Origin of the sequence: Mesorhizobium sp. M0768, from assembly GCF_040320195.1 — a bacterium.
GTDB lineage: Bacteria > Pseudomonadota > Alphaproteobacteria > Rhizobiales > Rhizobiaceae > Mesorhizobium.
The window spans coordinates 1-107,876 of the sequence record NZ_JAMYPD010000018.1; the positions used below are offsets into that span (position 1 = coordinate 1).

At 62.2% G+C, this 107,876-nt stretch carries 120 protein-coding genes and 6 pseudogenes (1 of these 126 running past the window's edge); 70 read left to right on the forward strand and 56 right to left on the reverse strand.

Annotated features, from left to right (window positions below; genetic code table 11):
- Positions 1 to 247 precede the first annotated feature (247 nt).
- Complete coding sequence (locus NKI08_RS21290; RefSeq protein WP_352473491.1) at positions 248 to 889, reverse strand: peroxiredoxin-like family protein; 642 nt, start codon at positions 887 to 889, stop codon at positions 248 to 250.
- 417 nt (positions 890 to 1,306) lie between these two features.
- Between NKI08_RS21290 and NKI08_RS21295 the strand changes: the two genes are divergently transcribed.
- Positions 1,307 to 1,909 carry a cupin domain-containing protein gene (locus NKI08_RS21295; protein WP_352771991.1) on the forward strand — a complete coding sequence of 201 codons (603 nt, stop codon included), beginning with the start codon at positions 1,307 to 1,309 and terminating at the stop codon, positions 1,907 to 1,909.
- 55 nt (positions 1,910 to 1,964) lie between these two features.
- Here the strand turns inward: NKI08_RS21295 and NKI08_RS21300 are convergent, their stop codons facing one another.
- Positions 1,965 to 2,873 carry a hydrogen peroxide-inducible genes activator gene (locus tag NKI08_RS21300; RefSeq protein WP_352771992.1) on the reverse strand — a complete coding sequence of 303 codons (909 nt, stop codon included), beginning with the start codon at positions 2,871 to 2,873 and terminating at the stop codon, positions 1,965 to 1,967.
- A gap of 147 nt (positions 2,874 to 3,020) precedes the next feature.
- Here NKI08_RS21300 and katG point away from each other — a divergent pair, with 147 nt between their 5' ends.
- Positions 3,021 to 5,219, forward strand: a complete 2,199-nt coding sequence (gene katG, locus NKI08_RS21305) for a catalase/peroxidase HPI (protein WP_352473478.1) — start codon at positions 3,021 to 3,023, stop codon at positions 5,217 to 5,219.
- Positions 5,220 to 5,294: 75 nt separating this feature from the next.
- Here the strand turns inward: katG and NKI08_RS21310 are convergent, their stop codons facing one another.
- A complete protein-coding gene (locus tag NKI08_RS21310) occupies positions 5,295 to 5,972 on the reverse strand; it encodes an MIP/aquaporin family protein (protein ID WP_352771994.1) in 678 nt (225 codons plus the stop codon).
- A 344-nt stretch (positions 5,973 to 6,316) separates the two neighbouring features.
- On the opposite strand from NKI08_RS21310, the gene NKI08_RS21315 reads away from it, so the two are divergent.
- The 10 genes from NKI08_RS21315 (at position 6,317) to NKI08_RS21360 (ending at position 16,205) form a co-directional block, all read left to right on the forward strand.
- Entirely contained in the window at positions 6,317 to 7,606 is a 1,290-nt protein-coding gene (locus tag NKI08_RS21315) for an RsmB/NOP family class I SAM-dependent RNA methyltransferase (RefSeq protein ID WP_352473477.1), read from the forward strand.
- A gap of 125 nt (positions 7,607 to 7,731) precedes the next feature.
- Positions 7,732 to 8,190, forward strand: coding sequence for a PaaI family thioesterase (locus NKI08_RS21320; protein WP_023677140.1), 459 nt, complete (start codon positions 7,732 to 7,734; stop codon positions 8,188 to 8,190).
- A 26-nt stretch (positions 8,191 to 8,216) separates the two neighbouring features.
- Positions 8,217 to 8,867 (forward strand): 5'-methylthioadenosine/S-adenosylhomocysteine nucleosidase, encoded by a 651-nt coding sequence (locus NKI08_RS21325; RefSeq protein WP_352473476.1) that lies wholly within the window; start codon positions 8,217 to 8,219, stop codon positions 8,865 to 8,867.
- A gap of 252 nt (positions 8,868 to 9,119) precedes the next feature.
- Positions 9,120 to 9,356 (forward strand): helix-turn-helix domain-containing protein, encoded by a 237-nt coding sequence (locus NKI08_RS21330; protein WP_352473475.1) that lies wholly within the window; start codon positions 9,120 to 9,122, stop codon positions 9,354 to 9,356.
- Positions 9,357 to 9,453: 97 nt separating this feature from the next.
- Positions 9,454 to 10,446, forward strand: a complete 993-nt coding sequence (locus NKI08_RS21335; protein ID WP_352771997.1) for a hypothetical protein — start codon at positions 9,454 to 9,456, stop codon at positions 10,444 to 10,446.
- Positions 10,447 to 10,471: 25 nt separating this feature from the next.
- Complete coding sequence (locus tag NKI08_RS21340) at positions 10,472 to 11,521, forward strand: hypothetical protein (RefSeq protein ID WP_352771999.1); 1,050 nt, start codon at positions 10,472 to 10,474, stop codon at positions 11,519 to 11,521.
- A gap of 213 nt (positions 11,522 to 11,734) precedes the next feature.
- Positions 11,735 to 13,297 (forward strand): glutamine-hydrolyzing GMP synthase, encoded by a 1,563-nt coding sequence (guaA, locus tag NKI08_RS21345; protein ID WP_352473470.1) that lies wholly within the window; start codon positions 11,735 to 11,737, stop codon positions 13,295 to 13,297.
- A gap of 333 nt (positions 13,298 to 13,630) precedes the next feature.
- Positions 13,631 to 14,542, forward strand: a complete 912-nt coding sequence (locus tag NKI08_RS21350) for an alpha/beta hydrolase (RefSeq protein WP_352772001.1) — start codon at positions 13,631 to 13,633, stop codon at positions 14,540 to 14,542.
- Between the two features lie 56 nt (positions 14,543 to 14,598).
- On the forward strand, positions 14,599 to 15,567 hold the full coding sequence (locus NKI08_RS21355; RefSeq protein WP_352772069.1) for an RNA polymerase sigma factor: 969 nt from the start codon (positions 14,599 to 14,601) through the stop codon (positions 15,565 to 15,567).
- Positions 15,561 to 16,205, forward strand: a complete 645-nt coding sequence (locus NKI08_RS21360) for an SGNH/GDSL hydrolase family protein (protein WP_352473466.1) — start codon at positions 15,561 to 15,563, stop codon at positions 16,203 to 16,205. The genes NKI08_RS21355 and NKI08_RS21360 overlap by 7 nt, the downstream gene beginning before the upstream one ends.
- Before the next feature lie 164 nt (positions 16,206 to 16,369).
- Here the strand turns inward: NKI08_RS21360 and NKI08_RS34720 are convergent, their stop codons facing one another.
- Positions 16,370 to 16,948 carry a GFA family protein gene (locus NKI08_RS34720; protein ID WP_502898637.1) on the reverse strand — a complete coding sequence of 193 codons (579 nt, stop codon included), beginning with the start codon at positions 16,946 to 16,948 and terminating at the stop codon, positions 16,370 to 16,372.
- The gene (locus tag NKI08_RS21365; protein WP_352473465.1) at positions 16,876 to 17,241 is read right to left on the reverse strand and encodes a VOC family protein; all 366 of its coding nucleotides are present in this window, start codon (positions 17,239 to 17,241) and stop codon (positions 16,876 to 16,878) included. The genes NKI08_RS34720 and NKI08_RS21365 overlap by 73 nt, the downstream gene beginning before the upstream one ends.
- Positions 17,242 to 17,329: 88 nt before the next feature.
- Here NKI08_RS21365 and NKI08_RS21370 point away from each other — a divergent pair, with 88 nt between their 5' ends.
- From NKI08_RS21370 to NKI08_RS21380, 3 genes are all read left to right on the forward strand, one after another.
- Positions 17,330 to 17,986, forward strand: a complete 657-nt coding sequence (locus NKI08_RS21370; protein WP_352473464.1) for a TetR/AcrR family transcriptional regulator — start codon at positions 17,330 to 17,332, stop codon at positions 17,984 to 17,986.
- Between the two features lie 704 nt (positions 17,987 to 18,690).
- The gene (locus NKI08_RS21375) at positions 18,691 to 19,260 is read left to right on the forward strand and encodes a TetR/AcrR family transcriptional regulator (protein ID WP_352772004.1); all 570 of its coding nucleotides are present in this window, start codon (positions 18,691 to 18,693) and stop codon (positions 19,258 to 19,260) included.
- Between the two features lie 49 nt (positions 19,261 to 19,309).
- Entirely contained in the window at positions 19,310 to 20,227 is a 918-nt protein-coding gene (locus NKI08_RS21380; protein WP_352502127.1) for an oxidoreductase, read from the forward strand.
- A 713-nt stretch (positions 20,228 to 20,940) separates the two neighbouring features.
- On the opposite strand, the pseudogene NKI08_RS21385 reads toward NKI08_RS21380, so the two are convergent.
- The 5 genes and pseudogenes from NKI08_RS21385 to NKI08_RS21405 all read right to left on the reverse strand — a co-directional run.
- Positions 20,941 to 21,053: pseudogene (locus NKI08_RS21385) on the reverse strand (alpha/beta fold hydrolase); the annotation flags it as partial.
- A gap of 3 nt (positions 21,054 to 21,056) precedes the next feature.
- The gene (locus NKI08_RS21390; protein WP_352473461.1) at positions 21,057 to 21,869 is read right to left on the reverse strand and encodes an SDR family NAD(P)-dependent oxidoreductase; all 813 of its coding nucleotides are present in this window, start codon (positions 21,867 to 21,869) and stop codon (positions 21,057 to 21,059) included.
- 25 nt (positions 21,870 to 21,894) lie between these two features.
- Complete coding sequence (locus NKI08_RS21395; protein WP_352450990.1) at positions 21,895 to 22,401, reverse strand: SRPBCC domain-containing protein; 507 nt, start codon at positions 22,399 to 22,401, stop codon at positions 21,895 to 21,897.
- A 3-nt stretch (positions 22,402 to 22,404) separates the two neighbouring features.
- A complete protein-coding gene (locus tag NKI08_RS21400) occupies positions 22,405 to 23,004 on the reverse strand; it encodes an NADPH-dependent F420 reductase (RefSeq protein ID WP_352473459.1) in 600 nt (199 codons plus the stop codon).
- A gap of 62 nt (positions 23,005 to 23,066) precedes the next feature.
- Positions 23,067 to 23,801: an SDR family NAD(P)-dependent oxidoreductase gene (locus tag NKI08_RS21405; RefSeq protein WP_352772007.1), complete on the reverse strand. Its 735-nt coding sequence runs from the start codon at positions 23,799 to 23,801 to the stop codon at positions 23,067 to 23,069.
- Positions 23,802 to 24,077: 276 nt separating this feature from the next.
- Between NKI08_RS21405 and NKI08_RS21410 the strand changes: the two genes are divergently transcribed.
- The 3 genes and pseudogenes from NKI08_RS21410 to NKI08_RS34725 all read left to right on the forward strand — a co-directional run.
- Positions 24,078 to 24,974, forward strand: coding sequence for a LysR family transcriptional regulator (locus tag NKI08_RS21410; protein ID WP_352502130.1), 897 nt, complete (start codon positions 24,078 to 24,080; stop codon positions 24,972 to 24,974).
- Between the two features lie 508 nt (positions 24,975 to 25,482).
- Complete coding sequence (locus tag NKI08_RS21415; RefSeq protein ID WP_352772071.1) at positions 25,483 to 26,070, forward strand: NAD(P)H-dependent oxidoreductase; 588 nt, start codon at positions 25,483 to 25,485, stop codon at positions 26,068 to 26,070.
- A 96-nt stretch (positions 26,071 to 26,166) separates the two neighbouring features.
- Positions 26,167 to 26,330: pseudogene (locus NKI08_RS34725) on the forward strand (GMP synthase (glutamine-hydrolyzing)); the annotation flags it as partial.
- Between the two features lie 646 nt (positions 26,331 to 26,976).
- On the opposite strand, the gene NKI08_RS21425 reads toward NKI08_RS34725, so the two are convergent.
- The gene (locus NKI08_RS21425) at positions 26,977 to 27,627 is read right to left on the reverse strand and encodes a TetR/AcrR family transcriptional regulator (RefSeq protein WP_352473455.1); all 651 of its coding nucleotides are present in this window, start codon (positions 27,625 to 27,627) and stop codon (positions 26,977 to 26,979) included.
- 77 nt (positions 27,628 to 27,704) lie between these two features.
- On the opposite strand from NKI08_RS21425, the gene NKI08_RS21430 reads away from it, so the two are divergent.
- Complete coding sequence (locus tag NKI08_RS21430) at positions 27,705 to 27,923, forward strand: hypothetical protein (RefSeq protein WP_352772010.1); 219 nt, start codon at positions 27,705 to 27,707, stop codon at positions 27,921 to 27,923.
- Complete coding sequence (locus NKI08_RS21435) at positions 27,916 to 28,809, forward strand: NAD(P)/FAD-dependent oxidoreductase (protein ID WP_352473452.1); 894 nt, start codon at positions 27,916 to 27,918, stop codon at positions 28,807 to 28,809. The genes NKI08_RS21430 and NKI08_RS21435 overlap by 8 nt, the downstream gene beginning before the upstream one ends.
- Positions 28,810 to 29,926: 1,117 nt before the next feature.
- Here the strand turns inward: NKI08_RS21435 and NKI08_RS21440 are convergent.
- Together NKI08_RS21440 and NKI08_RS21445 are read right to left on the reverse strand one after the other, a co-directional pair.
- Positions 29,927 to 30,259, reverse strand: a pseudogene (locus NKI08_RS21440) (hypothetical protein); the annotation flags it as partial.
- Positions 30,177 to 32,219 carry a N,N-dimethylformamidase beta subunit family domain-containing protein gene (locus NKI08_RS21445; protein ID WP_352772012.1) on the reverse strand — a complete coding sequence of 681 codons (2,043 nt, stop codon included), beginning with the start codon at positions 32,217 to 32,219 and terminating at the stop codon, positions 30,177 to 30,179. The gene NKI08_RS21445 and the pseudogene NKI08_RS21440, both read right to left, overlap by 83 nt.
- 226 nt (positions 32,220 to 32,445) lie before the next feature.
- On the opposite strand from NKI08_RS21445, the gene NKI08_RS21450 reads away from it, so the two are divergent.
- From NKI08_RS21450 to NKI08_RS21490, 9 genes are all read left to right on the forward strand, one after another.
- On the forward strand, positions 32,446 to 33,219 hold the full coding sequence (locus NKI08_RS21450) for an SDR family NAD(P)-dependent oxidoreductase (protein WP_352473450.1): 774 nt from the start codon (positions 32,446 to 32,448) through the stop codon (positions 33,217 to 33,219).
- 80 nt (positions 33,220 to 33,299) lie between these two features.
- On the forward strand, positions 33,300 to 34,622 hold the full coding sequence (gene hisD / locus NKI08_RS21455) for a histidinol dehydrogenase (protein WP_352502137.1): 1,323 nt from the start codon (positions 33,300 to 33,302) through the stop codon (positions 34,620 to 34,622).
- 15 nt (positions 34,623 to 34,637) lie between these two features.
- Positions 34,638 to 35,660 carry a zinc-dependent alcohol dehydrogenase gene (locus NKI08_RS21460; protein ID WP_352772073.1) on the forward strand — a complete coding sequence of 341 codons (1,023 nt, stop codon included), beginning with the start codon at positions 34,638 to 34,640 and terminating at the stop codon, positions 35,658 to 35,660.
- 31 nt (positions 35,661 to 35,691) lie between these two features.
- Positions 35,692 to 36,423 (forward strand): histidine utilization transcriptional repressor HutC, encoded by a 732-nt coding sequence (gene hutC, locus NKI08_RS21465; protein WP_352502138.1) that lies wholly within the window; start codon positions 35,692 to 35,694, stop codon positions 36,421 to 36,423.
- 227 nt (positions 36,424 to 36,650) lie between these two features.
- Positions 36,651 to 37,652, forward strand: a complete 1,002-nt coding sequence (locus NKI08_RS21470; RefSeq protein WP_502896457.1) for an ABC transporter substrate-binding protein — start codon at positions 36,651 to 36,653, stop codon at positions 37,650 to 37,652.
- 97 nt (positions 37,653 to 37,749) lie between these two features.
- Positions 37,750 to 38,547 (forward strand): ABC transporter permease, encoded by a 798-nt coding sequence (locus tag NKI08_RS21475; protein ID WP_352772075.1) that lies wholly within the window; start codon positions 37,750 to 37,752, stop codon positions 38,545 to 38,547.
- Between the two features lie 10 nt (positions 38,548 to 38,557).
- Positions 38,558 to 39,340, forward strand: a complete 783-nt coding sequence (locus tag NKI08_RS21480) for an ABC transporter ATP-binding protein (protein WP_352451005.1) — start codon at positions 38,558 to 38,560, stop codon at positions 39,338 to 39,340.
- A 205-nt stretch (positions 39,341 to 39,545) separates the two neighbouring features.
- A complete protein-coding gene (locus NKI08_RS21485) occupies positions 39,546 to 39,947 on the forward strand; it encodes a YciI family protein (RefSeq protein ID WP_051406115.1) in 402 nt (133 codons plus the stop codon).
- Positions 39,948 to 40,033: 86 nt separating this feature from the next.
- Positions 40,034 to 41,290: an RNA polymerase sigma factor gene (locus NKI08_RS21490; RefSeq protein ID WP_352473445.1), complete on the forward strand. Its 1,257-nt coding sequence runs from the start codon at positions 40,034 to 40,036 to the stop codon at positions 41,288 to 41,290.
- A gap of 282 nt (positions 41,291 to 41,572) precedes the next feature.
- Here the strand turns inward: NKI08_RS21490 and NKI08_RS21495 are convergent, their stop codons facing one another.
- Together NKI08_RS21495 and NKI08_RS21500 are read right to left on the reverse strand one after the other, a co-directional pair.
- Positions 41,573 to 42,001: a type II toxin-antitoxin system VapC family toxin gene (locus NKI08_RS21495; protein ID WP_352473444.1), complete on the reverse strand. Its 429-nt coding sequence runs from the start codon at positions 41,999 to 42,001 to the stop codon at positions 41,573 to 41,575.
- On the reverse strand, positions 41,998 to 42,240 hold the full coding sequence (locus NKI08_RS21500) for a type II toxin-antitoxin system Phd/YefM family antitoxin (protein WP_352468031.1): 243 nt from the start codon (positions 42,238 to 42,240) through the stop codon (positions 41,998 to 42,000). Before NKI08_RS21500 ends, NKI08_RS21495 begins: the two co-directional genes overlap by 4 nt.
- 194 nt (positions 42,241 to 42,434) lie before the next feature.
- Between NKI08_RS21500 and NKI08_RS21505 the strand changes: the two genes are divergently transcribed.
- The 6 genes from NKI08_RS21505 (at position 42,435) to NKI08_RS21530 (ending at position 44,911) form a co-directional block, all read left to right on the forward strand.
- The gene (locus NKI08_RS21505; protein WP_023716560.1) at positions 42,435 to 42,758 is read left to right on the forward strand and encodes an ArsR/SmtB family transcription factor; all 324 of its coding nucleotides are present in this window, start codon (positions 42,435 to 42,437) and stop codon (positions 42,756 to 42,758) included.
- Entirely contained in the window at positions 42,755 to 43,165 is a 411-nt protein-coding gene (locus NKI08_RS21510) for an SRPBCC family protein (RefSeq protein ID WP_352473443.1), read from the forward strand. Before NKI08_RS21505 ends, NKI08_RS21510 begins: the two co-directional genes overlap by 4 nt.
- A gap of 71 nt (positions 43,166 to 43,236) precedes the next feature.
- Positions 43,237 to 43,629, forward strand: a complete 393-nt coding sequence (locus tag NKI08_RS21515) for a VOC family protein (RefSeq protein ID WP_352772018.1) — start codon at positions 43,237 to 43,239, stop codon at positions 43,627 to 43,629.
- A gap of 87 nt (positions 43,630 to 43,716) precedes the next feature.
- The gene (locus NKI08_RS21520) at positions 43,717 to 43,947 is read left to right on the forward strand and encodes a hypothetical protein (RefSeq protein ID WP_352473441.1); all 231 of its coding nucleotides are present in this window, start codon (positions 43,717 to 43,719) and stop codon (positions 43,945 to 43,947) included.
- Positions 43,948 to 43,951: 4 nt separating this feature from the next.
- Positions 43,952 to 44,422, forward strand: a complete 471-nt coding sequence (locus NKI08_RS21525) for a DUF1801 domain-containing protein (protein WP_352473439.1) — start codon at positions 43,952 to 43,954, stop codon at positions 44,420 to 44,422.
- 90 nt (positions 44,423 to 44,512) lie between these two features.
- Entirely contained in the window at positions 44,513 to 44,911 is a 399-nt protein-coding gene (locus NKI08_RS21530; protein ID WP_352473485.1) for a DUF1801 domain-containing protein, read from the forward strand.
- Here NKI08_RS21530 and NKI08_RS21535 read toward each other — a convergent pair whose 3' ends face one another.
- Positions 44,912 to 45,820, reverse strand: a complete 909-nt coding sequence (locus NKI08_RS21535; protein WP_352473438.1) for a dihydrodipicolinate synthase family protein — start codon at positions 45,818 to 45,820, stop codon at positions 44,912 to 44,914.
- 266 nt (positions 45,821 to 46,086) lie between these two features.
- On the opposite strand from NKI08_RS21535, the gene NKI08_RS21540 reads away from it, so the two are divergent.
- From NKI08_RS21540 to NKI08_RS21565, 6 genes are all read left to right on the forward strand, one after another.
- On the forward strand, positions 46,087 to 47,184 hold the full coding sequence (locus tag NKI08_RS21540; RefSeq protein WP_352772021.1) for a Gfo/Idh/MocA family protein: 1,098 nt from the start codon (positions 46,087 to 46,089) through the stop codon (positions 47,182 to 47,184).
- An 11-nt stretch (positions 47,185 to 47,195) separates the two neighbouring features.
- The gene (locus NKI08_RS21545) at positions 47,196 to 47,855 is read left to right on the forward strand and encodes a ThuA domain-containing protein (RefSeq protein WP_352473436.1); all 660 of its coding nucleotides are present in this window, start codon (positions 47,196 to 47,198) and stop codon (positions 47,853 to 47,855) included.
- Between the two features lie 154 nt (positions 47,856 to 48,009).
- The gene (gene uxuA, locus NKI08_RS21550; protein ID WP_352473434.1) at positions 48,010 to 49,209 is read left to right on the forward strand and encodes a mannonate dehydratase; all 1,200 of its coding nucleotides are present in this window, start codon (positions 48,010 to 48,012) and stop codon (positions 49,207 to 49,209) included.
- Complete coding sequence (locus tag NKI08_RS21555; protein WP_352473433.1) at positions 49,206 to 50,120, forward strand: PfkB family carbohydrate kinase; 915 nt, start codon at positions 49,206 to 49,208, stop codon at positions 50,118 to 50,120. Before uxuA ends, NKI08_RS21555 begins: the two co-directional genes overlap by 4 nt.
- 99 nt (positions 50,121 to 50,219) lie before the next feature.
- On the forward strand, positions 50,220 to 51,002 hold the full coding sequence (locus NKI08_RS21560) for an SDR family NAD(P)-dependent oxidoreductase (RefSeq protein WP_352451506.1): 783 nt from the start codon (positions 50,220 to 50,222) through the stop codon (positions 51,000 to 51,002).
- 70 nt (positions 51,003 to 51,072) lie between these two features.
- Positions 51,073 to 51,834: a GntR family transcriptional regulator gene (locus NKI08_RS21565; RefSeq protein WP_352473432.1), complete on the forward strand. Its 762-nt coding sequence runs from the start codon at positions 51,073 to 51,075 to the stop codon at positions 51,832 to 51,834.
- Here NKI08_RS21565 and NKI08_RS21570 read toward each other — a convergent pair.
- Genes NKI08_RS21570 through NKI08_RS21580 form a run of 3 tightly spaced genes read right to left on the reverse strand, consistent with a single transcriptional unit; the run spans position 51,820 to position 52,366 of the window.
- The gene (locus NKI08_RS21570) at positions 51,820 to 52,008 is read right to left on the reverse strand and encodes a hypothetical protein (protein WP_352473431.1); all 189 of its coding nucleotides are present in this window, start codon (positions 52,006 to 52,008) and stop codon (positions 51,820 to 51,822) included. The genes NKI08_RS21565 and NKI08_RS21570 overlap by 15 nt on opposite strands.
- An 8-nt stretch (positions 52,009 to 52,016) precedes the next feature.
- Positions 52,017 to 52,145: a hypothetical protein gene (locus NKI08_RS21575; protein WP_280952094.1), complete on the reverse strand. Its 129-nt coding sequence runs from the start codon at positions 52,143 to 52,145 to the stop codon at positions 52,017 to 52,019.
- A 5-nt stretch (positions 52,146 to 52,150) separates the two neighbouring features.
- Complete coding sequence (locus NKI08_RS21580) at positions 52,151 to 52,366, reverse strand: DUF2934 domain-containing protein (protein ID WP_023676165.1); 216 nt, start codon at positions 52,364 to 52,366, stop codon at positions 52,151 to 52,153.
- On the opposite strand from NKI08_RS21580, the gene NKI08_RS21585 reads away from it, so the two are divergent.
- The 10 genes and pseudogenes from NKI08_RS21585 (at position 52,365) to NKI08_RS21630 (ending at position 60,406) form a co-directional block, all read left to right on the forward strand.
- A complete protein-coding gene (locus NKI08_RS21585; RefSeq protein WP_352772025.1) occupies positions 52,365 to 52,985 on the forward strand; it encodes a hypothetical protein in 621 nt (206 codons plus the stop codon). The genes NKI08_RS21580 and NKI08_RS21585 overlap by 2 nt on opposite strands.
- The gene (locus NKI08_RS21590) at positions 52,982 to 54,202 is read left to right on the forward strand and encodes an NRAMP family divalent metal transporter (RefSeq protein WP_352473429.1); all 1,221 of its coding nucleotides are present in this window, start codon (positions 52,982 to 52,984) and stop codon (positions 54,200 to 54,202) included. Before NKI08_RS21585 ends, NKI08_RS21590 begins: the two co-directional genes overlap by 4 nt.
- Complete coding sequence (locus NKI08_RS21595; protein ID WP_352473428.1) at positions 54,202 to 54,564, forward strand: hypothetical protein; 363 nt, start codon at positions 54,202 to 54,204, stop codon at positions 54,562 to 54,564. The genes NKI08_RS21590 and NKI08_RS21595 overlap by 1 nt, the downstream gene beginning before the upstream one ends.
- The gene (locus NKI08_RS21600; RefSeq protein ID WP_352473427.1) at positions 54,564 to 54,902 is read left to right on the forward strand and encodes a hypothetical protein; all 339 of its coding nucleotides are present in this window, start codon (positions 54,564 to 54,566) and stop codon (positions 54,900 to 54,902) included. Before NKI08_RS21595 ends, NKI08_RS21600 begins: the two co-directional genes overlap by 1 nt.
- Positions 54,903 to 54,936: 34 nt before the next feature.
- Positions 54,937 to 56,223, forward strand: a complete 1,287-nt coding sequence (locus tag NKI08_RS21605) for an SDR family oxidoreductase (protein ID WP_352772027.1) — start codon at positions 54,937 to 54,939, stop codon at positions 56,221 to 56,223.
- On the forward strand, positions 56,223 to 56,696 hold the full coding sequence (locus tag NKI08_RS21610; RefSeq protein ID WP_352473424.1) for a DUF2269 family protein: 474 nt from the start codon (positions 56,223 to 56,225) through the stop codon (positions 56,694 to 56,696). Before NKI08_RS21605 ends, NKI08_RS21610 begins: the two co-directional genes overlap by 1 nt.
- A 359-nt stretch (positions 56,697 to 57,055) precedes the next feature.
- Positions 57,056 to 57,694: a hypothetical protein gene (locus NKI08_RS21615; RefSeq protein ID WP_352772029.1), complete on the forward strand. Its 639-nt coding sequence runs from the start codon at positions 57,056 to 57,058 to the stop codon at positions 57,692 to 57,694.
- Positions 57,691 to 58,086, forward strand: a complete 396-nt coding sequence (locus tag NKI08_RS21620) for a phage holin family protein (protein ID WP_292657573.1) — start codon at positions 57,691 to 57,693, stop codon at positions 58,084 to 58,086. The genes NKI08_RS21615 and NKI08_RS21620 overlap by 4 nt, the downstream gene beginning before the upstream one ends.
- Positions 58,083 to 59,012 carry a hypothetical protein gene (locus tag NKI08_RS21625; protein ID WP_352473421.1) on the forward strand — a complete coding sequence of 310 codons (930 nt, stop codon included), beginning with the start codon at positions 58,083 to 58,085 and terminating at the stop codon, positions 59,010 to 59,012. The genes NKI08_RS21620 and NKI08_RS21625 overlap by 4 nt, the downstream gene beginning before the upstream one ends.
- A gap of 367 nt (positions 59,013 to 59,379) precedes the next feature.
- Positions 59,380 to 60,406: pseudogene (locus NKI08_RS21630) on the forward strand (IS110 family RNA-guided transposase).
- Between the two features lie 294 nt (positions 60,407 to 60,700).
- On the opposite strand, the gene NKI08_RS21635 reads toward NKI08_RS21630, so the two are convergent.
- From NKI08_RS21635 to NKI08_RS21685, 11 genes are all read right to left on the reverse strand, one after another.
- Positions 60,701 to 61,222: a ferritin-like domain-containing protein gene (locus tag NKI08_RS21635; RefSeq protein ID WP_352472854.1), complete on the reverse strand. Its 522-nt coding sequence runs from the start codon at positions 61,220 to 61,222 to the stop codon at positions 60,701 to 60,703.
- Between the two features lie 526 nt (positions 61,223 to 61,748).
- The gene (locus NKI08_RS21640) at positions 61,749 to 62,162 is read right to left on the reverse strand and encodes a c-type cytochrome (RefSeq protein ID WP_352472855.1); all 414 of its coding nucleotides are present in this window, start codon (positions 62,160 to 62,162) and stop codon (positions 61,749 to 61,751) included.
- On the reverse strand, positions 62,143 to 63,027 hold the full coding sequence (locus tag NKI08_RS21645) for a cytochrome c oxidase assembly protein (protein WP_352472856.1): 885 nt from the start codon (positions 63,025 to 63,027) through the stop codon (positions 62,143 to 62,145). The genes NKI08_RS21640 and NKI08_RS21645 overlap by 20 nt, the downstream gene beginning before the upstream one ends.
- Complete coding sequence (locus NKI08_RS21650) at positions 63,024 to 63,365, reverse strand: hypothetical protein (protein WP_352472927.1); 342 nt, start codon at positions 63,363 to 63,365, stop codon at positions 63,024 to 63,026. The genes NKI08_RS21645 and NKI08_RS21650 overlap by 4 nt, the downstream gene beginning before the upstream one ends.
- A 1-nt stretch (position 63,366) precedes the next feature.
- Positions 63,367 to 63,972 carry a cytochrome c oxidase subunit 3 gene (locus NKI08_RS21655; protein ID WP_352472857.1) on the reverse strand — a complete coding sequence of 202 codons (606 nt, stop codon included), beginning with the start codon at positions 63,970 to 63,972 and terminating at the stop codon, positions 63,367 to 63,369.
- Positions 63,969 to 65,945, reverse strand: coding sequence for a cytochrome c oxidase subunit I (ctaD, locus tag NKI08_RS21660; protein ID WP_352472858.1), 1,977 nt, complete (start codon positions 65,943 to 65,945; stop codon positions 63,969 to 63,971). Before ctaD ends, NKI08_RS21655 begins: the two co-directional genes overlap by 4 nt.
- Entirely contained in the window at positions 65,942 to 66,916 is a 975-nt protein-coding gene (gene coxB / locus NKI08_RS21665) for a cytochrome c oxidase subunit II (protein WP_352472859.1), read from the reverse strand. Before coxB ends, ctaD begins: the two co-directional genes overlap by 4 nt.
- A gap of 38 nt (positions 66,917 to 66,954) precedes the next feature.
- The gene (locus NKI08_RS21670) at positions 66,955 to 67,488 is read right to left on the reverse strand and encodes a c-type cytochrome (RefSeq protein WP_352472860.1); all 534 of its coding nucleotides are present in this window, start codon (positions 67,486 to 67,488) and stop codon (positions 66,955 to 66,957) included.
- Between the two features lies 1 nt (position 67,489).
- On the reverse strand, positions 67,490 to 68,353 hold the full coding sequence (locus tag NKI08_RS21675) for a substrate-binding domain-containing protein (protein WP_352472861.1): 864 nt from the start codon (positions 68,351 to 68,353) through the stop codon (positions 67,490 to 67,492).
- The gene (locus NKI08_RS21680; RefSeq protein WP_352680941.1) at positions 68,334 to 70,136 is read right to left on the reverse strand and encodes a methanol/ethanol family PQQ-dependent dehydrogenase; all 1,803 of its coding nucleotides are present in this window, start codon (positions 70,134 to 70,136) and stop codon (positions 68,334 to 68,336) included. The genes NKI08_RS21675 and NKI08_RS21680 overlap by 20 nt, the downstream gene beginning before the upstream one ends.
- Positions 70,137 to 70,195: 59 nt before the next feature.
- A complete protein-coding gene (locus NKI08_RS21685; RefSeq protein WP_352472863.1) occupies positions 70,196 to 70,861 on the reverse strand; it encodes a GlcG/HbpS family heme-binding protein in 666 nt (221 codons plus the stop codon).
- 310 nt (positions 70,862 to 71,171) lie between these two features.
- Here NKI08_RS21685 and NKI08_RS21690 point away from each other — a divergent pair, with 310 nt between their 5' ends.
- The 4 genes from NKI08_RS21690 to NKI08_RS21705 all read left to right on the forward strand — a co-directional run bounded on the left by NKI08_RS21690 (position 71,172) and on the right by NKI08_RS21705 (position 73,498).
- On the forward strand, positions 71,172 to 72,002 hold the full coding sequence (locus NKI08_RS21690; RefSeq protein WP_352472864.1) for an SIR2 family NAD-dependent protein deacylase: 831 nt from the start codon (positions 71,172 to 71,174) through the stop codon (positions 72,000 to 72,002).
- A gap of 118 nt (positions 72,003 to 72,120) precedes the next feature.
- Positions 72,121 to 72,279 carry a hypothetical protein gene (locus tag NKI08_RS21695; RefSeq protein ID WP_352472865.1) on the forward strand — a complete coding sequence of 53 codons (159 nt, stop codon included), beginning with the start codon at positions 72,121 to 72,123 and terminating at the stop codon, positions 72,277 to 72,279.
- A 4-nt stretch (positions 72,280 to 72,283) separates the two neighbouring features.
- Positions 72,284 to 72,916: a LysE family translocator gene (locus NKI08_RS21700; RefSeq protein ID WP_352472866.1), complete on the forward strand. Its 633-nt coding sequence runs from the start codon at positions 72,284 to 72,286 to the stop codon at positions 72,914 to 72,916.
- Between the two features lie 84 nt (positions 72,917 to 73,000).
- The gene (locus NKI08_RS21705) at positions 73,001 to 73,498 is read left to right on the forward strand and encodes a hypothetical protein (RefSeq protein ID WP_352472867.1); all 498 of its coding nucleotides are present in this window, start codon (positions 73,001 to 73,003) and stop codon (positions 73,496 to 73,498) included.
- A gap of 41 nt (positions 73,499 to 73,539) precedes the next feature.
- Here NKI08_RS21705 and NKI08_RS21710 read toward each other — a convergent pair whose 3' ends face one another.
- The 3 genes from NKI08_RS21710 to NKI08_RS21720 all read right to left on the reverse strand — a co-directional run bounded on the left by NKI08_RS21710 (position 73,540) and on the right by NKI08_RS21720 (position 74,578).
- Positions 73,540 to 73,839 carry a DUF982 domain-containing protein gene (locus NKI08_RS21710; RefSeq protein ID WP_352472868.1) on the reverse strand — a complete coding sequence of 100 codons (300 nt, stop codon included), beginning with the start codon at positions 73,837 to 73,839 and terminating at the stop codon, positions 73,540 to 73,542.
- Between the two features lie 69 nt (positions 73,840 to 73,908).
- Complete coding sequence (locus tag NKI08_RS21715) at positions 73,909 to 74,313, reverse strand: DUF982 domain-containing protein (RefSeq protein ID WP_352472869.1); 405 nt, start codon at positions 74,311 to 74,313, stop codon at positions 73,909 to 73,911.
- Between the two features lie 61 nt (positions 74,314 to 74,374).
- Positions 74,375 to 74,578 (reverse strand): hypothetical protein, encoded by a 204-nt coding sequence (locus NKI08_RS21720; protein ID WP_292657608.1) that lies wholly within the window; start codon positions 74,576 to 74,578, stop codon positions 74,375 to 74,377.
- A gap of 317 nt (positions 74,579 to 74,895) precedes the next feature.
- Here NKI08_RS21720 and NKI08_RS21725 point away from each other — a divergent pair, with 317 nt between their 5' ends.
- Both NKI08_RS21725 and NKI08_RS21730 read left to right on the forward strand, forming a co-directional pair.
- On the forward strand, positions 74,896 to 75,459 hold the full coding sequence (locus NKI08_RS21725; RefSeq protein ID WP_352488584.1) for a sigma-70 family RNA polymerase sigma factor: 564 nt from the start codon (positions 74,896 to 74,898) through the stop codon (positions 75,457 to 75,459).
- 50 nt (positions 75,460 to 75,509) lie between these two features.
- Positions 75,510 to 75,638, forward strand: a complete 129-nt coding sequence (locus NKI08_RS21730) for a hypothetical protein (protein ID WP_352451525.1) — start codon at positions 75,510 to 75,512, stop codon at positions 75,636 to 75,638.
- A 188-nt stretch (positions 75,639 to 75,826) separates the two neighbouring features.
- On the opposite strand, the gene NKI08_RS21735 is transcribed toward NKI08_RS21730, so the two are convergent.
- The 10 genes and pseudogenes from NKI08_RS21735 to NKI08_RS21780 form a co-directional block, all read right to left on the reverse strand.
- Positions 75,827 to 76,045 carry a hypothetical protein gene (locus NKI08_RS21735; RefSeq protein ID WP_023676213.1) on the reverse strand — a complete coding sequence of 73 codons (219 nt, stop codon included), beginning with the start codon at positions 76,043 to 76,045 and terminating at the stop codon, positions 75,827 to 75,829.
- A 225-nt stretch (positions 76,046 to 76,270) separates the two neighbouring features.
- Positions 76,271 to 77,035: pseudogene (locus NKI08_RS21740) on the reverse strand (class I SAM-dependent methyltransferase); the annotation flags it as partial.
- Entirely contained in the window at positions 77,032 to 78,021 is a 990-nt protein-coding gene (locus NKI08_RS21745; RefSeq protein WP_352472870.1) for a GNAT family N-acetyltransferase, read from the reverse strand. The gene NKI08_RS21745 and the pseudogene NKI08_RS21740, both read right to left, overlap by 4 nt.
- A gap of 7 nt (positions 78,022 to 78,028) precedes the next feature.
- Positions 78,029 to 79,093, reverse strand: a complete 1,065-nt coding sequence (locus NKI08_RS21750; protein WP_352472871.1) for a glycosyltransferase family 4 protein — start codon at positions 79,091 to 79,093, stop codon at positions 78,029 to 78,031.
- A 20-nt stretch (positions 79,094 to 79,113) separates the two neighbouring features.
- The gene (locus NKI08_RS21755) at positions 79,114 to 80,046 is read right to left on the reverse strand and encodes a glycoside hydrolase 5 family protein (protein WP_352542039.1); all 933 of its coding nucleotides are present in this window, start codon (positions 80,044 to 80,046) and stop codon (positions 79,114 to 79,116) included.
- On the reverse strand, positions 80,039 to 80,800 hold the full coding sequence (locus NKI08_RS21760) for a TIGR04290 family methyltransferase (RefSeq protein ID WP_352472873.1): 762 nt from the start codon (positions 80,798 to 80,800) through the stop codon (positions 80,039 to 80,041). The genes NKI08_RS21755 and NKI08_RS21760 overlap by 8 nt, the downstream gene beginning before the upstream one ends.
- 2 nt (positions 80,801 to 80,802) lie before the next feature.
- Positions 80,803 to 81,603, reverse strand: a complete 801-nt coding sequence (locus NKI08_RS21765; protein WP_352472874.1) for a nucleotidyltransferase family protein — start codon at positions 81,601 to 81,603, stop codon at positions 80,803 to 80,805.
- On the reverse strand, positions 81,603 to 82,706 hold the full coding sequence (locus tag NKI08_RS21770) for a CgeB family protein (protein ID WP_352472875.1): 1,104 nt from the start codon (positions 82,704 to 82,706) through the stop codon (positions 81,603 to 81,605). The genes NKI08_RS21765 and NKI08_RS21770 overlap by 1 nt, the downstream gene beginning before the upstream one ends.
- A 14-nt stretch (positions 82,707 to 82,720) precedes the next feature.
- Positions 82,721 to 83,317 carry a histidine phosphatase family protein gene (locus NKI08_RS21775; RefSeq protein WP_352472876.1) on the reverse strand — a complete coding sequence of 199 codons (597 nt, stop codon included), beginning with the start codon at positions 83,315 to 83,317 and terminating at the stop codon, positions 82,721 to 82,723.
- On the reverse strand, positions 83,314 to 84,417 hold the full coding sequence (locus tag NKI08_RS21780) for an inositol-3-phosphate synthase (RefSeq protein WP_352472877.1): 1,104 nt from the start codon (positions 84,415 to 84,417) through the stop codon (positions 83,314 to 83,316). Before NKI08_RS21780 ends, NKI08_RS21775 begins: the two co-directional genes overlap by 4 nt.
- 239 nt (positions 84,418 to 84,656) lie before the next feature.
- On the opposite strand from NKI08_RS21780, the gene NKI08_RS21785 reads away from it, so the two are divergent.
- Complete coding sequence (locus tag NKI08_RS21785) at positions 84,657 to 86,402, forward strand: hypothetical protein (RefSeq protein ID WP_352472878.1); 1,746 nt, start codon at positions 84,657 to 84,659, stop codon at positions 86,400 to 86,402.
- Here the strand turns inward: NKI08_RS21785 and NKI08_RS21790 are convergent.
- From NKI08_RS21790 to NKI08_RS21830, 9 genes are read right to left on the reverse strand one after another with little or no spacing between them, the layout of a single operon-like run.
- Entirely contained in the window at positions 86,339 to 86,698 is a 360-nt protein-coding gene (locus tag NKI08_RS21790) for a hypothetical protein (protein ID WP_352472931.1), read from the reverse strand. The genes NKI08_RS21785 and NKI08_RS21790 overlap by 64 nt on opposite strands.
- Positions 86,646 to 87,692: a UDP-glucuronic acid decarboxylase family protein gene (locus tag NKI08_RS21795; RefSeq protein ID WP_352472879.1), complete on the reverse strand. Its 1,047-nt coding sequence runs from the start codon at positions 87,690 to 87,692 to the stop codon at positions 86,646 to 86,648. Before NKI08_RS21795 ends, NKI08_RS21790 begins: the two co-directional genes overlap by 53 nt.
- Before the next feature lie 23 nt (positions 87,693 to 87,715).
- A complete protein-coding gene (locus tag NKI08_RS21800) occupies positions 87,716 to 88,825 on the reverse strand; it encodes a CgeB family protein (RefSeq protein WP_352472880.1) in 1,110 nt (369 codons plus the stop codon).
- Positions 88,822 to 89,916: a CgeB family protein gene (locus tag NKI08_RS21805; RefSeq protein ID WP_254818801.1), complete on the reverse strand. Its 1,095-nt coding sequence runs from the start codon at positions 89,914 to 89,916 to the stop codon at positions 88,822 to 88,824. Before NKI08_RS21805 ends, NKI08_RS21800 begins: the two co-directional genes overlap by 4 nt.
- The gene (locus NKI08_RS21810) at positions 89,913 to 91,043 is read right to left on the reverse strand and encodes a CgeB family protein (RefSeq protein ID WP_352772042.1); all 1,131 of its coding nucleotides are present in this window, start codon (positions 91,041 to 91,043) and stop codon (positions 89,913 to 89,915) included. Before NKI08_RS21810 ends, NKI08_RS21805 begins: the two co-directional genes overlap by 4 nt.
- 2 nt (positions 91,044 to 91,045) lie before the next feature.
- Complete coding sequence (locus NKI08_RS21815) at positions 91,046 to 92,146, reverse strand: glycosyltransferase family 4 protein (protein WP_352472882.1); 1,101 nt, start codon at positions 92,144 to 92,146, stop codon at positions 91,046 to 91,048.
- On the reverse strand, positions 92,131 to 93,423 hold the full coding sequence (locus NKI08_RS21820) for a TIGR04295 family B12-binding domain-containing radical SAM protein (RefSeq protein ID WP_352472883.1): 1,293 nt from the start codon (positions 93,421 to 93,423) through the stop codon (positions 92,131 to 92,133). The genes NKI08_RS21815 and NKI08_RS21820 overlap by 16 nt, the downstream gene beginning before the upstream one ends.
- Positions 93,420 to 94,499 carry an NAD-dependent epimerase/dehydratase family protein gene (locus tag NKI08_RS21825; protein ID WP_352472884.1) on the reverse strand — a complete coding sequence of 360 codons (1,080 nt, stop codon included), beginning with the start codon at positions 94,497 to 94,499 and terminating at the stop codon, positions 93,420 to 93,422. The genes NKI08_RS21820 and NKI08_RS21825 overlap by 4 nt, the downstream gene beginning before the upstream one ends.
- Positions 94,496 to 95,602 carry an NAD-dependent epimerase/dehydratase family protein gene (locus NKI08_RS21830; RefSeq protein WP_352472885.1) on the reverse strand — a complete coding sequence of 369 codons (1,107 nt, stop codon included), beginning with the start codon at positions 95,600 to 95,602 and terminating at the stop codon, positions 94,496 to 94,498. Before NKI08_RS21830 ends, NKI08_RS21825 begins: the two co-directional genes overlap by 4 nt.
- 272 nt (positions 95,603 to 95,874) lie before the next feature.
- Here NKI08_RS21830 and NKI08_RS21835 point away from each other — a divergent pair, with 272 nt between their 5' ends.
- Positions 95,875 to 96,144 carry a hypothetical protein gene (locus NKI08_RS21835; RefSeq protein ID WP_352472886.1) on the forward strand — a complete coding sequence of 90 codons (270 nt, stop codon included), beginning with the start codon at positions 95,875 to 95,877 and terminating at the stop codon, positions 96,142 to 96,144.
- A 24-nt stretch (positions 96,145 to 96,168) separates the two neighbouring features.
- Here NKI08_RS21835 and NKI08_RS21840 read toward each other — a convergent pair whose 3' ends face one another.
- The gene (locus NKI08_RS21840; protein WP_352472887.1) at positions 96,169 to 96,765 is read right to left on the reverse strand and encodes a response regulator; all 597 of its coding nucleotides are present in this window, start codon (positions 96,763 to 96,765) and stop codon (positions 96,169 to 96,171) included.
- Between the two features lies 1 nt (position 96,766).
- Positions 96,767 to 96,964 carry a hypothetical protein gene (locus NKI08_RS21845; protein ID WP_352472888.1) on the reverse strand — a complete coding sequence of 66 codons (198 nt, stop codon included), beginning with the start codon at positions 96,962 to 96,964 and terminating at the stop codon, positions 96,767 to 96,769.
- Between the two features lie 166 nt (positions 96,965 to 97,130).
- On the opposite strand from NKI08_RS21845, the gene NKI08_RS21850 reads away from it, so the two are divergent.
- Both NKI08_RS21850 and NKI08_RS21855 read left to right on the forward strand, forming a co-directional pair.
- Entirely contained in the window at positions 97,131 to 100,235 is a 3,105-nt protein-coding gene (locus NKI08_RS21850) for a CheR family methyltransferase (RefSeq protein ID WP_352472889.1), read from the forward strand.
- A gap of 8 nt (positions 100,236 to 100,243) precedes the next feature.
- Positions 100,244 to 100,591 (forward strand): response regulator, encoded by a 348-nt coding sequence (locus tag NKI08_RS21855; protein ID WP_352472890.1) that lies wholly within the window; start codon positions 100,244 to 100,246, stop codon positions 100,589 to 100,591.
- A gap of 66 nt (positions 100,592 to 100,657) precedes the next feature.
- Here the strand turns inward: NKI08_RS21855 and NKI08_RS21860 are convergent.
- A pseudogene (locus NKI08_RS21860) lies at positions 100,658 to 102,205 on the reverse strand (molybdopterin dinucleotide binding domain-containing protein); the annotation flags it as partial.
- A 181-nt stretch (positions 102,206 to 102,386) separates the two neighbouring features.
- On the opposite strand from NKI08_RS21860, the gene NKI08_RS21865 reads away from it, so the two are divergent.
- The 5 genes from NKI08_RS21865 to NKI08_RS21885 all read left to right on the forward strand — a co-directional run bounded on the left by NKI08_RS21865 (position 102,387) and on the right by NKI08_RS21885 (position 103,902).
- The gene (locus NKI08_RS21865; protein ID WP_352472892.1) at positions 102,387 to 102,605 is read left to right on the forward strand and encodes a hypothetical protein; all 219 of its coding nucleotides are present in this window, start codon (positions 102,387 to 102,389) and stop codon (positions 102,603 to 102,605) included.
- 25 nt (positions 102,606 to 102,630) lie between these two features.
- On the forward strand, positions 102,631 to 103,068 hold the full coding sequence (locus NKI08_RS21870; protein WP_352472893.1) for a GFA family protein: 438 nt from the start codon (positions 102,631 to 102,633) through the stop codon (positions 103,066 to 103,068).
- A 148-nt stretch (positions 103,069 to 103,216) separates the two neighbouring features.
- The gene (locus NKI08_RS21875; RefSeq protein WP_023716639.1) at positions 103,217 to 103,375 is read left to right on the forward strand and encodes a hypothetical protein; all 159 of its coding nucleotides are present in this window, start codon (positions 103,217 to 103,219) and stop codon (positions 103,373 to 103,375) included.
- Positions 103,376 to 103,500: 125 nt separating this feature from the next.
- Positions 103,501 to 103,680 (forward strand): hypothetical protein, encoded by a 180-nt coding sequence (locus NKI08_RS21880; protein ID WP_352472894.1) that lies wholly within the window; start codon positions 103,501 to 103,503, stop codon positions 103,678 to 103,680.
- Positions 103,681 to 103,683: 3 nt separating this feature from the next.
- Positions 103,684 to 103,902: a hypothetical protein gene (locus tag NKI08_RS21885; RefSeq protein WP_352542035.1), complete on the forward strand. Its 219-nt coding sequence runs from the start codon at positions 103,684 to 103,686 to the stop codon at positions 103,900 to 103,902.
- Between the two features lie 43 nt (positions 103,903 to 103,945).
- Here the strand turns inward: NKI08_RS21885 and NKI08_RS21890 are convergent, their stop codons facing one another.
- Entirely contained in the window at positions 103,946 to 104,437 is a 492-nt protein-coding gene (locus tag NKI08_RS21890; RefSeq protein ID WP_352472896.1) for a hypothetical protein, read from the reverse strand.
- 215 nt (positions 104,438 to 104,652) lie between these two features.
- Between NKI08_RS21890 and NKI08_RS21895 the strand changes: the two genes are divergently transcribed.
- The 4 genes from NKI08_RS21895 to dctP all read left to right on the forward strand — a co-directional run.
- Positions 104,653 to 105,369, forward strand: a complete 717-nt coding sequence (locus NKI08_RS21895) for a GntR family transcriptional regulator (protein ID WP_352472897.1) — start codon at positions 104,653 to 104,655, stop codon at positions 105,367 to 105,369.
- Complete coding sequence (locus NKI08_RS21900) at positions 105,369 to 106,463, forward strand: LLM class flavin-dependent oxidoreductase (RefSeq protein WP_352472929.1); 1,095 nt, start codon at positions 105,369 to 105,371, stop codon at positions 106,461 to 106,463. The genes NKI08_RS21895 and NKI08_RS21900 overlap by 1 nt, the downstream gene beginning before the upstream one ends.
- Complete coding sequence (locus NKI08_RS21905; protein ID WP_352472898.1) at positions 106,463 to 107,008, forward strand: flavin reductase family protein; 546 nt, start codon at positions 106,463 to 106,465, stop codon at positions 107,006 to 107,008. Before NKI08_RS21900 ends, NKI08_RS21905 begins: the two co-directional genes overlap by 1 nt.
- An 80-nt stretch (positions 107,009 to 107,088) precedes the next feature.
- Positions 107,089 to 107,876 carry the 5' portion of a TRAP transporter substrate-binding protein DctP gene (gene dctP / locus NKI08_RS21910; RefSeq protein WP_352472899.1) on the forward strand. Its footprint extends 190 nt past the window's final position, so the window shows 788 of its 978 coding nt (coding positions 1–788); its start codon is at positions 107,089 to 107,091; the stop codon falls past the right edge of the window.

The following is a 107,876-nucleotide window of genomic DNA, read 5'->3' on the forward strand; positions in this document are numbered from 1 at the left end:
AGCCATGGCGAGTTCCTCTCGTTGAAGGGAACTCCATGGTCAGATCGACCCCTCTACCCGCTCAAGTCAAAATGGCAGTCGCGCCATCTCAGAACGAGGCGCCTCTCCCGCGAAGCGGGTTCGTGCATTGGGCGCGAAGCGGTCATCCACGATCCTCAGGTTCTGACCCAGGACGGCCGTTCCCCGGTAGTGAGCGGGAAGGGCGCGGTCGTCGAGCGAGTTGTCAGCCGCCTATTTCCGCAGCCCATCAATGTGCAACTTGGGAAGCCGCTGACATCAATTCCTCCGGATTCGGCGCCTTGAAGGTATTGAGGCCATCCTCCAGAACTTCAGTGAAGTTCCAGCGTACGATGCCCGCCCGGTCGATTAGGAACTGACCGACAAGCTGCCCCTGGCCGGAAGCCATCGCCTGCTGGTCGGCTCCCGTAATCTCATATCCTTCCTTCTTGTTAAGAAACTCGTACATTGCCATGACGTCCATAGGCTCGGGCAACTCGCCCGGCAGATCGATACGGATCGCCATGACCGTGTCCATCCCGACCTCGCGCAAGCCGAAAGCACGGTGCGAGGCCCGCTCCGGGTCGGATGCGGCGAGAAGATCGGGTGCCGGGTGGTAACGGAAATAGAGCCGCGCCCGCTCGACTGGCGTATTGACCACCGCCAGGCATTCGACGCCTTTCTCACGCAGGGCCGGCTTAAGTTGCGCCATCGCCGCGACATGGCGCCGGCAGAACGGACAGTGCAGGCCTCGGAACAAACCGATCAACAACGGGCTACGGCCTCGAAAATCGTCGAGCGCGATCTTGCCTTCGCGGGAGATCGCATCGAGAATAATATTCGGCGCCCGGTCGCCCGGCTGGAGCGGGCGTTCGACATTACTCGTGGACATGGACAACCTCCTCGCCCCGGATAAGCACACCCAGCCATCCGGAGTTGAGTCCATGCTGGGCAACGCCAGGGCAAAAATGCGTTCGACCTTTGCCATATTGCCGAGGTCGAGATTACGCGCGTTGCAAGTGCATCATAACACGAAAAAAGCCTCTGCGGGTCGCCCGTTTCGCGAGCTGTCGCGAGCGCTGTGGTAAAACAATGTAATCGTCTCATCCGTGCCATGGGACGACACAGCGGCGGGACCGATTGGATCTTCACATGCTCGCGGTGTTCAAGTCTTGAAACTTGGGCGGCTTCGATGTGCCCGGACGTCAAATGCCGACCGTACAGATCGCGGAACTCTGCCCTCAGCGGAACCGACCGCCATGCAGCCAGTTAACCCGCATGAAACTTCCGACCAGCGCAAGGCCACGTCATGAGCATTTTGCAAACCACGAAGAAAGCCGTCGGGCAGGTCACCGGCGTCGCCAGGCCGGGCCGGCGAGAGGTCGCCGACCTCCTGAGGCCGCGCAAACCGAACGAGTTTCGGTTCAGCGATGATGGCCTGGTGCCCAACCATCCGTTCTGGCCGCTGGTCGTCTATCGCGGTGCCGTGACGCTGCCCGAAGACTTCGATCCGGCGGCTGTCATCGAGGCGCTTTTCGAGGCAAATGGCTGGGGCGATAGCTGGCGCAACGGCATCTACGGTTACGTCCACTACCATTCGCGGATACACGAGGTGCTGGGCGTTGCGCGCGGCACGGCCAAGGTCCGCTTTGGCGGCAGCAAGGGGCGGACGCTGTCGCTGAAGGCCGGCGACGTCGCGGTGCTTCCGGCCGGCACCGGGCACCAGCGTCTTTCCGCATCCGACGATTTTCTGGTTGTCGGCGCCTATCCTCCATCCGGCACCTATGACCTGTGTACGACCGCCGCCGACCATGCCAAAGCGGTCGTCACGATCCCCAGGGTCGGCCGTCCGCGCAAGGACCCTGTCTATGGAAGCAACGGCCCGTTGCTCGCAGCCTGGGAAAAGGATTGAAGCCGTTTTCTTGCAGGTTGGCTTCGGGGCTAAAACCGGATCCTTGACCCGCCGCTCAAGCCGCCAGCACCGCCGCATCCAGCCCGCGAATGATCTTCGCCAGTTCGACGCACTCGTCGTGCCGGACCTTGTTGCGCCGCCAGGCGAGGCAGATCGTGCGTTGCGGCATCGGTTCCTGGAACGGCACGATCTTCAAATCGGGGATAGTGCTGGCCGGCCCTGCCGCCATTTCCGGGATGAGCGTGACGCCGAGCCCGTGCGCCACCATCTGTAAGAGCGTCGTCAGGCTGGTCGCGCCATAGCTTGCCATCGCCACCGGCCGCACGTTGCCGCACACGGCGAGCGCCTGTTCGCGCAGGCAATGGCCTTCCTCCAGCAGCATCAGCCGCTCCAGTGCCGGGCTCTCCGGTGGCACCGGCGGCGAGGCGAAGGCGGGATCGCCGGCCGGCACGGCCAGGAAGAACCGGTCGGAGAAAAGTTCCTCGGTAATCAGGCCTGGGTAGTCGAGAGGCAGCGCCGCGACGAAGGCGTCGAGCTTACCCGAACTGGTGTCCTCGACCAGCGAGGCGGTCACCGCTTCGCGCAGTTCCAGCTGCAAGGCCGGGAAATGCCGTTTCAGCTCCGGCAGCACATGCGGCAAGAGATAGGGCGCCACCGTCGGGATGATGCCGAGCCGGAAGCGGCCTTCCAGCGCCGGGCGGCCGCGCCGGGCCGTCGCCTCGACGTCGCGGACGTCGGCAAGAATGCGCTCGATGCGCGGCAGCAGGGCCACGGCCTCGTCGGTCATCCGCACCACCTTTCCGCCGCGCTCGAACAGACGGCAATTCAGCCGCAGCTCCATCTGGGCGATCTGCGAAGACAGCGCCGGCTGGCTGACGCCGGCGAGTTTTGCGGCACGGCCGAAATGCAGCGTCTGCGCCAGCGCCTCGAAATAATGCATCTGCCGGACGGTTAAACCGATCATAAGGAAAACCTATCAGAATAAACAGCAAAGGCAATTTGTCTTTATCGGCTGGGCGGGCTAGTCTGGAACCATTCCAGGATGGCGCGGCCGCCGGCCCTGCCCGGAAAATCAACAAAATCCCGAAAAATCAACAAATCGGAGGCAAAGATGGACGCGAAAACCGACGACAACAGCGCCGGCAAATGCCCGGTCCCACATGGATCGGCCAGGAGAAGCAACCGTGACTGGTGGCCGAACCAGCTTGACCTTGGCGTCCTCCATCAGCAGTCCAGCCTGTCGGACCCGATGGACGAGGACTTCGACTACGCCAAGGAATTCAAGAGTCTCGATCTCGATGCGGTGATCAGGGATCTGCACCAGGTGATGACCGATTCGCAGGATTGGTGGCCGGCCGATTTCGGCCATTACGGCCCGCTCTTCATCCGCATGGCCTGGCACAGCGCCGGTACCTATCGCATCGGCGACGGCCGTGGCGGCGCCGGCGCCGGCCAGCAGCGTTTCGCGCCGCTCAACAGCTGGCCGGACAACGCCAATCTCGACAAGGCGCGCCGGCTGCTGTGGCCGGTCAAGCAGAAATACGGCAGGAAAATCTCCTGGGCCGACCTGTTGATCCTCACCGGCAACGTCGCGCTGGAATCGATGGGCTTCAAGACCTTCGGCTTCGCCGGCGGCCGCGCCGATGTCTGGGAGCCGGAGCAGGACGTCGACTGGGGATCGGAAACCAAGTGGCTCGCCGACGAGCGCTATTCCGGCGACCGCGAACTTCAGGGCCATCTCGGCGCCGTGCAGATGGGGCTGATCTACGTCAACCCGGAAGGCCCGAACGGCACGCCCGATCCATTGGCCGCGGCGCGCGATATCCGCGAAACCTTCGCCCGCATGGCCATGAACGATGAGGAAACCGTGGCGCTCATCGCCGGCGGCCATACCTTCGGCAAGACCCATGGCGCCGGCGATGCATCGCTGGTCGGCCCGGAGCCGGAAGGCGCCGACATCGAGGCGCAGGGCCTCGGCTGGTCGAGCAAGCATGCCACCGGCATTGCCGGCGACGCCATCACCTCGGGCCTCGAGGTGACCTGGACCACGACGCCGACCAAATGGAGCAACAACTTCTTCGACAATCTGTTCAACTACGAATGGGAGCTGACCAAGAGCCCGGCCGGCGCCCATCAGTGGACGCCGAAGGGCGGCGCCGGTGCAGGCACCGTGCCGGACGCGCACGATCCCTCCAAGCGCCGCGCGCCGGCGATGCTGACCACCGACCTCGCGCTACGCGTCGACCCGGCCTACGAGAAGATCTCGCGGCGCTTCCATCAGAATCCTGATCAGTTCGCCGATGCCTTCGCCCGCGCCTGGTTCAAGCTGACGCATCGCGACATGGGTCCGGCCGTCCGCTATCTCGGCCCGCTCGTGCCGAAGGAAGAGCTGATCTGGCAGGACCCGATACCGGCAATCGACCACGAGCTGGTCAGCGAGCAGGACATCGTCTCGCTGAAGGCGAAGATCCTGGCCTCCGGCCTGTCCGTCTCAGAACTGGTCTCGACCGCCTGGGCCTCGGCCTCGACTTTCCGCGGCTCCGACAAGCGCGGCGGCGCCAACGGCGCCCGCATCCGCCTGGCGCCGCAGAAGGATTGGGAGGTCAACCAGCCGGCGCAGCTGGCCAAGGTGCTCGAGACACTCGAAAGCATCCAGAAGGGTTTCAATAACTCGCAGTCCGGCGGCAAGAAGGTCTCGCTTGCCGACCTGATCGTTCTTGGCGGCGTCGCCGCGATCGAGAAGGCGGCGAAAGACGGCGGCCATGACGTGGGGGTGCCGTTCACGCCAGGCCGCATGGACGCCTCGCAGGAACAGACCGATGTCCAGTCCTTCGCCGCGCTCGAGCCGAAAGTCGATGGCTTCCGCAATTATGTCAGGGGCAAGCCGCCGATGTCGGTCGAAGCGATGCTGGTCGACCGGGCGCAGCTGCTGATCTTGACGGCGCCGGAGATGACGGTGCTCGTCGGCGGGTTGCGGGTGCTCGGCGCCAACACCGGTCAGTCGAAGCACGGGGTGTTCACCGACAGGCCGGGCACGTTGACCAACGATTTCTTCGTCAACCTGCTCTCCATGAACACGATCTGGGATCCGGCCGCCGGCTCAGATGAGGTCTACGAAGCGCGCGACCGCAAGACCAGGGCAGTCAAGTGGACCGGCACCCGCGCCGACCTGATCTTCGGCTCGCACGCGCAATTGCGGGCGCTGGCCGAGGTCTACGGCTCGGCGGACGCCGGGCGGAAGTTCGTCAGGGACTTCGTCGCCGCCTGGACCAAGGTGATGAACGCCGACCGTTTCGACCTCGCGGCCTGATCCGGGCATATTTCTCGACGCAACGAAAAAGGCGCGGGCCTCGACCCGCGCCTTTTTCATGAAGCCTTCGAAAAGTCAGTCTTTCTCGAAGATACCGGCCTTGGCGACCACGCCGGCGATGGCGCCGCCGATCAGCGGCGCGAGGATGAACAGCCAGAGCTGGCCGATCGCCGCAGTTCCCGAAAACAGCGCCGGTCCGATCGAACGGGCCGGGTTGAGCGATGTGCCGGTCACCGGAATGATGGCGAAGTGCAGTCCGGCCAGCGTCAGGCCGATGACCAGGCCGGCGAAGGCCGTCGTGTGCTTGGCGTTGGTGACGCCGAGGATCACCGTGACGAAGGTGAAGGTGCCGATCAGCTCCCACAGGAAGGCCGAGCTGACGCCCCATTTCGTCACGTCCCAGCCATTGGCGCCGAAGCCACCGGTGTGGCCGCCGACCTGTCCGGAGACGATGATCCACAGCGCCAGCGACGCGATGATGGCGCCGATGACCTGCGCGATCCAATAGGGAATGACGTCCCTGGCCGGCATCCGCCCGGCGAGGAACACACCGAGCGTCACTGCCGGATTGAGGTGCGCGCCCGAAATCGGGCCGATCGCGTAAGCGGCCGCTATCAGGCCGATGCCGAACGCCAGACCGATACCTTCCTGGCCGAGCGGCAGCGCGCCGCCGAAGCCGCCCGTCACCACCGAAGCCGTGCCGATGAACACCAATAGAAACGTGCCTAGAACTTCCGCCAGATAAGTTTTCATTGCCCTCTCCTCGTATCGACCCGCGGCTCCGCTTTTTCTGCGACGCGAATCACCGCGCAAAGAGTATTCGCAACCGGAAAACTTGCAAAGCAGAGCAGTTTCGCAAGCCGCTATGCTTGTGAGCGCCGGACACGAACATTAGAGACGTATAATATATTTATCGAATTGTTCGTTCCGCATGCCGGCGCCCGCCTGGTGGCCGCGGCTCGCGATGCATCAATCCACATTCGTCACCCCTCGGCATGGATCGTCTCGCCGTTGGCGAAACAGAACTGTTTCAATCAGGGCACGAAAAGCTCTAAGAGCAGGGCCAGAATTAATTTACTGAATAATGGAAGACGACAATGAGACTGGGCGGGCGGCTGGCGGCAGCCATTGAAGTGCTTGACGAAATTGGCCGTCGCCACCGGCCGGTGGCCGATGCGCTGAAGGACTGGGGCCTGTCGCACCGCTTCGCCGGCGGCGGCGACCGCGCCGCGATCGGCAACATCGTCTACGACGCGCTGCGCCGCAAGCGCTCGGCCGGCTGGCTGTTGGGCGAAGACACACCGCGCGCCATCGGCTTCGGCGCGCTGCTGCTCGAATGGGGCCAGACGGCGCAGTCGCTGAACGAGGCGCTCGAGGGCGACAAGTTCGCGCCGCCGCTGCTTACCGCCGACGAATTGAAAACGCTCGGCGGTCGCCGGCTTGCCGATGCGCCGCCGGCGGTCAGGGCAGACATCCCCGACTGGTGCATGCCGCTGTTCGAACGGGCGTTCGGCACGGCCTGGGTGGAAGAGGGTGCCGCGCTGGCGACGCGCCCGCCGCTCGACCTCAGGGTCAACACGCTGAAGGCCGATCGCGGCAAGGTGCTGGCCGAGTTGGCGGAGACCGGCGCCAAGCCTGCGCGGATCGCGCCGCACGGCATCCGCATCCCGCCGATCGAAGGCGACGGCAGGCACCCGAACGTGCAGGCCGAACCGGCCTTCCAGAAAGGCTGGTTCGAGGTTCAGGACGAAGGCTCGCAGATTGCGGCCGAACTGGCCGGCGCCGAGCCTGGAATGCAGGTGCTCGACTTCTGCGCCGGCGCCGGCGGCAAGACGCTGGCGCTGTCCGCGGCGATGGACAATCGCGGCCAGATCTTCGCCCACGATGCGGAGAAGGCAAGGCTGGCGCCGATCTTCGACCGCATCCGCCGCTCGGAAAACCGCAATGTGCAGATCGTCACCAGGCCGGCCGAACTGGCGCCGCTCGGCAAGCACATGGATATCGCCCTGATCGATGCGCCCTGCACCGGCAGCGGCACCTGGCGGCGCCGGCCGGATGCCAAATGGCGGTTGACGCAAAGACAGCTCGACGCCCGCAAGGGCGAGCAGGAGACGATCCTCGATGCCGCCAGGGACTTCGTCAAACCCGGCGGCCTGCTGGTCTACATCACCTGTTCGGTGTTCGACGAGGAGAATGGCGACCAGGTTTCGGCGTTCCGGGACCGCCATCCCGATTTTGTCCCGGTCGATCACCGCCAGCTTTGGGACAGCCGTTTTGCGGGCCACGAAGCGGCAATGCGCATTGGCGCCGCGGGCGGCATTTCGCTGTCGCCATTGCTGAGCGGCACCGACGGCTTTTACTTCTGCGCGCTGCGGCGGGCCGGCTGAATCGTTGCCATCGATACAGGGCTAAGCCGAATGCTGCAGTGCAGCATTTGCGATTGCCTGCCGCCCACCCCTCTGCGATAAATGCCTTTGCAATAAGATTTGCCGAGAAACAAAGGGCGACGGCCATGGCAGCAAAGATCGTTCCTGCTCCCGATTATGAGGACCGCGTCAGGACGTCCTTCGCGCGCCAGAACGCGATGATGACGATTGGCGCCGAGCTGACGCTGGTGACGCCCGGCATCATCGAGATCGAAATGCCCTATTCTGCGGCGCTGACGCAGCAGCACGGCTTTCTCCATGCCGGCGTCATTTCGACGGCTCTCGACTCGGCCTGCGGCTATGCGGCATTCTCGCTGATGCCGGAAAATTCCGGCGTGCTGACCATCGAGTTCAAGGTCAATCTGCTGGCGCCCGGCAGGGGCGAGCGCTTCCTGTTCCGCGGCTCGGTGACCAAGCCCGGCCGCACCATCATCGTCGCCGACGGACAAGCCTATGCGTTCGCCGTCGACGGCGAGGCCAAGCTGATCGCCACAATGACCGGAACGATGATGACAGTGCTCGGCCGCGACGGCATCGAAGGCTGAGGAGCGGGTAGGGAGGATGGACGATCATGGCCGGCAAGACACCTGGTGAGCTCACCCCGATCTCCGGCAAGTCCGTTCTCTTCGTCATGGCGGCGGAGGCCGAATACGGTCCACACCTGCAGCGGCTGTTCACGCCGCTGATGACCGGCGTCGGACCGGTCGAGGCCGGTATCGGGCTCGGCGCCGAACTATCCCGGCTGCATGCCGGGATGGGGCTGCCCGATCTCGTCGTGTCGCTCGGGTCGGCGGGCAGCCGGACGCTGGAGCAGACGGAAATCTACCAGGCCGTTTCGGTTGGCTACCGCGACATGGACGCCTCGCCCCTGGGGTTCGAGAAGGGCGCCACCCCGTTCCTCGACCTGCCTGTAAGCGTGCCGCTGCCGTTCAGGATACCAGGCGTCAGACAGGCGACGCTGTCGACCGGGGCGGCAATCGTCTCCGGCGCCGCCTACGACGCGATCGCCGCCGACATGGTCGATATGGAGACCTTCGCCTGCCTGCGCGCCTGCCAGCTGTTCGACGTTCCGCTTATCGGCCTGCGCGGCATTTCCGACGGCGCGGCCGATCTGAGACACGTTGGCGACTGGACCGAATATCTGCACGTCATCGACGAGAAGCTGGCCGCGGCGGTGCAACTGCTGGAACAGGCGATCGCCTCAGGCGCAATCCGGTTTTGAATCATCGCCTAAGGCGCGGGATTGAAGTAAGGCCGCGACCTCATAACCTATTGCGCCGACTCGTTCTTTCTCCAAACGCTCGCCATGGCAACATGTCGGCTTTCATTGGTTTAGCAAAAACTATTATGCAGATTTGTTCCCACCTGTGCCGCCCAAAATAGATAGTCGGAAACCAGCCCGGATATGTCGCCAGACTTTTTTGTTAGGCCGGTATCGCCTACATATCGTGACAACCATGACATATCGATTCGCATGATGCTTTACGTCCCGATGACGGCGACCGAATTCCGCGCTTGCCTAGCCGCCATCCCACTTTCGCAACTGGCTTTCTCTCGATTGCTAAGTGTTGCCCCGCGCACGGTACGCTCTTGGGCGCTGGCGGAGCGGCAGATACCGCCGCATGCCGCCATGATCGCCCGCCTGCTGGCGACGAAGCGAATTACGGTGAAACAGTTGCAGCACGCGGCCATGACCCAACTTAACGGCTAGGCTTTTTCAGCCTTGTAGCATAGGCACTATCAACCTATATTCTCTGGCTGCCGGGCAGCCGTCGTTCCCGATAGGCGCGGCAACGGGAGTAAAACTTATGAGTGACGTCGAAAACATTACGGCGCCCACACCATGGGAGCCAAAATTCCATCTCGACCTCAAAACCGCCAATTCGGGCACATTCTATGCCCTGGTTGATCAGTTTGAGGAATGGAGGAAAACCCGAGCTGAAAACGAGGACAAGCTTGCCAATGGATGGCATATCATAACTTCGGAAATGGCCGAAGGGCTGTTGCTCAAGAATCCAGCCGGGTCCAATCGCAAGGCCGTATTAGCTAACATTGTCTACTACGCGGAACAGATGGCCGCGGAGGATTGGCCCGAAACCGGGCAGCCGTTGATCTTCGATGTCGATGGCAAGCTGCTAGACGGTCAGCATCGCCTCTGGGCTTGCTACCTTTCCGGGGTGCCGTTCGCAACTTACGTTGTCAATCAGCGCAAGCCTATCAAATCGGCCTTCGCCTACATCGATAACGTCAAGGCGCGCACGGCCAAGGATGCGCTAGCCACGGCGGGCCTGAATGGCCTTTCGGCTCTGACGGCGCAAACGGTGATGATTGCCCAGCTTTACGAAAACAAAGCCTATACTGCGACGAAGAAGCACCGTCTTCCGCGCATGTCGCCCAAACAATTCATCGACTACGTCGAGGCGAATCCGAACATTCGCCGGGGCGCCCAGTTGATGGCGGGTGAGCATGCCTCCGCATCCGCGATGATAGGCCATAACGATGTCGCGGCCTTTGCGGCGGTCAAGATTCTCGACCTCCATGATGAATTCACGCTCGACGAGTTCATGAACGACGTGGGTTCCGAGGGTGAAGAATTCGGCGCGGGAAGCCCGATTGCGGGTTTGCAGCATGTCCTGAAACTCAACAGCGTTGCCAAGGAGCCGATGCAGAAACATCAGGTCTTGGCGCATGTCATCAAGGCATTCAATGCTTGGATGGCTGGCGAGCAGGTCAAGAAAATCAGTCTGAGGGTTGATGAAACATTCCCGCGTTTCATGCCGAAACAAGCCGAGGCCGCATAAAAACGTTCAACGGGGAGGCGCGCGAATGCGCCTCCATTTTTCGCGCAAGGACAGAACCAAAATGGCTGTTCATTATCTAGACCATCCTTTCGCTGGAATCTGGCCTCTGTTGGGCGGCGAGGATTTTGCGGAATTCGTGGCCGATATCCGGGCCAACGGTATGCATATGCCGATCGTGCTTTATCAGGGAAGGATTCTAGACGGGCGCGCCCGTTACCGCGCCTGCATTGAGGCGGGCATTGAGCCGCGCTTTGAAAATACCGGCACGCTAAACGATGTTGGCGCGCTTGATCTGGCCGTTTCGCTCAACGACTATCGGCGGCAACATTCAACCTTTGAGCGGCGGGCTTTCGCGGCGGCAAGGCTGGCGCATTTAAAGCAACAAATTCAATTTCAAGAAACGATAGAAATGCCTGCCAGCGCAACGCGTGATCCTAGCCTTCCCGGTCACAATCGTTTCGTTAAACAAGCGGCCTTGATCATGGATGTTTCTACGGGTTCGCTTGCCCGCGCCCGCACCGTTGTGCAGTACGCGCCGGAACTGGAAAAGGCCGTCGTGGATAAGAGAATCGGACTTCAAACTGCGTCCGAAAAAGCGCGCCCGCCAAATGCCACGCACGTCAAGCGGACCGCTGCTAAGCGATCCGCAGCCAAGGAATCCGCCGCCGAGGAAATCTATCAACGCGGGCTGGAATTCCGCCGCAACATTCCGAAAACCAACTTTCTGACACCGGAAGAAGTTGATCCGGATTTCGAGGGCACACCGCTCGAATTCGCCACCAAATACGGTCACGTTCTTACCAAAACTGCCTCACAGCGCGAACAGGAGGCGGCGCAAGCACGCGGCGGGGATTTCGTGGCTTGGCTCCGTAAGTGTGCCAGCGGTGCGCCGGCTAATGTCAGTGAAACCGATTTGCTAGCCTATATCAGGGGCAACGGCGCCGAACCCGGTTATCGACTCAACAAGCTCACCGAACGTTGGGCGGCACTCGATGCCATGCATGCCCGCTTTGCCGCGCTGGTCGCGCAACTGGAATCGCATCTGGCCGGCAAGCCGATCGAAGTAAAGCGCTAGTTCACCCTGCCCGCTCCAGATCGAGAGGAGCTACGTTGCCTGCCTCGGCCAGAAGGGTTCGCGGCGCTGATGGGCGCCTTGCGGTCGCTCGGCGCGGAGCGGACCGAGGCATCGATAGAGCCGCTCGCATTTAAGACGGTACAGCGGAATCGGATTGAGGCAGACGCCCAGCAACCCATTGCGCCGACTCGTTTCTTTCTCTAAACGCTCGCCATGAAAACAGCCAATCATCCCGACACCGTCCTGATTGTCGATTTCGGCAGCCAGTTCACCCAGCTGATCGCCCGCCGCATCCGCGAGGCCGGCGTGTTTTCCGAGATCGTACCCTTCCAGTCGGCCGAGGCGGCGTTCAAGCGCATCGATCCGAAGGCGGTGATCCTGTCCGGCGGCCCGGCCTCGACCGGCGACATCGGCAGCCCGCGCGCGCCGCAGATCGTCTTCGATGCCGGCGTGCCGGTGCTCGGCATCTGCTACGGCCAGATGGCGATGTGCGTGCAGATGGGCGGCGTCGCCGAAAGCTCCGATCATCGCGAATTCGGCCGCGCCTTCGTCGAGATCGCCAAGGACAGCCCGTTGTTCGAGGGCCTGTGGGCGCCCGGCCAGCGCCACCAGGTGTGGATGAGCCATGGCGATCGCGTCATCTCCCTGCCCAAGGGGTTCGAGGTGCTCGGAAAATCGGAGGGCTCGCCCTTCGCCATCTTCGGCAATGTCGAGCGCAAAATGTACGGCCTCATGTTCCACCCCGAAGTGGTGCATACGCCGGACGGCGCCAGGTTGCTCCGCAACTTCGTCCACAACATCGCCGGCATCGAAGGCGACTGGACGATGCGCGCCTACCGCGAGCACGCGGTCGAGACGATCCGCAAGCAGGTCGGCAAGGGCAAGGTGATCTGCGCGCTGTCGGGCGGCGTCGATTCCTCGGTCGCGGCCTTGCTGATCCACGAGGCGGTCGGCGACCAGCTTACCTGCATCCTTGTCGACCACGGGCTGATGCGCAAGGACGAGGCATCAGGCGTGGTGGAGATGTTTCGCCAGCATTACAATCTGCCGCTGATCCTGGTCGACGCTTCGGACCGTTTCATCGGCGCGCTCGAGGGCGAGTCGGACCCCGAGAAGAAGCGCAAGACCATCGGGCGGCTGTTCATCGAAGTGTTCGAGGAGGAGGCCGAGAAGCTCGGCGGCGCCGATTTCCTGGCACAAGGCACCCTCTATCCCGACGTCATCGAAAGCGTCTCTTTCAGCGGCGGCCCGTCGGTGACGATCAAGTCGCATCACAATGTCGGCGGCTTGCCCGAACGCATGAACATGCAGCTGGTCGAGCCGCTGCGCGAATTGTTCAAGGACGAGGTGAGGGCGCTCGGCAAGGAGCTCGGCCTGCCCGACAGCTTCATTGGCCGGCATCCGTTCCCCGGTCCCGGTCTCGCCATCCGCTGTCCGGGCGGCATCACCCGCGAAAAGCTGGAGATCCTGCGCGAGGCCGACGCCATCTATCTCGACGAGATCCGCAAGGCCGGACTCTACGACGCCATCTGGCAGGCCTTCGCCGTGCTGCTGCCGGTGCAGACCGTCGGCGTGATGGGCGACGGCCGCACCTACGAGTTCGTCTGCGCGCTGCGCGCCGTCACCTCGGTCGACGGCATGACGGCAGACTTCTACCATTACGACATGGCATTCCTGGGAGCAGCCGCCACCCGCATCATCAACGAGGTACGCGGCATCAACCGCGTCGTCTACGACGTGACGAGCAAACCGCCAGGCACCATCGAGTGGGAGTGACGAGGAGTAGTGCGGAGTAGAAGAGGATAGAGCAGCACGTTTAAGGCGATGTTGGCTCGGCGATAATAGTCAATAGTCCCAGCCCCCGGCCACCCGGCGACGGCATAGACGAAGCATCTGGCCGATCGGCGAATGTCTGGAACGAACGTCCCACAGAGAAGGGTGGAGCAGCCTAGCCTTGCTGGGTTTGACACCCGGGGTCCGCGGCAACTGCCACCGGCGAGGCGTTGCATCTGCCGGCCACGTATCCTTTCGCTGGGTTCATCCGTCTTAGCTGTTCATGGGCACGGTCATCCTTAACATCGCCCTCCTGGACGAATTGGAGCGTGACAAATGAACAGCAAGCAGAGCCTAGCGAACAAGATACACTACGAAACGCTCGCGGAGGCTTTTCGCAGCGGTCGAGAATCGCCACAGGAAGCATCCGAGTGGTCCGTTTTGACGGCAGAACCGGGCGGCGTCGATTACGTCGAGACGAACGTCGGCGACAAGACCGCGCTGTGGGTTCAGCCAAAAACGGCGGCCAAAGACCGGGTCATGCTTTACCTGCACGGCGGTGGCTATGTCGGCGGATCGATCTGGACCCATCGCAAGATGGTCGGACACCTTGCTAAGGCGATCGGCTGTTACGCTCTGCTCGCTACCTACGACTACGTTTTCCAGAGCAAGTTTCCGCGCCAAATCGAGCAGGCCGTGACCGCGTTCGAATGGCTCGCCGAGCAGGGTGTCGCGCCGAAGCACACCATAGCTGCAGGCGATTCCGCTGGTGCTGGCCTGATCGTTGCGGCGGCGATGAAACTCCGCGATGCGGGACGGCCGCTGCCGGCCGCGATCCTCAGCATCTCTGGCTGGTATGATCTGTCGGCGAGCGGGCACTCCTACGAAAGCAACCGCGAGAAGGACGCCTTCTTCCAGAAGGCGGTCGTGGATATGCTGGTATCGCAAGTCCTTGCGGGGACCGATCCCCGGCATCCACTCGCCAGCCCGATCTTTGCCGATCTGAAGGGCCTGCCGCCGATCTATCTGCAAGTGGGTGGAGACGAAACCCTGCTCGACGACAGCCGAGCGCTCGCCGACCGCGCGAAAGCCGCCGGCGTCGAGATGCGCTTAGACGTATTTCCGGGGATGCTGCACTCGTTCCAGATGATGGCCGGCCGCGCTCCCGAAGCCGACGACGCGATCGCGCGGTTGGCACAATGGGTTCGCCCCAAGCTTGGTCTGGCCGCAACCGCAGACACGCGCTGAAGGTCAGGAGGTCGCATGACTGGCAAATTGAAACCAAGATGTGGCAGCTGAAGGACATGCCCAAGCGACCGACCGGCCTGTTCGATGCGCGATATCGCGCCTTCCTCGAGACGGTGTCAGGCGTCCGCGCCCAACTGCATCGCTACTGCGCCCGCATGACGGGCTCACGCCTCGACGGTGAGGATCTCGTGCAGGAGACGCTGTTCGAGGCCTACACGAAGATTAAGACCCTCGATGATCCCCGCAGGCTAAAACCCTGGTTGTTTCGCATCGCTCACAATCGCTGCATCGACTTTCTGAGGCGACGCGATGTGCGCGAGCGCGCGGAGCACGGCTATTCGGACGACATCGGCGTTGTCTCTGCAGAGCCGGCAGCGACCGATGCACGCCGCGCCATCGAACGGCTGGTTGGCCGCTTGCCGCCCAAGGAGCGCGCCTGCATCCTCTTGAAGGACGTGTTCGACTATTCGCTGGAAGAGACCGCAGAACTCGTGGGCTCGACGGTTGGGGGCGTCAAAGCCGCGCTCTCCCGCGGACGGGCGAAGCTCGCCGACTTGCCCGCTGAACCTGCCGGTGAACCGAACCGTCCGCTTGATCCCGACACCGCGCGGCTCTTGCAGCGCTATGTTGACCTCTTCAACCGCCATGACTGGGATGGCGTGCGGAGCCTGACCAGCGCCGATGCCCGGTTGCGGGTCGCCGACTGCTTCGACGGCCTGGTCAGAAGTTCTCCCTATTTCGTCGAATACGAGCGAAACCCGGAGACGTGGACCATGGAGTTGGGGGCGATCGACGGAGAGCCTGTCCTGATCGTGCTCTTCCAGCGAGGCGACCGGTGGCAGGTCGCGTGGCCGGTTCGTGTCCATGTCGCCGGTCGCGTCATCGATCGCATCGAAGATTATTATGCCTGTCCATGGATGTTGGAAAACGCCGCGGAATCCGACCTGAAACTCATGACTGGGCCGCTTTGGGAAGAGCATAAGGCGACGATTTCTCACTCTGGCTTGGCCGAGTCACGATGGTGAATTCTCAACGAAAAATCGTGGCGTGCCTCGGGTCGAGCAGCACGGCGGGCAAGGGCCAGGCATTCGATTGGATGGCGGAGCTCCGCCGGCGGCCGGGCAACGGGCAATTTGAGTTCCGGAATTTTGGTGTCGGCGGCGACTTGGCCTACAACGCGCTGCAGCGCTTGCCGGATGTGCTCGCCTGTCGTCCCGACAAGGTCATCGTCTGGGTCGGCGGGAATGATGTTCTCACGCTCGTGTCACGCAAAGTGCGGCGGTTCTTTACGTTTTGGAAGCGTCTGCCCCGCACGCCTTCGCCCGATTGGTTCCACGAGAATCTGGCCGAGATAGCACGCAGGCTGAGGCGCGAGACGGCGGCGGAGATCGGCCTTTGCTCGCTCCCTCCGATAGAAGAAGCGCCGGATTCGGACGACCCGTTCCAGAGCGAGCTCAACCGGCGGATCAAGGAATATTCTGCGATCGTGGCGGCCATCGCGCACGAGGAACGCTGCGGCTATGTCCCGCTCCATGAGGCGCTCACCGAGGCGGCTCGCGCCTCGCCTGGCCGGCCTACACGGCGTTCATCTTTCTTCCATTCTATCGCGATGCTTTTCGCGTACTGGTGCTGCGGCAGCGTCCGGATGATGTCGCCCGCGTAAATGGCTGGCTATTTCACACAGACGGCGTGCACTTGAACAGCCGGGCAGGGCTGATCGTGGCGGATCGCCTACAGAAATTCGTTCAGGCCTGAACCCTGAGCGGCAAGGCTGTATCCGATTTGCGCACCTATCTGAATGTCTTATCGCGCAGGCTGGCGGCCGGTTTATCGACCTAGCAACATCGCCACGCGCGATGCCAAAAGTTTAACGACGAACCCTAGAGGATAACCCCGGTGGCTCGGCACGTCGTCAGGAATGACATCGCTGTCCGACTTGAACTTCGTGCAAATCCGCAGCTGCAGTGGCGGGAGTTCTCCGTGAAACCGCGCTCTGTATACCGAGACCCAATGCGGACCTCTATCGAAGTTCATTAACATCGCTGAATTGCAGCACATGGCGATGACCCTATTCGTGGCTGAAGTTTCCTTAAGCTTGTAACCCCTCAGCAATTCGGCCCCCTTGGAGCACTCGATGCGGTCCTTTCGATAGAGGATGTATGCGGTGCCGCCATCGGGATCGCGTATGGCGCCAGCACCTGGCAAAGCTTCGATCTGATCAGCTCCCTTCCGGCAGTCGTCGCAGTAGCAGGCACTGCTCACGATCGGCCTGCCAAAGGCTTTGAGTTCGACGCCACCGCAAGAGCAAGTTGCGGTCATGATAGGTGAGTGCGTCATCTGCTGGTGATCATCATGCGATTGCCCTCGCTGTCCCGAAATTCCGCGATCGTGCGCCCCGGTTGCCATGGCGCGGGGCGCGGTTCTGCTATGATCTCGGCGCCTCGCGATTTGAGTCTCTGAACGGTGACTTCGATTTCGTTGTCAACCAGCACGAGGACGGGCCCCTCAGATGGTGTTTCGTCCTTGCGCCTTAGGAAGTGGAGGGTGGTTTCGGCCCCTGGAAATCCGAGTTCGATCCATCGCCAGCCATCATTGCTCATGGGCTGATCGGCGACGATGCGGCAATTCAGGTGATCGATGTAGAACGCCTTGGCGCGTTCCTGGTCGAACACTGGAAGCTCCGCGAACTGGATGTGCATTGTCGATCTCTCCCCATTGCATCTCGGTCCAAATCAAACTAGACGGTCCAGTACCCATGAGTCAATCGGCAGCGGACACGCCAGGAGCATGACCACGACGCGTTCAGCAGGTGCTACAGAAGAACTCGAACCGCACGGACGGTCGGCGAAAAAGCGCCGGGCCATCCTCGATGCGGCTACAGAGGTGTTTCTGCAAAAGGGCTATCTGGCCACCAACATGGACGAGATCGCGGCGCTTGCGGCGGTGTCGAAACAGACCGTCTACAAGAATTTTCCGAGCAAGGAGACGCTGTTCGTAGAGATCGTGAGCAGCGTGACCAATCGAGCCAGCGATAGGGTCCACAGTAAAATGCCCGAACTCGCCGAGGGCGAAGATATTGCCGATTATCTTCAGCGCTATGCGTACCGACAGCTTGCCACCGTGCTCACGCCGCGCGTCATGCAGCTGCGCCGTCTGGTGATCGGCGAGGTCGGCCGCTTCCCGGAACTGGCAAAGGCACTCTTCGATGGCGGACCCGGGCGCGCAATTGCGGCGATGGCAGTGTTGTTCGAGCGTTTGGCTGATCACGGCCTGCTTGCGATCGATGATCCGGCCGTCGCCGCTTCCCAGTTCAATTGGTTGATTATGGGCGAGCCATTGAACAGGGCCATGCTGTTGGGTGACGAGTCGATTCCGAAACCGGCGAAGCTTCGACGGCACGCCGCGGCCGGCGTACGGGTGTTCCTTGCGTCATACGGCAAGTGAGGCACGCCACGGCGACGAGCGAATGCCGGGCGCAACCGTGCGGACCGCTCGGCCGTGTTTGACGGTCCTTTTTTGGTCCCCAGTGGGTCGCGGCTTGTTGCGGCGCGGCTGCCGAAAATAGACCGATTGTTGTCGATAGTCGCCGAAACCGAGCCGATCCCGAATCGCCGAAATTCCCTTTTGAAATCAAGAGCGCAGATTTCTGACGGATCGCAGAGTCGGTTCTTTAGGGCGTGCCGAAAAGTTTGTGCTGCCGCGTCAACGCGTTACGATGGCTCAAAACGATCGAGTGGGAGTGAGGGGAGCGTAGTTTCGGATACTGCGGGAAACTGTGTCGTAGGGTAGGCGGCTCACACATCTCGATAGATACCGAGTAATGTCCGCTTGTGGTGCCGTTCACGCTTTTGGATTGGTCAGGGCTGGGCGTGCCATCACCTGCTCTCATCGAAGTAGGCATGATGATGCCCCGGGGACTGCAATCAAGGCCCTGAATTCAATGCATTTCCCTTTCGATAGACATCTCGATCCCCACTGCGTCCCTTATTGAAAAGGCAGCCGCAGCCTCATGGTGTGTGCCCACACAATCTTCATTCGAGCTTGGTCGGTATGGACCGCGAAAGATGCGGGGCTACATCCCTTGACCAATCTCATGCTATTCCCTATATAATCGAGTATGTACTCACTCAATGTCGTTGGACGGAAATATGGCGCGTCCCCTCAGTGAAGAAAAGCGACAGGCACTGCTCGATGCAGCGGCCGAGTTCGTCGCCAGCCTGGGCACAGGCGCGTCCACGGCCAAGATCGCAAAGGCTGCTGGCGTGTCTGAGGGAACGCTGTTCACTTACTTTCCAACCAAGGACGATCTGCTCAACCAGCTCTTTCTCGAGATCCAGGCCGACTTGGTAGAGATGATGCTGGCGCCATATCCGGCGGACGCCTCCCCCAAAGACCGACTATTCGCGGTCTGGAACCGTCTGATTGACTGGGGACTGGCTCACGCCACGGCGCGCAAGGCCCTTCGTCAGTTGAAGGTGTCGGATCGCGTGACAGCGGAAAGCCGGAACCGGTGTCACGCCATGCAGCGGGATGCGCGGACGATGGTAGAGGAGTGTCTCGCCGGCCATGCCGCGCCTGACAGGATCGCCTTCTACATCGATACCATTCTCTTCGACTTGGCAGACATCAGCATCAACGCGGTCACAGCCAAACCTCAGGAAAGTGACGCCATCCGGCAGGCCGGGTTCGACCTTTTCTGGAAGGGGTCTGCCGCCTGAGTTTTAGCCCCTAAATGAGTATGTAGTCACTCATAGATAAGGATCGAAAATGTCGAATTGCAAGGGTTTCACCGAAGCTAACGTTCCCAAGCAGACGGGAAAAAGCTTCATCGTCACAGGCGCCAACGCCGGCGTCGGGTTCGAAATCGCGCGGGTGCTTGCCGCCAGGGGCGCGCGCGTCCTGCTTGGCTGCCGCGAGCAGACCAGGGCGCAGGACGCCATCGCGCGGATCAAGCGGATCACGCCGAATGCCGATCTCGTCTGGTTGCCGCTCGACCTCGGTGACCTGGACAGCGTTCGCACCGCAGCCGAGATCGCGGCGAAGGAGCCACGGATCGATGCGCTCATCAACAATGCCGCGATCATGAATCCGCCGCTGACGCGCACGAAGCAGGGGTTCGAATCGCAGTTCGGCGTCAATCATCTCGGCGTGTTCGCGCTCACCTCGCTGCTCCTGCCCAAACTGGCGGAGACGCCGGGATCGCGGGTGGTCGTGACCTCGAGCATCGCGCATCTGAAGGCCAAGATCGACTGGGACGACCTCAACGCCGACAAGAGCTACATCAAGACCGATCGCTACGGCGGCAGCAAATTGGCGAACGCGCTGTTCTTCTTCGAACTGGATCGTCGCCTGCGCGCGCCGAAGTCGCCCGTCACAGCCATCGGCGTTCACCCTGGCGTCGCCAATACAAGTCTTGGCCGCCACATGGGGATTGTCCAGATCGCAGGCCCAATCGTCGGCCTGCTGCTCAATAGCTCCGACAAGGGCGCGTGGCCAGCACTTTTGGCTGCGACCGGCAAGGTGAAGCCCGGAGGCTATTACGGTCCCACCGGCCTTGGCGGAATCCGCGGTGTAGCCGGCGAAGCAAAGCGCGCGCCGCATGCCGAAGATCCCGCGCTTGCGAAGCGGCTCTGGGACGTCTCCATCGCCATGACCGGCATCGATCCAGGCTTGCCGGCCACCTGACTTCACGGCGACACGGTGCGTCAGGCCCTCGTGTAGGCTTGCTCTGGGGCGCGGATTGGACGAGCCTCGCCCGGGCGACGAAACCTTGCTATAAGAGACATGACGGTACTTTTCCGCTGTTAGCGGAGCGGCTCCCAGCCGCTAAAAATCGGTTCTCAGAGGCAATCGACCTCGATAGATGCCGAAACCATGCGAAAAATATTCAGTGAAAAGTCTGTTTAAAATCAATAGCGTAGATTTTTGACAGCCCCCATGTCGGCTATTGTCATCTAAACTGAGAAATTTCGAGCGAAATCAGCTGCTTATGGTCCGTCCGAACAATCGAGTGGGAGTGAGGGGGCGTGCGGTAGAGTAGGTTGGAGTACTGTGGGATATATTCGGAAATTGTTGGTCAACGATAGGAGGCGATAGTTCGCGGGCGATTCTGCAAGAACAAGCAGCCGTTTTGCAGGTCGGCGATAGACCTTCGATTATGTGTAGAGATGCTCAAAGGGATCGATCCACCGCGCCGTTCACAGCACATGCTTTGGATTGGGATCGGAGCGCCGATCCAATTCCTCGGACAATAGACATCATGTTCCGTGGATTTGTATCATGGTCTAAGCCCCGGGGCGGGACCAACGAGACGAGCACACAGCCGCCGAGCACAGCGGGGACGGCGCCGTAGCTGAATACGTTCTCGTGCCTCGCATAGTTTCAGAGTGCTCCCGCAATGCGTGGATCGTGCGCATGCCGTGCGCCAGATCCCTGTAGACTTAAGCGTGCCATGCTTCAGCAGCTTGGCCGACAGCGGACCCGAGTTGGCGAACGGAACAATTTGGTCGTCCTGCTACGCGACGAAGCGGACCACGCCACCATCCACCCGCAAAGCCGCGCCGGTGGTCGCCGAAGCCTGCTCCGAGCATGTGTAGATGATCATGTTGGCCACCTCATCGGTGGTCGCGAAGCGGTGGATGAGGCTCGTCGGACGCATCGCCTGCAGGAAGCCCTGCTCGGCTTCGTGCTGCGTGATTCCATTTGCGTCAGCCTGTTTCGCCATGAAGTTGCCCAGGATCTCAGAGCGGGTAGGTCCCGGCAGGACGGCGTTGACGGTGACGCCCGTGCCCGCGACCGCCTCGGCAAGCCCGCGTGAGACCGCGAGTTGAGCGGTCTTGGTCATGCCATAGTCGAGCATTTCCTTAGGGATGTTGACTGCGGATTCGCTACTTATGAACACGATGCGGCCCCAGCCTTTCGCCACCATCCGCGGCAGGTAATGACGGCTCGCGCGCACGCCACTCATTACGTTCAACTGGAAGAGGTCAAGCCAGTCCTCATCGGGGATATTTGCGATATCCTCGACGCCGTTGTAGCTCCGGATGTGTGCTGTACCGACGTTGTTCACAAGGATATCGGCGTCAGGCGCATGCGCGATCAAGGCCTTTGCCCCCTCCGCTGTCGCAAGATCAGCGGCGATACCCGAGATGTCGCTGCCGGGGAAGGCCTGCCGCATCTGCCGCACCGCCTCATCGACCCGAGCGTTTCCACGGCCGTTGACGACGACCGATGCACCGGCACGTGCCAACCCCTCCGCCGTCGCGCGGCCGATACCGGCGGTGGATCCGGTAACAATGGCCTTGCGGCCTTTGAGTTCGATATTCATCTCCAAAATTAAACAGGAAGCGCAATCAATCCACTGTCGTCTTCGCTGTTTCCGCCTCCGCTGCGTGGGCGAGGCTTTCGACCCAGTCTTGGTGATACCGATAGAGTGCGCCGGGATGTTTGCGCCCGAGTTCATCGAGGAAGAAGGGGCCCTGCTGCGTTTCCTCGGTCAGCACATGGCAGCCATGGTCCGTAGGCGTGATGACCCAGCCATGGTATGCGCTTGAGCCGGTCTCGTCGCCATCAACTGTCGTCGCCCATGCGAGCCTGCGAAGGGGCTCGCATTCCGTCACGACCAGACTCATCGGAAATCCAACCGTCACACGGCTGTATCGCGTTCCGAGCGCCAGTTCCGGCTCCCCCGTCAGAATCTTGACCTGATCCTCGGCGGGAAAGTAGCTCGACCAATTCTCGGCTTCGACGAGCAGCTTCCAGACCGCTTCAGGCGGCGCCTTCACGTCAATGTCGTTGAGTGCGTAGATGGCCGACGTTTTCGGATCATATCGCTCGGGCCAAGTCACATGGTCGTACATCGATTACTGCTCCTTCTTGAACAAATCCTGGAAGATGAGCTGGCCCCAAGTGCGGCCGCGCGCGTGCACCAGCGCGCCACCCTCGTTGAGCTTTCCCAGCTTGACGGGTGCGAACCCGAGTTGTTTGGCCAAGGCCGCCACGGGAGCGGTCGCGTCCTCGTCGTCGCTCGACAGAAAGACGACACGGTGCCCGCCCTGGACGATCGGATCGGCAGCCAGAGAGGCCGCACCCAGATGATTGAACCCTTTGACGAGCTTGGCGCCGGTGAACGCCTTCGCGACGAAGGCGGAGGACGGGAGACCGTCCAGCTCTTCAGGCACTGGAAACGCGTTCATCGCGTCGATGACTGTCTTGCCTTCCCAGCTCGGCAGAGCCTTCGCAACCTCGCGATGCTCCCCGAACGGGACTGCCAAGATGATTGTGTCGGCCTCGAGTGCATCCCGCAGCGACTTGGCGACTACCGTGGGTCCAATCGCCCGAGCCTGCGGCGCCAACGCCTCGGGCGGTCGGCGGCTCGCGACGGCCACGTCGATGTTTTTACGGGCGAAGGCGTGGGCGAGGGCCTGGCCTATCTTACCGAATCCTACAATTGCGTAGCTCATGATCTTCTCCGATCCGTGTTGGTATTGATTTCCCCGGCCTTCAACGGCGCTGGGTTAGCGCGTCAGAGTTGCGCAAGACCGCCGTCAACGGCGACCTCGCTGGCAGTCATGAAGCTGCTGTCCGACGACGCGAGAAAGGCCGCCGCCGCCCCGATCTCCGCCGGATCGGCCATGCGCTGGAGCGGAGTCATCGAGGCGAAGACCTTCTGGCCCTCCTCGCCTAGCGCTTCCTTCGCTAGCTCGGTCGCAGTGGCCCCGGGCGACAGCACGTTTACCCGGATGCCGGTGCCCTTTAGGTCCTCCGCCCAGGTCCGCGCGAGGTTGCGCACTGCCGCCTTGCTCGCGCTGTAGGCGCTCATCCCCGGGGCGCCCGTGGTGCCAGCGCTCGATCCGGTCAGGATTATCGAACCGCCCTCGCTCATCAGCGGCAGCGCCTTCTGGATCGTGAAGATCGTACCCTTCACATTGGTGTCGAAGGTTTCGTCAATGTGCTCGGCGGTGATCTCGCCGAGCCGAAGCTGGCTTCCCGCCCCGGCATTGGCAAAGACGATGTCGAGGGTTCCACGCTCGGCCTTCACCGCAGCGTAAAGTCGGTCGAGGTCGGTCAGATCGGAGACCGAGCCCTTCACCGCGCTGGCATTGGGCCCGAGGTCGGCCACAGCGGCGTCGAGCGCTTCCTGCCGACGGCCGAAGATGAAAACGAAGGCGCCCTCCTCGATGAAGCGCTTTGCTGCGGCGCGGCCGATGCCGGTAGCGCCGCCGGTGATGACTGCAACCTTCCCTTCAAGCTTTCCCATGACTTATCCTTCCAGGCCTTCGCCTTTGGTTGTGCGGGGACACCCCCGAGAACCTCGAAATGGGTCCGCCGGCGTCAGTTGTTGAGTGCGGAAGCGCGCACATCGGTGGTGCGAAATCGATCCGGCTGGACGACTGACGCCAGCCGCGACGATCGGCGTCCGCCGTTCGGAATTGAGCTGCGCGCGTCGACATAGGCTATGATGACCGCCCGTACTGCTGTTCGATGTGTTAGATACGGGCTTTGGAAGGCGCACCGCGCGGTGCCGGATTGCACCATGATCGACTGGGATGACGTTCGCTACTTTCTTGCCGTCGCGCGCGGAGGCTCGGTGCGGGCCGCCGCCGAGCGCCTCGGTGTGAACCACTCGACCGTGCTGCGACGTGTCGCCCAGCTCGAGGAACGCCTCGGGGTGCACATGTTCGAAAAGCTGCCTTCGGGCTACCGCCTGACGACTGCGGGCGAGGAGGTCCTCGAGTTCGCGGACCAGATGGAAGTGTCGTCGCACCTGCTGGAGACGCGGGTCTTCGGGCGCGACCAGAGCGTGCGCGGGCTTCTGCGGGTGACGCTGGCACCGCCCCTCGCGACACACCTGCTCATGCCGGACTTCGCCGACTTCGCGCGTCTGCATCCGGACATCGAGATGGAAATCTTGTCGTCCGGCGAGCTGGCAAATCTGACCAACCGAGAGGCCGACGTCGCGATCCGCGTCGTCTACGACCGCAAAACCCTGCCGCTCAACCTTCACGGCCTGAAGGGACCGGAGCTGTTCGGCGGCGTCTATATGTCCTGCGATCGACTAGCCGCGTGGCGTGCGGGCGCACCTGATCCCATCCGGTGGATCGTCATAAGCATTCATGGAATTCCGGAATGGGCCAGCGAGGGTGAGGTTCGCACCACGGCGGTTCCCTTCAGGACCACGGACGCCGAGGCGCAGATCGTTGCTGTACGGCAAGGGCTCGGGATCACGACACTGCCCTGCTTCGTCGGCGATGCCGACCCCCTGCTGGCGAGGGTGCCGGGCACCGACCTGCACATGTACGGAACGCTCTGGCTTCTCACGCAGGGGGAGACACGCAAGACGAAGCGCGTACGGCTCTTCACGGAGTTCGTATCCCGCAGGCTCGCCGCGTACGCGCCGCTTCTCGCGGGGCTGTCCATATCGCGCGACTGACGCCTGGCAGGTCGCCGATGGCGCTGTCTCGAGCGGTCGGCGGCCGTCAGAAAGAAATCGACCGATTGATACCGATAGTCGCCAAAACGAGCAAATCGTGGACCGTCGAAATTGGTGTTTGAAATCAAGAGCGCAAATTTCTGACGGATCGCAAGAGGGTTCTTCGTCATGCGCAAAGGATTTGCGATAGCCAAATCAGCGAGTTACCATAGCTATGAACCATCGAGTGGGAATGAGGGGGAGTCTTAGCGAGCTGCCGAGAGCAGAGTGGCGGAAGCGATAATACCCCGGCAGATGTAGGCGATTGTCCTTGCATGGTGGCCTCTAGTCCCTCAAGGCGACGAGAAGGGCCATTCTCGGCGTTGAAAAACAATTGCTCTTTGAAGACTGTGGCGCGTACAGCTATTTCGAAATCCCATGATTGCTATGAGAAGCTTTGCCCGAGCACCGCGCCGCACGAATGATGACGCGCAGCGCAACCAAATTGGGGAGGATTCAAAATATTAGTATGCGATGTTTGATTGTCACGGCTCATCCACTCAATCCAAGCCTTTGCCAAACGCTTTCGAACGCAGCTATCGACACCCTGGTGGATGCGAAGCACCAGTGCCGACATGTTGATCTGTATCGATCTGGCTTCTTCCCGGCTCTTACACCGGCGGAGCGTGCGAGCTACTATTCCGGATTCGAGACCACAGAGGTAGCTAAAGAGATTGAGGATCTTCTCTGGGCCGAGACTATCGTCTTGATTTTTCCCACGTGGTGGTTCGGACCTCCAGCTATATTGAAGGGCTGGTTCGACAGGGTATGGGTGCCTGGTATTGCATACGATCACGCAGCCGATCTTGGTGCCATGCAACCGCGACTTCGCCAGTTAAGGAAGGTGGTTGCAATAACAACTTTGGGCTCACCTTGGTGGGTCGATTGGCTGATCCTCAGGCGGCCAGTGCGGCGTGTTCTCAAGACAGCTATTCTGAATACCTGTGCTCCTCAAGCCTCGCTTACGTTCCTTTCATTTTACAAGGTTGAAAGTCTGCCTAGGCAAGGCGTCGATGCTGCGATAAATCGCATTAGATCAACGCTACAGCGTCTATAGCTAAGCCCCGTCACAATGCTCCTTTTCCTTGAAGGGCGCACGTAGAGCAATGCCCGTGGGGACAGCGCGGCTCGTGACCGCTGCCCTTATCGGTATGTACGCGCATCACCATCGGTAGATGGCAGCACCGCGGATATCTACCGTCACGACATGGCATTCCTGGCGCAGCCGCCACCGGCATCATCAACGAGGTGCGCGGCATCAACCGCGTCGTCTATGACGTGACGAGCAAACCGCCAGGCACAATCGAGTGGGAGTGAGGGAAACGGCGATGATAGGCGGCTCTAGCGTAGAATTTCGCAGAAAATACAATGATTTGCGGGCAGGGCAGACTGCTAGCCAGGGCACCTTATCAATGCAATTGACAAACCTATCAAATCATTGAAATAGTTAAGTTTATCGGAGCGCCTGGCGCGGCTCGCAGCTTGTAGCAGATCACTCTGACGGTACTTTTGACGGTACTTTTCGTATCCGACAGAGCATTCTAAAAAGTACCGTCATTCGTTTTTGGGATTTGACGGTACTTTTCTGTGCGTCAACGCTTTGAAATATAACGAAAATTGCCCGTACCATGACATTTCTGCGCTGACGGAACTTTAGTTATCGACATACATAGTTTCAGCTTTGGCTGCGGTACCGATCGATGTTCCGGACCCGATAGCATATCGTCGGATGGCACCGTCGCATCACCTATCAAATGTTGTCCCGACTGCTGCCGGATCTGCGATGGAGAGAAGCGTCGACCGCATCCAGGCGGGAGCTTGGACCGCGGTAGATGCGAGCGTCTTTTTGTCGTTGGGAGAAAGATGAGGTGCCGCGATCTGTGCAAGCTCGGCCGCGCGCCGGCCCAATATGACGAAGCGCCTGGATACGGTCCCGGCCAAGCTGCCCGGAGCAATCAAATGCTTATCCGCCCGCGTGGTCGTTGCCACCGTGCGCGGCGATGAACATGGCGATGGCCGACCGGCAATAGGATTCGATTTCGTTGTCGTCTTCTGCTCTCGCCTGATCGAAGCGTGCGATAATCAGGAGATCGGATCCTTTGAAAAGCGCGGCAAACAAGCGGGCGGACCGGAGAGGATCGGGCACGTTCAGAACCGCCTTCGCGTGCAGCTGGCGCAACAGGGCCTCGATTTGGGCGATGACATGGGCGGGGCCGGCTTCGTAATGGAGCTTGCTTAACGACTTTTGATTCGTCTTGTCGGCCATGACCATGGCTTCGACACTGCGGACGTCTGATCTCAACAGCGTGCGAAGCAGTGATGATCCCACCGCCATGAGCTGATCGTCGACCGAACCGTCGACGCCTTCAAGAAGGGCCTGTGGTGCAAACAACTGATGGCAGCCGGCCGCGATGGCCGCGCTGTACAGCGCCTCCTTGTTCTCGAAGTGCCGATAGATGCTGAGCTTGGATATCTTCGCCCGCTGGGCGACCTTGTCCAATGTCGTCGCTTGAAAACCCAATTCCACAAAGAGTTCGCAAGCGGCGTCGAGTATCGTTTGGCCAAGCGCCTCGTTGGCGGGCCGGCCGCGCCGGCCCTGGCTGTTTTCGGTCACGACAATTCCAGTCCTTGACAGTATCCTAATTCTTGAATTACGATACCATGTAGTTTCCGAAATGTGCAAGCTAGCGGGTGGATTTCAACCTGTCCTCCAAATCAAGTTTCCCCGGGCCGCCCGGCGATATCGAATGCGGCATTGTCCGGCCGGCCAACACAGTGATGGGCGACTTTCTCGCCGATGCCGAAGCCCTGCTCGCTGCCCGTCTCGAGCGCGTATCGCTGGACGATATTTCGCGCCAGGCCCAGCCCACTCCCCTCCATCAACAACACGGAGCCCATCACCATGGATGACGTCATCATCATCGGCGGCAGCTTTGCCGGTCTCGCCGGCGCCCTGCAGCTCGGCCGTGCCCGCCGCAAGGTCACAGTTCTCGATACCGGCCTGCCGCGCAATCGCTTCGCCGGCCACTCGCATGGCCTGCTCGGTCACGATCACAAGCCACCGCTGGACATCCTGGCCGAGGTGCGGCAGCAGCTGGCGCGTTATCCCACGATCAGGCTGGTCAGTGCCCGGGCCGACAGCGTCTCCGGCGCCATCGACGATTTCTCCGTCCTCACTGGCGATGGCGAAAGCCTTGGGGCGCGGCGCCTGATCCTGAGCTATGGCGTCGCCGACCAGATGCCTGATGTTCCGGGCTTTGCCGAAAGCTGGGGCACGTCCATCGTACCCTGCCCCTATTGCGACGGCTTTGAGGCCGCCGGCCAGCATTGGGGCCTCGTCTGGTCCGGCCCGCAGTCGCACAATTATGTCAGGCTGTACCACGATTGGACCGACACGTTGACGCTCTTCGCCGATGGTCACGACATTCCACCCGATATCCGGGCCGATCTGGCGCGCCGCAACATACCTGTCGTCGATGGCCGGATCACCGAGATCGCCCATCACGGGGGCCATATCGCCACCGTCAATCTCGATACCGGCCGCAATGTCGCGGTCGACATCCTGTTCGCCCATCCGCGCAACAAGCCGTCCGCAAGCCTGCATGAATCACTGGGCCTCGCCACGGTCGATACGCCCCTCGGCATCGCACTCAAGGTCGACGAGCGCCGCGAAACTAGCATTCCCGGCATCTACGCCGCCGGCGACCTCGCCAACCCCCTCATGGCCTCGGTCACCCTGGCAACATCGCATGGCGCGACGGCGGGTATCTCCGCCCAGCAGTCGATGCTGGTTTGAGAGCACAGATTCCCTTCTCCGGTTGCCGCGGGCTATCATATTCTGAAGGTTGCGGGCCGGTGCCACGGAACGCGGGGCCCCTCTCCCCTGAGGGCCTTGGCCGCCTGAGCACCGTCATGTGTCCGCCGCTCCGCTAAACACGGGGGCTGCGCGGCGGACACGCCAACGTCAACGCAATGCCACGCCATTTTGCAGAACTTGACGCACACAACTCTCGGAGCGGGTGGGTCTTGAGGTGTCCAGTTTATGCTGCCGGGAGTGTCCAGTTTGCACTGCCAGCGGTATCCAGTTCACCTACAAACGGAGAGGGATGGCGCTTGGATGACGCTGCCGCGGCGGGTCGCGTTGTGGCGCGCTGTGCTATGAAAGTTAGTGACGGTACTTTCTTGGTTCGCTGTGAAACCCACCTGAGTTGCCCAAAGTGGGTCGGGAAAGGCGATCGACTTCGATAGATGCCAAAACCGCACAAAAAATTTTCGTGCTATTTTTCCATTTGAAATCAAGACTGTAACGTTTTGACGGCCCATGGGTCGGATTCTTGCGCGGCAACGAATAAAAAACCTAGCTATATCAATGGCCTAACTAGATTTAGAACAATCGAGTGGGAATGAGCTCAAATTCGGTCCGACGGACGTTAGGGTGTCGGGTGGGTTGTGATCAGGCGGGGAACGTACGTCACTCTGATCGCGTCCTCGCCAACCCGGTCGCTGGCCACGAGACGCAGCGTTGAAGTGGCGATGGAGCGCCTCGCCCGGCATCGGCAGCCCGGGCCGGCCCTCGGCGCCAGCGACATAGTCGTCGAGCGACTGCATCATTCCGAACACAAGCTTCGCCATGCACAGGCTCCTATCGATCGACGACGATCCGAAGGGATCGCATTCATTTATACCTCGCCCTTACTTCGTCGGTTCGTTGGCTGCACACATTCTCTGACCTGTTCACGTTGGCCGGTAAATCTGCGCCACCGCGGCCCCCGGAAAGGCTTTCGAGCTCACCAGCTTGAGAGACATCGGCGCGGCGAGTTCGGAGAACAGCGGCAGGCCTTTGCCCAGCGCCACGGGGCCACCATCAGGGCGAGCTGGTCGACCAGTCCTTGGGCGACGAGACTGCGGGCGAAGCTCACTCCGCCGTGGGCGATGATCGGCTTGCCCTCTTGGGCTTTCAACTTCGCGACTTCCTCCGCCAAGTCACCGCTCGCCACATAGGCCTCCGCCCAACTTTCACCACCGGGCTGCAATTTCGCCGGCTGGTTGCGGCTGAGGCAACTGCTGCCCGCCAGGTGGCGAGAGGCATGTGAGACGAAGCCGCTGCACGCCGACTGATTTGATTCCCAAAACCGGATACGGGTCTTTCCGTAACGGCGCCAATCAGCTGGTCGATTTTTCTCGGCCGGGTTCTCCTTTCGTCGCGCCCAGGCGGGTAAGCAGATTGAGCGTGATCCTGCCGACATCGTTCATGGCGCCTGCGGCTGGCAGCGCGCCGCACCAGGCAACCGAGCTTGCCGAAAAGATCAAGCCGCCTGCTGCGAGCTTTCGCAGGGTCATTTCGGCGCAGCGGCGGGCGATGCGTTGCTTATCCCCGCCCTCATACCAGCGCGTCGGATCCTGGAAGAAGCTGTCGGGAAATCCCGTCGCCCGCGCGATCACGACGGTGTCAGCGGAAGTGCCGAGGGCTGGATCCGTCGCATCCACTTCGTAGCCCGCGGCACCGCCCAGCACCATGCCGTCGGTGCCGAAGGTCGCATTTTCAACGCCTTCGAACAGCCATGCGCATCCTGCTTCATGGCTTTCCTCAGTGCGCGTGAAGGGGCGTGCGCCATCGAAACCCATCAATGAGATTGCACCGCCGATCAGCGAGAATTCGCCTCGGCCGCGGCAGCGGAGATAGCCGCCTGGTTCGTTGGTGATCGACAGCGCCTGTTCGGCGACCGGGCCGTCCCAGGTGCGGCCGGCCTCCAGCGGCGAGCGCCGCAACTCCATCAGGTCGTCCTTGAAAGCCACAGTGGCAGCAAAGCCGTTTCCGCCGAGATAGGCGATGCTGCCGCCTTCGGCTACAAACTGCCGCAGCGCCTGCTCCATCTCGATCGACACATATTCGGGATGACTGCCGGTGACGACGGCTTGATGTCGACGCAAACCGTCTATGCCGCATTCGTGCAACTCGTGATCGGTCATGACGTCAAACACGATTCCATTGTCGTGGCAGAATCGGAGGAAATGCAGATCGACCGGCAAATTGTGTGGGCAGCCGCAGAGCGGATAATCGTAATCGTCCCTGAGCGTCACTTTCGGCTTTTTGTAGGAGCAGATGGAAACACCGCTAAGGTCGGAATGGTAGTCGTAAAGGGATTTCAGATTGTTGGCGATCGCGAAGCGATGTCCCCGGTCGTCGCCTTTCCATTCATAAAGATGATCCGGGAGATATTCGTCCGCATAAGCGAGATAGGTGGCCGTCGGCACGAGATACAACAGCGGCGACGAAACCTGTGAAGAGGTGACGAAGAACACCACGCGTTCGTAGCCACCCTCCCATTCGGCCTGGAACGCGTAGACGCCTGGGTGTGCGTTTTCGGGGATCGTCACGCGGTGCGAGACCGGCCACTCAAGCGGGCCGATGTCGTCGTCGTGGCAATGGATAGCGTCGTAGTGCGACGGCACCAAGCGAGGCTCGAAGCTCGATCCGTCCCAGCGTGCCGAAGTCACGCAGAAGGCTGGCTGATTGATCACATCTAGGAGCAGCGGATCTGCTCCGCCCGACGACAGGATCGGTTGCGTTGGTAACAGCGTCGGGAAATCCCAGGCAACAGTCCCCTGTGGGGTGTCGAGCCGGATCGCAGCAAATTTCGCGTTGAGGGTAGGTTCGTGGTTGGTGGCACTTGCGCCGAAATGGATGCCGTGCGCCTGGAGGTTCCGCGCCGGGCCGCCAAAACCTTCATGGAGTTCGTAAGGCGCGAGACGGTCATGGGATTTGATGCGCAGACGCGATTGTTCCTGCCGCAGATCCAATTCGACGGTGAGCCACACACCAGTTGGCGCCTTCTTCTCGACAAAGGTTTCGTCACCGATTTCCACGACAAATGCGCCGTCGTCGCGGAGGCGCAGCCCGAGGGCGCCTGCTTCCAGGATCGTGCGCGCACCTTCGTTGCGCGTGAGGAACAGCTCGAAACGAATGCCGTGGACGGCTTGTACTTTGGCCAGTTCGCCGGCTCGCACGAACAGGAACGACCCCTGGTCGAAATGCCGATGCCGTGCTTCACCTATCGTTTCGATGGGCCAGGCGAGAAATTCCGGAGCCGGCTTGTCGAGCCGGCAAATTCGTGTGGCCTTTATCGGCCGATCGCATGACAGGCTGAGGTTGATCCGCTGGCCTGCTTTGGCACTCCAGGGGGTGGTATAGCCGACCACGCTCATCGCGTCGTGGTCTACTGCGCGCTTCATCTATCCCCTCCCGATGAACTCCAGATGGGCTGGGGCGAACCGCGTAGACCGGTCCGATGTCGGTCAATGCGCTGCCGCTCTGACAAGCAAAGTTCCGCATGGCGCACTACAGCCATGATGTACATGCTTGTATAGATAAGCTGCATTCGGATAGTCTCGACGCGATCGGTTCAAGCGCGACATTACCAAGGAGGATGACATGCGCAACGCATCTCTCTTCGATCTGTCAGGCAGGAAGGCGCTTGTAACCGGCGCAAGCCGTGGCATCGGGCGCAGCATCGCCGAGGCGCTCAGCGCGGCCGGCGCCGACGTCGCGGTCGCGGCGCGCAGCGTGGCCTCGCTCGAGAAGACGATGGCCGCCATCCGCACCGCCGGCGGGGTCGCGCACGCCGTCGCCCTGGATGTCACCGATGTCGACCGCTGCCGGGCGGCGACAGCCGAGGCCGGCAGCCTGCTCGGAGGTCTCGATATTCTCGTCAACAATGCGGGGGTGGAAGAGGTCCGGCCTTCACTCGATGTCGACGAGGCCTTGTGGGACCGGATTGTCGATACGAATCTCAAAGGCGCCTTCTTCTGCGCCCAAGCCGCCGCGCGGCAGATGAGAGACGCCGGACGGCCCGGCGTCATTATCAATCTCTGCTCGCTGACCTCCGAGGTTGGGGTTCCCACGGCGGTGCCGTACGGCTCGTCGAAATCAGGCCTCCTCGGCATGACGCGGGCGCTTGCTGCAGAGTGGGCCGATCTCGGGATCCGGGTCAACGCCATTGCGCCTGGCTATTTCAGAACAGCGATGACAGACGTGTTCTACAGCAACGAGGCATGGCAGCAATCGATGCTCGCCAAGATTCCGCAGCGCCGTTTTGGTGATCTCTCGGACCTGCACGGAATCGCGGTGTTCCTCGCTTCGGATGCGGCAGCCTACATAACCGGCCAGTCCATTCCCGTGGATGGAGGCTTTCTCGCATCGATTTGAAGGCTTCAGGGGCCGGAGACGTGTCCCAGAAGTGATCGACAAGCGCTAATCGTAATTGCGTTCTAACAAAAGGAGCCGCCATGTCTGACGTCAGCTTCCACCGCCTGTCATCCCTCAGCGTCGATCAGCGGGCCAGTTTACTGAAACGCGCCGAAGGAGATCTGTCTTCCTTCATCGAAAAGGTCCGTCCAATCATTCAGGCCGTCAAGGATGAAGGTGACGCGGCACTGCTCCGGTTTGCACGCGAACTCGACAAAGCCGATGTTGCCGACGGTGGACTGAAAGTTTCGGAAGCGGAGTTCGACGCGGCATTCGACAAGGTCGAAAAGGATGTCGTGGAGAGTATCCGGTTCGGCATTGAGAACATCCGGCATTTCCACGAGGAGCAGCGCCCGGAAACGATGTGGCTCAAGGAAGTTCGGCCGGGCGCCTATGCGGGTGACCGATACACACCGATTGCTTCCGTTGCGCTTTATGTGCCGCGCGGCAAAGGCGCCTTTCCCTCGGTGACGATGATGACCTCGGTTCCGGCGGTGATTGCCGGGGTTCCCCAGATCGCGATTGTGACGCCTGCGACTTCGGATGGTTCCGTCGACGCCGCGACGCTGGTTGCTGCCCGCATCGCCGGCGTGGAGACCGTGTACAAGTGCGGCGGCGCCCATGCGGTCGCCGCCGTCGCCTATGGGACCGAGACCGTGAAGCCTGCCGTCAAGATCGTCGGGCCGGGGAGCCCCTGGGTGGTGGCGGCAAAGAGCGTGTTGTCCCCGATCATCAACACAGGTCTCCCCGCCGGTCCTTCCGAAGCGATCATTTTTGCCGATCACAGCGTCGACGGCGGCTTGGCCGCTCTTGACCTGTTGATCGAGGCCGAGCACGGGCCGGATTCCTCGGCCTACCTAGTGACGCACAGCCGCAAGGTCGCCGAAGCCGCGTTGATTGCGATACCGGAACACTGGTCCAGGATGAGCGAACAGCGTGTGGAGTTCTCACGCGCGGTGCTGACTGGGAAGCGCGGCGGCATCGTGCTGACCGAGTCGCTGGAGGACAGCTACCGGTTCATCAACGACTATGCGCCGGAGCACCTCGAGATTCTGTCAGCGGAGCCATTTGCGCATCTCGGACGTATCACGGAAGCTGCCGAGATCCTCATGGGTCCGCATACGCCGGTGACCCTCGCCAACTTCGTCCTGGGACCCAATGCGGTGCTGCCGACCAGCCGGTGGGCGCGAACCTTTGGACCGCTTTCCGTGACGGATTTCGTCAAGAGATCGTCGGTCGGCTATGTGACCTCGGCGGCCTATCCGGAACTCGCCCTGCATGCCCGCAGGCTCGCCCGCTACGAAGGATTCAGCTCGCATGAGAACGCGGTTTCGGAGATCCGCGATCGCTATCTCGCCGGCTGAGCGGAAACGATGACGATGAGGGCGGCGCGGCTCCATGGACCCGGCGACCTGCGCGTCGAGGATATCGCCGCGCCAGGCGCTCCCGAGCCAGGCTGGGTGAAGCTGAGGGTCGATGCCGCAGGCATTTGCGGTTCCGATCTCCACAACTTCCGCACGGGCCAATGGATAAGCCGATCGCCTTCCACGGCCGGCCATGAGCTGACAGGCACGGTGATTGCCATCGGCGAGGGCGTGGATACCGTCGGTGTTGGCGACCGAGTGGTCGCCGATTCCCGTTTCTGGTGCGGAGAATGCGCGCAATGCCATGCAGGCAAGCGGCATCTTTGCACGTCGCTGGGCTTTGTCGGCGAGATATGCGACGGCGGATTTGCCGAACAGGCGGTCCTGCCCGCACGCCTCCTGCACATCGTCGAAGCCGTGCTTGACGAACGGGTCGCGGCGATGGCCGAGCCGCTGGCTGTAGCGTTGCACGCAGTGCGGCGTCTGCCGAAAACGGCCGGTTCCGTTCTTGTCGTCGGCTGCGGGACCATTGGCGGGCTTGCCGCACTGCTGCTTTCCCGGACATTCGCAGGTACCGTGCTCGTCGCCGACCGCAATCAGGGCCGCTGCGCCCGCGTGGCGCGGGTCACCGGCGCCAGCATCGTCGATTTGAACCGGAACGCCATCGCCGCCGCCACCGCGGATGCCCCCTTGCTCGCTGCCGTCGAAGCGACCGGCAGCATCGCAGCACTCGGCCAGTTGCTCGGCGTTCTCGACGCCGGCGGCACCGTTGCGATGGTCGGCATATTCCACGGCCGCCTCGATATCGATCCCAACATCCTGGTTGAACGCGAAATCGCATTGCTGGGATGCCACGCCTTTGCCGATGAGCTTCCCGACGCCATCCGGATGCTCGGCGAATTGAGCGAGCCCATGGTCGAACTGATCGACCGGGAGATCGGCCTGGATGATGTTCCCGCAGCCTATAAGCGGTTGTTGGCGGGACAGGGCGATGGCTTGAAAACAATCATCCGGATGCGGTCTGCCGGGCGCGTGTGATTTCCGAACCTTGCCGGAAAGGATTTTTGTAATGATCACTTTGCCCGACACCGCCAGCCCTCTTTACGAGAAGGTCAAGGACTACATCCTGACGAATATCGGAACGGGGCGATGGAGCAAGGACCGCAAGCTGCCGTCCGAAAATGAATTCGTGGCGACACTCGGCGTGTCTCGGATGACGGTCCATCGTGCCTTGCGAGAGTTGACCTCTGCGGGTTTTCTGATCCGGCTCCAGGGCGTCGGCACATTCATCGCGCCGCCTCGACCGCAATCCGCACTGATCGAGATCAACAACATCGCGGCGGAAATTGTCGCGCGGGGAAACAGGCATCGCTCCGAGGTTATCGTCCTCGAAAAGATCACGCCGACAAAGGAGCTCGCGCTTTCGTTTGAGTTTGCAAAGCGCGTGTCGGTCTACCATTCCATCGTCGTCAACTTCGAGAACGACCTGCCTGTGCAACTGGAAGAGCGCTTCGTCAACCCGGGCCTGATACCCGACTATGACAAGCAGGATTTTTCCAAGACAGCGACCTACGACTACCTCATGCAGAAAACCCCCGTGACGGAGGTCGAGCACATCATCTCGGCGACCCCTGCCGATGCCGAGACGGCGCGGTATCTGGGCATCGACGTCGGCAGCTGCTGCCTGTTTCTGCATCGCCGGACATGGACGGGCGCCGTCGTTGCCACGATCAGCAAGCTGACTTACGTTGGCAGCCGCTACTCGCTTGGCAGTCGATATTCTCCATCCAAAAAAACCTGATCGCAGTGAAGCGAATCAGAGTCGGAAGGAGGGGGGCTAACTTGTATATGCATGTATGTATTTAGCCTTGACATCCGCTGTTGCTGACGTTGAAGTGTCGTCGCACTTTCGTTGAACGGACAGCTAAGATGCCGAGGCACGGTGCCGCAAGAGCAGAAGCCCGCATTCTCACCAGGCCGGATGTTTGGCTCAAAAAAAGCGGCCTGATCATCAAGGGGAACAAGATGATGCGTAACCTAGCAGGACAATTTCGGGCACTCGTTATGGCTGCTGCCGTCGGGTTTGCCCCGGCGGTCTACGCGGCCGACACGACAATTCCGGCGACGCCTGAGGCAGGAACATTCAAGATAGGCATCGAGCCATGGCTTGGCTACGGCCAGTGGCACGTCGCCGAAGCCAAGGGTCTGTTCAAGGCAAACGGGCTGTCTGACGTGCAGATCGTGAACTTCGCCGAGGACAAGGACATCAACGCCGCCCTGGCGAGCGGCCAGCTCGATGCCGCCAACATCGCGACCCACACGGCTATGGGCATGGTTGCGGCCGGCCTGCCGGTGAAGATCGTGCTTCTGCTCGACGTCAGCATGACGGCGGACGCCATGATCGCCGGCAAGGACATCGCCTCCGTCGCCGACCTCAAGGGCAAACAGGTGGCTTTCGAGGAAGGCACGACGAGCGACATCCTGCTCAAATACGCGCTCGCCAAGAACGGCATGTCCATCGCCGATGTCCAGCCGGTTCCAATGCCGGCGGCGGATGCCGGCAGTGCGTTGATCGCCGGCCAGGTCCCGGTCGCGGTTACCTATGAGCCCTATCTCACCGCGGCCAGGGCACAGAACAAGGACGTCAAGCTGCTCTTCACCGCAGGCGAAGATCCCGGCCTGATCAGTGACGTGTTCGTGGTGCGCGATGAGGTGATCAAGTCGCGTCCCGGCCAGGTGCTTGCCATGATCAAAACCTGGGATGCGGCCCTGAAGGCTTACAATGCCGACACGCCCGACGGCCGGGCGATCATCTCCAAGGCGGTTGGTTCGAGCGTCGAAGACCTCAACACCGCCTTTGATGGCGTGCGTTACTATACTCTCGCCGAAAACAAGGATGCGCTGACGGGCGAATTTTCCACCAAGACATTCGCCGATGTCGAGGCAGCCGCCAAGAACGCCGGGCTGCTTCAGGCGGACGTGACGCCGGAGCAGATGATCGACCCGTCATTCGTCAAGGCCGCGAAATGACGAGGGCCGGCTCGCGGTGGTGACGCAAATGTCCGAGCAGCGTGCGACCAAGCCAAGCCCGTCTCACGCAGCGCCGGGGCAGGTGATCAAACAGCCGATGCGCCGTCGCCGCTACTCCGGGATCGGCGCGCCCATCGCACGCGCGCGCGTACGGATGATAGCAGTGGAGGTTTTTTGCGGCCTCGGCCTCGCCTGGTGGGCGGCAACGGGGTTGGGGCTGGTAAAGCCGATTTTCCTGCCCTCGCCGGGGAGCGTGGTGACCCAGCTCGGCAAGCTCTCGGGTGACGGCACGCTGTGGCTGGATCTCAGGACCTCGATATACCGTATTTCTGTTGGCTTCCTCATCGCCTCGGCATTGGCGATTCCGATTGGCGTGCTGATCGGCAGCTTCAGGACTTGGGAAGCGGCGATCGAGCCGCTTGTGGATTTCATCCGCTACATGCCGGTGGTCGCTTTCGTGCCCCTCTCCATCCTGTGGTCGGGGACCGGCGATGCCCAGAAGTTCCTGATCATCTTCATCGGCACCTTCTTTCAGCAGGTGCTGATGATCATGGACAATGTGAAGCGGGTTCCCGCTGATTTCATCGGCCTTGGCAGGACGCTCGGCCTGCCGGATCGCAGGATCCTGACGCGCATCGTGGTTCCCAGCGCCTTGCCAGGCATCTGGGATACGTTGCGCATCAGTCTCGGCTGGGCATGGACCTGGCTGGTGTTGGCGGAACTTGTCGCGGCGACATCAGGGCTCGGCTACCGCATCACCGTGTCCCAGCGTTATTTCCAGACAAACACCATCATCGGCTACATCCTGCTGCTGGGCGTGCTTGGCCTCATTACCGACCAGGTTATGAAGGCACTGGGAAAAGTGCTGTTCCGGCAGGAGGGCCACGTGCAATGAGGCCGGGCCGATGAGTTTGCCCAAATTGCGGATCGAGGGTCTCCACAAGAGCTTCGGCACGGGCGCGCGGCGCACGGAAGTGCTGCGCGATATCAATCTCGATCTTGCCGACAACGAGTTCGTCTCGCTGGTGGGCACGTCGGGTTGCGGCAAGAGCACGCTGCTGTCGATCGTTGCCGGACTGCAGGATTTCGACGCGGGAGATCTTGCCATCGATGGCGCGCCGATCCTGCAGCCGGGCCTCGACCGCGGCGTCGTCTTCCAGTCCTACACCCTGCTTCCCTGGCTGACGGCGCAGCAGAACATCGAGTTCGCGCTCAAGGCCGCGGGTCATGATCGCGCGACCTGCCGCAGGATAGCACGCGAGCATCTCGATCTGGTCAAGCTCCCGCACAGCGCCAATCGTTATCCGTCTGAGCTTTCGGGCGGCATGAAGCAACGGGTGGCCATAGCGCGTGCTCTTTCGTATCGACCCAAAATGCTTCTGATGGACGAGCCCTTTGGCGCGCTCGATGCCTTGACCAGGCATCAGATGCAGGAACTCCTGACGCAGATCTGGGAGGAGCACAGGCTCACCGTGCTCTTCGTCACCCATGATGTGGAAGAAGCCGTCTACCTTTCGGACCGCATCGTCGTGATGGGGATCGGCCCAGGACGCATCATGCAGACCTTCAATGTCGACATCGAGCGCCCGCGCCGGGAAGAGGTCATGGAAACCCCGGCCTTCATGGATTTGCAGCGCAGCGTGCACAAGGCGATCCGCGAGGCCTCAAAACGTCCCGAAATGGTTTAGGCGAGCCACTCAATTACTTACAATCGGCGACCAGCGTTGCGCCCAATCTCGATATCGCGCCATCGCAATTCCTGACTAGAGGAGCCGCGATCGGCGGCTTTCTCCTTAACCTCGAAAAAAATTTGCAGGACAATGTCGATTTCCTAAACTCCGTTCGTCGTTTCGATGCCGGGCCGGTGAGTCCGGCTCAACAAGGAGACAGACGATGCGTGTGATGGTGCTCGTGAAGGCTACCGAGGACAGCGAAAAGGGCTTTGTCCCCACGCCCGAGGCGAAGGAGGCGATGGAGGCGATGGGCAGGTTTAACGACGAGCTGCGCAATGCCGGCATCTTGCTCGACGCCGATGGCCTCAAGCCCTCCTCGCAGGGCAAGCGCGTTGCCTTCGATGGCCCCCGCCGGACGGTCATCGACGGGCCTTTCGCCGAGACCCGCGAACTGGTCGCCGGCTTTTGGCTCTGGGAAGTCAAGGACATGGACGAGGCGGTCGCCTGGGTGAAGCGCTGCCCCAATCCCATGCCGGGACCGAGCGAGATTGAAATCCGGCCGCTGTACGAGATGGCTGATTGGCAATGGGAATCTGACGCCGGAGGTCACGGAAATCCATGACCGGACGCGCGAGAAGCTCAGCGGCAACTGAACCTGTCGGCCGCAACCTGCTTTGCCTTCGTTATGGCTTTGGCCGATAAGGCAGCATGACGGCAGGCGAGACGCAGCAGGCGATCGAGGCGATTTTTCGCATTGAACGGGCCCGGCTCATCGCGGGCCTGGCCCGCCTCGTGCGCAATGTCGATCTTGCAGAGGAACTGGTGCAGGACGCCCTCGTCATAGCCCTATCCGAATGGTCCAGGACCGGCGTTCCGGCCAATCCTGGCGCTTGGCTGATGACAGTCGCCAAACACCGCGCCATCGATGCGATTCGTCGCGACAAGATGCGCGAGCGCAAGCATGAGGAGATCGCGCGGGAGCTGGACGGCGAGTGCGACGGTACGGCCGAGGGAAACGAAATGGCCATGAACAACGATCTTGGCGACGAACTGCTGGGCCTCATCTTCACAGCCTGCCACCCCATACTTTCGGCCGACGCCCGCGCGGCCCTCACGCTGCGTGTCATCGGCGGCCTGACGACGGACGAGATCGCCCGTGCTTTCCTGTCGAGCGAGGTGACGATCGCCCAGCGCATCGTCCGCGCAAAGCGGACGATCGGAAAGGCCAGGCTCAGCTTCGAGGTGCCGCGCGGCGCCGAGCGTGCGGCGCGTCTGTCCTCGGTGCTGGAGGTCATCTATCTCATCTTCAATGAAGGCTATGCCGCCACGGCAGGCGACGACCTTGTCCGGCCGAGCCTGTGCCTGGAGGCACAACGGCTCGGCCGCATGCTGGCGGGGTTGATGGCCGAGGATGCCGAGGTGTTCGGCCTGCTGGCTCTGATGGAAATCCAGGCATCGCGCCTGCCGGCACGCATCGGGCCGGACGGCGCCCTCTTGACCCTGACCGAGCAAAACCGCGCGCGCTGGGACCAGCTGCTGATCCGCCGAGGCCTTGACGCGCTGGCCCGTGCCGAAGCCCTCGGGGGCGATGGCCCCTATGTGTTGCAGGCCGCGCTTGCAGCCTGTCACGCGCGGGCGCGCAGTCCGGCCGACACCGACTGGCCCCGCATCGCAGCGCTCTACGACCGGCTGCGTGCAGTGATGCCCTCGCCGGTGGTCGATCTCAATCGAGCGGTCGCCCACAGCATGGCCTTCGGGCCCGAAGCGGGCCTGCGGCTGGTAGACGAGATTGCCGACGCCGCCGCCTTGCGCAATTATGCGCCATTGCCGGCGGCGAGGGGCGATTTTCTGTTTCGGGCCGGCCGGCTGGCCGAGGCCCGCGCCGAATTCGAGGCTGCGGCCAAGCTCACCCGCAACGTGCGCGAAGCGGCCTTTCTCCTCGCCCGCGCAGACGCTTGTGGTTGACAGCATCGCTCTCCGTGCCCGACGCGCCGCTCGGCAACATCGAAAGCCGCCAGTTCGCTCCCGGCCAGCCCCCTTCAATGAGCGTGATCAGCTCGCAACGCGAAAGGGATTAACGATGCGCAAGCCTTCGTCGAGCGCCATTCCGTGCTGCATGTCCTCTGACCAGAGTGTATCGCAGCCAGCGTGAACCGCCGCGGAGGCGATCATCGCTTCATAGGTGGAAAGGCCGTACCGCTCGGCGAGCCTCAATCGGTTTATTCATTTTGGAGGAGAGGGCCTCGATCATGCCAGCAACTGCGTCGGCACGCCGAGAATCGGTCCTGCCTCGGCGAGTCGCTGGTCGAGGGTCCACACCGTGGCGCCATGCTCCGATGCCGTCGCGAGGTGCAGGGCGTCGCCAGCACGAAGCCCGAGGATATGCTGATCGGCGAATTTCGCGGCGACCCGAAAATGCCCGCCCGTCACCGGCAGCACGGTGAAGCTCTCAGCGACAAGCCTATTGAACATCGCGAGCGCTGCCGCGCGTTGCTCCAGGTCGATCTGTCCGGTCCGAAGCTTGATCGCCATGGCGGAGGACATCTCGGTGATGGTCCAGTCGCTGATCACAAGTTGCGCTGGGTCCTGCTCCGCCAGCCAGCCCTGAACGCGCGCGGTCATGGCTTTGTTGGATAGCGCCGCGATGATCAGCGAAGTATCGAGATAGGACGTCAATAGCGATCGCCATCTCGCATCGATCGCACCAGATCGGCGGCAGCCTGAGCTTGCAGAGGCATGGTTGCGGTCAGGGATTGGAGCAGGACGGCGTCGATCCGTTTGCGAGGGCGGGCCACGGCCGTGAGCCTGGCGACCGGCTTGCCACGCCGGGTTATGTCGATCGAGTCTCCAGCCTCGACCCGGTCGACGAGCTCACTCAGATGTGCCTTGGCGTCCGCCAAATTGACCGCGTCCATCTCAGCTCCTGACCATGTAGATGGTCATATAGCATATAAACGCGTGACAATTCCAGTGCAGAGCACGGCGAATAAGCAACTGGCTGCGTGAGCGAAGCAGGTGACCTGCAACGAGAATTATGCCGCTTCCCGCTTGACTCACACATATCCCGGTGGTTATACATCGATCAATAGCCGAAGGGTTATCGATCCCAATGCCAAACGCTCACGATGTACTCTTCAGAACGCTTGCCGATCCGACTCGGCGCGCTATTTTTGAGCGGCTGTGTCGCGAAGGAGAGCAGACGGTCGGGGCTCTGACGGCTCAGGCCGGGATCTCGCAACCGGCCGTGTCAAAACATCTCGGCGTTTTGAGGCAGGCCGGGCTCGTGCGCGACCGCCATGCAGGGCGACAGACCCATTATAGCGCGCAGCTTGCTGCGCTTGCCCCCCTGATCGACTGGACAAGCCAGATGACCGGGTTCTGGCAGAGCCGGTTCGACGACCTCGAAGACCTGCTCAAAAGGATGGACCAGTGAACCGAACGTCGACCGAAACGCTCTCCGTCGTTGTCGAACGGGAAATCGCTTATCCGCCCGAGAAGATCTGGCGCGCGCTCACGCAACCACACTTGATCGAGGAGTGGCTCATGAAAAATGACTTCAAACCTGTCGCGGACCACCGTTTCAATCTTCACGCAGACTGGGGCGCTGTCGAATGTCAGGTGCAGACGGTCGAGCCGAACAGAACACTGACTTACACGTGGGATACCAAGGATCTCAAGAGTGTCGTCTCCTGGACCCTCACCCCCACGAGCACCGGAGCCCGCTTGCGCATGGAACAGTCGGGCTTCCGGCCGGATCAGCAGCCTTACTTCCGGGGTGCCAAAGTCGGCTGGCCGAGGTTCTTTGACGATCTGGAGCAGGTTCTGGCGCGGACGGACTGAGATCCGCTGGGCTATCCAGGCAAGGGCTCTGTTACAGAGCGACATCACGAGGCGATAATGGAGGCAAGCCAATGAAGATCAAGTTGGCCAAAGTATTCGTGGACGACCAGGAAAAGGCACTGGGCTTTTACACCGAAACGCTCGGCTTTACCAAGAAGGCCGATTTCAGCAATGGGCCGTTTCGCTGGCTGACCGTCGCATCACGCGACGAGCCGGACAGTGCCGAGCTGCAACTCGCGCTCAATGACAACCCCGCTGCAAAGACCTACCAGCAAGCCATTTTCCAGCAGGGCCAGCCCGCGGTCATGTTCTTCACCGATAACGTCAAGGGCGACTACGAGCGCAGCAAAGCGCGCGGCGCCGAGTTCACGATGCCGCCGACCGAAGTAACCGGCTCGACCATCGCCCAGCTGAACGACAACTGCGGCAATCTCGTTCAAATCACCCAACTGGCGCGCTGGTAAAGCATGCGTTCAGTGGCGTGGCTGCCCGGCGGGAGTCGCCAAACGGGCTGCCCGATCCGCTTCGGTTCGTCTTCAGAGGAGGTCTCAATGGATTGGAACAAATGGGTTCGGCAGATCCACCGCTGGCTATCGATTATCTTTGCGACGGTCGTCGCCGCCATCTTCATCAGCCTGGGAGTAGGCAAGGAACCCGCCTACTGGGTATACCTCTTGCCGCTGTTTCCACTCGGCTTGCTCCTGCTTACCGGGCTGTACATGTTCGTGCTGCCTTACGCTCCCAAGTGGCGCAACGCAGGGGGCACCGGCGCATTGGAGTGAACGCATGGCCGACAAGACGTCCATCAAGTCAGCGGCGGTCGCGAAGAAGCCCGCCGCCAAGCCTGCAGCCGCCAAGCCGGTCCTCCTCGCAGGCGGCAACCCGCAGATCCCGAAGGGTGATGGTGACGCTCCCGTGCAGGCCTACATCGCGGCCATGCCGGGCTGGAAACGCGACGTCGGACGCCGCCTCGACGCACTCATCGAGCGCAACGTTCCCAACCTGCGCAAGGCCGTCAAATGGAACTCGCCCTTCTATGGCGTAGAGGGTCAAGGCTGGTTCCTCAACTTCCATTGCTTCACAAAGTACATCAAGCTGGCTTTCTTCCGCGGCACGTCGCTGCATCCTGTCCCTCCAGGCGAGTCCAAGCACAAGGACGTGCGCTACCTCGACATCCGCGAGGACGACCAGCTCGACGAAGCTCAACTCACCGGCTGGGTAAAGCAAGCCAGCCAGTTGCCTGGCGAGCGAATGTGAGTGGAATGCGAGTCATCCCGCAAACCCGGTGCCGACTAGCGGTATTCATGTGACGGGCGAGCGGCAACAACCCTAGGGAAAGTGACAATGATGATGAAGAGTGGCTCTATGGAAGGAAATGCAGAGAGCTCTCCCTCTCAGCTGATAGATGCGAGGATCAGTGAGCTGGGCGATTGGCGAGGCAAGACGCTTTCCCATGTCCGTGCTCTCGTCAAGCAGGCCGACCCGGAAGTGGTCGAGGAGTGGAAGTGGCGAGGCGTTCCGGTGTGGTCGCACGCCGGAATAATCTGCACCGGCGAGACCTACAAGAACGTCGTGAAGGTGACCTTCGCAAAGGGCGCCTCCCTGCAGGATCCTTCAGGCCTGTTCAACTCCAGTCTCGAAGGCAACACCAGGCGCGCCATCGATATCCGTGAGGGCGAAGACATAGATGAGAATGCGTTCAAGGCGCTGATACGCGCTGCTGCCGCCCTGAACACGGCCCGATAGTCAGCTCCGGCCGATATGGTCGGCTAGCGGGCCGAGAGCGGCGAGCAAAGCTTCGCCGGTGGCTTGCGTCGCGTTCTCATGCGGCGCGCGCAGGTTCAGCCAGCGTCTGTCGCCGGACCGTACCGCCAGCACTGCCTTCATCGCGGAGATGAGGCCGGCGTCCTGGATGATTTTGCGGAACGCCTTAATGGCGGCATCCGCGTCAGTAATGTCCTCTCCCGCCAGCGCTGCGTCGTAGAGGGCCCGGATCGCTGCGGCATTCAGATTGACCGTCGCCGAGATGCAGCCCGCAGCACCGTTGGCGAGGCCTTTCGTCAGCTGTGCTTCCGAACTCGGGAACACCGCGACCCCTGGAGCTGCCGCAATGACCGCCACGGTGTTGTTCCAATCGCCGGCGCTGTCCTTGTAAGCCACCACGACATCCGGAAACGCTTGGCTCAAGCGGGCGGTCAGCGCCGGGCTCACCGGTACGCCGGAATTCTGCGGAATGTGGTAGAGGATCATCCTCATCGCCGGGTTCGCCACCCGTTCGATCAGCTCGCCATAGTAGCGGGCCTGTCCGTTGTCGCCGGCGGCCGTATAGAAGAACGACGGCAGCACCATCACCCCGGCACAGCCGAGCCCGACGGCATGCGCCGTCAGCTCGACGGTCTCGGCAAGTGCTGTGACACCGGTGCCGGGCATCAGATGGCTTGGCGAAATGCCGGCCTCGACCAGCCACTCCAGCGCTTGCATGCGCTCGCGCAACGAGACGGACAACGCCTCGCCCGTGGTGCCGAACGGCGACAGGAAATGCGCTCCCTGATCCAGCACCCACTTGGCGTGTGATATCCAGAGGTCGCGGGCAATGCGGCCGTCGTTTTCGAACGGCGTCAGGATCGGTGCGATGGTTCCTTGTGGGCGGATCATGTGCGTCCTTCTACGGGTGAAAATCTGTGCTGTGCTCAAAGCCGGGCATCAGAAATGTCGAGCAAGCTACATGAGGCAGTGTTGCTGAGTACCGGCCGTTCGACCTCGAAATCAAGCCGCTCGCGCATAGGCGCGCGATTGTGATCGGGCGGCGGTTCTGAGGCTCTCGAGGTATATCCTTGTCACGGGATAACCTCGTCCGGCCGAAAGGGGGGTGACAAACGAGTTCTGCTGTTTCATCAATGCCGCCTTTTGAGGAGAAGCCCATGCGCAGCATCGGCGTCGGCATTATCGGCTGCGGCAACATTTCGGATGCCTATCTGAAGGCATCGCCACAATTCCCGGTGCTCGACATTGTCGGCGTCGCCGACGTCAACCGGACGGCGGCCGAGGCCAAGGCAGCGACCTACGCCCTGGCTGCCATGCCGGTCGACGCGCTGTTGGCCGATCCGCGCGTCGAGATCGTGCTCAACCTGACGACGCCGCAGCATCATGTGCCGGTCGGCCTGCAGGCTGTCGGGCAAGGCAAGCACGTCTATTCCGAGAAGCCGCTGGCAACGACGCTCGGCGACGCCGAGCGGCTGGTCGCGGCCGCGCGCGAAAAGGGCGTGCGCGTCGGCTGTGCACCCGACACCTTTCTTGGCGGCTCCCACCAAACGGCGCGGCGGCTGGTCGATAAGGATACGGTCGGGACCATTGTCGCCGGCTCTGCCTTCATGCAGGTGCCCGGCCACGAGCTCTGGCATCCCAATCCGGATTTCTACTATCAGCCCGGCGGCGGGCCGATGCTCGACATGGGACCGTACTACCTGACCTGCCTGGTCAATCTCCTGGGTCCGGTAAAATCCGTGACCGGGCAGGCGAAGTCATCCTACGCCACCCGCACCATCGGTTCTGGACCGCGCCAGGGCGAGACCATCCGGGTCGAGGTGCCGACCCATATTTCCGGCCTGCTCGCATTCGAGAATGGCGCCGCGGTCTCGATCACCACCAGCTTCGACGTCTGGAAGCATGAACACAATCACATCGAACTTTACGGAACCACGGGCTCGATGATCGTCTCCGATCCCAACCAGTTCCAGGGCGACATCAGGACCAGCCAGTGCAAGGGCGACTGGACGGTGGCCGATCAGATCCATTCCTATGGCGACGGCAATTACCGGGGCCTCGGCCTTGCCGACATGGCGCAGGCGATCGTCTCGGGCAGGCAACACCGCGCCAGTCTCGATCTTTCCCTCCATGTCCTGGAAATCATGGAATCGATCATCTCTTCAGCAGAGATAGGCCAGCGTATCGACCTGAGATATGGCTGCGCCCGGCCGGCGCCGATGCAGGCCGACCTGCCTTTCGGAATTCTGGAATAGGGAATAATGCGATGAGCAAGACGGCACTGATTTTCTGGGGCGGCTGGGAAGGTCACACCCCGGCCCGGAGCGCCGAAATCGTCAAGGAGATGCTGGCCGGCAACGGCTTCGACGTGCAGCTGGAGCAGGGGACTTCGGCGCTTGCCGATCCGCAGCTGGGCATGCTCGATCTCATTGTCCCGGTGATCACCATGTCGACGATCGAAAAGCCGGAGCTGCAAAACCTGACCAGCGCCGTCAGGGCCGGCACCGGCCTTGCGGGCTTTCACGGCACCATGTGCGACAGCTTCCGCAACGAGCCGGAATACCAGTTCATGACCGGCGGCCAGTGGGTCGCCCATCCCGGCAACATCATCGACTATCACGTCGACATCACCAGGCCAGACGATCCGGTCATGCAGGGCATCGACGGCTTCGCCTACCGTTCAGAGCAGTATTACATGCATGTCGATCCGACCAACGAGGTGCTGGCGACGACTACTTTCACCGGCGAGCATCTCGATTTCATCGCCGGCGTCGTCATGCCGGTCGTCTGGAAGCGCCGCTACGGCAAGGGCCGCGTCTTCTACAGCGCGCTCGGCCACACCGCCGACGAGTTCGCCGTGCCGCAAATGCGCACGATGTTCGAACGCGGCGCGATTTGGGCCAGCCGAAACTCGGACCTTGCATAGCCGTTCAATCTGAACGCCACGTACCGTTGTAATCTCTCATAGGGGGCGGCCCGAACGCAGACACAGGCACTGGGCTGCGGCAAGCAATTGACTGCCATGGTAGTATCCAATACATCAGCGGTCCTCATCGAGAAATTCCGCAGCTGGAGGTCGAATGGAGCAGACGTGGCGATGGTTTGGGCCGAGCGACGCAGCAACGCTTGCCCATGCCAGGCAGGCCGGCGCGACCGGCATCGTGACGGCACTGCACGACATCCCTTACGGCGAAGTCTGGCCGATCGACGCCATCAGGCAGCGCCAGGCGCTTATCGAAGCGGATCCGGCGATGGGCCTGAAATGGAGCGTCGTCGAGAGTGTGCCCGTGCACGAGGACATCAAGCTCGGCCGCGGCGATCTCGACCGGCTCTACGACAATTTCAGGCAGACCTTACGCAATCTCGGCGCCTGCGGTGTGCGCACGGTCTGCTACAACTTCATGCTGATCCTCGACTGGACCCGGACCGACCTGGCTGCGCCGCTGCCGGGCGGCGGACGGGCGCTCCGCATGAACATGCACGAGCTTGCCGCGTTCGATTGCTACATGCTGCAGCGCAAGGGATCGGAGCGCGACTATGCGTCCGATGTTCTCCAGCGGGCGAGCGAATGGTTCGAGACGACGCCGGATACGTCAAAAGAGCGTCTGCTCGCCAACATCATGGCCGGCCTGCCGGGCGCCTTCAAACGCTACGACATAGCAGAATTGCGCGAAGTGGTGGCCGAGCAGTCGGGCCTGTCGCACGACCGGCTGCGCGAGAACCTCGTCCGTTTTCTCGAAAACGTGCTGCCGGCGGCCGAAGAGGCGGGCGTCACGTTGGCGATCCACCCGGACGATCCGCCGCGCGATCTCGTCGGCCTGTGCCGGATCGTCAAGAACGCCGACGACATCGCCCTTATCCTGGACGCCGTGCCATCGGCCCATAGCGGCCTCACCTTGTGCACCGGGTCGCTGGGCGCCAACCCGGCCAATGACGTGCCCGCCATCGCCAGGCGCTTTGCGCACAAGATAAACTTCGTGCATCTGCGCAATGTCAGCATGGACCCGGACGGCTCGTTCATGGAATCCGAGCATCTGAGCGGCGATGTCGACATGGTCTCGGTGGTCTCGATCTTGCTCGACGAGCAGCAACGCCGCCGCGATGCCGGTGAACCGGCGGCGCTGCTGCCGTTTCGCCCGGATCATGGCCACGAGCTGATTGATGACGCCGCGCGGCACACCCATCCCGGCTACCCCGTGATCGGCCGTCTTCGCGGCCTTGCCGAATTGAGAGGCGTGATGACAGCGATTGCCCATCAGCGCGGCTACCGGCTGCAATGACGGCGCCCCGCCTGCTCTGCGTCGGCGCGCTCACCTACGACACGATCTTGCGCCTCGATGTCCTGCCCTCCGGCGCCGGCAAGTTCCTGCCGAGCGAGGCCGTGCAGATCGCGGCCGGGATGGCGGCAAGCGCCGCCGCGTCAGCCAGCCGCCAGGGCGGGCAGGTCTGGCTATGGGCAAGCGTCGGCGACGATGCTGTCGGCCGCGATGTCATCGGCCAGATGGAGGCGGAGCGGGTCGACTGTTCGCTGGTGCGCAGGGTTGAAGGCGGTCGCTCGGCCATTGCCACGATCCTGGTCGATGCCGCCGGCGAGCGTATGATTGTGCCCTTCTACGATGCAATCACGCAAGCCGATCCTGACCGTCTTCCGCCCGCGGATTTTTCCCGCTTCGACGCCGTGCTGGTTGATGTCCGCTGGCCCGGAGCCGCGGCCCTGGCGCTGGCGAAGGCTCGCGAGTGCGGCATCCCGGCGATCCTTGACGCCGATGTCGCGTCGCGACCGGTGCTCGACCGGCTACTGCCGCTCGCCTCGCATGTCGTTGCTTCGCTGCCGGCGGCACGCATCCTTTGCGGTCCAGAGGTTTCCGCCGGTTCCGCCGTCGCCATTCTCGGCGAACGGACCGGCGCCTTCGTGGCGGTCACCGATGGGGCGAACGGCACCGCGTTCCGGCACCCGGGCGGCAATGATGTCCGTCATCTGCCGTCGCCGCGGGTCGAAGCCGTCGACACCCTGGCGGCAGGCGACGTGTTTCACGGCACCTTCGCTCTCGGTCTGGCCGAAGGTTGGGACGAAGAGCGGGCGGTAGCAGTGGCCAGCGCCGCCGCCGCGCTAAAGTGCCTGCGCTTTGGCGGACGTCTTGGCGCACCGACGCGCGCGGAAACGCTGGCTTTCATGCAAGGATCGACATGACGCCGAACACGGTTGGGCCGGTTCGGCAAAGAAGGGCACGTCAAGTGGCGCCGATCGACTACCATGGCAGTCGCTGCGCAACTGTTCGAGGGAGAATAAATGGCTGAGTTCAAAAAACGCGCACTGGTCACGGGGGCGGCCATGGGCATCGGCCGTGCTGTCGCCGAAAGGCTGGCCGGGCAAGGCGTCGACCTGATTCTGTTCGACCGGGCGGGCGATCAGCTGGATGACGTCGCGGCGCAGCTTTCGGCGCGCGGCGTGACCGTGCACACCGTGCTTGGCTCGACCGCCGACACTGAAGCCTGTGGCCGCGCCGTCGAGCTTGCCCGATCCGCGTTCGGCGGGCTCGACATGCTCTCCCACAATGCCGGCATCCAGCGTTACGGAACGGTGGAGACCACGGACGAGGCGCTTTGGGACGAGGTGATGAACGTCAACCTCAAGGCTGCCTACCTGCTCTCCCGCGCGGCGATGCCGCTGCTGCGGCAAAGCCGCGGCGCCATCGTCCATATGAGCTCGGTGCAGGGTCTGGCCAGCCAGGAAGGGGTTCTGGCCTACAGCACGGCCAAGCACGGCCTGATCGGGCTGGTCAAATCGATGGCCGTCGATTATGCGCCGCTCGGTGTGCGCGTCAATGCCGTCGCTCCGGGCGCCGTCGACACGCCGATGCTGCGGGATGCGGTCAAGCTCAACGATAAGCCCGACGAGATCCTGCGCATCCTCGACAACATGCATCCGCTCGGCCGTACCGCCCAGCCGCAAGAGATTGCCGCAGTCGTCGCCTTCCTGCTGTCCGACGATGCCTCCTTCGTCACCGGCGAGGTCGTACGCGTCGATGGCGGCCTGCTGGCGCGCATCGGCGGTTCTCCGCGCAAGGAATAACGTCGGCGCTGCTGCTTGCGCAGGCATTTCATGAACGGCTTGAAGCTGCAGAGCCTATAAGGGGTCGCCGATGGCACGGCTTTTGGGAACGCGGACCATCACCGAGGGGCGGCTCGACGAAACCGCCCCCGGCGCTTCAGTCGCGGCTAGGACGTTCGAGGTTTTGCTCGACCAGATCCTGACCTTCCGCCTGAAGCCGCACGAGCTGATTTCTGAAAAGGCGATGTCGGAAGCCCTCGGCGTGAGCCGCACGCCGGTCAGGGAGGCGCTCGCCCGGCTGGCCGGTCTTGGCTTGATCGACATTTATCCGCAGCGCGGCAGCATGGTGGCGCCGCTCCGGATTGCCGATCTCGAGAAATCGCAGTTTCTGCGCGAAGCGCTCGAAGTCGGCCTGATCAAGCGCGCGGTCGAGAGCCCGCGTCGCGCCGAACTGCTCGCCATGCTCAAAGGCGAACTGGCGGTCCAGGAGACGTTCGCCTCCATCGCGGACGACAGGCGCTTTTTCAAGTCGGACGAGCTGTTCCACCAGCACATCGCCAGCCATGCCGGCTTCCCCGGAATCTGGGCCGACATCAGCGCGGCGAAGCTGCACATGGACCGCTTCCGTTTCCTGTCTTTCCCGCGCCTCGACAGCATGTCGGTGGTTCTCGGCCAACATCGGCGGATTGTCGATACGCTCGAGCAGGCCGACGCGCTTGCGGCGGAAGAGGCGATGCGAACGCATCTTCGCCGCATCTTCGAGGTGCTCGAAATCGTCCAGGAGCGCTATCCCTATTATTTCGAGGCAAACGGCAGTGTGAGCCCGCTTTCGGCCGGCTCAATCCAAGCCTGAGCCTTTCTTGCGCGCTTCCGAAGGTGTCTTGGTCTTGCTGCCGGATGTGTCGGAAGCTGGCTCGGCTTTGCGATTTTGACCCTCACCGCCTTGCTCGTTGCGGAGCTGCTTTTCCACTATCGATCGCGATCCTTCCGCCGGGTCTTGTTCAGGATGAGTATCGGTTCCCGTCATGTCGGTTCCTATCCATTTTGATCAATTGCGTGCGGCGTGGGCTGACCTCCGCCGCCGGTTCTGTCGCGCCCGATCATCAGCCAGGCGGCGAACAGCACGACCAGTACGACCACGATCCAGGCGACGAAACGAGGCATCGGCCTCATGTCCCTCGCCGCCGCTTGCTGCCGCGTGCCTCCGGATCGGAGCCGGCCTCGACCGTTGGATCGGGCACGACCGGGCCGCGTTCGGCCTCGGAACCCTCAGCTTCGATCTCCTGCACGGCCTGATCCCAATGCTCGCGCTCGCGTCCTTGCGGACGGCCTTCGCGCTCCCAGATCTCATGGGCTCGCTGCCTGATACGCTCTTCCCTGTCCATGGCCTTTGCCTCGTCATCCCCTAATCCGGCGATCGCTGGTTTGTTCCGCGGTGCCAGCGCCGTTCATCGCGATTCAGTTGACCTGATCACCCAGCGCTCTAGATCAAACTTCGCGCCGAAGTCGCCTGGTGCCGGGGAGAACAATCGTGTGGCAGCAACGCTACAAGCACGTATTGTAAATGCCGTTACAGCCGTCGGTTCTCGACCAGACCGCCTGCGCTTGCTGCTGATAATATTTGTAGTGACGGCATGCTCGCCTTCCGGCCAGGTCGAGCAGCAGTCGAAAACCGCGGCTTCCGCCACACAGACCGCATCGCTGGTCCTGGAGAGCTGGATCGCTGGGGAAGCCCCGTCGGAATACACGTCGCGCACTTTGCAATCGGCCGGCAAGGCGCTCGCCGATGCCGGTGCGCAAATCCAGTCCGGCAAGTCGCCTGAGTCCAGCGGCCAAGCCGGTCTGAGGATGGCGGTTGGACGGCTTTCGGCAGCGGTAATTCGCGCGGCGACGGCCGTGCAGAACGGCAACCGCTCGGAAGTGGAACACGCGCAGCAGGATCTGCGGGCCGCCGCCGCCGACCTGAGCACGTCCTACGCGAAATATTTCGCGCCGAAATCATGAAGAAGCTGCTCGAAATATCGCTCGGCGTCGTCACCAGCGTTGGCGGCTTTCTTGAGGTCGGATCAATGGCGACCGCCGCTCAGGCCGGCGCCGCGTTCAGGTTTCAGCTGATATGGGCCGTCGTCCTGGGCACGATCTGCATCATCTTCCTGGTCGAAATGGCCGGACGCTTCGCCGCAGTTAGTCATCACACCATCGCCGACGGGATCCGGGAACGGTTTGGCTTCAACGCCTTTCTGTGGCCGTTGCTCGCCACTTTGCTGGTTAACTTCCTGGTCATGGCAGCCGAAATCGGCGGTGTTGCGATTGCGCTCGAGCTCGCCACCGGCATCGGCTTTCAGTGGTGGGCGCTGCCGGTCGCTTTTCTGGCATGGCTGTTCCTTTGGAAAGGCACGTTCGGATTCATCGAAAAAGGCGTCGCGATCCTCGGGCTGGTCACGCTGTGCTTCGTGGTTGGCGCCGTCATGCTGAAGCCCGATTGGGGGCAGGTCGCGGCCGGGGCCGTGCCAACACTGCCGGATCACGACGCGGCCAACTACTGGTTCATGGCAGTCAGCATTCTTGGTGCGTCGATCTCGCCCTATCTGTTCATGTTCTATTCGTCGGGAGCGATCGAGGACGAGTGGGACAAGAGCTATCTCGGAGCCAATCGGGCGATTGCCGGCCTGGGCATGAGTTTTGGCGGCACAATCGCTATGGGTGTGCTGATTGTGGCGGCGCTCGTTCTGGCAGCACACGGCATAGTGCAGGTCGACGACTACCACCAACTGCCGCTGATGCTGATTCAGATCTTCGGTTTCTGGGGGTTCGTCCTGTTCGTTGCGTCACTAGGCATTGCCTGCTTCGGCGCCGCGCTCGAAATCGGCCTGCAGCAAGCCTACCTTGTGGCGCAGGGTTTCGGCTGGACCTGGGGCGAGAACCTGAAACCGCGCGACGACCCGGGTTTCAGCACCGTGTATACGGTCTCGCTGTTTCTCGCCGCCATTCCGATCGCACTGGGTCTCGATCCGCTGAAGCTCACCATCTTCTCCATGGCGCTGACGGCCGCCAGCCTGCCGCTAACCGTGGTGCCGTTCCTCTTCCTGCTGAACGACGAGCGTTATATCGGCGAGCACCGCAATGGCATCATCGCGAATGCCGCGGTTATCTTCATCATCGCGCTCGGTTTCTTGCTCGCGATCGTGACCATTCCTTTGCAGATGTTCGGAGGCACGTGATGGATTTGCTGCGTGACATCCTGGACAAGCAAGTGGTCGACCGCGAGCAGGTCAAGATCGGCAAGGTTGACGGGCTGGTGGCCGAACTCAGGCCAGGCAAGCCGCCAAAAATCATTGCGGTCGAGCTCGGCTCGATCACGCTGGCGCGCCGGCTTGGCCAGCGGCCCGGGCGCTGGATGGCGCGGCTTGCGGCAAGGCTCGGCGGCAAGCGCCATGCCGAGCCGCACCGCATCGCCTGGAACAAGGTGCGCGACATCGGCGTCGACATCGAGTTCGATATCGACGTCCGCGAAACGGCGATTTTCGACTGGCAGGACTGGCTGCGCGATCATGTCATTGGGCGTATCCCGGGAGCTGGATGATGGCTACTATCAATCTCGAGCAATTGGCTGGCAGGAATGTGCTTTCGCAGCGCGGCAAAAGCATCGGTCATATCGAGGAGATACGCGCAGAATCGGATGGCGACGACCTGGTGATTGCCGAGTACCATGTCGGCATCTACGCGGCCTTCGAGCGTCTGTCCGCTTCGGCCATCGGCATTGCGGTCCTCAATGTCTTTCGACTGCGCAGTCGCGACAGCATGTACCGCATCCCTTGGGACAAGCTCGACATCTCCGATCCGGCGCGGCCGCGGTTGTTATGCACGACGGAAGAACTTTCCGGTATGAAGGGGAGTATCGAGGGCGATAAACCGGAATGAACGATACTTTCCCGCCGTCGGAGAATGGGGTCCAGTGAAAGTCCTGGTTACCGGCGCCACCGGCCTAATCGGTGCCTCCGTCGTGGCACGCCTTCTTTCCGAAGGACATGAGGTGATCGGATTGGTCCGCAGCCCCGGCGCAAACCGGACCGGCAATTATCAATTGCTGGTGCTGGACATGGCGGTGGCGCTGCAGCCCGAAGACTGGCTACCGCATCTCAGGGGCATAGACGCCGTCGTCAATTGTGCCGGCGTTCTGCAGGATAGCCCTCGTGAAAAGACGCGCGAAGTCCATCGCGAGGCGGCGGCAGCACTCTTCCTCGCCTGTGCGCGGGCAGGGGTTGCCCGGGTGATCCACTTCTCGGCAATCGGCGTCGATCGGGCGCAGCCTTCGGCATTCTCGGCGACGAAGCTGGCTGGCGACCAAGCGCTTATGGCGCTTGATCTGGATTGGGTGATCCTGCGCCCGTCCGTGGTGCTCGGCCGGCCGGTGTTTGGGGCCAGCGCATTGTTTAGGGGTCTCGCCTCGCTGCCGGTGCTGCCGTCCATGCCCGGCACCGGCCCGCTCCAAGTGGTGCAGCTCGACGACGTGGTCTCAACCGTCGTCTTCCTTCTCGATCCCGCCAGTCCGTCTCGCATCGTGCTGGAACTTGTCGGTCCCGAACAGCTGAGCATGGACGAGGTCGTCGGCAGCTATCGCCGATGGCTCGGCTGGGCTCCTGCAGCCAGGTTTGTCTTGCCGGCGGCTGTTGCAAGGCTTCTCTACCGCCTCGGCGACCTTGCCGCGATGTTCGGCTGGCGTCCACCGATGCGCACCAACGCGGCCAGAGAGATTGCCCGAGGAGGGGTTGGAGATCCCTCGGACTGGACCGCCACGACCGGCATACGCCCGCAAACCCTGGCGGGCTTCCTCGCGCTCAATCCGGCAACGGTGCAGGAAAAATGGTTTGCCCGGCTGTATTTCATCAAGCCTGCGATCTTCGTCGTCCTGCCCTTCTTGTGGATCGTGACGGGAATTGTGTCGCTGACCACCGGCTACCGCAGCGGCGTCGATCTGATGCAAGGCACGGGGGCGGGCATCTTGTCGCCGCCGATCGTGATAGCCGGTGCTCTTGCCGACATCGCCGTCGGCGCGCTCCTAGCCTGGCGGCCGGCGGCGCGAAAAGGCCTCTATGGCGGCATCGCGCTCTCGCTCTTCTACCTGGTCGTCGGAAGCTTTCTGAGCCCCGAGCTGTGGAACGACCCGCTTGGGCCGTTCCTCAAGGTGTTGCCGATCCTGGTGCTGCACTTTGTGGCCTTGGCAGTGCTGGAGGAGCGTTGATGCTCTATTTCCTGCTGAAATTTCTGCATGTCATCGGCGCATCCGTGCTGCTTGGTACCGGCGCCGGTATCGCTTTCTTCATGTTGCTCGCCCACAGGACCGGCAATGCCGCGACGGTTGCGGCGGTGGCGCGTGTCGTCGTCGTCGCCGACTTCCTTTTCACCGCGACGGCCGTGGTCGCGCAACCTTTGACCGGAGCCGCGCTCGCCTGGCAGGCCGGCTACTCGCTGTCGGAGGGCTGGATCGTACTTTCGATCGCGCTCTATATCTTCACCGGAATGTTCTGGCTCCCGGTCGTCTGGATGCAAATGGAGATGCGCAAGCTGGCATCGCAAGCCGCCGCTGCAGGCGCGCCGTTGCCGCCGCGCTATCATCGGCTCTTCTGGCTGTGGTTCGCCTTCGGCTTCCCCGCCTTCGCTGCCGTACTCGGGATTTTCTGGCTGATGATCGCGCGGCCTGCGATCGAGTGGTAGGTCGCAGGCAGGTCCCACTGCGATAATGCCCAGTCAAAGCACTACGGAAAGATTCCGGCCCATGCAGCGCCATGTGCCGGAGCGGACCTGCGCCTCGACCTGTAAGTCGCACCGGAGTCCGGTCTCGTATCATTTCCAACCGCGCGCTCACCGCCATCGGCACAGGACAACATCCCGTCTTGAGGCTGGTTAGGCTTCGCTTACCAAAAAAGATGACGCCTGAGGGGAACACGGGAAGCACAGGCAAGTTCGGTGCGCAGTGGAGGAGATTGCGCCATGAACAGTGTTATTTATCTCATCGGCTTCGTCGTCGTCGTGCTTGCGATCCTCTCCTTCCTCGGATTCCACTAGGAGACACCATGCAGGACCAGGACGATCAGGGCCGTCAGACGGCCGATTTCGAGACAGCCAGAAGCGAGCTTTCGGAAAGACTACAGCGAGAAAAGCAGACCGCGACGGAAGCGCTCCACGATGCGCGTGACGAGATCACCAGGAAAGCCGGAGACTACGCATCGGAAGCAAAGCAAGCATTGTTCAACAAGGCGGAGGGAACGCAGCGCGACGTGAGCGCCAATCTGAAGGCCTTCAGCGGCGCATTGCGCGCGGCAAGCGAGCATCTTGCCAATAATGATCAACGGACCGCTTCGAAATTCGCCCTTGACGCCGCAGGCGGGCTCGAGCGGCTTTCCTCGTCCCTGAAGGATAAACCGTTCGACGAGGTGCTTGGCGAAATTCAGTCGTTCGGCCGCGAAAACTCGGGGGCGCTGATCGCCGGTTCGGTATTGGCAGGCCTGGCGCTGGGGCGGTTCATCAAGAGCTCGCCGCCCTCTGCCCAAGCCGGAGCACCGCGCCGGTCGGGAGCAGGCCGGGCGCCCGAGACCGGTCCTAGCTCGAATGAGTTCGGAGGGCGATCGGCAGAGGCAGTGGAGCCGGCCCCGCTAGTATCCGATCAGTCCGGCGATGACTGGGCCAATGCAAGCCTGGAGCAAAACCCATGACTGACAATCAGGACACTCGCAGCCTGACAACCCTTGTCAGCGATCTGGCACAGCAGGTCACAACACTGCTTCAAACCGAAAGCAGGCTGTTGCGGGCTGAAATGTCGGAAAAGGTAAGCAAGGCCGGCGCCGGCGCCGTGGAGGTAATGGGAGGCGCCATTTGCCTGCTCGCCGCCCTGATGGTGCTTTTGCAGGCGCTGGTGATTGCCTTGGCGAGCGCCGGGCTGGGAGCCGGATGGTCCTCGCTGCTCGTCGGCGTCGTGGTGGCAGTACTGGGCGTCATACTCTTGCGCTCCGGCAAGGCAAGCATGGCTCCCTCAGAGTTGACCCCCGACCGGACACAAGACCAACTTAAACGCGACGCACGCGTGATCAAGGAACAGATAAGATGACCGACAAATCCGCAGCCGAGTTGGAACGCGATGCTGATATTGCTCGCGCCAGAGTGGCAGATACCGCAGACTCGATCCGCAGCAAGATGACACCGGGCCAACTGATCGACGAATTCACCGGGATGTTCAGCGGCGAGGGATCCGCCATGCTCAGCAATCTTAAGACTCAGGTCAGGGACAATCCGTTGCCGCTTACATTGGTCGGCGCGGGCCTGGCCTGGCTGATGCTTGGCAAGGGCACGTCGGTAGACAGTTCAGCACTTGGTGCCTATTCGACCAGCAGGGAACCTGACGGCAGCCGAACCTTCTCTGACCAGCGGAGCTTGGGCGGGGCCTGGCAGGACTCAAGCGGCGATGAGTACGGTGCCGAGAGCGAAGATTCCGCCGGCTCCATGCTCTCCGATGCCGCTCGTTCGGTTGCTTCCGTGGCAGGCGGTGGGACTGAGGCTGTCGCAGACGTTGCGAGCGGCGCCAAAGAAAGATTAAGAAGCACGGCCGGGCAGTTCGGCTCGAGCGCCAACGATATGGCGGGGCGGGTGCGGCAGTCGACGCGAGACCTGTTCCAGCGCGAACCTCTGGCAATGGCCGCGGTGGGCCTTGCCGTGGGCACCGCCATCGGCGTGATGCTGCCTCACACCGCCGCGGAAGACGAACAACTCGGCCCCTACCGCGACAAGCTTCGTGACAGTGCCGAGGAGCTCTTTGAAGAAGGCGTGGAACAAGCCAAGCAGGTCGCCGCCGAAGCATATGAGACTGTAAAAGAAGAGGCTGACCGACAGGGTTCCAGCAGCGACGCCGAGACCTTGGTCGACCGCGTCGAGAAAGTCGTGAAAAAGACGGCAAGCAAAACTGAGGAAGCGATTCGCGATCGTTTGCCGGAGACCGACGAGGTTCCCAGTTCGAACGATTCTCCCGAAACAACGTGATAGCGCTGCGGTCGTTCGTGGCGATTCCGACCACGGGCCGCCTCGCGGTTGGCACATCGAAGTCGGCTAGGAGTCCGCAACCTTCCGCAGACAAATATGATCGCGGCGCTCAAGTCATTAGCCGAGGCGCTCCGGTCCGTTCCGATTCTTCGCTCTGAATCCGTTCGGTTCGTCGGGCTGCATGAAGCGTGTCTGGCCAACGGGCCTCAGCAGCACTGTCCATTCTGAAAAAAAACAACCACATGGGGTAATCGCGGGAGCGACGCGCCCTGGAACCGATCATAGCCTTGGAGGGTGGCTGTTCCCCGATAAGATGAAATACGGGCTCACGACTGGACGCCGGGCCCAGCATCAACGGAGAACAGCCATGGAAGAACATATCGGTCTCGACGTGTCGATGAAAGAGACGGCGGTGTCGATCCGCCGTGAAGGCGAACGGATCTGGCGCGGGAAGTGCGCATCTGATCCCAGGATCATTGCCGAGCTTGTCCGCAAGCGGGCGCCGGCCGCAAAGCGCGTCGTGTTCGAAACCGGCCCGCTGTCAGTTTGGTTCTATCATGCGCTGCGCGCCGAGGGATTGCCAGCCATCTGCATCGATGCGCGCAATGCCAAAGCCGCTCTCGATATGGCGGCGAACAAGACGGATGCGAATGACGCCGATGGTTTGGCGCGTCTTGCTGAAGCAGGATTCTTTCGCGAGGTGCGCGTGAAAGGCTTCGACAGTATGTTGACCCGCACGCTCGTGGCAGCATGCACTCGGCTGGTCCGGATCACCGTCGAGCTTTCCAACCAGATCCGAGGGATCATGAAAACGTTCGGCTTGCTCGTTCCCGCCGGTAAGGGAACTACATTCGAAAAGAATGTCCGGAGCCTTCTTATCGATCAGAGCGAGCTTGCTCCTGTCGTCCTACCGATGTTGGAAGCCTGGTGCAGCATTCGCATCCGTGCCGCCGAGCTTGGGCGCCAGCTTGTCGCAGATGCACGTCAAAGCCAAGCATGCCGCATACTCATGTCGATCCCCGGCATCGGCGCCATTACCGCAACCTCTTTCGCCACGGCCATTGAAGATCCGGGCAACTTCAAGAAGTCCCGCTCTGTTGCCGCTTGGATCGGCCTGACAACTCGCCGCTACCAATCGGGAGAAGTCGATTATGACGGCCATATATCCCGACGCGGCGATCGACATTTGCGGGGACTTCTCTATGAGGCTGCGGCGGTCATCCTGACACGCAGCTCGATCGACAGCAGCCTGCGCACGTGGGGCCTCAGGCTCCGGGAGAGGGTTTGGCTTCAAACGAGCTGCCGTGGCTGTGGCGCGCAAACTGGCGGTGATAATGCATTCGATGCTCAAGACCGGTGAGTTCTTTGATCGAAATGCAGGCGCCACAGCATGAAATCTTGCGAATAGCGTTCAGGATCTGAGCGCCTGAGACGTCCCTGCCGGGACGTGAGCCGAGCCATTCCGCTGATGGGATTGCACCGCTGTCTCAGCAAAGTGCGTCGTCCACATTGAAGGCTCGTCCGCGGAGCTCCATCATGCGGCGACTGATGTCGACCGCGAAGACAACCATGCACCCGGCAGCGTCGTCTCAACGCAATTACATGCTTGACGTCCCAGCGGCGATTAGACAACCCCGTCAATTCGACAGGGGTGGTTGCTAGGAATTCCTCTCGGCCCGCCGGGCGGCCTAACTCTTGGCGGTCTCTCCCGCCTCACGCAGCCTGGCGTATTGCAAGGTGACACCGCGCAGGTTCTGCCTCAACCAGTCGGCCATTTTCTCTTCTTCGCTGAGATTCTGCTGAAGGGAATTGGTTGCCTGACTAAACCCTCCGGCCTCGGCGAGTACGAGCAACGAGTTGTAAGCGGCGATCTCGTAATTTTCGAATGCAAAGTTGGCGAAGCTGTTCTTGAGGATTTCGTCGCCGGCTACGGAATGTCCCATCGCGGCCATGCTGCCGACCATCGACATGGCCGTGTCCTTCAATGTGGAATGGTCCTCACCGAGGCCATCCAGAATGGATTCCAGGCGGGCCATCTGCCCTTCGGTCTCCGTGATATGCTGCTGCAGGCGGTCGGCGACCTGCGGATAGTTCTCGATCCGCTTGACCTGAGGTTTCATGATCGACAGTGCCTGGTTCTCCATGGCGTGGGCGTTGCGCAGCCCGACAATGAAGATCGAGCGGGTTTCGGAATTGACATCAGTATCCATAGGATTTCCTCGCGGTTTGACGTGTAGAACCAAACCGTGGCTATGCCGATTTGTTCCTGGCGAGGTGTTGACTGTCGAGCTTTTACACCTAACCCTGCTCTTCAAGAAGTGCAGCATAAACAGCTCTCACAACCTGCGACAGTACGTCGAAAGCATAGCCGATATGCAAACGGTCGCACGGCGTATGGTAGTCTCGTTCCCCACCATATTGAGGGTAGGAATGTTGCCCACATCGGCGTGTTGCGGACGACGACGTCGGACCGGACTCGGCCCCCTCGCCAAAGAAGCTCATATCCGAGATGCCCGCGAAACAATCCGCACCAGCAGATTGCCCGGGCCATAGCGGGCGCTCGCGTCGGCCGCGATGTGCGACGCGACCGCGGGCAGCCTCGCCGATGCGGGCCGGTTCCGAAAGGTTCGTCGGCAAGCAAGGCATCGAGCCGAAGGCGGTGACGATTGCCGGTCCGGCAAACCGGCATCGGTAGACTGCCGGCAGTGTTTGATCTCGACTAGGCGAGCAACGATGTCATTTCAGCGAATAGAGGTAGGCAGCGACGTCCCGCGCCTCCTGATCGGAAATTCTGGTCGAAGGCATTGCCGTATGCGGATTGATCTCCCTTGCCGCACGGATCCAGCGGATCAGGTTCTCCGGCCTATTGCGCAAGACGCCGCCGACATAGACCCGGGTGGCCAGGCTTGCGTCGAGGCGTGGACCGACTAACCCTTGCGCGCCGGGAACGCCGGTGATGGTGTGGCAACCGGCGCAGCCATTGGCCATCATGATCGGAATGGCGCGGGCGCCGACGCCGCCGGTCGCATTGTCGGCCTTCTGCTCGACCCGACGGCTTTGCTCGAAGTACAACAAAATCCCGGCCAGGGCTGCAACGAGCACGACAATAACCGCAGCGCCGATTACGGCTTTAGACAGCGTGAAGCGCATGCGACGCCTCCCGGTCCTTTCGGCTGCTCGAGCGGATCCACAGGCCGGCCAGCAGCAACGCCGCGCCGCCATAGATCAGGCCGGCCGGAACCCACATGACCAGACCGGCGAGTTGCTGGTCCTCGAGCGGGCTAAGATTCCATAGGTCTGCGCCTGCGCCATTTTCCGGATACCACAGCCTTGGCGAGACCAGGAGCAGCACTCCGAGCAGGCCAGTGTGCAGCGACGTGAAGAAGAGGTGCATGACTGCGCTGCCACAGGCTTGTTCGCGGCCTGAACGCGGCAGCAGGACCCACCAGAACAGCAGGCCGGAACCGAAGAAGCTGGCATGTTGCGCGTAATGCAGGACACCCTGTGCAAGCGCCGCCTCGAACAGCGCCGGAATATGCCATGCCCATATGGCGACGCCGTGCAGGACGGTGGCCGTTACAGGGCGGCTGATGGTGGCCCAAACCGCCTGCAGCATCTTCGCGTGCCCGGCTGCGCCAAATGCCAGCCGCAGCTTGATCGGCAATGCCCACATCATCGCCGCCGCCGGCCGGGAGGCGACCAGCAGGGGTGCCGCCACCGCCATCAACAGTTCGTGCTCGATCATGTGGGCGGTGAAGACCCGCTCACCCAATGCATGGAGCGGACTGACCAGTGCTGCCGCCAAAATGGCCCAGCCGGTCGCAAACAGCAGGGCTTGCCGCAACCGCAACGGGCGGCTGCGGGCACTCCGCCGCCACAGCCGAAAGGCGCCTGCCGCGTAAAGCAGTGCGACCATGGTTAGCGGCAGCGTGATCGGCAACGCCAGCGTCCAGCCGGCCTGCGCGGCGCCGGCACCGTAGCAGATCGTGGTAGAGAAGAGCGCGTCGAAGCTCATCGCAGGCAGCCGTCAAGAATGAGCGAGGCGGCGCCTTGCATGACAATTACCAGCGCAAACAGCACCGCGCTGAGAATGCCGATATTGGCGACGAAATCCTCGGTGCCGCGCGTACGATCCGGTTTAAAGGCGGCGCCACCTTGCTGGCGCGCCCGCCACGAAAGCACGCCGCCGAGCAGGGCCAGCACTGTCAGCACCAGCGCAATGACCAGTATGAGGGGAACGCCGTGGGCGCACTGCCACTCCACGAACGCATAGTTCAGCTGCGTCGACACCGCCCAGGCCAAAGGCCCGGACAACAGCCCGCCCCATGATGTGCCCAAGCGAAGCGCACGCATCTCAGTCAAGCCTCGGCATCCAGTAGATCAACAGATAGATCGGGATCCAAGTCGCGACCACGAAATCCCAGTAGAAGACGTTGTCGCCAACGTCCCCGAAACGCCGGCCGTTATAGCCATGGCGCGTGAACATCAGGACCGTCAGCACCAGCGTGTCGCCGACGTCGGTAATCAGATGCGTTGTGTGGAGGCCGAGCAGGACCCACAGCATTGAGCCGTACGCATTGGTATCCCAATAGATGTTGAGGGCCGGAAATTCGAACCACCGCACGACAAGCGGTGCGATACCGAGCAGCGACATGACGATCAGGCCGATGCGCACGGGCACCATGGCACAGGCTTCGGCATAGCGGTTCAGTATGTGGTTGGGTACCACGCTGGCGAGCAGCAACAGCGTGACGATGGTGCCTGGCCAATGGTTGGGCGGCGGCACGCCCAGCGGCCATTCGGGCGACAGATAGGCAAGGTAAAGATAGGCGCCTGCGGCGAGCGCGAACCCAGTGCCCTCCAGCGCCATGAAGGCGAGAGTGCCCCACCAGGTCGGGCTGCGTGGTCCGAGCCCGAAGGTCGGGAGTTGGGAAAGATCGGCGGTAGGGCGCTGTTTCATTCCTCATCCTCCGGGTCGCCTTTCGGCCAGAACCAGCCGATCAGAGTGATGGCGATCGGCCCGGCTCCCCAGACCACCGCCCACGGGCTGAAGATCGAATAGAGAAAGGTGGCGCCGACGGCGAGCGCGGCGAACAATGGCCAGATCGACGGTGTCGCCGACTTCTCGCGCACATCTGGATGCGCCTCTGCCACGGTCGATATGACAAGTTCGCGCGCGTCGACGCGAAGCCCGGTCGCGACAGGCAGCGTGTCACGTTCGGCCCAGAGCGGCTCGGCGTGGGTAACCACCGGGATCCGAGCGAAATTATAGCTCGGCGGTGGAGAGCTCGTCGCCCATTCCAGCGTGCCAGCATTCCAGGGATTGTCCCCCGCCGGGGCGCCCCTCGAGGCGCTGTACACCAGGTTTATAGTGAACAGAACGAAGCTTAGGAACAGGATGACCGCGCCGGCTGTGATGAACAGGTTGATGTTGCCCCAGCCGAGTTCCACCGGATAGGTGTAGACCCGCCGCGGCATGCCCCACAGGCCGACAATGTGCATCGGAAAGAACGCCGCATTGAAGCCTAGGAAGGCAAGCCAGAAGTGCCAGCGTCCGAGACGTTCGCTCATCATCCGGCCGGTGATCTTGGGGAACCAGAAATAGGTCGCGCCGAGCAGCGGGAACACCGACCCGCCGATCAGCACGTAATGGAAATGCGCGACCACGAAATAGGTGTCGTGCACTTGCAGGTCCAATGGCACCGACGCCAGCATCACCCCAGTCAGGCCGCCCGCGACGAACGTGAAGAAGAAGCCGAACACAAACAGCAGCGGCGTCCGGATTATCGGGCGTCCGTCCCACAATGTCGCCAGCCAGCAGAAGATCTGCAGCCCGTTCGGGATGGCGATCAGCATGCTTGAGGCGGTGAAGAAGCTCGCGCCGAGCTTGGGCAGACCGGTTGCGAACATGTGGTGAACCCACAGGCCGAACGACAGAAAGCCGACCGCGATCAAGGCCAGTACCATGCCCAGATAGCCGAATACCGGACGCCGGGCGAAAGCGGCGATGATCGAGGACACCACGCCGGTAGCCGGCAGGAATATGATGTAGACTTCGGGGTGGCCGAAGAACCAGAACAGGTGCTGGAACAGCAAAACGTCGCCGCCCTCGGCGGGATTGAAGATATGGGTGCCGACCAGCCGGTCGAGGATCAGGAACGTCGACGTGATCATGACCGCCGGCATGGCGAACACGATTACGAAAGAGGTGACCAGCATCGCCCAGACGTAGAGCGGAATCTTATCGAGCGACATGCCCGGCGCACGCTGCTTCAGCACGGTTACGATGGTGGCGACCGCGACCGCCAGCGATGACACTTCGGTGTAAGTGATCATCTGCGCCCACACGTCGGAACGCTTGCCTGGCCCAAATTCAGGACCGGACAGCGGCACGTAGGAGAACCAGCCGACGTCGGGCGCCATGTCGAGTGCAAACGACACCCAAGCGAAGAGGCCACCGGAGAGATAAATCCAGAAGCTGAATGCATTGAGGCGCGGAAAGGCGATATTGCGGGTGCCGACCATCAGTGGCACGAGGTAGATGCCGGTCGCCTGAACGATCGGCACTGCAAACAGGAACATCATGGTCACGCCATGCATGGTGAACAGCTGGTTGTAGCGGTCGGGCCCGATCAGCCCACGCTCCGGCCCCGACAGTTGGATGCGCATGGCAACGGCGCTGAGGCCACCGAGGCACAGGAAGACGAAAGCGGTGATCAGGTAGCGCCGCGCGACAATTTTGTGGTCGACGCTCGAGAGCGCACCGATGATGCCTGGCGCCGTCTGCCATGTCCGCGCCAACCAGCCGTCAAGGCTGGCGTCGTCGAGGCCGGTATCACGAGGACCGTCGCGCTCGGGAGCTAGGTCACCCTTTTGTGCTGCGGCGCGTTGCTGGGCGAGGTCACGCCCATGGGCCAGGTCGGCGCTACTCATTTCAAGCCCTCGAGATAGGCTACGATTGCATTCAGCTCGTCCCCGTTCAGTCCCACCACGGGCATGTGGGCACCTGGCTTGATCCCTTGCGGATCGGCTATCCAGGCTGCGAGATTGCCCCGGCTCATCGCCAGCGTTCCGGCAGCGAGCGTCCGCCGGCTTGCGATATGTGTAAGGTCGGGAGCGACCGTACCGCCGGCGATGGTGCCGCCGATCTTGTGGCACATCACGCATGGCCGTTTGAGGAACAGGTCGTGGCCGGTTTTGGCCTCGGCCGACACGGGGGCGGCCGCCGGCCGCAGCTGATCGTTCAGCCAGGCGTCGAATACAGGCCGAGGTTCGGCGATGATGAAGGTGCTCATATTGGCATGCTGCGCGCCACAGAACTCGGCGCACTGGCCGCGATAGACGCCGGGTTTGTCCGCCTTCAGATCGAGAACGTTCTCGTGGCCTGGAATGAGGTCCAGCTTGCCCGAGAGGTTCGGGACCCAGAAGGAATGGATGACGTCGGTCGAGGTCACTACAAGCCGCACCGGCTCGCCCGCCGGGATGTGGATTTCATTGGCGGTCGTCAGGATGCGGTTCGGCTGATCATTTTCGTAGCGCACCTCCCACCACCATTGATGTCCGGTCACCCGGATCGTCAGCGCCGCATCCGAGCCGATAGCAGCGAGCGTCCGGTTGGCGAAGTAGCTCAGCAGGGTCAGGCCTACCAGGATCAGGGCGGTAGCGGCGAGTGCGGCGACGACAATTCGCATCTTGCTGCGCTCGGCGGCAGCGTCGAGTACAAGTGGATCGCCGAGCGGCGCCGCGCGCCGGGCCAATGGCATGATCAGCACAGCCAGCACTAGAAGCCAGACCACCGTGCACAGCGCGGTGAAGAACCAGATCAGCCACGCAAGCTCACCCGCGGCCGAGCCTTTTGGGTCGAGCGCCGATTGCCAGCCGCTGCATCCTGCAAGGAGCAGCATGAAGGCTGCGCCGCAGCACACCCTGCAAACAAGGCGGTTCACGGCGACTTCCCCAGAGTCGCGGCATCCGGCAGGCGATTTTCGGATGGATGGGGCATCATGTCGTCGTCGCGGCTCGGCGCAGCGGATTTTGGCGCGTTGCCGCTCAACGCGCGGACGAAGGCGGCAAGCTCCCAGATCTGGTCGTCCGGGATCTTGTCGCGGAAGCTCGGCATGCCGTTTGGCCGACCGTCCCTGATCGTGGCGTGGATGCTTTCGATCGAGCTGCCATAGAGCCACTTCTTGTCCATAAGGGCCGGGCCCATGCCGCCACCGCCATTGGCATGGCAACCGGAACAGTTGAACCAGTTGAACAGACGCTTGCCCTCGCTGAGGTGGAAGGCGTTGGCCTCGAACACGCCGGCCTTGGTATCGGACGAGGCCGGCCGTTGGCCGCCCGGCTCGAGGGCCGTCACGGCTGCCGGTTGGTCGCCCGAGCCGAGCGCCGACTGTGGACGCGTGTCGCGTTCCTCACGCTGGCACCCGGAAACCGCGAGGATCGCGAACACCAGCAAGGGAAGACCGCGCTTCATTTCAAGGCGCTCCGACAGGATCGAGGCGGGGCACCTGGTAGGCCGCCAGGATCGCGTCGATCTCGTCGCGGTGTCTGGTCAGGGCGGCGTTCACCTCGTTGCGCAGCGTATCGTCGCCACGGCGCACGCCCATCGAGATGTCGTAGATCATCGGCAGTTGCGGGCCGTCCACGCGCGGCGAAACCGGCGTGATCCGCAGCGCCACCTTCTGCTTGGATGCGAAGTAGCCGGCCAACGGTCCCCAGACGACGGCCATGTCGATGTCGCCATTCGCGACCGCCTCAATAATGCGCGCTGGCGGGTTCGGCGCCGAATAGTCGCCATAGACGGGGAAACCGATGAGATGGCCGACGATGCCGCGGCGGCCAAGCGCCTGGACGGGCGGCGAGTTGGCGCCGTCGTCGCCGATCAGTTGGACGCCGATGTGCAGATCGCGCAGGCGAGGATCGTTGAAGGACGTGATTTCTGGCACATCCTTGCGTGTCACGAACACATAGGAAGACCGGTAGTAGGGCGCGGTCGTGCGCAGCATCTCGAGATTGACGGGCGTGCCGGGCACCAGATCGCACAAGCCGGCTTTCAGCGTGTTGCGGACGAAGCCGCGCCGCTGTGCCCACCACGTGTAGGACACCGTCGCACCAAGCTCCCCGGCGACGAGTTCGGCAATCTTGTTTTCAAAGCCTTCCCTGGCGGCATTGGAGAACGGCATGTTGTTGGGATCGGCGCAGATCCTCAGCTCGCGCGCATCGGCAAGGGTGGCGACAAGCGAGAGCGCCAGTGCGCCAACCGCGACGGCTAACCGCCGCGAACGCGTTCTCCGTGGCCGCGCAACTCGGCCGATCGTCTCAAGGCAGCCGGAACACATACAGCGTACCTCCCGGCGTGGTTACATCCTTCAGATCTTTCATGACGTTGACGAAGCCGAGCGCGGCGGTGGCGTCGCGCGGATCGAGATCGCCGGATACGATCGCGCCGGCCCAGCCGCCGACACCCGAAAGGATCGCAACATATTGGTGCCCGTCCGGGCCGCGATAGGTGATCGGCTGGCCGATGATGCCGGACGACGTTTTGAACTGCCACAGCAGTTCGCCGGTCCTGGCGCTGACCGCCTTGAACCAGCCTTCCATGGTGCCATAGAACACGACGTTGCCGGCGGTGGCGACGGCGCCGCTCCACACCGGAAAGTTCTCCTTCAGGCTCCACGCCGGCTTGGCGGCGGCGACATCCCAGGCGGTGAAAGCACCGCGATTGCCGCCCGGCCCGGGGATCATGCGCACGTTCATGCCGACGTAGGGCGTGCCGGCGATGTAATTCACCTCGACGCCCTCTTCGTCCATGCAGAGATTGTTGTGCGGGATGTAGAGCAGACCGGTCTTGGGCGAGAATGCCGAAGGCTGCCAGTCCTTGAGGCCGGACGCGGTCGGGCAGATGTCGCGCACGACCTTGCCGGTGCCGGTTTTTTTGTCCGGATTTACAATCAGCCGGCCGGTCTTGAGGTCGACGCCCTTGCTGGAATTGACCGGCCCGAACGGCACTGCCGACAGGACCTCGCCCGTGGTGCGATCCAACAGATAGACGTAGCCGTTGCGTTCCGGCCGCACCAGCACCTTGCGGGGCTTGCCCTGCCAGGTCATGTCGAGCAGCACCTGTTCGTTGATGCCGTCGTAGTCGTGCAGATCGTGCGGGGTCCATTGATAGAACCATTTGGCTGCGCCGGTGTCGGGATCGCGGGCAAAGATGCCGGCGGTCCATTTATTGTCGCCAGGCCGCAGATCCGGATTCCACGGACCGGGATTTCCGGTGCCATGGAAGATCAGGTTGAGGTCCGGGTCATAGGAGATCCAGCCCCACACATTGCCGCCGCCGATCTTCCAGGCGTCGGGCGGCCACGACGTCACGCCGAGATCCTTGCCCTTGTCCATGTCGTAATGCGGGTTGAAATCCGGGCCGATCAGCACCTCGGTGTCCGGGCCGGTGTTGTAGGCCGTCCAGACGACGTGGCCGTCGCCGGCGTCGAGCGCCTTGATCCAGCCGCGTACGCCCATTTCGCCGCCGGAATTGCCGACCAGCACCTTCCCCTTTACCACCAGCGGCGCCATCGTGATGGTCTCGCCGACATTGATGTTGCCGATATGGGTGTTCCAGACCGGTTTGCCGGTGGCCGCATCCACGGCGATGGTGTGGCCGTCGAGCGTGTTGAAATAGATGCGCCCGTTGAAGAAGGCCGCACCGCGGTTCACCACGTCGCAACAGGCAACGCCCTGGGCGGCAGGCTCCGGATTGGGCTCGAACTTCCACTTCATCGGCGCGCCGGGCTTGGTAAGGTCAAGCGCATAGAGGATGTTGGGAAACGGCGTCACTATGTACATCGTGTTGCCGACCACCAGGGGCGCAGCCTCCTGGCCCTTGTTGACGCCGGTCGAGAAGGTGAAGGCCACCTGCAGGGTCTTGACGTTGTCTTCGGTGATTTCCGCGAGATCGCTGTAGCGGGTCGAGGCGTAGTTCTTTGCCGGCATCGCCCACTGGCCGTCGTCGGGCGGAGCGGCTGCGGCCGGCGGATTTATCGCAGGGCTTGACGTTGACTGAGCAACCGCCGCGGTAATCAGCGCGAAGCCCGCCAGCAGCGTCCATCCCAGCATCGCAGCCATAGACCTTTTTCCCCCGTTGGCTGACACACTGGTTTGCACGGCCACCTGTCGCACTTTCTTCATTTGTGTATTGACCCGCCCACGCCGGCGCCGAGCTCCGCCGCCACGTCCGCCTCACTTCCGGCACACAATGGATGCCCCCAGCCGGAGGCGCTCTTGCCGCCGGGATCGAGGTCGTAAATGATGGCGTCCTTGCGGTCTGGGTTGATGCCGGCCGGCACCTTGTCCAGCCCCAGCGCGGCGCGCACGCGCCAGGCGACATTGTGGTCGGCACAAGAGGAATCGCCGCTTATGCCAAGCGCCCCGACGATCCCCTTGGCGTCGTAAAGAGCCAGGCCGCCGCCAAATGCGACGACACCGCCGATGGGCTTTCCCAGCAACGGATCGCTGGAGCTTCCAAATGTCGAAGGATCGCCGGCATAGGCTACCGCTGGATTGACCGGATTGGTGGCCTGCAGGCCGTATAGAGGACCGCCGGGCTGCACCGGCGCATAGAGGTTCGCGGTGGACAACGCCATCTGGGCGAGGCTGAGCCCGTTGGCGGTATTGGCTTTTTCGGCGGCGATCAGCCGGCTGCCGGGCCACTGGGCGTCGGCGGTAGGCCCGCTGAACGCGACGGCGCAGACCGTTCCGTCGCGAGCCACGACTGCGGCCCATTCATGAGTATCGAAGCCGCCATTGCCCGGGCCGCCGCTTGCTTTGACGTTGGCCTTGAGAGCGGCCAACAATTTGTCGTGGTCGGCCGGGCAAGGTGCTTGAGCCCAAGCTTTTTGCTGGACGGCGCAGATCGTAAGCAGGAACAGACATAATGCTACTGAGACAATCCGATTGCGATCCATCAGCTGCGCCGTGTTTGTTGAACACTCCCAACGCGTGACAGGCGCAGAAGTGCCAAATGGAATGAAATAAATATCGGATGGGGTGAGCTAAACTCGGCGGCGGGCGCTCGGGAGGCATTCAATCCGAAATCGGAGTTATTCGCCCGGTGGTCCGGGCTCGGCTGGAACGGAGCGGTATCTATTGCAGTTGTGTCGAATGCTGTCTGCAGTCGAGCAACTGGCCCAATCGGTGAAAGAGCGACGAGCGATCCTGTTCGTTGGAGCCGGGGTGTCGATGAGCGTCGGCTTGCCGTCTTGGCAAAAGCTCATCGAGCACATGCAAAACGAGCTCGGCCTTCACGAGGACATGATAGGCGCACCAGAGGCCAGCTATCAGGCCATTGCAGAATATTACCGGCTGAAGCAGGGGAGCCTCAGCCATTTGCGCAGTTGGATGGATCGCGAATGGAGCGTCTCGCGGGAAGAAGTGCAGCGATCGGCAATCCACAAGCTGATCGTATCGCTCGATTTTCCGATCATCTACACCACCAATTATGATCGCAACCTCGAGGTGGCCTTCGAGATCCATAGCCGCCCCTTTGTCAAAGTCGCCAATGCGAAGGACTTGCCAAAGGCCACCGGCGAGGTGACGCAGATCATCAAGTTCCACGGCGATTTCGACGACGATAAATCGTTGGTCCTGGCGGAGACCGACTATTTTGAACGGCTGTCGTTCGATTCGCCGCTCGATGTGAAATTTCGAGCCGACGCGCTAGGGCGCACCATCCTGTTCATCGGCTACAGCATGTCCGACATGAACATCCGTCTGCTGCTGCATCGGCTTTGGCAGACCTGGCGCAGGTCCGGTTACGAGAAGAACCGTCCGAAATCCTTCATCTTCATGTCGCAGCCGAGCATCGTCCAGGAGGCTGTTCTCGGCCGCTGGGGCATCGATATGCTGACCGAAGAGGCCGACGATCCTGAAGACGCGCTCCTCGCATTCCTGAACGAACTCAAGGACAGGGTCGGCCGGCCGGACGGCGCGTGAGAAAACCTGCGGAAACGAATTGGTCAGGCAGTGGGAACCGGCTGATCCGATGTGAGTTCGGGAGGACTAACATAGCCGGGACCGAGCCTTGGTGGGCGCACGCAAACACAAGCGAAGAATGTATGCCAAACACGACCTGTCGGCCGAGTTGGCCTATGAGATCGATTTTTTTGCCCGCAAGTGCGGCCTGACGAGGGACGAAGCGCTCAAGATGATGCGAGATGCCGGCCAGTTGAAGGACGGCGCAAAGGCATCTTGCGAAACCGGGGCGAAGTAGCGACGTGGATCCCGCTTCGTGGACGGCTTTTGTCGGAACGGTCATCCTGATGCAGATGCCGCCGGGGCCCGACAGTCTGCTGGTGATTGCGCGCGGCATCGGGCAGGGCCGTGATGTTGCCCTGTTCACCGTCCTGGGAATGACCCTCGGCGCCGGTATGGTCCAGCTGCCGCTGCTTGCCCTCGGCATATCGTCGCTGCTCCAGGCATCGCCGTTTGCCTTTGCCATGCTTCGATGGATGGGCGCAGCCTATCTGGTTTGGCTTGGATCGCGTCTGGTGCTGCTGCCGTCGGCCGGCGTCGCCGTCGAGGAGCCCCGCAGTGTCGGGGCGCTTGTGGCCGCACGCGAAGGAATGATCGCCAATCTGATAAATCCCTGGCCGATAACCTTCATGCTAGCTTTCCTTCCACAGTTCGTCGATCCCTCCCGCGGATCGGTCACGCTGCAATTGCTGCTGCTCGGTGGCACCCAGAAAATGACCGGTGTGTTGGTGCTGGGCACATATGCACTCGCATCCGGCACGCTCGGGACCTGGGTCATGAAACGCCCGAAGGTAAGGCTCTGGCAGCAGCGCGTGGCAGGCTGCTTCGTCGTCTGTCTCGGTATCCGCATGGCAGTCGGTGGCGCGCACCGCTGAGGATCAAGCGATGCACCGGCCACCGCCGATGGAACATCCGCCGACAATTTTCGTTGACCTGCTCCACAAGGCGAGAGGTCGAACATGTCGAAGTTCCAAGCCGCTACCCCGGAGCGTTTGCAGCAGCTCAGGCTTGAGGCGACGGCGCACTTTGCGCCACTCATACTGCGCGAGGCGCTGGTGCGTCTCTGCCGGGCCTGCGGAAACGATAATCTCGACCGGTTCGAGAAGACGATGGTCGACCAAATCGAGGCATCGCGTGACGAAAAAGCCGATTTCGACACGATGAAGGAATTTGCCATCGAACAGCTCTACGGCTGGATTCGAGAGGTAAAGTCTTCACCGGACATGAAGCAGCCACTGGAGAACGTAGATACCCGAAGGACCCCCGGCCGGTCTGAAGAGCCGCAAACGCTGGAAGACCAGTTGCAGGCGGGTCTGGAGGATTCTTTCCCGGCAAGCGACCCACCGGCTGTTGTGTCCACCGCGATTCCCGGCGGATCGAAGAAGCTGGTCGGAACCGACGAGGTCCTCAGGCAGCAGCGCGAGAAAAAGGCCGAGAACGCCAATCATTCGCGATAAACCAAGCTTTGGACGGAACTGCGGGAAAACAGCGTGCCGGTTCACCCGCTGTCCGACATGAAGGCTGTCAGGCCACGCGCGTCATGCGGCTCGCCTTCGACAAGAATGTTCGCCTCCCAAGCGGCGTCGACAAATGCTTGCCGCGCTTTGCCGGCCGTAATTTCACCGGTCCGGGCGCGATTCAATACATCAGCGGCCGCCAGCGCCAGCGGAGCATTGCGCGCCGGCCATTTCTCGCTTTTCAGGCAATGTACTGCTTCGAAAACGGAACTGACCAATCGCGATCGCCCAGGCTTGCCGAAATAGATGCAAACAGGGGTATCGAACTCTGTTCTCAGCACCGTATTCCTCCCGGTTCAAGCAAGGTGGCCGCTTCAAGCAAGGTGGCCGCTTCAAGCAAGGTGGCCGCTTCAAGCAAGCTGGGCGTCTTCAGGGTCTACACGGCCGTCCGATGGGCGTTTCGGCCAGACGTCGTGGGCCTTCGCAGCTGTTGTGGGGCGTGCTGGTATTTCGGCTGCGATATCGTAGGCCAGAATGCCCGCCTTGCGGGCGAACGTATCGAACGCCGCGCGCACCGTCTCGACGTCGACCTCGTCAGCCAGCCCGGCGCGACAGGCGTCGAACGCCGCCTTGTGCGCCGGACCGCGGCTCGGCCATTCGTTTAAGACGTCATAGGCCTGCCAGATATTCTCGACATGGCGAGGGAAACCAAGGCCGACGAGAATTGGAACGGGGCGGCCAAACGATTTTTTTGTCATCTGTGTCTCCGCGAAAGAGCCTGTCGCATCAACGTCCGGGGCGGACACGAGGCTCATGCTCTTTAACGCGGGATTGCTGCACGGGTTGCAGCAGGTTTGTTCGATCGTGCGCAGCCGGTCACTTGTTGGTCCGCATCTTTTGCCGGGGATTGATACCGCCTTGCGGCGTGGTGTCGTTCTCGACATCGCCTTCGAACGTATTGTTGCCCTGATCGAGCCGGTCGCCCTCCTTGATCGTGCCCCTGGAACTGCCGATGCCGGGATCGTTGGCAAGATCGCTATCGGCCGGCGTTTTGCCTTTGGCGTGCTTGTTTCCTGTCATGGACTCCTCCTGTTTCTTGAGGTGGCGGGCCGCCCTTGAGGTCGCAGCCAAGGCTCGCTGCGAGATCGCATTTCGACGCGCCAAATGTCGGCGCGCGAATTTGTCGGACGACCTTGATTTTGAACTCCGCGATCCCGATGGTTGTTCCGTCAAAAATATCGCCGTCGGCCGGGATTGCTCAGCCAAGTCCTCTCCGGTTTCTGGAGCCGGGTGCTTTCGCCAACCGGAACGATCTTTCGCCCAATGCATTTAACTGGTCTGCGCTCACGAACTCATTCTGGACGGGAGCTGGACCATTGCCACCTGCAGCCTACGCCTTGGCGACTCGCGAAACCGAAGAAGTTTCCATCGTCGACCTCATACCCGCTTTGAGGGCTTTCGCCCGCACCTTCTGCCGCACCCCCGATGATGCCGACGACCTGGTCCAGGAGACGCTGACCAAGGGCTTGGCCAACATTGACAAATTCGAAGCTGGAACGCGCATGAAGTCATGGCTCTTTACGATCATGCGCAACACCTACTACACGCGTGTCAGGGCCGCGGTGAGGGAAGCGCCCGGCCTGCTCGACTGCGCATCGCTGCGGCCGATCTCGGAAGCGACGCAGGAATGGTCCGTGCAGGGCAAGGAGGTCCACCAGGCCATCCAGAGCCTTCCTGAGCACCAGCGCGAGGTTCTGATGTTGATAGGCGTTCTGGGCGTCAGCTATGAGGAAACGGCCGAAATATGCGGTTGCGCGGTGGGAACCGTGAAGAGCCGGCTCAACAGGGCACGCGCCGGCGTGCTGGAATACCTTGGCGAAAGTTCCTCGCAAACCCTGATGGAAAGGCGCAGCTATCTGTCCGAAGGACAACTGGACTTCGAAGCCGAGAGGCGCCGCTAATACACGTCACGTTAGTTGCTGGTCTCGCGCAAGTGCCTTTCGACAAGCGCATGCTGCAACTCGATCGCAAGTTTGGTCAGCCGGTCAGGAACCCTTTCCTGCTCGATGGCCGCAAGCAAGGAAGCGATTTCCCGGTCTATCGTCAGATCGGCACGCGTGCTGACGGAATCTTCCCTTGAGCGAGACATCGCGCTCTCTTGGCAAATGTTGGTCCCTTCACCTCACTCTGGTGGCAACAGTGCGAGTTTGCAAGAATTTGCAGGGCGTCCATGCGACCGGCTTCGGTCCTTGCACAGCTTCGTCAGCGGTTGGGTTCTCGCGGTGTTTCAATTGCTCGCCGGCTGCAAGCCATATGCCGCCGCAACGATCAGTCTTCAGGCCGCCGATCCGCTGAATGATCCTGGTACTGCTCGGACTTGACCCGATTGCCGTCGAGCCCACGCTCCTTGGTGTGCTGCTTCTTGTCTCTGTTGGACAGAACGGCGTTCTCTCCGATCTTGTCCTTGGGAAGATCCGTCATCGCGCCAGCGCCAGCGCCTTTGCCGTGACTGCCGCGACCGATGTGCTTCTTGCTTCCGGACGCCATCTTGTCCTCCTTCATACCGTCGAATAGCGGCTTTTCCCGTTCGGCATCCGAACCAGCGTTGGGCCGCAATGTTCCGCCGGAAATCGTAAGCAGGAAGGCATCGCCGTCCCAGTGCCGGAACGGCTTTTCGCCGTCGACGAGGACTTGCATGCCATTTGCGTTGGCGAAGTTATGGACATCGGCGCGATCCAGCGCCGGCGAGCCGCGATATGAATAATTCAAAAGCGCGGCCATCCCCGGCCTCTTCAGCACGCGCGCGATTTCCACGAAATGTCGCTCCGCAAGGCCGGCCAGCACCAGATAGGGAAAGCTGTCGACGGCCAGCACGCGGTCGAAGCTTGCATCGCAAAAATCGGCAAGATCGAAACCGCGCGTAGGGCGGAATTCTACGTTGCCGAGCCCGGCGCATCGCCGGCGGGCGATCGAGATCATCGCTGGGGATATATCGCTGCCAACGATTCGGTGCGACAGAGCGGAGAGCGCCTGTTCGAACCGACCGATACCACAGCCGATATCCAGTATGTCGCGGCCGGTGCCGGTAAAGCCTCGCCTCTCCAGCCATGCAACGATCTCAGCCGTAGCGGCAGAGAGGTTTTCCTCATTGCCCAGCGATGACAGCTGGACGCTCGCCGCCGGGGAGATCGCCGCCGCCGCGTCAAACCCAGCCGCCAGCCGCTTGACGATCGCATCGTCGGTCTCGTCCTCGCCACGCTCGTGCCGAACGGCGCCACCTGTTTTGCGCAGCGTGGCGAAGATCTCGGGCCTGCGCCGAAGCAGGTCGGCAATCCGTTGCAGTTTTGCCGTGTTTCGCGGGTCAGCCGAGTGCGTGTTTTGCGCAATCTTCGCCAATTCTGCAGCATCGATTCCTGTCTCGAAACGGAGAGCCAGCCTGGCGATGACGGCTTCGACGCCGGCACCGTCTGCCATGCAATCCTCCAGCACCCGCCTTGCTGATATCGACCGCCGAGATTCTGGCTGGGTCGCGCTCATCGCCCTTTGCTCCGCGTCCAGATCTTGCGCATCGTCCACCGGTCGACGGCGCCCCAGCTGTACTTGTAGGCCTCTTGTCCGCGCAGAAAATCGAACTCTTCCGCGCCTTCGCAGATCGCCTGCCTTATCGCTTGGCCGATGAGCAGCGCGCCGGGACTTTCATCGGCATAGGCCGGATCGAAGCCACCGAGATAAGCGCAAGCGCGGCCACGATGATGGAACCCGTAATAGGCGCCCACGATCGCGTTACCGATCGTGACAAGCCAGCATCGGGCAAGCACCTGTGCGACCAGCTGCGGCAGCGCCTGACGGTGGAATGCTTCCACGCGGGAATCGGACAGAACGCCGTCGCCGTGTCCGGCCCAGCGCGCGCGGTGAAGGCGGATCAGGTGGTCGAGGAATATCTGCGGATCGGACAAAGCGGGTTCGATGGAGACACTGCCGCGTCTCGACGCGGCCCTGTGGGCGCGCCGCAATTGGCGCCTCCGCCGTGCCGGAACGCAGCCTTGAAGCGTCTGGTCGCCAGCGAGGGCGAGCACCGGGCAAGCGGCGTGACCGACGGGTTGGCACGATTCGAGCGCGGCATGCCTGATGGCAAGGCCGGCGCCGCCGGGAGGCAGATCCTGCAAGATCCACTGTGACCAGCCGACGGAAAGAACGGCGCCACCGATGACTGCGCCGACCGGTTCGGCCATCTCGGGAAGACAAAGGACATCCAGATAGTCGCTCAACGAAATGCCGAGCGGAAGCAATCGCGCGCCGGCGTCGTGGCGTTCCAGATAGAGTGGCGCCAGGCCGACCAGATCGTCGCCACGCCAGACGGCGACCGTCGCTAGCTCGCCGGGAGCAAATGTCCGCCACCATGGCAGCAACCATGCGGGAGACTGGAACGGCGTCGCCGAGGGACTGCGCGACCAAAGTTCCCACCAGTGCGGCTCGAGGGCTTCGAGGTCCGCCGGATCGTCGATGATCTCACTGCGGAGCATGTCCTGCTCACCTCGCCGTCGCGAGCTGCCCGCTGTCTGTGCCGAGCCGTGCCAGCGCCCGATAGGCGTCCATGTAGGAGGAAACCATGCGGTCGAGTGAAAAGCGCCGCCGCGCCTCGGCTCGGCAGGTCTCGGGGTCCAGGCTGGGTGCGGCAGCGATGGCTTCGGCCATCTCGTCGACATCCCCGACCAGATACCCGGTCTTGCCGTGCTCGACCACATCCGGCAGTGCGCCATTCGGGAAGGCCACCACGGGGGTGCCGCAGGCGAGCGCCTCCATTGCGACGAGCGAACTGGTCTCCGCGGCAAGGCTCGGGATGACTAGGCAGCGGGCTGTATTCAGCAGGCGCCGCTTGGCGACAAAGCCGAGCGGACCAAGGAAGCGGCGCCGGTCGTCCAGCCGGGGTTCGACCTCGTCGCGAAAATACGCTGTGTGCGTTTCATAGGGGTAGACCTTGCCACCGATGACCAGCGGCACGCTGGCCTTCTTGGCTGCGTCGAGCGCCAGATGGATGCCCTTTTCCGGGCAGACGCGGCTGAGCACGAGCGCAAAGTCGTGTTTGGCCTGCGGCTCGCTCAGCGCGTCGACGTCCACTCCGTTGGGAATCGGCCCAATCAGCCTGGCTCCCGGCGGCGCGGTTCTTTGCTGAGCCGCCGATACCGCATGCAGCCACAGATCCTCCCGCGCCGGATTGAGAGCGTCGGCCGGATACCAGTCGAGCGGCAAATGCAGGGTCACCAATGTCGGCCCGTCGCCCGGCAGATAGGCATCGAAATCGATACCGTGCAAATGGACCACCTCGATTGGCCAGCGAGCGCGCGCGGTGGCAATTGCGGCGCAATGAGCACGCTGCGCCCGGCGCTTGGCCGCTTCATCGAGCACGCCCGGTTCGGCCGGCGTCTCGATGAGGACACCCGCAGCGCTCGAGCCCTGGCAGCCGATCACGATCGAGCGGTGTCCGGCCTGTACGAGCGCCTGGTCGAGCATCGACAGCACCTGCTCGGCACCACCGACCGCATCCGGCCCGACCGGGGCGAGGGGATAGGCGACGTTGAGGATGGTGAGCGTCATGGCTGGAGGGCCGAAGCTCCTCACGCTGCGGAGGCGCGCAGCCTGCAGACCGAAGGGGCAGCGATGCTGCCGGCATATCGGCGCGTCATTGCCGCGCAGAAGTCGGCGAATTCCTCCGGCACCAGCGGCGGACTGCTGTGGTGCGGCATCATTCCGCGGTGTTCCGGCGTGAAGCAGAAAGTAACCGTCACGTCGAAGTCGGCCAAAGCCTCCATCTGCCGGTCGAACCAGTCAAGTGCGTTCGGCCTGAAGCTGTCGGCCCAGGAAAGCCCGGTACGCAGATTGGTGACGCCGAGGCGTTTCATCCAGGCAACGGCGTCGTCCAGCCGGTGATCTTCGAAATGGAACCACTGCACCAGTCCCATTGCCGGCGTGTGGTGAAGGAACTCCTCGAGCGCGGGCTTTGGCGTGCCGTCCTGGCGGAGCAGGCCCATGTAGAAATGGCGGTAGTAAGACGAGCCTTCCGCCTCGCGATGGCGTGTCGTCGCTTCCCACTCGCGCGGCAGGTCGTAGAGGCTGTACCATTGGATGCGCGGCGCGTTGCCGATCAGCAATTCCGCGGTCCGGCGCAGGCCCCAGACCTGTACCTCCTCGGCGCCGAAGGTCGATACGCCGACCTCGCTGACCCATACCGGAAGATCGGTGACAGCCGAAATCTCGCCGATCTTCTGCGGCCATTCGTGGATCTGCCAGAGGTTCCAGTCGAGCGGAAAGCCGTGCACGGCGACTGCGTCGACATGATCGAGCACGCCGAATTCCTTCATCCGTGTCATGAAGCCGGCATCGATCGGCGAGATGCCGCCAAGGACTTTGGTCAAGGCCGGATTCTCCAACGCGATCGCGTCGGCGGCCAGGATTGCCGTAGCGGCGAAGCGGCTCCAGTCGGGGTCGAGCTCGGGATCCCAGTGGGATTTGTTGTTGGGCTCGTTCCAGATCATCGCGGCTTCAATCATTTGTCGGTCCTTTCGACGGGTAGACGGCGCCGCCGCCGGCCGGCACGTCGCCGGTGCGGCAGAAATAGACCTCCTGCTCCGGTTGCAGCACGATCTCGAAGCCGGCGCTGCGCAGCATGGCTTCGGTGCAGGCGCGATTGGGAATCCACCAGTTGGTCGGGTCGTCGGCGTAACGATGCTCGATGAAATGTAGCTTTGGGAACTCCGGCCGGTCGAACAGGTCGTGGGTCCAGAAATGATAATTCTGCTCGAGCGCCGGCACGTTGGTGCTGCCGCGCTGCATCGACTGGAAGATCATCAGGTCCCGGGCGACGTGCTCCCGGATCAGATCGAGTGCGAGCAAGGGATGGCGCAAATGGTAGAGCACGCCCATGAACAGCACGATGTCGAACCGCTCATGCAGGGCGCCAACGTCGTAGACCGAGAGCTGCCGGAATTCGATGTCGCAGTCTGCTACCTCGGCGGCAAAGCGCGCCTGCGCCAGGTAAGCCTCATCGAAATCGATGCCAAGCACGCGGCCGGCGCCGCGGCGTTTCATCTCGATCGAATAGAAACCCGCATTGCAGCCTATGTCGAGCACCGCCTTGCCGGAAAGATCGGCGGGAATGGCGTCGGCGAATTTGCGCCATTTGATCAGCGGATAGTTGCCAAGGAAATGGTCGGGAGCGGTTTCGATGCCGGCCAGTTCCATATTGTGGAACCATGGGCCGAGCGCATCGATACGGCGGCGGATTTCGGCATCGGAATGCAGCATGGCTAGCCTCTTTCGCCTGCGAGGACAGGGACGTGCTGGTGGCTGGGCAGCGTAATGTCGACTTGATCGTCCCTGGTACCGGCAGCGCTTTCAAGCAGGCGAAGTGCGGTGCGGTAGCCGTTGAAGGTGCCGACGTCGACATAGGCGGTGCCAGCCTTGATGCCGCAGGCATCGCCTCCGGCGGCGAGATAGGCATTGACCAGCGTGCCGATATATTCGTCGCACCGGTCCCGTTCCCGCCACAGCGCGGCGAGCTGGTGAAGGGTGCGGCCGGGCATCTTGAACGCACCCCAGATCCAGTTCGATTGGGCATTCTGCTGCTTGACCTGGATTTGCTTCACCCGGCTGTCCTGGTCGACAACAACGGCGTCGAAGAACTCCGGCTGGTCCACCGGAAACAGCAGGAAGGACAGGCCGTCGTCCGGGAGGGCCAGGAAGCCGTCTTCGGGAAACCAGATCGTATCAGGCAACCCGACCAGAACGGTCTCATCGGCTGTGACGAGCGGTGCGGCACGGAAGATGGCGTCGCAAAGGCCGACCGGAGAGGGCTGCACCACAAACAGCGCAGTCGCGTCGGCATAGCCGGCAGAATAATATTCGAGGATATCCGACTTACCCGAGCCGATGACGAAGCAGATCTTGTCGGCCCCCGCGCGCACCATGCGGCGCACCAGGTATTCGCTGACCGCGCAAGGCCGTTCGGTGTTGCCGTCGATGCGGCTGCCGACCGGCAGAAGCTCCTTCGAAAAGCCGAGCGGCTGGATGCGGCTTCCCCGTCCGGCTGCGGGCACGATGCCCAACATCAAACTGCCTCCTTCAACGGCTCGCCATGCGTGGAGCCGTGCAGTGCATCGGACAGGATGCGGTCGAATTCCTTCGCGCGCCGTGCCGAGGTGTGTTCCTCCAGCACCCGCTCGCGCGCTCGACGGCGGATGGCGTCAAGCTCGGCGTCGGACAGGTCGAGCGCGGCGACCACGTCGTCGGTGCTGTTCGCCACGACGATCTCTTCGCCGGGCCGGAAAAAGGCCTCCAGTCCCGGCCATGTGTCGCTCACCATCGCGGCACCGCAAGCGGCGGCTTCGAACAGCCGGCCAGATGGGCACCAGCCCCTTTCTGCCATCGCCTCGCGGGTCACATTCAGAGTCAGCCGTGATGATGAAAAGAAGGCGGGGTGGTCGGCGGGCGGCAGGTGACGGACGAAGAAAATATTGTCGCTCCACGGGAATTCCTGCGGATATTGTGCGCCGCCAATGATGAAGCGGCGCTCCGGCAGGCGCGCAGCCGGACTGACCAGCAGCCTCTCGACCCCGGCCTGGCGGTCTGCCGCATAGGTCCCGAGATAGGAAAGGTCGCCGGCAAACTCCGGCCTGGGCGGAGCCGGCCGGTGTCGCTCTGGATCGACATGGCCGTAGAGCGGCATGACGTGGCGCGCACCCAGCATCGACCTCAATGCGTCGATCGCGGTTCCTCCCGTGTAGCTCAGCACGAGATCGAAATCGCGAAGCCCTTCCGGCCCGAAATAGGCCGGAGGCTCACCTTGTTCGATCCGCGCCAGCGTCACCGGCGTGTCCAGATCGTAGAACACCTTCAGTCCGCGGCAGGCCTGGTGGGCAAGGCGCGACGCGCTCACGGCATCGGGGCAATAGGAGGTGACGATGACGACATCGGCCTCACTCATCGCCTGCTCGGCAACGCTCTGGATGTCCTGCCAGTCCGGATAAAGGACAATGCTGCCGCCATCCAACTGATCGAGGTCGCGCGTCCCGGCATAATAGGGAGTGTTGCGTTCGAAGAAGGTGATGGACCAGCCCAGCCCGGCCATCGCCCGGATCAATCCGCGCCACAGTGTGGCGTGCCCATTGCCCCACGACGATGTCACGGTAAGACCGAAAATAGCCATACGCATCCGGCAATTCCTCGTCAGGCAGCTTCGTTGAGTCTGATCAGCTTCGACCCCCAGTCCCCCCAAACAACCGTGGTGATCGAGGCTGGGTCGATATCGAAGCGAAAGCAGTTCCCCAGCGACAGGCCGAGCACCTTGCACACGGCGGCCTTGATGACGTCGGCATGGCTGACCAGTGCGACGCCCTGGTTCTGGTAGGTGCCGCGGACCTGCTCGATCAATGAGACGACGCGTTGCTGCACGTCCAGCATGGTCTCGCCGCTCGGTGTTCTCGCCTGCTGACGCTGGTCGTTCCACACCCGCCAGTCGGCATCCTGGTTCAGCTCCTCGAAGGTCTTTCCCGACCAGGTGCCGAAGTCGATCTCATCGATCTCCTCGCGGATCGCGATTTCACCGGCATTGCAGGCGAGCGCGATCGGATTGGCAGTCTCCTGCGTGCGTTCGCGCGGGCTGCAGAAGATTGCCGCTATCGCCTCACGTGCCATGCGGTCTGCCAGATGCGAGGCCTGTGCCTTGCCGGCTTCGCCGAGGCAAACGCCGGCCATCCTTCCGGCAAGATAACAGCCGACATTGTCGTGCGCGGCGTGGCGCACCAGAAAGAACGTCGTCGTCATTCCGCGGCATCGAGCATCGGCTCGTCCTTGCCGGCGATAAAAGAGAGCGTGCGCTGGCGCGCTTCCGCGTCGGTGAACTGCTCGGGCGGCGATTTCATGAAATAGCTGCAGGGACCGGTCAGCGCGCCCGCGATACCGCGGTCGAGCGCCAGCTTGGCGCAACGCACCGCATCGATGACGACGCCGGCCGAATTGGGCGAATCCCACACTTCCAGCTTGAGCTCGGCATTGAGCGGTACGCCGCCGAAGGTCGTGCCTTCGACCCGGATATAGGCCCACTTGCGGTCGGTCAGCCACGGGACATGGTCGCTCGGCCCGACGTGAATGTTGCCGGGCTCCAGGGGAACGTCGATCTGGCTGGTGACGGATTGCGTCTTTGAGATCTTCTTCGATTCCAGCCGCTCGCGCTCCAGCATGTTGAGGAAGTCGGTGTTGCCGCCGAAATTGAGCTGGTAGGTGCGATCGATGCGCACGCCGCGCTCGCGGAACAGGTTGGCGAGCAGCCGGTGGACGATCGTCGCACCGACCTGGCTCTTGATGTCGTCGCCGATCAGCGGCAGGCCGTGCTGCTCGAAGCGCCGGCGCCACTCCGGCCGCGAGGCGATGAAGACGGGTATACAGTTGACCAAGGCACAGCCCGCCTCGAGCGCGCACTCGGCATAAAAGCGCGTTGCCTCCTCCGAACCGACAGGCAGATATGACACCAGGATTTCGGCGCCGCTTTCGGCGAGGATCTTGCTGATGTTGGCGACGGGTTCGTCGGCCTCCACGATCTCGTCACGCAGATATTTGCCGATGCCATCCAGCGTCGGTCCGCGTTCGACGCGGGCGCCGGTAGGCGCTACATTGGCAAAGCGGAAAGTATTGTTCGGCGCGCTGTAGATCGCGTCGGCCACATCGCGTCCGACCTTGCCCTTGGCGACGTCGAAAGCGCAGACCACTTCGATGTCCTTGACATGGTAGCCGCCAAGATCGGCATGCATCAGCCCGGGTATGGGCTCATTGCTTCTTGCGTCGCGGTAATAGGTGATGCCCTGAACAAGGGAGGAGGCGCAGTTGCCGACGCCGACTATTCCGATCCGAACTTTCTTCGATCCCACGAAACCGCTGCCTATGCTGTTGAAGGTAAGTTCTTCGTGCCAAACCGCCTGCCTCGCTGATTGTTCCTTGCCGGCTGCAAAAATCGTGCAACCGATGGTGGATCAAAGTAGCGCTCGCCGAGTTGTGCAGTGAGGCCAACCGGGACGGGACAATGATCGTCTATGGCGACCACAAGCGAATTGAGAGCGCGCGACATGTTCGCAGCTCGGCCTGCGAAGCGGCCGGGCACATTGCGGACATGCCCAGCGGGATCGAACGCCACGCAGCCCTGGTCGGCCTGTTCATCAAGACCTCGGAATTGGTCCAGGGCCTTGCCGATGCTGAATTCGAGGCCAACGGCATGGACAGGAATTCCCGACAGCGGATCGCGGGCGCAAATCTCCTGGTCGGCTTGGCCCGGGACGTGGGCAGATCGTGGAGGGCCGGATTCGCCGTCGACGGCCCGATCGATGCCGACGTGCCGCGAATGCTGGCCGAACTCGATTGCGACGGCGAAATCCTCATCGGCACGGCCGAGGGCTACGCCCATTACGCGCTCTATCCGGAAAGCTATTTGGTCGCCGCGCGGCAGTCGGGTCTCGATGCGAACACATGCGTAATCGGCATCCGCAGCATCGGCCTGGGGCTTGCAGCGATGGTGGCTGCAGCCATCGGCGCACAGGCACCCGTCGGTGTCCGTCCGATCGGTCATCCGTTTCGCAGGCGGCTTGCCGCCGATCCGGAACTGATCGGCGGCTGGAGGACAAGGCCATCGGCCCATTTCGCTGTCGTCGATGAGGGCCCGGGCCTGTCCGGCAGCTCGTTTCACGCCGTCGTCGCATGGCTGCAAGCGCTGGATATCGATGCCGGGCGCATCCATCTGTTCCCCAGCCATTCGGGTGGGCCGGGTCCCGAGGCATCGGCGGACATCCGTGAGGCATGGACGGTTTGCCAAAAACACACCGCGGATTTCGAACGGACTTTCCCCGCGGGATCCGCTCTGCCGGCGCTGCGGGATTGGGTGGCCAGGACGATCGGCCGCACAGCGGTCAGCCTGATGGAAATATCCGCCGGAGAGTGGCGTCGCTTGCATTATGGCTCGCAGGATCATTGGCCACCCGTCCACCGCGGCTTAGAGCGGCGAAAGTTTCTTGCTTCTGCGGGCCGGGAAAAATGGTCGGTCAAATTCGTCGGCCTCGGTGAAATCGGAATGCACAAGGCCGAGACTGCCAGGAGGCTGCATGACGCAGGCTTTGGCCCGGAAATTGCCGGGCTGTGCCATGGCTTTCTCGTCGAACGCTGGAGCGACGGTGCAACGCTGGAGCGGGCAAGGCATTCGAAACAAAAAATGGTCGCTCATCTGGCGCGCTATCTCGCCTGGCGCGCAGCCAATCTGCCCGCCTCCGGGCCGGGTGCCTCGCTGGAGGCGCTTGCCGACATGGCCGTGCGGAATACCAGCGAGGCGCTGGGCGAAAGCCGCGCGGCGGAGCTGCGGAACTGGTTCTCGAAACAGGCTTCACCAAAGACCATGCAGCGGGTCGAAATCGACGGGCGGCTTCATCCGTGGGAGTTCATCCTTTCGCGCGGCGGAACGCTGATCAAGACGGACGCCCTCGACCATTGCCGATCGCACGATCTGATCGGCTGCCAGGACATCGCCTGGGACATTGCCGGCGCCCGTGTCGAGTACAGCCTCTCCGACGCGGCGACTGCGGCACTGTGCAAAGCTGTCGAGGCGACTACGTCTCGTCCCGTCGATGCCAAACTGGTCCACTACTACGAGCCCTGCTATCTCGCCTTCCAGCTTGGCTTGTGGAGCATGGCTGAGCGATCGGGCGATGATCGGGAACAGATCCGGCTGGCGGCCGCGGCAAGACGTTACGCTGCCGCGCTGCTTCGTTTCCTGGAAAGCCAAGGCGACCTGCGGCCCTTCGAGCCCGATCAATCCAGCCGGCGCAGCATATCCGCTTCCTTTTCGAGGATGGCGGCTACCTCCTCGCGCTGAAGATGCGTCATCATCAGGCTCACACAACATTCCAGATAGGTGATAGAGGCGCGCCGCAGGAAGGCAGCCGTCTCCTTTGCGGCCATTTGTTCGATGTCTTTGGCGGATCGCTTCGGATGCACAGTCGTCTCCATGCCGGTACCTTGGCAGAACCAGAAGCTGGACGGGTTGTTCCCGCGACGAGAAAAAGTGACCAAATCCGAAACGACCGCGCGATCATACAGCGGCCAGACGCTCCTCGCCTCAGGCCGGCAGGTTTTGCAGCCGGCCTGATGCAGAACGCACGGTGGCGGCAATTCGACGTCTTCTGTCGATCATCTGCGCCGTCTCAAGCTCGGCAAAATAGCCGATCGTGTGCATCAAACCCTGCCTGAGCGGCACTTTTGGCGACCAGCCGAGAAGCTTTCTCGCGCGGGAAATGTCGGGTTGCCGACGACGAGGATCGTCTTGCGGCAGCGGCAGGAATTTCAGGCCCGATTTGGTTGCGGTCATGCCTCTCACCAGGCTCGCCAGTTGCAGGATGGTGAACTCCCCCGGATTGCCCAGATTAACCGGCTGGCGTGGATTGGGATCGACCTCCATCAGCCGGATCAAGCCGTCGACCAGATCGGAAACGTAGCAGAACGACCTGGTCTGCAGCCCGTCGCCGAATATCGTCAGCGGCCGTCTCTCGAGTGCCTGCATGATCAGATTGGAAACGATCCGTCCGTCCGCAGGGTCCATCCTGGGACCATAGGTGTTGAAGATGCGCGCGACACGGATATCGGCCTTTCCCATTCTCAAATAATCGAAGCATAAGGTTTCGGCGGTGCGCTTGCCTTCGTCATAGCAGGCGCGGGGCCCGATGCAGTTCACGTGGCCGACATAGTCTTCCTTCTGCGGATGCTGTTCGGGATCGCCGTAAATTTCGCTGGTGGACGCCTGCAGGAACCGGGCGCCATTGCGGGCGGCGAGCTCCAGCAGATTGAGCGTTCCGATGACGCAAGTCCGCGTCGTATGGACCGGGTCGGCCTGGTAACGCGGCGGCGAGGCCGCGCACGCCATGTTGAAGATGCGGTCAACCGGTTCGCCAAGCTCCAACGGTCGGCAAATGTCTTGCTTGATCAGCCGAAAATCCGGACGATCGGCGATCGATGCTATGTTCTCCATGCGGCCGGTAAGGAAATTGTCGACGCAGATCACGCGCCAGCCGGCCTGGAACATTGTCTCGCAAAGATGCGAACCGAGGAAACCTGCGCCGCCGGCGACAAGCACGGTCTTGGTCCGTTGCGCCTTTCTTGATAGCTGCATCTCTATCTTCTCCCGTCTGCGGGTCATGCTGCGCTCTCGACGTCCAGATCGAGAACAGAACCTGGCGATTTGGCCTGCGCCAGCAGCGAAACGAATTCGCGGGCTCTTGCGATGCTTGTGTGAGCTGCGAGGATGAGCACGCGCGCCTGCCTGGCCATGGCAAGCCGGGCGCCGTCGGATTCCCCGGACAGGATACCGACTACGTCCTCGGTCCTGCGAGCCGTGTGGATCGTCCGCTCTGGAAACAGGCTGTCCAGTCCGGCCCAGCTATCGCTGATGATCGCCGTGCCGCAGGCGGCTGCCTCGAAGAGGCGCACGCTGGGCGACCATCCGGCCGCGATCATGGAACTGCGCGTGACGTTCAACGTGTAGCGTTGGCGGCTGTAAAAGGCGGCGTGATCTGCCGGCGGCAGGTGTTCGATGCGATCCACATTGTCCGGCCAGGCGATTTCGCGCGGATATTGCGAGCCTGTCACGACGAAGCGGCGCTCTGGCATGCGACGCGCCGGTTCGAACAGCAGGGCCTCCAGCGTCGCCTGGCGGTCGGGGCTGTAGGTGCCGAGATAGCCGAGATCCCAGCGGATTGGATCACCGGTTCCGTGATGCCGTTCCGGGTCGACGGAGCAGTAGAGCGGCTCGGCCCGCCTCGCGCCGAATTCCGCCGTTAGACGGGCAAGCGTCGGCCCGCCGGTGAAGGAGAAGTAGACGTCGAAATACGGGACCTGCCGCCTGGCAATGTACTCGCAATCATCGGTCGAAAGCTTTGCCAGCGTGATCGGAGTGTCGATGTCGTAGAAGCAGAACTGACCCGTGCACAACGATGCCACGACGTCGATGATTTCAGGGCCTTCGGGAACGAAGGAGCCGACGACCACGATATCGGCATCGCGCAGGCAGCGCGCAAAATTGCGGCGAAGATCATCGATCGTTTCATAGTAGCGCAAGGCGCAGAAATCGGGATCGCGCAGATCCCGGTGACTTGCGTACCACGGCACGTCGCGTTCGAGAAAAGTGACGCGGTGGCCGAGTTCGTGGAGACCTTTAAGCAGCCCCCGAAAGGTGGTGGCATGGCCGTTTCCCCAGGATGAGGAGAGCGACAGGCCAAGAAAGACGATGTCGAGCGGCTTCGTCATTCGGCCGCCTCCACGGTCGGACGCTCGAAATGGCGCCTGAAGATGGCGTCGGCCAAAACGGCCCGTGTCGTATAGGTATGTTCGCCAAGTACCCGCCGAAGCGCCGATGCCCCGATCGCCTTGGCCCGTTCGGCACTAAGGCTTTGCATGATCTCGGCGACGTCCTCGCCATCGCGCGCGACCAGGATTTCCTCGCCGGGTTTCAGGAACAGGTCGACGCCGAGCCAGGCGTCGGTGATGAGGCATGCGCCGGCGCCCGCCGCCTCAAAAACGCGCGTCGCAGGTGAAAAGCCATTGGCCGCCATGCTGTCGCGGCTGATGTTCAGCACCGCCTTGGCCGTGACGTTCAATGCATTGTGGTCGCGCGTGCCGACATGGCCGAGCCATCGGACATTGGCGGGCATCTGCTTGTCGCCCCAGCCCGATCCGCCGAGCAGGAAGCGCTGATCGGCGGAGCGGCCGGCCGGGTCGAGGAAGAAGGCCTCGACGCGCGCCTCGCGGTCCGGCAGCCGGTTGCCGAGAAAGGCGAGATCGCAGGCAAAGCGCATGTCCTTGCCGACCGGATGATGCGTTTCCGGATCGAGCGCGTTGTAGATCGGCACGCATTCGGCCGCCCCCATTGCCCGATAGGCCCAGACCACCGGGTCGCCGCCGCCATAGGTCAGCACGAGGTCGATTTCCTGCAGCGCGCGATGCAGCGGATGGTCGGGCTCGTCGCGCAACTGGCCAAGCGTCGCCGGCGCATCGACATCCCAGAATACGGTGAGCGCATCGGCACGGGCGTGATCGAGCACCGCCCGCAACAGTGCGTCGTCGGCGAAACCGACGCCGCTCGCCTTGACGACGATATCTGCCTCCGCCGCTCGCGCCGCCACCTGCATCATGGCATGCGGAGTGGCCTCGTAGACGACGACGGCACACCAGTCCGGCGCCTCGATGTCGCGGTTCTTCTGGCGATCGTAGACATCGGGCTCATAGAAGGTGATGTCGTAGCCGAGCCTGGCCAAGGCCTTGAGCAGCCCGCGGTAATAGGTGGCCGCGCCGTTCCAGTAGGACGACAGCAGGCTTGACCCGTAAAATGCGATCTTCATTCGGCGGCCTCCTTTGCAAGGATCGTGTCGGCGGCTTGGCGGCGCCCGCATTCGGCGAGCACGCCGAACAATTGATCCGCCCGGTGCCGGCATGTGTGCCGCAAGCGGATGGTCTCGAGGCCCGATGTCGCCAGAGAAGCGGCGAGGTCCGCGCCGTGCAGCACGGCGCGAAGATGACGCCGCATCTCGGAACCGTTGTTTGCAAACAGAAAATCTACGCCGGGCCTGAACAGGCATTCGACATCGGACCACGGCGCCGAAACGAGCGGGATGCCGCAGGCGAGCGCCTCGAACATGCGGATGGTCGGGATGCCGGGCAGGCTTTCGCGGTATGGACGCCGCGGGATGTGAACCGTGATGCGGTTCGCCGCGAACGCCTTCGGCACGTCGGCATTGGCGATCCAGCCTTCGCAGCGCAGGCCGGCGGCCGCAAGGTCGGCGAGCGCCTCCCGCGGATAGCGAACGCCGTGGACGGTTCCGCTCAGGCCGAGTTCACGCACCGGGCCGACCAGGAACTCCCTGATTTCGGCACTGCGCTCGTCGTCGCCCCAATTGCCGATCCAGATAAGGTCGGAACTACGCTCGATTTCAGGATGCGGCTGGAACAGGTGGTCATCGGCTGCCTCGTGCCAGGTGAAGACCCGCTTGCCCCATCCGGCGCGAAGATAGCTTTCCCGCAGCGCCTCGCCGAAGGCGAGCACGCCGTCGTAATGTTCAAGCCGCAAGGCGGAAATCGCTTGCGTGGCCGAGATAGCGCGATGGTGCGTGTCGTGGAACAGCAGCGTGAAACGGCCGCCAGTTGCTTTCGCCCTGCCCAGCCGCGCAACAAGGTCCGGCTCGGTCCACTCATGCACGATCACCACATCGGCGTCGGAGATCCAGGCTTCGTGGTCGAAAGCGGCATCGTAGGTCACCGGCATCAACTCGGGGAAGTCCTTCCGGAATCGCTCGATTGCGAAGGACCCTTTCTCGGCCAGCAGGTTCGACCGGCTCCAGCCGTCGGCGGGCTCCAGCGCGATAGCCTGGTGCCCGCGCGCGACCAGCTCACGCATGATGCCGCGCAGGAAATGTGCGTTGCCGTGGTTCCAGTCGGAAACGATCGAATGGGTGTAGAATAAAAATCGCATAATCAATTATCCGCCATGGTGGCCAGGGCCGCCTTGTCGTAGACGCCGCGCATGGCGGTCGCCTGTCTTGCCAATGAAAATCTGCGGCTTCGGCGAGCGGCTGCTTCACCGAGCTCTCGCCGGCGCTGCGCGTCGCTGCAAAGGCTGTTGACGCATCTGGCGAGATCGCCCGGATCGCGCGCGTCGAAGAACATGGCCGCCCCGTCCCACAATTCGCGATAGGTCGAGATATCCGCGAGCACCAAAGGCGTCTTCGACATCGCGGCTTCCAGCGTGGCCAGGCCGAACGGTTCGTAGAGCGACGGCGATACGAAAATGCCTGCCCGCGCCATCAGCGAGCGCACTTCCTCATGTGGCACCGGTCCGACGGGAACGGCGTGACTGAAGCCAACATGCTGGCCGTCCGGGCCTTGCAAGGAGCCGGCGACGAAGACCGGCCATTGCGTCAGGGAGGCGGCCTGGTCCAGCACCGCCGCATTCTTTCCTTCGTCCCACCAGCGCGCGGCGGCGAAAACCACCGATTCCCGTCTTTCGCTCTTCGCGCCGGGCCGCGCCCCGTTGCCGACGACGCTCAGGCGGGCGATCGGCCCGTAGCAGGTTTCGAGCATGTCGGCATGGCTGCGGCTGGGTGCAACGACAATGCCTGTTTTGTCGAAACCGCGCCGGTTGCGGTCCTTCTGCCAGGCCCATTCGCCGTCCGCCGCCTGTCCCTTGACGGCGTGGAACCATGTCACCACGCAGGAATGCGACACCGTCACGATCGGGCAGGGCACATCGAGCCCCGCGGCCTGCGTCGGCGCGTTGAGATGGACGATTTCGACGGCGTAGTCACGTATGAGCGGGTGCAGCTCCCGCTGCAATGTATCGAGGTCGTGCTCGTTGCGGGTCATCCAGTCGGGCGGCGTGTTGAGCCAGGTCAGCGCCGCGAATGACTGGGCCTCCTCCGCCTGCTGCCTGGACGGTTCCGGACCAAGCCCGGCAAGCACGACGCTGTCGCCGCCGGCGACCAATTGCCTGGCCAGATCGAGCGCATAGCGCCAGACGCCACCGACGGCATCGACGGTCATCAGTATGCGACGCGGCGGGCTCAGCGTCCGCAACATGTGGCCTCCAATTCAGCCAGCGGACGCGGACGCTTCTCCTGGATGTCGCTGAACGTTCGGAAGGATGCGAGGTAATGTTCATGCGCGCGCTCCCAGGCGAGATCGTCCGGCTCGCCCCAAAGTTCGCGGTAGCTCGGCGAACTCGGATAAGGATAGAGCGGCACCGGTTCGTTGGCCCAAACGCCGTTGTCGATCAGGTGCTTCCGCCAATAATCGACGAGCGCGGGATCGTCCTCGACCACGCCGATCAGATTGGCCTGCACGAACGGCACGTGGCGCCTTGCGTCGACCAGCAGCGCGGCCAGCTCCTCGGTGCCCAAACGGCAGCGTTTTGCCAGCATGGCGCGGCCTTCCACAGTCAGGCTTTCGAGGCCCGCCTCGATCGAGACGCAGCCGGCGGCACCGAGCAGCTTCAGCAATTCCGGCTTCCAGAGGTCAATACGGGTCTGCACGCCGAACTTCACATCGCGATCGACCAGCGCCTCCAGCAATGCCTTTTGCGGCAGGAAGATCTCGTCGATGAAGTAGATGTAGCCGACACCCTGTGCGATCAGCCGGTCGATCTCGGCGATCACTGCTTCGTGGTTCCGGCGGCGGTAGGCATCGCGGAAATCGATCTTGGCGCAGAAGCTGCAATTATACGGGCAGCCGCGCGACGCCTCGACCTCCGCGCCAAAGCCGACCTGGTTGTCGTCGAAGCGATGATGGTGGTGCGAATGCGCGGCAATCCAGTCCGACGGCCATTCGAGCGGCGGGTGATCGATGAACGAGCTCGCATGCACGCCGCCGTTCGAGACCAGTTCTCCATCCTCGAAATAGGCCGTGGACGGCACCGCGCTCCAGTCGTCGCGCCGGGCAAGTTCCGCGACCACTTCCTCGCATTCGCCGCGCACGACGATGTCGACGCCTAGCTTGCGCAAAGTCGGCGTCGGCGTCGCCGAGCCATGCGGCCCGACGGCGACGGTGCGACCGCCGCACCCGGCAAGATGATTGAGGAAATCGGCCGGCACCCGCAACTCGGGCGGTGCGCAGCGCCAGAACAGGTAGGTCGGCGCGGTGCTGACGACGGTCATGTCAGGCTCGAATGCGGCGACGCGATCGGCGAGCGCGGCGTTGTCGAGCTTCTGGATCTGCCCGTCCAGCATCAGCACCTCGTGGCCGGCGGCGTCGAGCAGCGCTTTCGAATAGCCGAGTTCGAGCGGCAGATGCGGCTGGCGGCAGCCGAAATAGATGCTGTCCTGGTACGTCCAGGACGGATTGACCAGAGCGACCCTCATGCCACGTACCTCGCCGGTTCGGGATGCGGGTCGAGGCGATGACGCTGCAGCCAGTCGGCGAGGTCGCGGATGCCGTTTTGCCACGGGACGTGCGCTTTCCATCCCAGCGCCGCCTCGATCGCGCGTGTGTCGGCGACGAAGAACGGTTGGTCGCCGGTGCGTTCGCGGTCGTAACGGATCGGAACGTCCCGTTTCGTTATGTCGCGAATCTCGTTCAGCAGCGTGCGCAGGCTGACGGCGTTTTGTGGTCCGCCGCCGAGATTGAATGCTTGGCCGCTGATTTCCTCGATCCGGTCGAGCACGGCGCGATAGGCCGCGACCGCGTCGGCAACGTGGAGGATGTCGCGCACCTGCTTGCCGTCGCCATAGATGGTGATCGGCCGGTCCGAGAAGGCGCTAAGCAGGAAGTGGGCGACCCAGCCCTGATCCTCCGTCCCGAACTGGCGCGGTCCATAGATGCAGCTCATGCGCAGCACCGCCGTCGGCAGGTCGTATGACTTGGCGTAGTCGAGGACATACTGGTCCGCCGCGCCCTTGGAGCAGCCATAGGGCGTGCAGAAATCGAGGCCGCGCGTCTCGTCGATGCCGTGCGCATGGATGGCCGCGTCGCGAGGCGCGTATCTGCCGTCCTCTTCGCGCATGGCGAGATCGGCAAGGCGGCCATAGACCTTGTTGGTGCTGGCGAAAACGACGGGGGTGCGCTTGCCGCTGCGGCGAGCGGCTTCCAGGACGTTGAACGTCCCGCGCAGGTTGACGTCGAAATCCTCGTCCGGTCGAACCAGGCTCGTGGTGACGGCGGTCTGCGCTGCAAAGTGGAAAACCGCCTTTGAACGCGCCACCAGCGGCGCGAGCGCCTCGGCGTCGCGGATATCGGCGATTTCGATGGTCAGGCGGCTGCCGTGCTTTTGCGTCAGCCATTCCAGGTTCTGCTCGACGCCGGGACGGCTCAGGTTGTCGATGACCAGCACCAGTTCGCCATCCGACAACAGGCTGTCGGCGAGGTTGGAGCCGATGAAGCCGCTGCCGCCGATAATGGCGATGGGCATTTCGCGAAAATCGGGTGACTCCGGTCTCATGATACCAGCCCTCGCGCTTCGAGTTCCCGCTTCATCTCGGCGCTGCGATCGATGGCGACCGTGTTGCGCACCCAGGCGACGAAATCGCCGAGCGAATGCTCCAGCCGGTACTGCGGCTGGAAGCCGAGCAGTTCGCGCGCCTTGGAGATGTCGGCAAAGCAATTGCGGATATCGCCGGAGCGTGCCTTGCCGAGGATTTCCGGCTGGCGGCCAGGCACGCCCATCGCTTCGGCGAGCAGCCGGGCGACATCGCTGACCGCGTAGGCTCGCCCGCTGCCGATGTTGATGACGTGGCCGCGTGCCTGCGGCTGTTCCAGCGCCAGCCGGAAGGCGCGGGCGACGTCGCGTACATGCACGAAATCGCGCTGCTGTTCGCCGTCCTCGAAGATCAGCGGCCGCTGGCCGTTGGCGATGCGCGAGGCGAAGTTCGCGAGGACGCCGGTATACGGGTTCGAGAGCGCCTGTCCGGCGCCGAAGACATTGAACAGGCGCAGCGCCACCGCATCGACCCCATAGGCTTCGCCGAAGATCAGTACGGCGCGTTCCTGGGCGTATTTCGTCAGCGCGTAAATTGAGGCGAGATCGACCGGTTTCTGTTCGTCGGTCGGCAGCGGCGACAGGACTTCACCTTCCGGGGACAGGGGATTCCATTGGCCGCTGCGGATATCGTCCGGCTGCCGTCTTGCATTGTCGATGCGCCGGCCGTCCGGCGTCGCATAGAGACCCTCGCCATAGACGCTCATCGACGAAGCAACGACGATCCGTTCGATCGGGCGTTTGATCAGCGCTTCCAGCAACGTGGCGGTGCCGAGGTCGTTGGCGCCGACATAGCGGGCGATCTCGTACATGGACTGGCCGACGCCCACTTCAGCCGCCAGGTGAATGATCGCGTCGACATCGTCGACCGCCTCTGAGATGGCGTCGCGATCGCGAACGTCGCCTTTGATCAGCTTGGCGCCTGGCGGCAGGCTGATTGCCTCGCCACCATGCACCTGGTCCAGCAGCGCATCGAGAATTGAAACCCCATAGCCATGTTCAACGAGTTCCTGGGCGACGTGGCGGCCGATAAAACCGCAGCCTCCCGTGACCAGTATACGTTTCACGACAACTCCTCATACGAATGGCTTTGCCGCCCCAAACTTCCGGGCGAAAGGTTTGTTCCCTTGCTTCAACAAAGTTCCCGGAACGCTGCGCTCCGAAAGCGACCCCGCCTCGGGCTGGGCACGGGAACATCGAAGCGCGCTTGGTGTTAGGAGCCATAATCAACCAACCGCGCGCACATGCCGGGCAGCAATGCATCTGCTGGTTGTGTGAGGGCAGACCGGAGCAACGCGTGAGATCTCGCGGCCTGCGGTGGAATCGAAGGGAGATTGCGATGTCTGAATCCAGGACGACCACCGATCACGACGAAATCCGCCGTTGGGCCGAGGACCGCGACGGGCGACCGGCGGTGGTGCGCACCAAGGGCGAGGGAGGCATACTGCGCATCGACTTCGGCGAGCCTGAAGAGACGTTCGAGCCTGTCGAATGGGACGAGTTCTTCAGGATCTTCGATGAGAACGAACTGGCCTTCCTCTACCAGGATGAGACCAGCGGCGGAAAGACCAGCCGCTTCAACAAATTCGTCGAACGCAGCCGGAAGTAGGATCGCGGCAAACAGCGGCCACGGTCAGTGCAGCAGGTTTGGCCCGCGTGCCCTGACGATGTTTCGCATGATGCCGTTGAGCCAGTCCTCCGTGGAGGAGCCGGATCGTCTCTTGTCGATTTCGCCGATGGCCTGTTCGAGCGTTCGCTCGACCAGCCGGTCGGAGGCCTCCACATCTCCCAGCAGCAGGCGCGCCGCGAGCCTGAGCTTGGGCAGCAGCGAAAATACGTCGTCCGAGGGCTCCGACGATCGGCCTCCTTTCGATGCCGACGTCTCGGCTGGGAAGAGAGCATCGAAGACAGCCTGGCCGTTCGAGGATTTTCGGAGGCTGCTGGCATAGCGAAGGCGCTCAGGAATAACGATGTCTTCGTCGCCGCTGAAAAACACGAACGGCACGCCACGGCGCATCAACTCGTCGGCGATCGGGAATACCCGTCGTCCGTTGAGATTGACGTCCAGGATCGCGGCCTCCGCCTCGTCCGTATGTTTTGATGCCTGTTCGACCGTCGCCACCGGGCCAAGCACCACGGCGCCCATCTTGCTGAAGTAACGTGCAAGATCGCCCGCCAGCATCCATTCGTCCTCGACGATCAGGATATGCAAGCCTTGCAGGTCGCGCACCTCATTGTTCCTTCTTCCTGCGGGATTTACGGCTGTCGGCGCGGACTTCCGCAAAATGGCGGGCCAGGACCTCTTGCAACCGTTCCGCGAGCGCGAGCAGGCGAGGCGGGATGTTTTCAGATACCGGGAACTTGGTCAGATCCGGCGAGGGCAACAGGATTCGCTTGGCCGGCTTTATTTCAGGTGGTCGTCTTGCCATTGGAACCGCCTCCGAAGTCAAATGTTAATGCCCAGCCGCGGTGCTTTGTTCCGTTACTGGACTATTTACTGGCCTCAGGCTCGGCCCGGTCTTAGTCTGAGGCGTGATTAGGGTCTGAGGCCCGATTTGACGGCTTTGTGTTCGCGGCTGTTACCAGGGGCTTGGCGTGGCATCCCAGAATGGCAGATTTCCCATAGTCGGCGTCGGTGCATCGGCCGGCGGCATTCCGGCGATGGAGGGCTTGTTCAAGGGAATGACCGGCGGCACCGGCATGGCGTTCGTCGTCGTCACGCACCTCAGCCCGGAGCGGGAAAGCCTGCTGCACGAGGTCATCCGACGTTACACCGAAATGCCGGTCTTGGTGGCCGAGGAGGGGGCAGCGGTCCAACCCGACCAGGTCTATGTGATGCCGCAAAACGTCGTTCTCACCATCCGTAAGGGCGCGCTTTCGCTGCGCCGGCCGAACACGTTCAGCCGCGAGCGCAAGCCGATCGATATCTTCTTCAGCGCATTGGCCGAGGACCAGGGCGAGTATGCCGTCGGCATTATCTTGTCGGGTGGCGATTCGGACGGCACGCTCGGCGCCAGGGCAATCAAGGAGCATGGCGGGCTGACCATTGCCCAGGCCTCCAACGGTTCCGGCCCGCGCAATCCAGCCATGCCGCAGAGCGCGATTTCGAGCGGCCTGATCGACATAGCGGCGCCCGCCGAGCAGATCGGTGCAAAGCTTCAGGCGTTTGTCCGCGGTTTCGACGTGCTGAACGGCCTGACCGAAGCAGACGACGAACACAAGGCCGAGATGGATCGAGCCCGCGATGAAATCTACACCATTTTGCGCAGCCATTCCGGTCACGACTTTTCCGGCTACAAGGCCAAGACGTTCCTGCGTCGCGTAAAGCGGCGCATGCAGATAACGCAGCTGCAGTCGATCACCACCTACACAGAACGGCTGAAAAGGGATCCGGACGAGGTGGCGAAGCTGTTTCGCGACCTCCTCATCAACGTCACCAGCTTTTTTCGCGACGCCGACGCGTTCAAATTGCTGGAGGACAAGATCATACCGCAGATTTTCGAAGGCAAGAACGCCTCCGATGCGGTGCGTGTGTGGGTGCCCGGCTGCGCCACCGGCGAGGAGGTGTTCTCGATCGGCATGCTGATGCGCGAGCGCATGGAGAAACTTTCGGCGCAGCCGCGCGTCCAGATATTCGCGACCGACATCGATGAGCCGGCGCTCGCGGTGGCGCGTGCGGCACGTTATCCAGAAGCGCTGCTGCACGGGCTTTCGCCCGAGCGCAGGCAACGCTTTTTCCACAGTGACGGCGAGAGCTATGTGCTCGGCAAGGAGGTGCGCGAACTGTGCATCTTTTCGCCGCACAGCATTATCCGCGACCCTCCCTTCTCGCGCATCGACATGATTTCGTGTCGCAACCTGCTGATCTATTTCGGCCCGCAGATCCAGAACCGGGTCATCCCGATCTTCCACTACGCGCTGCGCCCGGGCGGCTATCTGTTCCTCGGGACCTCGGAAACCATCGGTCAGCACGGTGACCTGTTCGCCACGGTCGACAAGAAGCAGCGGATATTCCAGGCGCGGGAACATGCCACGCCGCGGCCGCCGGTCCTGATCGGCAATGGCCGCACGGGTGCCCTTCCGGTCGGACGCGGCGGCTCGAAGAAGGATGCGACCAGCCATTCACTGCGCCAGGCGATCGAGGCTCAGGTGCTGGAGCGGTTCGCCCCGCCTCACGTTCTGGTCAATGGCGATGGCGACATCGTCTACTATTCGGCGCGGACGGGCAAATATCTGGAAGCGCCGCAAGGCGCCCCGAGCCGGCAGTTGCTGACCCAGGCCCGCCACGGGCTGAGACTGGAACTGCGCGCCGCGTTGCGGGAAGCAGCCACGACGCGCCGCACGGTCGTGCGGGAGAATATAGCGGTCGAGGAAGACGACGAACAGCTTCAGTTCATTACATTGACGGTCGAGCCATACACGGAACGCGGTAATGGCGAGCCCCTCTACCTCGTCCTGTTCAATCCGGTGGGACAGTCCCAGATCCGCTCCGAGCCGGCACACGAAAGCCGCGGCACCGACGACGCGGCCGATCTCGAGCGGGAGTTGCGCGACACACGCGAGCGGCTGCAATCGACCATCGAGGAATACGAAACCGCGCTGGAGGAAGTAAAATCTTCGAACGAGGAACTCGTCTCCGTCAATGAAGAGGCGCAGTCGACCAATGAGGAGCTTGAGGCCTCGAAGGAGGAGATGCAGTCGCTCAATGAAGAGCTAAACACCATCAACGCGGAGCTGACCGGCAAGATAGAGGAACTCGATCGCGCCAACAGCGATCTCAGAAACTTGTTCGAAAGCACGGAAATCGCCACCATCTTCCTCGACCGCAACCTTGTGGTGCGGACCTTTACTCCCGCCGCGTCGTCGTTCTTCAACTTGCGTCCGTCCGATGTCGGCCGCCCGCTGACCGATCTTTCGAGCCGACTCGACTACCCCGAGTTGAAGCGGCACATCCAGGCGGTGTTCGAGACGGGAGAGACCCTGAACCATCACCTTGCGCGCGATGACAACGGCCGGTTTCACCTGGTTCGCATCAACCCTTATCGGGACAAGAGCGGCGGCGTCCAAGGCGTGGTCGTGACCATGATCGACGTGACGACGCTGGCGCAGGCGGAAGAGCGTCAGCAGGTGCTCATCTCGGAGCTGAACCATCGCGTCAAGAACATGCTGGCGGTCGTCGCCAGCATCACCAACCGGACCCGTGAAAACTCGGCGTCGAAAGACGAGTTCGCCGACGCCTTGATCGGCCGCCTGCAGGCGATGTCACGAGCATACAGTCTGCTCTCGCGAGAAAGCTGGACCGAAGCTTCCGTCGAGGAACTGCTGCGCCAGGAACTCGATCCCTTCGGGGCCGAACGGTTCGAACTCCATGGCAAACGGGTGAGCCTCAAGCCGGTACAAGGGCTTTCCTTCGGCATGGCAATCCATGAACTGGCGACGAATGCCGCTAAATATGGCGCCCTTTCGAAACCTGCCGGGCGGATAGTCGTGAAATGGTCGGTGGCGGACGGAACCTTCAGGCTCACTTGGCGCGAGAAGGGCGGCCCCCGCATCAAGGAGCCAACCGACAGCGGCTTCGGCCTTACCCTTCTGCGCGGAGAAATCGGCTACCGGCTGGGCGGAAAGGTTGAAACAACTTTCCACTCAAATGGTTTGGAGGCGGAAATCGCATTCCCTCTGACCCGTGAGGGCTCGTCGTGACCGGAAAGATGCGTGTGCTGATCGTCGAGGACGAATGGCTGATCGCCGACGACGCGGCGGCTTACCTGCGCAAAGCCGGCCATCAGGTGGTTGGACCTGTTTCGTCGGTAACGGCGGCACTCCGGCTCGTTGGCGAAGGCGGGATCGACGCCGCGTTGCTGGATATCCAGTTGAACGACGAGACCAGTTATCCGATCGCGGAAGCGTTACGGATGCGCGGTGTTCCGTTCGCCTTCCTCTCCGGGTATGGCGAACGCGAAATTCCAGCCGGGTTCCGCGCTTGCAGGATGGTGCAGAAGCCGGCGAGCCAGAGTGCGATCCTGAATGCCGTGGATGAACTCGCGCGAGCCGGCTGAGATCGCGATTGAAAGTCGCGCCAGGTCACATCGGCGTGGTGCGTGCCTGCCGCGAACGACGAACGCCTATGGCAATATCCGCACCGGTACCGATTTGACCGCCGGAACATGAGCCCTCTCGGCTCTGTGCCACAAAGGAACCAGCGGGTTGAGCTCGGGGTAGTAACCGGCACAATTTCCCTCCGGCACCGAGTAAGGCGTGATGCGCAGTCCGTGCACGCGGCGCTCCACACCGTCCCGCGCGTTGGCTTCGAGATCGACCTCCTGTCCCGCGCTCAAACCGAGGCGCTGGATATCCTTTTCATTCATCAACAGCACCATACGTGTGCCGCTGATGCCGCGCAGCCGGTCGTTGTAGCCGTAGACGGTGGTGTTGAACTGGTCGTTGGAGCGCACCGTGATCAGTGTCAGCACATCATCGCCGGCGACATCGATGTCGGGATCGGTTTCAAGGCCACTTGGCAGCTTGAAATTGGCCTTCTTGTTCGGCGTCTCCCACACCCGCTTGCTCGCCTTGATGTCGCGATGGAAGCCGCCGGGCGTCAGGAAACGCTCGTTGAAGTCGCGGAAATGTTGGGGGTAGCAGCGCTCGATTTCGTCGCGGATGCGGGAATAATCCCCAACCCACTCATCCCATGGGATCGAACTCCTGCCCGGCACCGTGGCCTTGGCGAGTTCGGCGACGATCCTGGGCTCTGAAAGCAGATGCGGCGAAGCCGGAGGTCGCGATCCGAACGAGCCGTGGATACAGGCGGTGGAATCCTCTACCGACACCCTTTGGTCGCCGCTTGCCTGATGGTCTCTTTCCAGCCGTGACAGGCAAGGCAGCAAATAGGTTGCCCGGCCGGCGGCCAGGTGACTGCGGTTGAGCTTGGTCGCGATCTCGACATGCAGGTCGAGCCCACGCCAGGCTTTCTCGACCAGGCCGGTTTCCGGCACGGCCCGCACGAAATTGCCGCCGAGCCCGACGAAGCCCTTGACCGATCCGTCGATGACGCCTTCGCAGGTTTCGACCGTATCGAGACCTTTTTCGCGCGGCGGTTCAAAGGCGTAGAATTCGGCGAACTTGTCGAGCGGGACGAGCTCGGGTTTTTCCGATATGCCGACGGTGCGCTGCCCCTGGACATTGGAATGGCCGCGCAGCGGCGAAATGCCGGCGCCGGGTTTTCCGATATTGCCGCGCAGAATCAAAAGGTTGCACAGCATCTGGACGTTCTCGGTGCCGTGCCGATGCTGGGTCAAGCCCATGCCGTAATTGCCGATCACCGCGTTGGCATGGCTGTAGACCTCGGCGACATGCTCCAGGTCGGTCTGCGCAATGCCGGATCGCGCGACGATATCGCTCCACTGGGTTTTGCGCAGGAAGGCTTCGAATTCGGCGAAGCCATGCGTGTGTTCGGCGATGAAAGCCGTGTCGAGGACACGCGTCCTGCCGCTTTCGCGGGCGTCGTCGTCGAGCGCCAGCAACGCCTTGGCGATACCCGTCATCGCGGCGATATCGCCGCCCGAACGAACCTGGAAGTAGTCGCTGGACATTTTGGTACCCGGTCCGGGCGGCCTTCGCCGCGCGCCTTGCGGACCAGGGATTTGAGCGATCCCCAGCCGCCTGTCGGGTGGTCGTATTTCTTGGTTTCGATGCGATCGGTTACGGCGGGTTTCATGCGAGCCACTCCCTGTAAGAAGAGCATGCATAAGAACCCGCCGTAAGGCTGAATGTTCCGGGCCGGGTCCGTACCGTCTCGCCGGAACCATTTCCGCCATCGTTTGTTCGGCCCGAAGAAAGGAGCCGCGCGAAATGGAGCGACGTAACGCGTTAATTGCGATGGTGATTTCGGCCATCATCATCGTCGGCTTTCTCATCGGCTTTTTGTACGGCGATATGGGCTGGCGAACTTCGCCGCTCAAAAGAGCCCCTGAACAGAACCAGGGTGGCAATGCTCCGGCCGATACCTCGCCTGCCGCCGGCATCAAGAAGAACCCCAAGGAAAATACCGAAATGCCAGGCCAGCAATGAGTGAGGTCAGCAATGAAGGCAGGTAATGCCACGAACTGAAACGGGGTCCTGTTTTTGCGGCGCCATAACGGCGGAGATGCGCGGCGAGCCGTTCTGGATTTGCTCCGATCACGATGACGACTGCCGCAAGGCGATAGGAAGCCCGCTAACGGTGTGGGTCGGCTATCGGCCTTCCGAATTCACATTGCTCACCGGCACGCCCAAGACCTTTTCGAAAACCCCCGGCGTGCTCCGGTCCTTCTGTGCGGATTGCGGAACATCGATCGGCTATGTCGACCAGGGCCTGCCCGACGAACTCTATCTGTCGATCGGCTTTCTCGACCACCCCGAACGGTTTCCGCCGCAGGCCCACGCATATTGGGACATGAGGCTTCCCTGGGTCGACTTTCCAGACGAGCTGCCGCGGGTGGGAAGGTATTCGAGGCGGCGCGATCCCGCTTTCGGAAATCCGGCGGACCGCTAGCCTGCTGCCCGCTTGGAGGTGGAAAACGTACCGTTCGCAGTTTCGTACGAATACGACAATTGGCGCGCGGCCGAAAACGCGCAATTATAGGCCAATGGGCCGCCGTTTGGATGACAAGCTCGATTGCAAGGCGTGCGGGACGATCCTGATGGAAATTCCCGACAACCCGAAGGATTCGACGCCGATCTATTGCAGCAATTGCGGCGCCTATCTTGGCGAATGGGGCGATCTGCAGGAGGATTTCTTCAGGCAGGCGTTCGGTGCCCAGGCCTTCGATCTGAACAACGGAAACATCATCAAGAAATAATCCTGGATCCCGCCGGCCAAGCCACCGCCTGCGGGCCCGGCTATTCGCGGCAATTGCCGTTCGGACCGGGCCATCGGGAACCTTTCTCCCGAGCCGCTTGTTTGGGTGACGGAAGGAGACACGCCATGAGCACAAAACCTCCCCCTGTGCCGCCGAAGAACCTGAGCCCAAAGGGCACCGGTGACAAAAAACCGGTAGCAGCCGACCAGGCACCGCAATCAGCCGTTCCGGATCCCGACAAGCAGGGCCAGCAAGGCAATACGAAGGTCAACACCACCCATCAAGGCAACGTCCAGGATCGCTAGGTCATGTCCACGTCGAAGAAGACTCCTGCCAGCATCCGCCAGGGCGGTCCCGGCGCCGCGCACGAAAACGCCAAGAAGCCGCTGAGCGTCGAAAAGCCGCCGGCCGACTCCGACCGTCGCAGCCACAGCAAGGTTTCCGGCGGCGGCGGCGAACACGACAGCCACCATACCCACGACCCCGAAAAGAAAGGCGACACCCGGTCCGCGCATCAGGACAAGTGAAGTCGGCCGGCGACGCGACGATCGGTGAGGTTCGAGCGAAGTGTCAGCGGGGACGGCGCGCCGAGGCAATCGGCACGACGTTGTCGACCACCGGCAAGTCGAACAGCATCGGAAGCCCCCGCGTCGCGGCCATCTCCACGATCAGTTCTTCGATGGAGTGATCGGTCAGACGCGTCTCGACGCCCAGCCGGATCATCGCCGCCAGCTTGTGCACCGGCACCGGCACGGACTTCGCCCGGTCGTCGAGCAGCTTGCTGATTTCGATCACGACGTCGGCGTCGATATTCCTGGGCAAGTCTCGCATAAGCGCCTCCCCGCCAAACGAAACGAAAAGCCCGCCGCACCTTTCGATACGGCGGGCGATCCAGTAATGCGTACCGGCGAGGGATCGGGGTGGGCGTGCCGGCGCGCGCAGATCGCAAGTAATTTTAGTTAAATCCGTCAACTTCGATGTGTCGCGGAAAAACGTCTGTACGTTTTTTACCGAACCGCGCGGATCGTTAGCTGTCCCCGCCGTGGCGCGGCGCGGCAGCACGGATGGCGCGATCCATTGCCCTCCGGACAGCGAACTCAAACAGTATACATTATAAACTTAAAACATCTTGCCAGGTGATCCAGCCTATGCTCCACTTGAGCCGGGAACATGGCTGATAGGTGGATTTCTGCCGACACGTGGCTGCATTTCAAACGGCACGACTGCGAGAACACAGCCTCAAACAATATACGAAATCTTCGCATGGGAAGGCGTGGATGACGGAAACGATAGAGCTCAAACGGGTTGGCGATGGCAATCTGCGTGCCCAGGTCTATCAACAAATCCGGCTGACGATACAGCATGGCGAATTGGCGCCTGGCCAGAAGCTCGTCGATGTCGATATTGCCGCCCAGCTCGGCATTTCCAGAATGCCTGTCCGTGACGCCTTGATGCAGTTGGTGCATGAGGGCTATCTCGTCGGCACGACACGCGGCTTCACCCTGCCCACGCTTACCGCGACGGATGTCGCCGACATCTTCGAGGTCCGCCGCCTGCTTGAGCCACGGGCCGCCGCGCACGCGGCACGGACACTTGACGCCGCTGGCCTCAAGACCCTGGCAGCCGCGCTTCGGGAGGCCGAGGCTGCGGCCGCCGCCGGCGATGCCGACCGCTTTTTCCAGGCCAATTCGGCATTCAGGAATTGTTGGCTCGGCGCCGTCGAGAACGAGCGCCTTTCCCAAACGATTGCAAGGTTCGCCGACCATGTGCTCGTCGTGCGCTTAAGGACGCTGTCGCACCAGCCGACGCAGGCCGTCATCGTTGCCGGCATGCGCGCAATCTATGAGGCATTCGTCAAGCGCGACGCCGTCGCCGCTTACGACCGCATGACCCACTTCATTCAGAACGCCGAGGAGCGTTTCATGAAGCTTAGCCCACCGTTTCAAAACTCCAACGGTGAAGGTGAGGGCATGTCGCGGCAGGGGAAAGCATGATCAGGAAGCAGCACCCGCTGAAAGGGCCGAACAGGTTCAAGCTCGGCGTATTTTCAATGAACGCCGATGGCGGCCTGGCAATGACTACCGTCCCCGAGCGCTGGCGTGCCCGCTGGGAGGACAACCTCAATTCCGCCTGCATCGCCGACCGCGCCGGCCTCGAGTTTCTGCTGCCGATCGCCCGCTGGCGCGGCTTCGGCGGTTTGACGCATGTGCGGGAATGGTCGTTCGAGACTTTCACCTGGGCGGCGGGCCTTGCTGTCGCCACGGAAAACATCGGCCTGTTCATGACGGTGCATGTGCCGCTGGTTCATCCGCTGCAGGCTGCAAAAGCGCTGGCGACGGTCGACCACATCTCCAATGGGCGGGCCGGCTTGAACATTGTCTGCGGCTGGAACCCCGACGAGTTCGCGATGTTCGGGCAGACGGTCGGCGATCGAACCTACGATCAAGCGGAGGAATGGATCAACATCATCGTGCGTGCCTATCAATCGAGGGAGCCGTTCGACTTCGGCGGCGAGTTCTATGATCTGAAGGGGGTCGTCAGCCGGCCGCCAAGCCTGCAGGCGCCGCGACCGGTGACCATGAACGCCGCCTTCGGCGCGCCGGGGCGCAACTACGCAGCGCGCCACTGCGATTATCTGTTTTCGACGTTTTCCGAAATTGCCGACGGCCGTGCGCATGTGGTCGACATCACCAACCGCGCGGCCGAAGTCGGGCGCGAAGTCGGCGTCTGTACAGTTTGTCACGTCGTCTGCCGGGAGACCCAGCAGGAAGCCGAGGATTACTACCGGCACTACGCGTTGGAATGCGCGGACGAGGGTGCGGTCGACGAGCACATGCGCAAGAAGAAGGAATTCGCGAACTCGCACGATGCGAAGGCTTTCACCGAATATCGGCAAAGGTTCGCCGGTGGTGCCGGGACGTTCCCGCTCATCGGCACGCCGGAAAAGATCGTCGACGACCTCACCGAGATCATGGAACAGGGTTATTCCGGCGCCGCCCTCACATTCGTCAACTACACCTACGAATTGCCCTTCTTCTGCGACCGCGTGCTGCCGCTGATGCGCCAGGCCGGGCTTCGAGTAAATTGATGCCGGCGGCCGCCATTCCGACGCCGTGGGTGGATGGGCACGACTCCATCAATCCGCGCGCGTTCAAGCAGGCTATGCGGGCCGTGGCGGGCTCGGTCGCCATCCTCGCGTCGGAACATGACGAGATCGGTTTTTGCGGCATCACGGCGACGGCTCTCTGCTCGTTCAGCGCCGAGCCGCCGTCGCTGCTGGCTTGTGTCAACCGCGGCAGCACCTTTGCCTCGGTCATTCACGAAGGTTTGCCGTTTTCGGTCAATCTTCCCGCCGGCGACCAGGAGAACGTTGTACGTGCCTTTGGCGGCATGACCAAAGCCAAGGGCGCCGCGCGGTTCTCTTCCGGATCATGGGTGCGTGGCGAAACCGGCGCGCCCTTGCTTGTCGGCGCACGGGCAATATTCGAATGCCGGGTGGCCGAAATCATCGTGCGGGCATCGCACATGATCGTCATCGGCATCGTGTCGGGCGTTGCGCTGGACCGCGCTCATCGATCGCCGGTCTTCTACGCGCATGGGCGGTTCCTGACAGTAGGAGATGATGCCAACTAACCGCCGTTCACGCGGCGGCGCGGCGATTGCAATTTTAGATCGAACCCGATCATGGACGAACTATCAAAGGGAGTATGGCAATGCGCATTTGGAAATCCCTTGTTCTGGCTGCACTCATGTCGGGTGTGGCGGGTAGCGCCGCGGCCGAAGAGGTCGTCCTCAACGCCGTGCATTTTACGCCGACGCAGAACGGCTACGCGCAGAGCTTCCTGAAGTTCGTTCAGAAGGTGAACGAAAAGGGCAAGGGCGTGGTCCAGATCAACGTCCGTGGCGGGCCGGAGGTCATTCCGCCGATCCAGCAGGGCGCGGCGCTCAGGAGCGGCCTGATCGATGTGATCGACACACCGGCAGGGCAGTTCCTCGAACTCGTGCCCGAAGGCGAGGTTTTCTCCGCATCGACGAAGACGCCGTGGGAGGTTCGCGACAATGGCGGCTGGGACTTCATCAGCGGGATTTTCGAGAAGAAGGCCAATGCCCATCTGCTGGCGCATGTCGACGCGGGCTCGGGCTTCAACGTCTTCACCGTCGACGAACCCAAGCTCAACAGCGAAGGCAGCATCGACTGGGGCAGTCTGAAGATCCGCTCGTCGCCGCTCTACCGCGATTTCCTTGAATCCTTGGGCGCAACGGTGATCGTGCAAGCGCCGGGGGATGTCTATACCTCGCTCGAGCGCGGCGTCGTCAATGCCAACGCGTATACCGTGTTTGGCTATGCGTCGTTCGGCTGGGACAAATTCACCAAATACCGTGTCGACCCGCAGTTCTTCAAAACCGACGTGCTGATCTCGATCAACAAGGCCAAATGGGACACGCTGTCGCCCGAAGCGCAGAAGCTGCTTGCCGACACGGCCGTCGAATACGAGCGCGC

What these genes read in the sequence shown, in the direction of transcription:
- NKI08_RS21290 (WP_352473491.1), bottom strand. Translation starts at nt 889, where the DNA reads ATGTCCACGAGTAATGTCGAACGCCCGCTCCAGCCGGGCGACCGGGCG.
- NKI08_RS21295 (WP_352771991.1), top strand. Translation starts at nt 1,307, where the DNA reads ATGAGCATTTTGCAAACCACGAAGAAAGCCGTCGGGCAGGTCACCGGC.
- NKI08_RS21300 (WP_352771992.1), bottom strand. Translation starts at nt 2,873, where the DNA reads ATGATCGGTTTAACCGTCCGGCAGATGCATTATTTCGAGGCGCTGGCG.
- katG (WP_352473478.1), top strand. Translation starts at nt 3,021, where the DNA reads ATGGACGCGAAAACCGACGACAACAGCGCCGGCAAATGCCCGGTCCCA.
- NKI08_RS21310 (WP_352771994.1), bottom strand. Translation starts at nt 5,972, where the DNA reads ATGAAAACTTATCTGGCGGAAGTTCTAGGCACGTTTCTATTGGTGTTC.
- NKI08_RS21315 (WP_352473477.1), top strand. Translation starts at nt 6,317, where the DNA reads ATGAGACTGGGCGGGCGGCTGGCGGCAGCCATTGAAGTGCTTGACGAA.
- NKI08_RS21320 (WP_023677140.1), top strand. Translation starts at nt 7,732, where the DNA reads ATGGCAGCAAAGATCGTTCCTGCTCCCGATTATGAGGACCGCGTCAGG.
- NKI08_RS21325 (WP_352473476.1), top strand. Translation starts at nt 8,217, where the DNA reads ATGGCCGGCAAGACACCTGGTGAGCTCACCCCGATCTCCGGCAAGTCC.
- NKI08_RS21330 (WP_352473475.1), top strand. Translation starts at nt 9,120, where the DNA reads ATGATGCTTTACGTCCCGATGACGGCGACCGAATTCCGCGCTTGCCTA.
- NKI08_RS21335 (WP_352771997.1), top strand. Translation starts at nt 9,454, where the DNA reads ATGAGTGACGTCGAAAACATTACGGCGCCCACACCATGGGAGCCAAAA.
- NKI08_RS21340 (WP_352771999.1), top strand. Translation starts at nt 10,472, where the DNA reads ATGCGCCTCCATTTTTCGCGCAAGGACAGAACCAAAATGGCTGTTCAT.
- guaA (WP_352473470.1), top strand. Translation starts at nt 11,735, where the DNA reads ATGAAAACAGCCAATCATCCCGACACCGTCCTGATTGTCGATTTCGGC.
- NKI08_RS21350 (WP_352772001.1), top strand. Translation starts at nt 13,631, where the DNA reads ATGAACAGCAAGCAGAGCCTAGCGAACAAGATACACTACGAAACGCTC.
- NKI08_RS21355 (WP_352772069.1), top strand. Translation starts at nt 14,599, where the DNA reads ATGCCCAAGCGACCGACCGGCCTGTTCGATGCGCGATATCGCGCCTTC.
- NKI08_RS21360 (WP_352473466.1), top strand. Translation starts at nt 15,561, where the DNA reads ATGGTGAATTCTCAACGAAAAATCGTGGCGTGCCTCGGGTCGAGCAGC.
- NKI08_RS34720 (WP_502898637.1), bottom strand. Translation starts at nt 16,948, where the DNA reads ATGGCAACCGGGGCGCACGATCGCGGAATTTCGGGACAGCGAGGGCAA.
- NKI08_RS21365 (WP_352473465.1), bottom strand. Translation starts at nt 17,241, where the DNA reads ATGCACATCCAGTTCGCGGAGCTTCCAGTGTTCGACCAGGAACGCGCC.
- NKI08_RS21370 (WP_352473464.1), top strand. Translation starts at nt 17,330, where the DNA reads ATGACCACGACGCGTTCAGCAGGTGCTACAGAAGAACTCGAACCGCAC.
- NKI08_RS21375 (WP_352772004.1), top strand. Translation starts at nt 18,691, where the DNA reads ATGGCGCGTCCCCTCAGTGAAGAAAAGCGACAGGCACTGCTCGATGCA.
- NKI08_RS21380 (WP_352502127.1), top strand. Translation starts at nt 19,310, where the DNA reads ATGTCGAATTGCAAGGGTTTCACCGAAGCTAACGTTCCCAAGCAGACG.
- NKI08_RS21390 (WP_352473461.1), bottom strand. Translation starts at nt 21,869, where the DNA reads ATGAATATCGAACTCAAAGGCCGCAAGGCCATTGTTACCGGATCCACC.
- NKI08_RS21395 (WP_352450990.1), bottom strand. Translation starts at nt 22,401, where the DNA reads ATGTACGACCATGTGACTTGGCCCGAGCGATATGATCCGAAAACGTCG.
- NKI08_RS21400 (WP_352473459.1), bottom strand. Translation starts at nt 23,004, where the DNA reads ATGAGCTACGCAATTGTAGGATTCGGTAAGATAGGCCAGGCCCTCGCC.
- NKI08_RS21405 (WP_352772007.1), bottom strand. Translation starts at nt 23,801, where the DNA reads ATGGGAAAGCTTGAAGGGAAGGTTGCAGTCATCACCGGCGGCGCTACC.
- NKI08_RS21410 (WP_352502130.1), top strand. Translation starts at nt 24,078, where the DNA reads ATGATCGACTGGGATGACGTTCGCTACTTTCTTGCCGTCGCGCGCGGA.
- NKI08_RS21415 (WP_352772071.1), top strand. Translation starts at nt 25,483, where the DNA reads ATGCGATGTTTGATTGTCACGGCTCATCCACTCAATCCAAGCCTTTGC.
- NKI08_RS21435 (WP_352473452.1), top strand. Translation starts at nt 27,916, where the DNA reads ATGGATGACGTCATCATCATCGGCGGCAGCTTTGCCGGTCTCGCCGGC.
- NKI08_RS21445 (WP_352772012.1), bottom strand. Translation starts at nt 32,219, where the DNA reads ATGAGCGTGGTCGGCTATACCACCCCCTGGAGTGCCAAAGCAGGCCAG.
- NKI08_RS21450 (WP_352473450.1), top strand. Translation starts at nt 32,446, where the DNA reads ATGCGCAACGCATCTCTCTTCGATCTGTCAGGCAGGAAGGCGCTTGTA.
- hisD (WP_352502137.1), top strand. Translation starts at nt 33,300, where the DNA reads ATGTCTGACGTCAGCTTCCACCGCCTGTCATCCCTCAGCGTCGATCAG.
- NKI08_RS21460 (WP_352772073.1), top strand. Translation starts at nt 34,638, where the DNA reads ATGAGGGCGGCGCGGCTCCATGGACCCGGCGACCTGCGCGTCGAGGAT.
- hutC (WP_352502138.1), top strand. Translation starts at nt 35,692, where the DNA reads ATGATCACTTTGCCCGACACCGCCAGCCCTCTTTACGAGAAGGTCAAG.
- NKI08_RS21470 (WP_502896457.1), top strand. Translation starts at nt 36,651, where the DNA reads ATGCGTAACCTAGCAGGACAATTTCGGGCACTCGTTATGGCTGCTGCC.
- NKI08_RS21475 (WP_352772075.1), top strand. Translation starts at nt 37,750, where the DNA reads ATGCGCCGTCGCCGCTACTCCGGGATCGGCGCGCCCATCGCACGCGCG.
- NKI08_RS21480 (WP_352451005.1), top strand. Translation starts at nt 38,558, where the DNA reads ATGAGTTTGCCCAAATTGCGGATCGAGGGTCTCCACAAGAGCTTCGGC.
- NKI08_RS21485 (WP_051406115.1), top strand. Translation starts at nt 39,546, where the DNA reads ATGCGTGTGATGGTGCTCGTGAAGGCTACCGAGGACAGCGAAAAGGGC.
- NKI08_RS21490 (WP_352473445.1), top strand. Translation starts at nt 40,034, where the DNA reads ATGACGGCAGGCGAGACGCAGCAGGCGATCGAGGCGATTTTTCGCATT.
- NKI08_RS21500 (WP_352468031.1), bottom strand. Translation starts at nt 42,240, where the DNA reads ATGGACGCGGTCAATTTGGCGGACGCCAAGGCACATCTGAGTGAGCTC.
- NKI08_RS21505 (WP_023716560.1), top strand. Translation starts at nt 42,435, where the DNA reads ATGCCAAACGCTCACGATGTACTCTTCAGAACGCTTGCCGATCCGACT.
- NKI08_RS21515 (WP_352772018.1), top strand. Translation starts at nt 43,237, where the DNA reads ATGAAGATCAAGTTGGCCAAAGTATTCGTGGACGACCAGGAAAAGGCA.
- NKI08_RS21520 (WP_352473441.1), top strand. Translation starts at nt 43,717, where the DNA reads ATGGATTGGAACAAATGGGTTCGGCAGATCCACCGCTGGCTATCGATT.
- NKI08_RS21525 (WP_352473439.1), top strand. Translation starts at nt 43,952, where the DNA reads ATGGCCGACAAGACGTCCATCAAGTCAGCGGCGGTCGCGAAGAAGCCC.
- NKI08_RS21530 (WP_352473485.1), top strand. Translation starts at nt 44,513, where the DNA reads ATGATGAAGAGTGGCTCTATGGAAGGAAATGCAGAGAGCTCTCCCTCT.
- NKI08_RS21535 (WP_352473438.1), bottom strand. Translation starts at nt 45,820, where the DNA reads ATGATCCGCCCACAAGGAACCATCGCACCGATCCTGACGCCGTTCGAA.
- NKI08_RS21540 (WP_352772021.1), top strand. Translation starts at nt 46,087, where the DNA reads ATGCGCAGCATCGGCGTCGGCATTATCGGCTGCGGCAACATTTCGGAT.
- NKI08_RS21545 (WP_352473436.1), top strand. Translation starts at nt 47,196, where the DNA reads ATGAGCAAGACGGCACTGATTTTCTGGGGCGGCTGGGAAGGTCACACC.
- uxuA (WP_352473434.1), top strand. Translation starts at nt 48,010, where the DNA reads ATGGAGCAGACGTGGCGATGGTTTGGGCCGAGCGACGCAGCAACGCTT.
- NKI08_RS21555 (WP_352473433.1), top strand. Translation starts at nt 49,206, where the DNA reads ATGACGGCGCCCCGCCTGCTCTGCGTCGGCGCGCTCACCTACGACACG.
- NKI08_RS21560 (WP_352451506.1), top strand. Translation starts at nt 50,220, where the DNA reads ATGGCTGAGTTCAAAAAACGCGCACTGGTCACGGGGGCGGCCATGGGC.
- NKI08_RS21565 (WP_352473432.1), top strand. Translation starts at nt 51,073, where the DNA reads ATGGCACGGCTTTTGGGAACGCGGACCATCACCGAGGGGCGGCTCGAC.
- NKI08_RS21570 (WP_352473431.1), bottom strand. Translation starts at nt 52,008, where the DNA reads ATGACGGGAACCGATACTCATCCTGAACAAGACCCGGCGGAAGGATCG.
- NKI08_RS21575 (WP_280952094.1), bottom strand. Translation starts at nt 52,145, where the DNA reads ATGCCTCGTTTCGTCGCCTGGATCGTGGTCGTACTGGTCGTGCTGTTC.
- NKI08_RS21585 (WP_352772025.1), top strand. Translation starts at nt 52,365, where the DNA reads ATGGCCTTTGCCTCGTCATCCCCTAATCCGGCGATCGCTGGTTTGTTC.
- NKI08_RS21580 (WP_023676165.1), bottom strand. Translation starts at nt 52,366, where the DNA reads ATGGACAGGGAAGAGCGTATCAGGCAGCGAGCCCATGAGATCTGGGAG.
- NKI08_RS21590 (WP_352473429.1), top strand. Translation starts at nt 52,982, where the DNA reads ATGAAGAAGCTGCTCGAAATATCGCTCGGCGTCGTCACCAGCGTTGGC.
- NKI08_RS21595 (WP_352473428.1), top strand. Translation starts at nt 54,202, where the DNA reads ATGGATTTGCTGCGTGACATCCTGGACAAGCAAGTGGTCGACCGCGAG.
- NKI08_RS21600 (WP_352473427.1), top strand. Translation starts at nt 54,564, where the DNA reads ATGGCTACTATCAATCTCGAGCAATTGGCTGGCAGGAATGTGCTTTCG.
- NKI08_RS21610 (WP_352473424.1), top strand. Translation starts at nt 56,223, where the DNA reads ATGCTCTATTTCCTGCTGAAATTTCTGCATGTCATCGGCGCATCCGTG.
- NKI08_RS21615 (WP_352772029.1), top strand. Translation starts at nt 57,056, where the DNA reads ATGCAGGACCAGGACGATCAGGGCCGTCAGACGGCCGATTTCGAGACA.
- NKI08_RS21620 (WP_292657573.1), top strand. Translation starts at nt 57,691, where the DNA reads ATGACTGACAATCAGGACACTCGCAGCCTGACAACCCTTGTCAGCGAT.
- NKI08_RS21625 (WP_352473421.1), top strand. Translation starts at nt 58,083, where the DNA reads ATGACCGACAAATCCGCAGCCGAGTTGGAACGCGATGCTGATATTGCT.
- NKI08_RS21635 (WP_352472854.1), bottom strand. Translation starts at nt 61,222, where the DNA reads ATGGATACTGATGTCAATTCCGAAACCCGCTCGATCTTCATTGTCGGG.
- NKI08_RS21640 (WP_352472855.1), bottom strand. Translation starts at nt 62,162, where the DNA reads ATGCGCTTCACGCTGTCTAAAGCCGTAATCGGCGCTGCGGTTATTGTC.
- NKI08_RS21645 (WP_352472856.1), bottom strand. Translation starts at nt 63,027, where the DNA reads ATGAGCTTCGACGCGCTCTTCTCTACCACGATCTGCTACGGTGCCGGC.
- NKI08_RS21650 (WP_352472927.1), bottom strand. Translation starts at nt 63,365, where the DNA reads ATGCGTGCGCTTCGCTTGGGCACATCATGGGGCGGGCTGTTGTCCGGG.
- NKI08_RS21655 (WP_352472857.1), bottom strand. Translation starts at nt 63,972, where the DNA reads ATGAAACAGCGCCCTACCGCCGATCTTTCCCAACTCCCGACCTTCGGG.
- ctaD (WP_352472858.1), bottom strand. Translation starts at nt 65,945, where the DNA reads ATGAGTAGCGCCGACCTGGCCCATGGGCGTGACCTCGCCCAGCAACGC.
- coxB (WP_352472859.1), bottom strand. Translation starts at nt 66,916, where the DNA reads ATGCTGCTCCTTGCAGGATGCAGCGGCTGGCAATCGGCGCTCGACCCA.
- NKI08_RS21670 (WP_352472860.1), bottom strand. Translation starts at nt 67,488, where the DNA reads ATGAAGCGCGGTCTTCCCTTGCTGGTGTTCGCGATCCTCGCGGTTTCC.
- NKI08_RS21675 (WP_352472861.1), bottom strand. Translation starts at nt 68,353, where the DNA reads ATGTGTTCCGGCTGCCTTGAGACGATCGGCCGAGTTGCGCGGCCACGG.
- NKI08_RS21680 (WP_352680941.1), bottom strand. Translation starts at nt 70,136, where the DNA reads ATGGCTGCGATGCTGGGATGGACGCTGCTGGCGGGCTTCGCGCTGATT.
- NKI08_RS21690 (WP_352472864.1), top strand. Translation starts at nt 71,172, where the DNA reads ATGCTGTCTGCAGTCGAGCAACTGGCCCAATCGGTGAAAGAGCGACGA.
- NKI08_RS21695 (WP_352472865.1), top strand. Translation starts at nt 72,121, where the DNA reads ATGTATGCCAAACACGACCTGTCGGCCGAGTTGGCCTATGAGATCGAT.
- NKI08_RS21705 (WP_352472867.1), top strand. Translation starts at nt 73,001, where the DNA reads ATGTCGAAGTTCCAAGCCGCTACCCCGGAGCGTTTGCAGCAGCTCAGG.
- NKI08_RS21715 (WP_352472869.1), bottom strand. Translation starts at nt 74,313, where the DNA reads ATGAGCCTCGTGTCCGCCCCGGACGTTGATGCGACAGGCTCTTTCGCG.
- NKI08_RS21720 (WP_292657608.1), bottom strand. Translation starts at nt 74,578, where the DNA reads ATGACAGGAAACAAGCACGCCAAAGGCAAAACGCCGGCCGATAGCGAT.
- NKI08_RS21730 (WP_352451525.1), top strand. Translation starts at nt 75,510, where the DNA reads ATGCTGCAACTCGATCGCAAGTTTGGTCAGCCGGTCAGGAACCCTTTC.
- NKI08_RS21735 (WP_023676213.1), bottom strand. Translation starts at nt 76,045, where the DNA reads ATGGCGTCCGGAAGCAAGAAGCACATCGGTCGCGGCAGTCACGGCAAA.
- NKI08_RS21745 (WP_352472870.1), bottom strand. Translation starts at nt 78,021, where the DNA reads ATGCTCCGCAGTGAGATCATCGACGATCCGGCGGACCTCGAAGCCCTC.
- NKI08_RS21750 (WP_352472871.1), bottom strand. Translation starts at nt 79,093, where the DNA reads ATGACGCTCACCATCCTCAACGTCGCCTATCCCCTCGCCCCGGTCGGG.
- NKI08_RS21755 (WP_352542039.1), bottom strand. Translation starts at nt 80,046, where the DNA reads ATGATTGAAGCCGCGATGATCTGGAACGAGCCCAACAACAAATCCCAC.
- NKI08_RS21760 (WP_352472873.1), bottom strand. Translation starts at nt 80,800, where the DNA reads ATGCTGCATTCCGATGCCGAAATCCGCCGCCGTATCGATGCGCTCGGC.
- NKI08_RS21765 (WP_352472874.1), bottom strand. Translation starts at nt 81,603, where the DNA reads ATGTTGGGCATCGTGCCCGCAGCCGGACGGGGAAGCCGCATCCAGCCG.
- NKI08_RS21770 (WP_352472875.1), bottom strand. Translation starts at nt 82,706, where the DNA reads ATGCGTATGGCTATTTTCGGTCTTACCGTGACATCGTCGTGGGGCAAT.
- NKI08_RS21775 (WP_352472876.1), bottom strand. Translation starts at nt 83,317, where the DNA reads ATGACGACGACGTTCTTTCTGGTGCGCCACGCCGCGCACGACAATGTC.
- NKI08_RS21785 (WP_352472878.1), top strand. Translation starts at nt 84,657, where the DNA reads ATGCCCAGCGGGATCGAACGCCACGCAGCCCTGGTCGGCCTGTTCATC.
- NKI08_RS21795 (WP_352472879.1), bottom strand. Translation starts at nt 87,692, where the DNA reads ATGCAGCTATCAAGAAAGGCGCAACGGACCAAGACCGTGCTTGTCGCC.
- NKI08_RS21800 (WP_352472880.1), bottom strand. Translation starts at nt 88,825, where the DNA reads ATGACGAAGCCGCTCGACATCGTCTTTCTTGGCCTGTCGCTCTCCTCA.
- NKI08_RS21805 (WP_254818801.1), bottom strand. Translation starts at nt 89,916, where the DNA reads ATGAAGATCGCATTTTACGGGTCAAGCCTGCTGTCGTCCTACTGGAAC.
- NKI08_RS21810 (WP_352772042.1), bottom strand. Translation starts at nt 91,043, where the DNA reads ATGCGATTTTTATTCTACACCCATTCGATCGTTTCCGACTGGAACCAC.
- NKI08_RS21815 (WP_352472882.1), bottom strand. Translation starts at nt 92,146, where the DNA reads ATGTTGCGGACGCTGAGCCCGCCGCGTCGCATACTGATGACCGTCGAT.
- NKI08_RS21820 (WP_352472883.1), bottom strand. Translation starts at nt 93,423, where the DNA reads ATGAGGGTCGCTCTGGTCAATCCGTCCTGGACGTACCAGGACAGCATC.
- NKI08_RS21825 (WP_352472884.1), bottom strand. Translation starts at nt 94,499, where the DNA reads ATGAGACCGGAGTCACCCGATTTTCGCGAAATGCCCATCGCCATTATC.
- NKI08_RS21835 (WP_352472886.1), top strand. Translation starts at nt 95,875, where the DNA reads ATGTCTGAATCCAGGACGACCACCGATCACGACGAAATCCGCCGTTGG.
- NKI08_RS21845 (WP_352472888.1), bottom strand. Translation starts at nt 96,964, where the DNA reads ATGGCAAGACGACCACCTGAAATAAAGCCGGCCAAGCGAATCCTGTTG.
- NKI08_RS21855 (WP_352472890.1), top strand. Translation starts at nt 100,244, where the DNA reads ATGCGTGTGCTGATCGTCGAGGACGAATGGCTGATCGCCGACGACGCG.
- NKI08_RS21865 (WP_352472892.1), top strand. Translation starts at nt 102,387, where the DNA reads ATGGAGCGACGTAACGCGTTAATTGCGATGGTGATTTCGGCCATCATC.
- NKI08_RS21870 (WP_352472893.1), top strand. Translation starts at nt 102,631, where the DNA reads ATGCCACGAACTGAAACGGGGTCCTGTTTTTGCGGCGCCATAACGGCG.
- NKI08_RS21875 (WP_023716639.1), top strand. Translation starts at nt 103,217, where the DNA reads ATGGAAATTCCCGACAACCCGAAGGATTCGACGCCGATCTATTGCAGC.
- NKI08_RS21880 (WP_352472894.1), top strand. Translation starts at nt 103,501, where the DNA reads ATGAGCACAAAACCTCCCCCTGTGCCGCCGAAGAACCTGAGCCCAAAG.
- NKI08_RS21885 (WP_352542035.1), top strand. Translation starts at nt 103,684, where the DNA reads ATGTCCACGTCGAAGAAGACTCCTGCCAGCATCCGCCAGGGCGGTCCC.
- NKI08_RS21895 (WP_352472897.1), top strand. Translation starts at nt 104,653, where the DNA reads ATGACGGAAACGATAGAGCTCAAACGGGTTGGCGATGGCAATCTGCGT.
- NKI08_RS21905 (WP_352472898.1), top strand. Translation starts at nt 106,463, where the DNA reads ATGCCGGCGGCCGCCATTCCGACGCCGTGGGTGGATGGGCACGACTCC.